This is a genomic window from Cohnella sp. OV330 (assembly GCF_900112065.1).
In the GTDB taxonomy this organism is placed as follows: domain Bacteria; phylum Bacillota; class Bacilli; order Paenibacillales; family Paenibacillaceae; genus Cohnella.
Genome location: NZ_FOKE01000001.1, coordinates 793,200 through 908,542 on the forward strand (window position 1 = coordinate 793,200; position 115,343 = coordinate 908,542).

79 protein-coding genes (1 of these 79 only partly in view) are annotated in these 115,343 nt (G+C 61.4%); 11 read left to right on the forward strand and 68 right to left on the reverse strand.

Going from position 1 to position 115,343, the window contains the following annotated elements; translation table 11 throughout:
• Positions 1 to 92: 92 nt before the first annotated feature.
• On the reverse strand, positions 93 to 1,340 hold the full coding sequence (locus BM235_RS03020) for an MFS transporter (RefSeq protein WP_090109067.1): 1,248 nt from the start codon (positions 1,338 to 1,340) through the stop codon (positions 93 to 95).
• Between the two features lie 263 nt (positions 1,341 to 1,603).
• Here BM235_RS03020 and BM235_RS03025 point away from each other — a divergent pair, with 263 nt between their 5' ends.
• Both BM235_RS03025 and BM235_RS03030 read left to right on the forward strand, forming a co-directional pair.
• The gene (locus BM235_RS03025) at positions 1,604 to 2,227 is read left to right on the forward strand and encodes a peroxiredoxin family protein (protein WP_090109069.1); all 624 of its coding nucleotides are present in this window, start codon (positions 1,604 to 1,606) and stop codon (positions 2,225 to 2,227) included.
• 133 nt (positions 2,228 to 2,360) lie between these two features.
• Positions 2,361 to 3,356 carry an acrylyl-CoA reductase family protein gene (locus tag BM235_RS03030; protein ID WP_090109071.1) on the forward strand — a complete coding sequence of 332 codons (996 nt, stop codon included), beginning with the start codon at positions 2,361 to 2,363 and terminating at the stop codon, positions 3,354 to 3,356.
• Positions 3,357 to 3,429: 73 nt separating this feature from the next.
• Here the strand turns inward: BM235_RS03030 and BM235_RS03035 are convergent, their stop codons facing one another.
• Positions 3,430 to 4,113: a queuosine precursor transporter gene (locus BM235_RS03035; protein ID WP_090109073.1), complete on the reverse strand. Its 684-nt coding sequence runs from the start codon at positions 4,111 to 4,113 to the stop codon at positions 3,430 to 3,432.
• A 170-nt stretch (positions 4,114 to 4,283) separates the two neighbouring features.
• Positions 4,284 to 6,698: an S-layer homology domain-containing protein gene (locus tag BM235_RS03040; RefSeq protein WP_177244176.1), complete on the reverse strand. Its 2,415-nt coding sequence runs from the start codon at positions 6,696 to 6,698 to the stop codon at positions 4,284 to 4,286.
• A gap of 184 nt (positions 6,699 to 6,882) precedes the next feature.
• Between BM235_RS03040 and BM235_RS03045 the strand changes: the two genes are divergently transcribed.
• Positions 6,883 to 9,531 (forward strand): winged helix-turn-helix domain-containing protein, encoded by a 2,649-nt coding sequence (locus BM235_RS03045; protein WP_090109077.1) that lies wholly within the window; start codon positions 6,883 to 6,885, stop codon positions 9,529 to 9,531.
• Positions 9,532 to 9,919: 388 nt separating this feature from the next.
• Here BM235_RS03045 and BM235_RS03050 read toward each other — a convergent pair whose 3' ends face one another.
• Complete coding sequence (locus BM235_RS03050) at positions 9,920 to 10,114, reverse strand: helix-hairpin-helix domain-containing protein (protein WP_177244177.1); 195 nt, start codon at positions 10,112 to 10,114, stop codon at positions 9,920 to 9,922.
• Between the two features lie 196 nt (positions 10,115 to 10,310).
• Here BM235_RS03050 and BM235_RS03055 point away from each other — a divergent pair, with 196 nt between their 5' ends.
• Complete coding sequence (locus BM235_RS03055; RefSeq protein WP_158543672.1) at positions 10,311 to 11,615, forward strand: VPS10 domain-containing protein; 1,305 nt, start codon at positions 10,311 to 10,313, stop codon at positions 11,613 to 11,615.
• A gap of 74 nt (positions 11,616 to 11,689) precedes the next feature.
• On the opposite strand, the gene lspA is transcribed toward BM235_RS03055, so the two are convergent.
• The 4 genes from lspA to BM235_RS03075 form a co-directional block, all read right to left on the reverse strand.
• Entirely contained in the window at positions 11,690 to 12,226 is a 537-nt protein-coding gene (gene lspA / locus BM235_RS03060; protein WP_255374030.1) for a signal peptidase II, read from the reverse strand.
• A gap of 199 nt (positions 12,227 to 12,425) precedes the next feature.
• Positions 12,426 to 13,019 (reverse strand): DUF2231 domain-containing protein, encoded by a 594-nt coding sequence (locus BM235_RS31570; protein WP_143106622.1) that lies wholly within the window; start codon positions 13,017 to 13,019, stop codon positions 12,426 to 12,428.
• An 81-nt stretch (positions 13,020 to 13,100) separates the two neighbouring features.
• On the reverse strand, positions 13,101 to 13,937 hold the full coding sequence (locus tag BM235_RS03070; RefSeq protein WP_090109083.1) for a M56 family metallopeptidase: 837 nt from the start codon (positions 13,935 to 13,937) through the stop codon (positions 13,101 to 13,103).
• A 2-nt stretch (positions 13,938 to 13,939) separates the two neighbouring features.
• A complete protein-coding gene (locus tag BM235_RS03075; RefSeq protein WP_090109085.1) occupies positions 13,940 to 14,356 on the reverse strand; it encodes a BlaI/MecI/CopY family transcriptional regulator in 417 nt (138 codons plus the stop codon).
• Between the two features lie 167 nt (positions 14,357 to 14,523).
• Between BM235_RS03075 and BM235_RS03080 the strand changes: the two genes are divergently transcribed.
• Both BM235_RS03080 and BM235_RS03085 read left to right on the forward strand, forming a co-directional pair.
• Positions 14,524 to 15,636 carry a carbohydrate kinase gene (locus tag BM235_RS03080; RefSeq protein ID WP_090109095.1) on the forward strand — a complete coding sequence of 371 codons (1,113 nt, stop codon included), beginning with the start codon at positions 14,524 to 14,526 and terminating at the stop codon, positions 15,634 to 15,636.
• 36 nt (positions 15,637 to 15,672) lie between these two features.
• Positions 15,673 to 16,584, forward strand: coding sequence for a pseudouridine-5'-phosphate glycosidase (locus tag BM235_RS03085; protein ID WP_090109097.1), 912 nt, complete (start codon positions 15,673 to 15,675; stop codon positions 16,582 to 16,584).
• Positions 16,585 to 16,877: 293 nt separating this feature from the next.
• Here the strand turns inward: BM235_RS03085 and BM235_RS03090 are convergent, their stop codons facing one another.
• From BM235_RS03090 to BM235_RS03105, 4 genes are all read right to left on the reverse strand, one after another.
• Positions 16,878 to 18,248: an LLM class flavin-dependent oxidoreductase gene (locus BM235_RS03090; protein WP_090109099.1), complete on the reverse strand. Its 1,371-nt coding sequence runs from the start codon at positions 18,246 to 18,248 to the stop codon at positions 16,878 to 16,880.
• 61 nt (positions 18,249 to 18,309) lie between these two features.
• Positions 18,310 to 19,146 carry an ABC transporter permease gene (locus BM235_RS03095; RefSeq protein ID WP_090109101.1) on the reverse strand — a complete coding sequence of 279 codons (837 nt, stop codon included), beginning with the start codon at positions 19,144 to 19,146 and terminating at the stop codon, positions 18,310 to 18,312.
• Positions 19,139 to 20,017, reverse strand: a complete 879-nt coding sequence (locus BM235_RS03100) for an ABC transporter ATP-binding protein (RefSeq protein ID WP_177244188.1) — start codon at positions 20,015 to 20,017, stop codon at positions 19,139 to 19,141. Before BM235_RS03100 ends, BM235_RS03095 begins: the two co-directional genes overlap by 8 nt.
• A gap of 32 nt (positions 20,018 to 20,049) precedes the next feature.
• Positions 20,050 to 21,117, reverse strand: a complete 1,068-nt coding sequence (locus BM235_RS03105; RefSeq protein WP_090109607.1) for an ABC transporter substrate-binding protein — start codon at positions 21,115 to 21,117, stop codon at positions 20,050 to 20,052.
• Between the two features lie 193 nt (positions 21,118 to 21,310).
• On the opposite strand from BM235_RS03105, the gene BM235_RS03110 reads away from it, so the two are divergent.
• A complete protein-coding gene (locus BM235_RS03110) occupies positions 21,311 to 22,534 on the forward strand; it encodes a helix-turn-helix domain-containing protein (RefSeq protein WP_090109106.1) in 1,224 nt (407 codons plus the stop codon).
• A 320-nt stretch (positions 22,535 to 22,854) separates the two neighbouring features.
• Here the strand turns inward: BM235_RS03110 and BM235_RS03115 are convergent, their stop codons facing one another.
• From BM235_RS03115 to BM235_RS03260, 30 genes are all read right to left on the reverse strand, one after another.
• The gene (locus tag BM235_RS03115; protein WP_090109108.1) at positions 22,855 to 23,964 is read right to left on the reverse strand and encodes a glycoside hydrolase family 88 protein; all 1,110 of its coding nucleotides are present in this window, start codon (positions 23,962 to 23,964) and stop codon (positions 22,855 to 22,857) included.
• A gap of 28 nt (positions 23,965 to 23,992) precedes the next feature.
• Positions 23,993 to 24,799: a response regulator transcription factor gene (locus tag BM235_RS03120; RefSeq protein ID WP_110468820.1), complete on the reverse strand. Its 807-nt coding sequence runs from the start codon at positions 24,797 to 24,799 to the stop codon at positions 23,993 to 23,995.
• A 2-nt stretch (positions 24,800 to 24,801) separates the two neighbouring features.
• Entirely contained in the window at positions 24,802 to 26,721 is a 1,920-nt protein-coding gene (locus tag BM235_RS03125; RefSeq protein WP_090109112.1) for a cache domain-containing sensor histidine kinase, read from the reverse strand.
• Between the two features lie 81 nt (positions 26,722 to 26,802).
• On the reverse strand, positions 26,803 to 33,033 hold the full coding sequence (locus tag BM235_RS03130; protein ID WP_090109114.1) for an S-layer homology domain-containing protein: 6,231 nt from the start codon (positions 33,031 to 33,033) through the stop codon (positions 26,803 to 26,805).
• A gap of 85 nt (positions 33,034 to 33,118) precedes the next feature.
• Positions 33,119 to 34,792, reverse strand: coding sequence for a type 2 periplasmic-binding domain-containing protein (locus BM235_RS03135; RefSeq protein WP_090109117.1), 1,674 nt, complete (start codon positions 34,790 to 34,792; stop codon positions 33,119 to 33,121).
• 89 nt (positions 34,793 to 34,881) lie between these two features.
• On the reverse strand, positions 34,882 to 35,757 hold the full coding sequence (locus BM235_RS03140; protein WP_090109118.1) for a carbohydrate ABC transporter permease: 876 nt from the start codon (positions 35,755 to 35,757) through the stop codon (positions 34,882 to 34,884).
• A 20-nt stretch (positions 35,758 to 35,777) separates the two neighbouring features.
• Entirely contained in the window at positions 35,778 to 36,767 is a 990-nt protein-coding gene (locus BM235_RS03145; protein ID WP_090109120.1) for an ABC transporter permease, read from the reverse strand.
• 476 nt (positions 36,768 to 37,243) lie between these two features.
• On the reverse strand, positions 37,244 to 39,022 hold the full coding sequence (locus BM235_RS03150) for a glycoside hydrolase family 36 protein (RefSeq protein ID WP_090109122.1): 1,779 nt from the start codon (positions 39,020 to 39,022) through the stop codon (positions 37,244 to 37,246).
• 163 nt (positions 39,023 to 39,185) lie between these two features.
• Positions 39,186 to 43,382, reverse strand: a complete 4,197-nt coding sequence (locus tag BM235_RS03155; RefSeq protein WP_090109124.1) for an Ig-like domain-containing protein — start codon at positions 43,380 to 43,382, stop codon at positions 39,186 to 39,188.
• Between the two features lie 239 nt (positions 43,383 to 43,621).
• A complete protein-coding gene (locus BM235_RS03160) occupies positions 43,622 to 44,617 on the reverse strand; it encodes a DUF4432 family protein (protein ID WP_090109126.1) in 996 nt (331 codons plus the stop codon).
• A gap of 98 nt (positions 44,618 to 44,715) precedes the next feature.
• Positions 44,716 to 46,296, reverse strand: a complete 1,581-nt coding sequence (locus BM235_RS03165; RefSeq protein ID WP_090109128.1) for an extracellular solute-binding protein — start codon at positions 46,294 to 46,296, stop codon at positions 44,716 to 44,718.
• Between the two features lie 58 nt (positions 46,297 to 46,354).
• Positions 46,355 to 47,302 carry a carbohydrate ABC transporter permease gene (locus BM235_RS03170; protein WP_090109130.1) on the reverse strand — a complete coding sequence of 316 codons (948 nt, stop codon included), beginning with the start codon at positions 47,300 to 47,302 and terminating at the stop codon, positions 46,355 to 46,357.
• 38 nt (positions 47,303 to 47,340) lie between these two features.
• Positions 47,341 to 48,252, reverse strand: a complete 912-nt coding sequence (locus BM235_RS03175) for an ABC transporter permease (protein ID WP_177244178.1) — start codon at positions 48,250 to 48,252, stop codon at positions 47,341 to 47,343.
• Positions 48,253 to 48,630: 378 nt separating this feature from the next.
• Positions 48,631 to 50,928, reverse strand: a complete 2,298-nt coding sequence (locus BM235_RS03180; RefSeq protein WP_090109132.1) for a helix-turn-helix domain-containing protein — start codon at positions 50,926 to 50,928, stop codon at positions 48,631 to 48,633.
• 179 nt (positions 50,929 to 51,107) lie between these two features.
• The gene (locus BM235_RS03185) at positions 51,108 to 51,557 is read right to left on the reverse strand and encodes a CBO0543 family protein (RefSeq protein ID WP_090109134.1); all 450 of its coding nucleotides are present in this window, start codon (positions 51,555 to 51,557) and stop codon (positions 51,108 to 51,110) included.
• 26 nt (positions 51,558 to 51,583) lie between these two features.
• A complete protein-coding gene (locus BM235_RS03190; protein ID WP_090109145.1) occupies positions 51,584 to 52,042 on the reverse strand; it encodes a hypothetical protein in 459 nt (152 codons plus the stop codon).
• Positions 52,042 to 52,830, reverse strand: a complete 789-nt coding sequence (locus BM235_RS03195; RefSeq protein WP_090109147.1) for a hypothetical protein — start codon at positions 52,828 to 52,830, stop codon at positions 52,042 to 52,044. The genes BM235_RS03190 and BM235_RS03195 overlap by 1 nt, the downstream gene beginning before the upstream one ends.
• Positions 52,831 to 52,985: 155 nt before the next feature.
• Positions 52,986 to 61,613, reverse strand: a complete 8,628-nt coding sequence (locus tag BM235_RS03200; RefSeq protein WP_143106623.1) for a glycosyl hydrolase — start codon at positions 61,611 to 61,613, stop codon at positions 52,986 to 52,988.
• Between the two features lie 335 nt (positions 61,614 to 61,948).
• The gene (locus BM235_RS03205) at positions 61,949 to 62,782 is read right to left on the reverse strand and encodes a carbohydrate ABC transporter permease (RefSeq protein WP_090109151.1); all 834 of its coding nucleotides are present in this window, start codon (positions 62,780 to 62,782) and stop codon (positions 61,949 to 61,951) included.
• Entirely contained in the window at positions 62,779 to 63,672 is an 894-nt protein-coding gene (locus BM235_RS03210; protein ID WP_090109153.1) for a carbohydrate ABC transporter permease, read from the reverse strand. Before BM235_RS03210 ends, BM235_RS03205 begins: the two co-directional genes overlap by 4 nt.
• Positions 63,673 to 63,899: 227 nt before the next feature.
• The gene (locus BM235_RS03215) at positions 63,900 to 65,240 is read right to left on the reverse strand and encodes an ABC transporter substrate-binding protein (RefSeq protein WP_090109157.1); all 1,341 of its coding nucleotides are present in this window, start codon (positions 65,238 to 65,240) and stop codon (positions 63,900 to 63,902) included.
• Between the two features lie 216 nt (positions 65,241 to 65,456).
• Positions 65,457 to 66,188 (reverse strand): SDR family NAD(P)-dependent oxidoreductase, encoded by a 732-nt coding sequence (locus BM235_RS03220; protein WP_090109159.1) that lies wholly within the window; start codon positions 66,186 to 66,188, stop codon positions 65,457 to 65,459.
• Positions 66,185 to 66,832, reverse strand: a complete 648-nt coding sequence (locus tag BM235_RS03225; RefSeq protein ID WP_090109161.1) for a ThuA domain-containing protein — start codon at positions 66,830 to 66,832, stop codon at positions 66,185 to 66,187. Before BM235_RS03225 ends, BM235_RS03220 begins: the two co-directional genes overlap by 4 nt.
• Before the next feature lie 129 nt (positions 66,833 to 66,961).
• Positions 66,962 to 67,198: a hypothetical protein gene (locus tag BM235_RS03230; RefSeq protein WP_090109163.1), complete on the reverse strand. Its 237-nt coding sequence runs from the start codon at positions 67,196 to 67,198 to the stop codon at positions 66,962 to 66,964.
• A gap of 105 nt (positions 67,199 to 67,303) precedes the next feature.
• The gene (locus BM235_RS03235) at positions 67,304 to 68,374 is read right to left on the reverse strand and encodes a LacI family DNA-binding transcriptional regulator (RefSeq protein WP_090109165.1); all 1,071 of its coding nucleotides are present in this window, start codon (positions 68,372 to 68,374) and stop codon (positions 67,304 to 67,306) included.
• Between the two features lie 153 nt (positions 68,375 to 68,527).
• Positions 68,528 to 69,523 (reverse strand): Gfo/Idh/MocA family protein, encoded by a 996-nt coding sequence (locus BM235_RS03240; protein WP_090109167.1) that lies wholly within the window; start codon positions 69,521 to 69,523, stop codon positions 68,528 to 68,530.
• A gap of 532 nt (positions 69,524 to 70,055) precedes the next feature.
• A complete protein-coding gene (locus BM235_RS03245; protein ID WP_090109169.1) occupies positions 70,056 to 71,336 on the reverse strand; it encodes an ArsB/NhaD family transporter in 1,281 nt (426 codons plus the stop codon).
• 135 nt (positions 71,337 to 71,471) lie between these two features.
• On the reverse strand, positions 71,472 to 73,601 hold the full coding sequence (locus BM235_RS03250) for an alpha/beta hydrolase family protein (RefSeq protein ID WP_090109171.1): 2,130 nt from the start codon (positions 73,599 to 73,601) through the stop codon (positions 71,472 to 71,474).
• A 273-nt stretch (positions 73,602 to 73,874) separates the two neighbouring features.
• Positions 73,875 to 74,318 carry a hypothetical protein gene (locus BM235_RS03255; protein WP_090109173.1) on the reverse strand — a complete coding sequence of 148 codons (444 nt, stop codon included), beginning with the start codon at positions 74,316 to 74,318 and terminating at the stop codon, positions 73,875 to 73,877.
• A gap of 353 nt (positions 74,319 to 74,671) precedes the next feature.
• On the reverse strand, positions 74,672 to 75,547 hold the full coding sequence (locus BM235_RS03260) for an AraC family transcriptional regulator (RefSeq protein ID WP_090109175.1): 876 nt from the start codon (positions 75,545 to 75,547) through the stop codon (positions 74,672 to 74,674).
• A 145-nt stretch (positions 75,548 to 75,692) separates the two neighbouring features.
• On the opposite strand from BM235_RS03260, the gene BM235_RS03265 reads away from it, so the two are divergent.
• On the forward strand, positions 75,693 to 77,663 hold the full coding sequence (locus BM235_RS03265; protein ID WP_090109177.1) for an alpha-amylase family protein: 1,971 nt from the start codon (positions 75,693 to 75,695) through the stop codon (positions 77,661 to 77,663).
• 245 nt (positions 77,664 to 77,908) lie between these two features.
• On the opposite strand, the gene BM235_RS03270 is transcribed toward BM235_RS03265, so the two are convergent.
• The 12 genes from BM235_RS03270 to BM235_RS03325 form a co-directional block, all read right to left on the reverse strand.
• Positions 77,909 to 81,796 (reverse strand): CARDB domain-containing protein, encoded by a 3,888-nt coding sequence (locus BM235_RS03270; protein WP_090109179.1) that lies wholly within the window; start codon positions 81,794 to 81,796, stop codon positions 77,909 to 77,911.
• Between the two features lie 301 nt (positions 81,797 to 82,097).
• Positions 82,098 to 82,661: an NADPH-dependent FMN reductase gene (locus BM235_RS03275; RefSeq protein WP_255374032.1), complete on the reverse strand. Its 564-nt coding sequence runs from the start codon at positions 82,659 to 82,661 to the stop codon at positions 82,098 to 82,100.
• Positions 82,662 to 82,732: 71 nt separating this feature from the next.
• The gene (locus BM235_RS03280; RefSeq protein WP_090109183.1) at positions 82,733 to 83,731 is read right to left on the reverse strand and encodes a type I glyceraldehyde-3-phosphate dehydrogenase; all 999 of its coding nucleotides are present in this window, start codon (positions 83,729 to 83,731) and stop codon (positions 82,733 to 82,735) included.
• 51 nt (positions 83,732 to 83,782) lie between these two features.
• A complete protein-coding gene (locus BM235_RS03285; protein WP_090109195.1) occupies positions 83,783 to 84,754 on the reverse strand; it encodes a ring-cleaving dioxygenase in 972 nt (323 codons plus the stop codon).
• A 64-nt stretch (positions 84,755 to 84,818) separates the two neighbouring features.
• Entirely contained in the window at positions 84,819 to 85,223 is a 405-nt protein-coding gene (locus BM235_RS03290) for a DoxX family protein (RefSeq protein WP_090109197.1), read from the reverse strand.
• Between the two features lie 628 nt (positions 85,224 to 85,851).
• A complete protein-coding gene (locus tag BM235_RS03295) occupies positions 85,852 to 87,051 on the reverse strand; it encodes a low temperature requirement protein A (RefSeq protein ID WP_090109198.1) in 1,200 nt (399 codons plus the stop codon).
• Between the two features lie 93 nt (positions 87,052 to 87,144).
• Positions 87,145 to 88,503, reverse strand: coding sequence for an ABC transporter substrate-binding protein (locus BM235_RS03300; protein ID WP_158543673.1), 1,359 nt, complete (start codon positions 88,501 to 88,503; stop codon positions 87,145 to 87,147).
• Between the two features lie 185 nt (positions 88,504 to 88,688).
• Positions 88,689 to 89,570 (reverse strand): DMT family transporter, encoded by an 882-nt coding sequence (locus BM235_RS03305; protein ID WP_090109201.1) that lies wholly within the window; start codon positions 89,568 to 89,570, stop codon positions 88,689 to 88,691.
• A gap of 102 nt (positions 89,571 to 89,672) precedes the next feature.
• Positions 89,673 to 90,233 (reverse strand): Uma2 family endonuclease, encoded by a 561-nt coding sequence (locus BM235_RS03310; protein ID WP_090109203.1) that lies wholly within the window; start codon positions 90,231 to 90,233, stop codon positions 89,673 to 89,675.
• Between the two features lie 141 nt (positions 90,234 to 90,374).
• A complete protein-coding gene (gene melA, locus BM235_RS03315; protein ID WP_090109205.1) occupies positions 90,375 to 91,787 on the reverse strand; it encodes an alpha-galactosidase in 1,413 nt (470 codons plus the stop codon).
• 24 nt (positions 91,788 to 91,811) lie between these two features.
• Positions 91,812 to 92,861 carry a Gfo/Idh/MocA family protein gene (locus BM235_RS03320; protein WP_090109207.1) on the reverse strand — a complete coding sequence of 350 codons (1,050 nt, stop codon included), beginning with the start codon at positions 92,859 to 92,861 and terminating at the stop codon, positions 91,812 to 91,814.
• 5 nt (positions 92,862 to 92,866) lie between these two features.
• Positions 92,867 to 93,952, reverse strand: a complete 1,086-nt coding sequence (locus BM235_RS03325) for an FG-GAP repeat domain-containing protein (protein WP_090109209.1) — start codon at positions 93,950 to 93,952, stop codon at positions 92,867 to 92,869.
• Between the two features lie 157 nt (positions 93,953 to 94,109).
• Between BM235_RS03325 and BM235_RS03330 the strand changes: the two genes are divergently transcribed.
• Positions 94,110 to 94,937, forward strand: a complete 828-nt coding sequence (locus BM235_RS03330; RefSeq protein WP_158543674.1) for an AraC family transcriptional regulator — start codon at positions 94,110 to 94,112, stop codon at positions 94,935 to 94,937.
• A gap of 486 nt (positions 94,938 to 95,423) precedes the next feature.
• Here the strand turns inward: BM235_RS03330 and BM235_RS03335 are convergent, their stop codons facing one another.
• The 7 genes from BM235_RS03335 to BM235_RS03365 all read right to left on the reverse strand — a co-directional run bounded on the left by BM235_RS03335 (position 95,424) and on the right by BM235_RS03365 (position 102,330).
• On the reverse strand, positions 95,424 to 96,317 hold the full coding sequence (locus tag BM235_RS03335; protein ID WP_090109213.1) for a hypothetical protein: 894 nt from the start codon (positions 96,315 to 96,317) through the stop codon (positions 95,424 to 95,426).
• Positions 96,318 to 96,461: 144 nt separating this feature from the next.
• On the reverse strand, positions 96,462 to 97,616 hold the full coding sequence (locus BM235_RS03340; RefSeq protein WP_090109216.1) for a CapA family protein: 1,155 nt from the start codon (positions 97,614 to 97,616) through the stop codon (positions 96,462 to 96,464).
• A gap of 176 nt (positions 97,617 to 97,792) precedes the next feature.
• Positions 97,793 to 98,560 carry an SDR family NAD(P)-dependent oxidoreductase gene (locus BM235_RS03345; RefSeq protein WP_090109218.1) on the reverse strand — a complete coding sequence of 256 codons (768 nt, stop codon included), beginning with the start codon at positions 98,558 to 98,560 and terminating at the stop codon, positions 97,793 to 97,795.
• Between the two features lie 19 nt (positions 98,561 to 98,579).
• The gene (locus BM235_RS03350) at positions 98,580 to 99,419 is read right to left on the reverse strand and encodes a fumarylacetoacetate hydrolase family protein (RefSeq protein ID WP_090109220.1); all 840 of its coding nucleotides are present in this window, start codon (positions 99,417 to 99,419) and stop codon (positions 98,580 to 98,582) included.
• A gap of 14 nt (positions 99,420 to 99,433) precedes the next feature.
• Entirely contained in the window at positions 99,434 to 100,432 is a 999-nt protein-coding gene (locus BM235_RS03355) for a zinc-dependent alcohol dehydrogenase (protein WP_090109222.1), read from the reverse strand.
• Positions 100,433 to 100,445: 13 nt separating this feature from the next.
• Positions 100,446 to 101,597, reverse strand: a complete 1,152-nt coding sequence (locus BM235_RS03360) for a mandelate racemase/muconate lactonizing enzyme family protein (protein ID WP_090109233.1) — start codon at positions 101,595 to 101,597, stop codon at positions 100,446 to 100,448.
• Positions 101,598 to 101,694: 97 nt separating this feature from the next.
• Positions 101,695 to 102,330 carry a GntR family transcriptional regulator gene (locus BM235_RS03365; RefSeq protein WP_090109235.1) on the reverse strand — a complete coding sequence of 212 codons (636 nt, stop codon included), beginning with the start codon at positions 102,328 to 102,330 and terminating at the stop codon, positions 101,695 to 101,697.
• 87 nt (positions 102,331 to 102,417) lie between these two features.
• Here BM235_RS03365 and BM235_RS03370 point away from each other — a divergent pair, with 87 nt between their 5' ends.
• Together BM235_RS03370 and BM235_RS03375 are read left to right on the forward strand one after the other, a co-directional pair.
• The gene (locus BM235_RS03370) at positions 102,418 to 103,047 is read left to right on the forward strand and encodes a GntR family transcriptional regulator (protein ID WP_090109238.1); all 630 of its coding nucleotides are present in this window, start codon (positions 102,418 to 102,420) and stop codon (positions 103,045 to 103,047) included.
• Between the two features lie 77 nt (positions 103,048 to 103,124).
• Positions 103,125 to 104,018 carry an SMP-30/gluconolactonase/LRE family protein gene (locus BM235_RS03375; protein ID WP_090109240.1) on the forward strand — a complete coding sequence of 298 codons (894 nt, stop codon included), beginning with the start codon at positions 103,125 to 103,127 and terminating at the stop codon, positions 104,016 to 104,018.
• Positions 104,019 to 104,959: 941 nt separating this feature from the next.
• Here the strand turns inward: BM235_RS03375 and BM235_RS03380 are convergent.
• The 7 genes from BM235_RS03380 to BM235_RS03410 all read right to left on the reverse strand — a co-directional run.
• Complete coding sequence (locus BM235_RS03380) at positions 104,960 to 108,229, reverse strand: DUF6259 domain-containing protein (RefSeq protein WP_090109242.1); 3,270 nt, start codon at positions 108,227 to 108,229, stop codon at positions 104,960 to 104,962.
• 35 nt (positions 108,230 to 108,264) lie between these two features.
• Positions 108,265 to 109,710, reverse strand: a complete 1,446-nt coding sequence (locus BM235_RS03385) for a glycoside hydrolase family 32 protein (RefSeq protein ID WP_090109244.1) — start codon at positions 109,708 to 109,710, stop codon at positions 108,265 to 108,267.
• Positions 109,711 to 110,592, reverse strand: a complete 882-nt coding sequence (locus tag BM235_RS03390; RefSeq protein ID WP_090109246.1) for a carbohydrate ABC transporter permease — start codon at positions 110,590 to 110,592, stop codon at positions 109,711 to 109,713. It lies immediately after the preceding gene.
• Positions 110,593 to 110,610: 18 nt separating this feature from the next.
• A complete protein-coding gene (locus tag BM235_RS03395) occupies positions 110,611 to 111,510 on the reverse strand; it encodes an ABC transporter permease (protein ID WP_090109248.1) in 900 nt (299 codons plus the stop codon).
• A 132-nt stretch (positions 111,511 to 111,642) separates the two neighbouring features.
• The gene (locus BM235_RS03400; RefSeq protein ID WP_158543675.1) at positions 111,643 to 113,355 is read right to left on the reverse strand and encodes an extracellular solute-binding protein; all 1,713 of its coding nucleotides are present in this window, start codon (positions 113,353 to 113,355) and stop codon (positions 111,643 to 111,645) included.
• A gap of 142 nt (positions 113,356 to 113,497) precedes the next feature.
• Positions 113,498 to 115,201 (reverse strand): extracellular solute-binding protein, encoded by a 1,704-nt coding sequence (locus BM235_RS03405; RefSeq protein WP_090109252.1) that lies wholly within the window; start codon positions 115,199 to 115,201, stop codon positions 113,498 to 113,500.
• A 103-nt stretch (positions 115,202 to 115,304) separates the two neighbouring features.
• On the reverse strand, positions 115,305 to 115,343 hold the 3' portion of the coding sequence (locus BM235_RS03410; protein ID WP_090109263.1) for a response regulator transcription factor. The gene runs 1,668 nt beyond the window's last position; the window shows 39 of its 1,707 coding nt (coding positions 1,669–1,707); its start codon lies beyond the right edge, outside the window — the gene reads right to left on this strand; the stop codon is at positions 115,305 to 115,307.

Here is a 115,343-nt window from a genome sequence, read left to right on the forward strand (position 1 = left end):
ATGGGGTTGTTTGACGATGAAAAAAGCGCCCCCTCTCCGCATCAGGCGGAGTCGAAGGCGCTCGGAAGAGCGAGCTAACAAGCTATGCGGCGTTAAGCGGCGCGCTTGCGGTCGGACGGCAGCATCATGGCCAGGAAGCCGACGACCGGCAGGATGCCGATCGTGCGCATGACCTCGGACATGCCGTACACGTCGGCGGCTTTGCCGAGCACGACCGCGCCGATGGCGCCCATGCCGAAGGCGAGGCCGGTCGTCAGGCCTGAGGCCATGCCGACTTTGGTGGGCAGCAGGTGCTGCGCGTAGACGACGGCGACGGAGAAGCCGGACAGCAGAATGAAGCCCATGATCGCGATGACCGGATAGACGGCCCACAACGGCACGTACGGCAGTACGAGCGAGAAAGGCAGCGCGCCTACGATCGAGAGCACGATCATTTTTTTCAGCCCGATCCGGTCCGCCATGACGCCGCCGAAGAAGGTGCCCGCCACGCCGGTAGCGAGGAACAGGAACAGCGGGATTTGCGCGGAAGACTTGGACAGGCCGTAGTGATCGATCAGGTAAAACTGGTAAAACCCGCTGATCCCCGAATGATACCAGGAGCGGCCGAAGACGATGAAGACGAGCAGCGTCATGGCGAACAGCGCCCGCGGATGGTTCGTCAGCTCGGCGACGGCCCCGGCGCCTGCTTTGCGCTTCGCGCTGGCGGCTTCGCTTTTTTCGCGCCAGGCGTTTAGCTGTCCCTTGTACCAGGGCGTTAGCCACAGCAAGGCCGCGATGGCGAAAGCCGCGAACAGCGTCCCCCAGATCGCGCCGTGCTGACCGAAGGGGATAAAGATCGCCGCGGCCATGAGCGGCGCGAGCGAGCTGCCCGCGTTGCCCCCGACCTGGTAGATCGATTGAGCCAGTCCCCGCTTGCCTCCCGCCGCGAAGTAGACGACGCGCGAGCCTTCTGGGTGGAAGATGGACGACCCGAGACCGATGAACATAACCGCGAGCAGCACGCTCCAGAAAGCCGGCGCGAAGGCGATGCCGACCATGCCGATCAGACTGAGGCACATGCCGAGCGGCAGCAGGTAAGGCCGCGCGGTTTTATCCGTATAGGATCCGACGACCGGCTGCATGACCGAAGACGTCATATTGAGCGCGAACGTGATCCAGCCCACTTGGGCGAACGACAGGCTTAGCGACTTTTCGAGAACGGTGAACATCGCGGGGACGACCGCTTGCATCGAATCGTTCATCATATGGACGAAGCTGATGCAGAGCAGCACGGGCATGACGGCGAGAGAGGCGTCGCGGGCGCTGCCCGGCTCGGCGCGCGTCGATGCGGTGGATGCCATGAATGATTCCTTCTTTCGGGTTTTTCCGTTTGATGAGATTAAAGTTTAGGAGCCGTAGGCCATGAAGTCAAGCGAAGAATATCGATCGGGGCCATCGGAATAATGCATTCATAACCGGACGGGGGCTTGAAACAGACCTTCCTCCACGGCCCGTTGAGGGATTGCCTGCGTTGGAAGCGGACATATTGACTATTGGGACGCTCTTTCTGATTCTTTCGCAAAGGGCATCGATATGATTATGACATTGGGAGGCAAGGCCGAACGTGCATAAGCAAGTGATACGCGATTGGGTGATGCTCGCCGTCTTCGTGACGGCTGCGATTGGCTTGCTGCTATTTCACCGCGGACCCGCGCAAGCTGCGCAAAGCCGCGAGTCGTCCATCCAGAACGAGCAGGTCAGCGAAGCGGCCGCCGTCCGCAACGTCTCGCTCTCGGCCCGTCCCGCGGCGCCGAAGCTTCTGGCCATAGCCCCCGACTTCTCTTTGGAAGGCTTGGACGGCGTCACGCATTCCTTGTCCGACTATCGGGGCAAGCCCGTCGTCCTGAACTTCTGGGCTTCCTGGTGCGGTCCGTGCAGAGCGGAGGCCTCTGCCCTCGTCAAGACCGCAGCGCTATACAAAGACAAGGCGACCGTCGTGGCCGTCAATCTGACCGCCTCCGACGACGAATCCGCCGCGAGGTCCTTCGCCTCCGATCAACGATTCGCGTTTCCCGTGCTGCTTGACCGCTTGGGCACCGTCGGGGAACTTTACCGCATCCGGCCGATTCCGACCACGCTGTTCATCGATGCCCAAGGCGTCGTCGCGGACGAAGCGCTCGGCGCGCTCGACGAGGCAGAGTTCGCGCGGCGGATCGAAGCGCTGCTCAAGCGCGCGGATCGGAGTTAGCGGATCGGAGTTAGCGCCGACGCCGCAATGCCATTGCAACCTGTCCTCGAGCGGTTAAAATGAAGGAATACGGTCTTGCGCTTGCGACGAAGCGCGAGAATTGCCGTGCCATCACGTCGGGGAGGCATGCGATATGGAGCAATATCGGGCTTTGGTAGCGAGATTAAGCGGCGAAGAAGTGCTCGCCTCGGTCGAACAATTGGAAGTCCCGTCACTGCAGGACGGCTATGTGCGCATACGAGTCTCGTATTCCAGCGTGAACTTCAAGGATGCCCTCGCGGTCAGTCCGCGCGGGAACGTCGTTAAAAGCTATCCGCACGTGCCTGGCATCGACCTCGCGGGCACCGTCGCCGCATCGAAGGACGCGCGGTTTCGCGAAGGCGACCCGGTACTCGTCACGGGATACGGCCTTGGCGTATCCGCGGACGGCGGCTATGCCGAGCTCGCGCAGGTGCCCGCCGACTGGGTCGTTCCGCTGCCCGCCGGACTCACTGCCCAGGAGGCGATGGCGTTCGGCACGGCGGGATTCACGGCCGCGCTGTCGGTCCTTCGCTTGGAGGAAGCCGGCCTCGCGCCCGGACAAGGCCCCGTACTGGTGACGGGCGCGACCGGCGGCGTCGGCAGCGTCGCGGTCTCGATGCTGGCCGGCCTCGGATACGAGGTGGCGGCCAGCTCTCGCAAGGCCGACGCCGAAGCGCAGGCCTTCCTGCGGGGGCTTGGCGCGAGCGAGCTCCTGCCGCCGGATGCGCTGCGCTTGCCGGAGGGCAAGGCGATCGCGCGCGAGCGCTGGGCCGGCGTCATCGATCCGGTCGGCGGCCCGGCGCTGCGGGACGTGCTCGGCACGGTCCGCTACGGCGGCGGCGTCGCGCTGAGCGGATTCACGGGCGGCGCGGACTTCGCCGCGAACGTCTATCCGTTCATCCTGCGCGGCGTAAGGCTCCTCGGCATCGATTCGGTGCTCTGCCCGATGCCGGAGCGGCTGCGCGCCTGGGAACGGATGGCCGGCGATCTGAAGCCCGCCGGCCTGCTGGACGCGATCGCGAGCGAAGCGACGCTCGAGGAGCTGCCGGGCGCGCTTAGCGCAATTCTGCGCGGCGAGATGCGCGGTCGCGTCATCGCGAAGCTGTGACGGCAGGCGTGGCGAAAAAGGAAAGCCGAGCGCGGGTTAGATCCGTGCTCGGCTTTCCTTTTATATATGAGATCTATCGTTCGTCCGCGAACTTGAAGCTTCGGGCCCAATAGATGACCGGCGTCGATGCGGCGGAGATGACGAACTTCAGCACGTAGGTCGTGATGGCGATCTCCCACCAGACGTCCCAGGGATACAGGCCGATGAAGGCGATCGAACTGAAAATGAGCGTATCGACGAGCTGGCTGAGCCCCGTGCTGCCGTTGTTGCGGATCCACAGCTGGGACCGGCTCGGGTAGGCGACCTTCAAGCGGCTGAAAATGCGAACGTCCAGGAACTGGCTCACGAAGTACGCGCACAGGCTGCCGAGAACGATCCGCGGCGTCGTGCCGAAAATCGTCTGCAGCGCATCTTGACTGAAGTCGTCTGCGCCGGGCTTGAAGTGAAGCACCATTTGCATGATGACAAGCGACATGATCATGGTGAAAAAGCCGAACCAGACCGCCTTCCGCGCTTCCTTTTCCCCGTACTTCTCGTTCAGCAGGTCGGTAGTGAGGTAGATCGTGGCGTAAATGGTGTTGCCGAGCGTCATGACGATGCCGAAAATCTCGATCGTCTTGACGACCTGGATGTTGGCCAGCAGCGTCGCGGCGCCGATCCAGGTGTACAGCCCGTTCTTACCGAACAGGCGGTAGCAGACGAGGAACAGCGCGAAGTTGACCGCGACGAATCCCACGCCCCAGAGCAGGTTGAACATATTGGACTTCCTCCTAGTTTTGATGACGCGGGAGGTCTCGAACCGCGGCTCCGTGTCCCGGAGCAATGCCTACCATTATAGCATAGCGGATTGCGGGCGCCAGCAAAAAAATCCGGCTGCCGGGATGCCCGAGGGCATTCCTGGCAACCGGTTCGCACGCGAATGCGCCGTTATTCGGAGGGTTCGAGCGGAGGCGGTAGCGGAAGGGCCGTATACTGAACAGTATTGGACCCTCCGTCGTTGTATCCGCCGACGACGATCAATTGAAACTCGTAATCGACGCCTTCCTCCAAGTTTTTAACGAGTACGCTGCTATTCGTCCATTCGAGATCTACATCTGGCCATTTGGCGATGCCGTTGCCTGTGCCGTCATTGACAAAAATCCACAAATCCTTACTTCCCAGCGGTTGGGTAAACGTTAGGAGAACCTGCGAGCCGCCGTTTTCTTCGGACGGATACACTGCGAGATCACCGATCTCTCCGATGTAATCGTACTCGACATGAATGGGTTCCGGCGTCAGCGTGAAGATCGCATTTTCATTCTCGGGTACGGAGGCGTCGGTGACCCAAGCTTTAAACGATATATCTCTGTCTACCGTTGACCTGCCGATCCAGACTGAATATTGAATATGAAATTCCAAGCCGTTCGGGAACGAATAAGCCTCTTCGGGAAAATGCCCCGCGAAACGGTCTGTTTCTTCGATTCGATTCATCGTGAAGCTGCCCTCGCCGTATTCATGGACATAGTCGACGTACAATTCATCGCCTTCATATCCCGGCAAAGTCAATTCTACGCCGTTCAAGGCCTTCGTTAAATCCAGTCCATCGTTTTCCGCACTTACGTGCACGGTGAGCGTCTCGTCTTCATAGGTGTAATTCGTCATTTCCAGCTTCACGTCCGCCGAGAGCCTGAAATGAATCACGGTCTCTCCTCCCGCCGCATTCTTTGCGGTCAAAACGTAGGTTCCCGTCTCGGACAGTTCGCCGCCAAGCTCGTAGTCTACAACGAGTTCGCCGTCCTTGGTTAGCTCGACGGACGTAATATCGCTGCCCTCGCCGAGCTCCGGCGTAACGGCTGCCGTATAGGTCATTTCGTCTTTTACGCCATTAATGACCGGTCCGGGCGTCGGTGTCGGTTCCTCGCTAGGCGACGGCGAAGGACTCGGATCGTCGCTTGGCGACGGCGAAGGACTCGGGTCCTCGCTTGGCGACGGCGAAGGACTCGGGTCATCGCTCGGCGATGGCGAAGGACTCGGGTCATCGCTCGGCGATGGCGAAGGACTCGGGTCATCGCTCGGCGATGGCGAAGGACTCGGGTCATCGCTCGGCGACGGCGAAGGACTCGGGTCTTCGCTTGGCGACGGAGAAGCGCTAGGCTCCTCGCTCGGCGACGGCGTAGGAGTCGGCGCGGGAGTCGGCACTGGTCCGCCCGACGATGCATTTCCGCCGGTCGAGCCCGTCTCGCCTTGGAGCAGCACGCCTGCTTCGCGCTCTACGCTGCCTGGCGCCTGCTCGAACGACGAGCCCGACACGTAGAGGTGAGCACTATTGATCTTGCCAGAGCCAGTAACGAAGATGATCGCATACACGTTCAAGCTGCCTACGGATGAGCCCGGGGGCACGATCAGCAAGCCCTGCGAACGGAAATCAAGCTGCGTGATGAACGTCGTGCCTTCCAGGACGAGCCGCAGCTTGCCGGCCAGCTTGTTCACGACGACCTGGCCAAGTTTGGCGTCCGACAGGTGCACGCTATGCTCGCCGCCGCCGGCGACGGTCAGCTTCCCGTCGACGGTCACGCCCTCAAGCTGCGCGTCGCCCTCGCCGACCTCGGCGCCGATCGTCAGATCGCCGCGGACGACCGTGTTGCGCAGCGTCACGCCCGGCGCCGCGATCGACACGCTGCCGGCGATCTCCTGCGTGCCTTCGGCAGGTCCGTAGACGCCGGCTTTGTCGTATACGGTCGTGCGCGTCCGCTCGCGAAGCGCCCAGGCCTTGTCCAGCGCCACGACGGCTTCGGCGCGGGTCATCGCCTTGGCCGGACGGAACGTGCCGTCGGGATAGCCGCCGAGAAGCTTCGAATAGACCGCGGAACCGACGGACGCCTTGCTCCACGACCGGACATCCGACGCATCCGAAAATGCCGGCTCGGCCGCTCCCGTTTCCGTCAGTCCGTCCAGCTTCGCGAGCACGACCGCCGCTTCTTCCCGCGTGACGCTTCGGGACGGGCGAATCGTGCCGTCGGGGTAACCCGACAGAATGCCCGCGCTCGCAGCCACGTTGATCGCTCCCGCATACCAGCTCCCCTCGCGGACGTCGCTATAATTCCCTGCGCCCGCACCGTCAGCTTGAAGCCCGAAGGCGCGGACGGCCAACGTCGCGAATTCCGCGCGCGTGACCGGCTGGTCCGGCTGCAGCCCGCCGCTCCCGGCGCCCGCCAGCCAACCTTTATTCACCCATGCGTTCAGCGTGTCCTGGGCCCAGTGTCCCGGGAGCTCCGCAGCCGAAACCGCGCCTCCCCAACCCGCGCCAAGCATGGACAGCGCGATGGCGCAAGCCGACACCTTGACTCCTTTTCCCCATGCCACCTCGATCATCCTCTCCTTGCACATTTCGTCTGGTGCCTATCCTACCAGGGAAACGGGAGAGAAATCGATTTACTTTCGTTAATTTTCGACAGCATCTGCCAAAAGGAAAATGACGCGCGCGCGCCGAATACCTTTCTAAATAGTATAAGTTTGTTACCAGACCTATCGAATCGAGGTATGCATCTTGCCTTCCGATATCATCCTGCGAACGAAAATACGCATCCCTCCCGTTCGCCGCGACGGCGTCGTCCGGACGAGACTGCTCGAGCGGATGGACCAAGCCGTTCTTGGCGGCAGGCTGACGCTGCTTATCGCCCCGGCGGGCTTCGGCAAGACGACGCTGCTGGCCCAGTTTCTGACGGAACGGGCGGAGCCCGCGGCATGGCTGTCGCTGGACGACACGGATAACGACCCGGCCAAGTTCTGGCGTTACTTCATTCAAGCTGTCGGCGCCTCGATCCCCGAGCTTCCCGAGCGGGCGCTCCCTCTCCTCGATGCGTACCCGAACGTTTCGCGCGAGACGATGATGGACATGCTCCTTCGGGAAATGGACGAATATGCCCTGCTGACCGGGCAGCGTCTCGCGATCGCGCTGGACGACTACCATGCCGTCCATGACGAGCGGATCCACGACGGCCTCGCGTATTTGATCGATCATTTGCCCGATGGCGCGCACCTGATCCTCGCGAGCCGCGCGCAGCCGCCGGTCAAAGCCGCGAAGTGGCGCGCGCGCGGCCAGAGCACCGAGATCGCAGGCGGCGAATTGACATTCACGGCCGAAGAGACGCGTCGGTTTTGCGAGCATACGGCCAAGCTCAGCCTGACGGCCGAGCAGGTCGACCAGATCATGGCTTGGACGGAAGGCTGGGCGGCGATCGTCCAGATCCTGTCCGTGTCGCTCGAAGGCAAGGACCTTTGGCCCCTGAACCGGCCGGACGGACAAATGGCGAGCGGTCATGAAAACATTATGGAGTACTTGGCGGAAGAGGTGCTGGCCCGGCTGCCCGACGAATTGAGGCGGTTTCTGCTCGATACGTCCGTACCCGAGCGGTTCGATGCCGGCACCTGCGACGCGCTGACGGGGCGGGACGACGGCGTCCGCATGCTGAGCGAGCTCCGCAGGCGCAACCTGTTTCTCGTCCCGCTGGACGACGGCGGCGTTTGGTTCAGATATCACCATATTTTCCGGGACGTGCTGAAGAACCATCTGCTTCGCGAAGACGCTGCGCGGTCGAGGCAGCTCTCCCGCGTCGCGGCGCTGCGTTTTAGCGAGCTCGGCCTCCACGACGAAGCGATGGAGCAGGTCGTTCAAGGGGGCAACGACGAACTGGCTGCCGAGCTGCTGCAGCGCCATCTGTACGGCGTGCTCGGGCGCGGCGAATTCTCGACGCTGCTGCGCTGGATGGAGGCGATCTCGCCTTCGTCGCTGCCTGCCGAGCTGCATTTGCTTCGCGCGTTCGCGCTTGTCGTCACCGGTCAATACCCTGCCGCGGAGGCGGCGCTGATCTCGCTCGAGCAGGACATACAAGCGTTGCCCGACGACGGACGGCGCGGACAATTGCAGAGCGGCCTGTTTTTCGTCAAAGTAAACTACGCCTTTTCTACCGGCGACTACGACCAATGGTTGAAGTACGCGGACCGCATTCCCGACATGCTGCCGGAGAGCCCGCTGTTTTACAACTTGAACTACAACCGCAGCGAGCCGCTGGTCAGACGCACGCTGTTCGGCCTGAACGGCGCGATCCCGCCGAACACGAACGTCATCGCGCTGCGAATGGTCGACATCATGAACGCTCATGGGTGGAAGCAATCGTTGTTCTCGCAATACGTGATTCAATCCGTCGCCGAAGGTTACTTCGAATGGGACAGGCTGTCCGAGGCCGATGCGCTGCTGAAGGAAGTCGAGACGATCGCCTATCTGAAACGGTGCGCGGGCCTGTACGTCCCCTGTCGGATCACGATGGCGCGATGCCTCCAGGCTCGCGGACGCGGCGAAGAAGCGCGGGGATTGCTGCAAGCCACGGCGGAGACGGCCCGTGACTGGAATGAGCCGCGTTGGGAGATGCCGCTGGCCGCGTACGAGGCCCGCTTCGCGCTGGCCGAAGGCGACTTGCCCGGCGCCGAGCGACTCTTGAAGCGGACCGGCGTCGGACCTGCCGACGTACCTACGTTGTATCGGGAAACGGAGTATATGACGCTCGCCAGGCTGCTGGGCGCAAGACGCAAGGAGAAGGAAGCGCTGAAGCTGTTGGAGGGCCTCTCCGCGCTGGGCGCTCGCGAACGCAGCCTGATCACGACGGTGGACGCGGCCGTGTTAAGCGCGCTGCTCGAATGGCAGCGCGGCCGACGCGAAGCGGGCCTGGACCGGCTTCACGAGGCGCTCGCTGCAGGCGCGGCGAACGAATATGTGCGCAGCTTTACCGGCGAAGGCAAGCCGATGCTGGCGCTGCTGCGGGCATACCGGGCGCAGCGGCTGCCGGCCGTCGCCGTCGGCGAAGAATCGGTGGCCGGCCGCGATGAGGCCAATGGCGGCGTACCGTCGGCCTACGTCGACGGGCTTGTCGTCAGGCTGGAGGCCGAGCTTGAAGCGGCGGGCGCTTCGGCCGCCGGAGACGTCCACGACGGCGAACGGCTGATCGAGCCGCTCACGGAAAAGGAGCTGGCGCTGCTGCAGGAGCTCGATCGGGGCGCGACGAATCGCGAGTCGGCCGCGAAGCTTCAATTGACGGAGGGCACCGTCAAGGTGTACCTGAGCCGCGTCTACGCCAAGCTAGGCGTCTCGTCGCGGACCCAGGCGCTCAACCGCGCGCGAGAGCTGCGGTTGTTGGATTGAGTTTGTTGGACGACGCTTGTCCGCTGATTCAACCGCGCTCGAACGGCATCGCCTCTCGTAGTGAAGGCGATCCGCTCTTCTCGCCGCGGACGAGCACCCACGCCTCTCGTAGAGAAGGCGATGCGCTCTTCTCGCCGCGGGCGAAAGCCATCGCCTCTCGTAGTGAAGGCGATCCGCTCTTCTCGCCGCGAACGGCCGCCATCGCCTCTCGTAGTGAAGGCGATCCGCACTTTCAGCAGCGGACGAGCGCCATCGCCTCTCGTAGTGAAGGCGATCCGCTCTTCTCGCCGCGGACGAACGTCATCGCCTGCTGTAGAGCAGGCGATCCGCTCATCCGCCGCGGAACCTCTCGTAGAGCAGGCGATCCGCCTTCGCTTCACGCCTCTGCCTATTTAAACGACAACCCCTTCTCCGCGAGCGCTTGTTCTAACGTATCGATCCCCTTGCGGCCCATGCCGTGCAGTTTGAGAACGTCCCCTGCCGTCCAGTCTGCCAGCTGATCGAGCCGTTCGATGCCCGCGCCGGCCAGCGCGCGCAGTGCCGGCTTCGATAATCCTTTCGGCCAATCGTGCTTTCCCTCCACCTCGCCACCTCCTCTTTGAATGGGTCGAGCCCTAACATGGAGACCACCTTACATTTTACCCCCATCTACATAATCCTTCCATTCCGCAAACCATTCCCGATTTCCGGCATACGTCCGGCAACTTCTCGTCACGGCGATTCGTCTAACTTCATGAAGGTTAAACTACAACCAACATGAAGAAACGGAGATGACAGTCATGCCGAAATTCAAAAGGCTCAGCCTCCTGCTGGCCTCGTCCATACTCGCAGCGTCGCTTGCCGCATGCGGCCAGAATGGGAACGCAGCGTCTTCCGGCGACGCGACAGCGACCGTATCCGCTACCGTACCTGCTTCCGACGCAGCAGGCGCGACGTCCCCAACGGCTTCGAGCTCCGAGGCCGCTGCAGCTTCCCCTTCCGCCGTCCCCGCGCAAACCGCGTCCGCGGAACCAAGCGCTTCGCATTCCGCCTCGCCGTCGGCGGCAGCGTCCGAACCGCAGCAGGCCGTTCTCGGAACGCCGACGGCGCTCCGTATGGCGGGCACCAAGATCGGCTGGACGGGCGGCAAAGGTTGGATCGCCAGAACCGACGACGGCGGCAAAACCTGGCATACGCAATACAAGCACGATTACGAAGTGCTGCAAATTTTCGCGCTGAACGATCAGCAAGCTTGGGCCACGCTCGATATCGGCGACTCCAAAGCCGTAAAGCTCGTGAAGACAACGGACGGCGGCAAAAACTGGAGCGATGCGGGACAGATACCGAGCTACGCCTTCTTCCATTTCGTCAATGAAAACGAAGCGTTCAGCGGTCAATGGACCACCCGCGACGGCGGCAAAACGTGGCAGGAGCTTTCTGTTCCCAAGGGCCAAGTCGGCGACGTTTATTTCCACGATCGAAGCAACGGCTGGGCCGTCACCCAGACGGCAGGGAAAAAATTCAGCTTCCTTCGCACGCAAGACGGCGGAAAGACGTGGACCTCCGTCTACTCGAAGGCTTGGGAAGAGCAGTTGAACGGCACGGTCATTCGCTCCGCCGGCAAAAACGACGCCTGGATCGAGCTGATCGGCGGTTCGGGAATGACCCAGACGTCGTATTCGCTCTTCCACACCGCGGACGGCGGCAAGAGCTGGCAGCCTGTCGTCGCCAACAGCACCGCCGGCGCAGGACCCGCTCCCGGATTTAAAATGGACGACAAAGGCGTGCCGTCCAACGAGGGAAGCTCGCCGGGCACGCTGTACGTGGTCGATACGAAAACGGCCTTCCTGGGCGGCCAGTGCCAGGCCTGCGACAAACCGAACACGCTGGGCTATACGACGGACGGCGGCAAAACTTGGGTGAACGACAAGCCGCAGCTTCCGGGGTACGGCCAGCAGCTAATCGCAGCCGCAGACGCCAAGCATGTCTCCTGGATTCTCACAGATTCGGAGAATTCCTCCGTAATGTACGTGTCGCAAGACAGCGGCGCGCACTGGACCAAGACGCATACGTTCGCCAAACCTAAAGCCAGCGCTGCAAAGTAACCGTTCAACATGAAAAAAGAAGCTTCAAGGCCGCTTTATGCGGACCTGAAGCTTCTTTTTCTTTTCAAATCGACTCAGCATTCCCTCGGTTCCCCGATGTCAGGTTCCGGATCTTTCTTAGCCGCCCGCGCGTCCAGCAGCATTCCGACGATCCCCAGCAGCACGCCGATGTTGATCGCAATATCGGCCAAGTTCATGATGCCTCCGCCGACTGTCCATTCCAGGAAGTCGGTCACCCGCGCGAAAAGCAGCCGATCGATTGCGTTGCCTACGGCGCCGCCGGCGAAGAACCCGGCGCCCGCCACAAGCCAGGGATTGCTCAGCTTGCCCTTGCGCTGCGCGTAGACGACCCAGACGACGACCGCGATCGCCACCGGAATGAAAATTCGTCCCCAACCCTCGAACGAACTTCCTGCCGCGCCCGTATTTTCGAAATGGGTAAACCGCAGAACGCCGGGCCAGAACAAGTGGCTATCCCCCACAGGCAACGCGTTGCGGACCGCAATCTTGGACAACTGATCGATTGCGATGACGGCAAAGAGCACGATATAGACAAGCCCGAATCGACTGTGCCACGGGCGGTTAAGCATATCTGCAGACGGCCCGGTCATGGTGTACCCTCCGACGGGCCTCTGCCCGGTTTGACGCTGTGCATGGCGATCCCTCCTTTATGCCTAAGTATACGCGATCGAGGAGTCGGTCGTTGCGTTCAATTGTCCGCGTCGGCTTTGTTTAAGGGCCTGGAAGCGTCGCTCAGACGTTCAACCGCTCAACCAAGCCGTTCAACCGTTCAGCCGATCCGTTGTCCGTTTAGGGATTCGCCGCCGGAGAGCTCGCGGGGGCTTGTCCGCCGTTGTCGCCGTTTTCTTCGCCCTGTCCAGTCTGTCCGCCCTGTCGGTTCTGTCCAGCCTGACCGCCCTGTCCGTTTTGTCCGCCTTGACCGTCCTGTCCAAACTGCCCGCCCTGCTGCATGCCGGGTCCGCCGAACCCGCCGCCTGGAAAGTCGCCTGGCGAGCGATGGACCATCTCGCCTCCGAGGTGTCCCGTATAACCGACCATCACGGCCGCGGCCAGCGCTGCGACGAGGAAGACCGGATGACTGCCGAAATCTTTCTTCTTGGCCCAAAGCAGAGAAAGACGCACGACGCTGATCGCGATCGCGAGGAACATCGTCAGCCTGCCGTACATCTCGTGCTCTTCTACGTTCGGATTAGGCGACTCGGGACCCGTCAGCACGGACGCGATCGCCCCGAGCGTGCCTGCGATCAGGCACACGAGCCCGGCGTTGTTCCACTCTCTCTTCTTCCAGATCAGGCCGGCGAGGTCTAACAGAAAGCCGAAGATGAGCAGCACGATCGGAAAATGCGTTAAAATAAAATGCTTGTTGTCCCATAAATAATCCATTAAAATCGCTCCTTTTTTACACTACTTCATGTAGTGTTGATCTGTATAAAAAACGGGCCGACAGGCCCGGGATATCTATTTTCAACCTAATGCCGCCAGGAGCACCAGCACCGCAAACGACAGCAGCGTCGCAGCGACCGGCGGCCTCCAGGAGGGCGAGTAATGCGGATCCAGCAAAAGTCGAATACGCACGTTGACGGACGCGTCCGCGAAAGATGCGCTCGCGGCGGGCACCTTCGCGGCTCCGCCCTGCCGAAGCAGCTTCAGCAGCGCGCTGCCCAACTCCTTGGCGCCCCCGTTCGACGACGCGATCGCATGGCGGTCCGCCAGCACCTCGATCGCCGTCTTGTATTTTTCCTCCGCCCAGCCGAGCAGCGGTACGTACCATAGCGCCGTGCGGCTCAGCGACAGCGCGAACAGCGCGAGCGGATCGCGCCGCCGCAGATGATGCCGTTCATGCGCCACCACCGCCGCGAGCTCGGCTGGCTCCAGCATCCGAAGCAGGCCCGTGGACAACACGATCCGCGGACGGAGAAAGCCGACGGTCATCGCGACAGGCGCGTCCGCGCGGATGATCGTCAACCGCCGCAGGTCAAGACCGAACCGGCGCGCATAGCGCCTTGACAAGCGAGCGTCCGCGGTCCGCCGCAGCATGCCGGCGAAGCGCCTCGTGAAGACCGCCTCGCGGACGAGCTGTCTCGCGCAGACGGCCAGCGTCGAGACGAACACCGCGCTCATCAAGGGAAGCGATATGGGAAATCCTATGTAACGGAACCAAGCGACGCAGTAGTCGAATAGCACGAACGGCAGCCTGATCCGGAATACGACCTTGAGCACGAACATCGCCATCTGCGCGGCTACGAACGCCGAGACGGACAACGATGCGGCGAGCAGCCATCTCGAGCGGGCTTCCCACATGTTTATCGTTCCTTTTTAAGTTGTTTGATCTGCCGCTCCAACTGGTCCAGCAGATCGGGATCGACCTGCTCCAAGGCATCGACCATATGCACGACCGCGCGCGAGCCGAACTCTTGCACCAGCTCGAAGGTCAGCTCCTTCGACTGCGCCTCGAGAAATTCTTCCCGACTGAGCACCGGGCGATAGCGATGAGATTTGGAAACCGCCTTTTTGCTCAAAATCCCTTTGTCCACCAGCCGGTTCATCACCGTCATCACCGTGTTGAAGCTCATTTCCTTATCCTTGTTCAGCGCTTGCTGAACTTCCTTGATCGTCAGCTCGCCCTCCGCGTCCCACAGCGCGGTCATGATCCTGGCTTCGAGCGGGCCGAAAAAACGCTCCAAGCCGTTGCCGTGAAATTTGAAATTTTGCAGCTTCATGTTCGACACATCCTTCACACTACAGATTATAGTTTTCTGCGGGCCCGCTCGTCAACGTTTGCTTGCATTTGCCGCGCCTCCTTCTTGGTCCAAATAAGTTGCACGCCGCACAAACATTTGTTTATAATACAGACATAAGTTTAAAAGGATAGCTGAAGGAGCTGCTTATGGACCGCGAGCAACAAATTCTGTCGTTCATCCGGCGCAATCCCTTCGTCACCCAGCAGGAGCTCGCGGACGCGATCGGCATCTCCCGCAGCGCGGTCGCGGGTTATATTGCGGCGCTGACCCGCAAGGGCAGCATCCGCGGCCGGGCGTACGTGCTCGCCGAAGAAGGATCGGTGCTCTGCATCGGCGGCGCGAACCTGGACAGCAAAGCCCGCGGCAAGCAACCGCTGCGGCTCGGCGCGTCCAATCCCGTCGCGGTCGCGGAGAGCTGCGGCGGCGTCGCGCGCAACATCGCGGCCAACCTGGCCGCGCTCTCCGCGCGCGTCTCGCTGCTGACGGCGGTCGGCGACGACAAGGCCGGCAGCTGGCTGCTCGAGCGGACGGCGAGCCAGGGCGTCGATATCGGTCCGTCCCTTGTTCTAAACGGCGAGAAGACGGGCAGCTACACAGCCATTCTGGGCGAGGACGGCGAGATGTTCATCGCCTTCGCCGACATGGAGATCTACGAGCGGATCACGCCCGGCACGCTCGAGGAGAAGTGGCCGCACATCGCCGCGTCGAAGCTGGTCGTGGCCGATGCGAACCTCCCGGCCGACAGTCTCGCTTGGCTTGCTCGCCGCTGCGGCGACGCGGGGCTCCCGTTGTTCGTGGACCCAATCTCGCCGGAGAAGGCGAAGAAGCTGCCGGACAGGCTGGACGGCATCGCGGCGGTGTTCCCCAATCTCGCCGAAGCGCGCCAGCTGGCCCGGCGGGGCGACGAAGAACCGCCGGCGGACGGTGGACCGGCCGAATGGGCCGAGCTCGCCCGCCTGATCCTGGCGCGCGGTGCCGGCCATGTCCTGATCACGCTCGGCAAGCATGGCGCCTACTGCGCCGGACCCGAAGGCGAGCTTCATCTGCCGGCGCTGCCGGTCAAGGTCGTCGACGTCACCGGGGCCGGCGATGCGTTCCTGGCAGGCGTCGCCTACGGCGTGCTGCGCGGCGAGCCGTTCGCGGACGCGTGCCGGTCCGGTCTGGCCGCCGCGCGCATCGCGCTCGAGACCGCGAGCTCCTCCTCCGAGCAACTGAACGAGGAACGGCTGGCCGAAGCCGTCCGCGAAGCGCAAATTTAATTTACCCCAATCCATCTAACGGAAGGAAACGATCCCATGAACCCTTATCTTCAAATGACGAAGGAAGTCCAAGACGCGCTGAACGAAGGCAAGCCGGTCGTCGCTCTGGAGACGACGATCATCTCGCACGGCATGCCTTATCCGCAAAATATCGAGATGGCCCGCAAGGTCGAAGACATCATCCGCGAAAACGGCGCCGTCCCGGCGACGATCGGCATCATGAACGGCCGCATCCGGATCGGCCTCGACGCGGAAGGGCTTGAGGCGTTCGCCAATTCGCCGCAGGTCGAGAAGGTCAGCCGCCGCGACTTCGCGCACATCCTGTCCTCCGGCAAGATCGGCGCGACGACCGTGTCGGCCACGATGATCGGCGCCGCGATGGCCGGTATCGAAGTGTTCGCCACCGGCGGCATCGGCGGCGTTCACCGCGACGGCGAGAACAGCATGGACATTTCCGCGGACCTTACCGAGCTTGCACAAACCAATGTCGCGGTCGTATGCGCTGGCGCCAAGTCCATTCTCGACATCGGCCGCACGCTTGAATATTTGGAGACCCAAGGCGTCCCCGTCGTCGGCTACCAGACGGACGAATTCCCTTCGTTCTACGCCCGCGAGAGCGGCTTCGGCGTCGACTTCAGGCTCGACACGCCCGAAGAAGTCGCGGCCATGCTGCGGACGAAGTGGCACCTGGGCCTTGCGGGGGGCGCGATTATCGCCAATCCGGTGCCGGCCGAATACGCCCAGCCTGCGGACAAGATGGAAGCCGTCATCCGCCAGGCGCTGGACGAAGCCGATGCCCAGCATATTGCCGGCAAGCGCGTGACGCCTTTCCTCCTCGGACGGATCAAGGAGCTGACGGGCGGCAGCAGCCTCGACACGAACATCCAGCTCGTATACCACAATGCCAAGGTCGCGGCAGAGATCGCCGTGGCGTTGAAGGCGAAGTAAGTTAAGTTAGATGAAAAGAAAATAAAACGGGAAGAGACGGTAGCGCCGCCTCTTCCCGTTTTATTTTCTTTTGCCCGTATTGCCCGGTTACACGATTATCCTGCAAATGTACAGGATAGACGCCCGTTTCATCCGATTATCGCTCGCTATCCCGCAAAATTACAGGATGCGCAATCTATAATCGTCCAATTATGCCCGCCGCTCAGCCGTATCCTGCACATTTGCTCGATACGGCGGCGAACAATATTCTTTGCCCCCGTATCAAGTACTTTTGCTCGATAGCTTTCAGCGACTCAGCCGACGACCGATTTGCCCGCCGCGGTCCGCTCAAGCTCGGCAGGATGCAGCGGCCTGCGAAGGCCCAGATTGTCGCGCAGCGTCTTTCCTTCGTACTCGGTACGGTACAGCCCGCGGCGCTGGAGCTCCGGTACGACGAGGTTGACGAATTCCTCCAGGCCGCCCGGCAGATACGGCGGCATGATGTTGAAGCCGTCGGCCGCGCCGCCGCGGAACCAGGCCTCGAGCTGATCGGCGATCGACGACGGCGTGCCGCTAATCTCGCGGTGCCCGCGGGCGCCGGCGATTCGCTGGTACAGCTTCCGGATCGTCAGCCCCTCGCGCGCCGCCAGATCTTTGAGCAGCTGGAACCTGCTCTTGCCGCCGTTGATCTGGGCCAGCTCGGGCAGGTCGGGCAGCGGCCCGTCCACCGGATACGGCGAAAGATCGAAGCTGATTAAGTTGGACAGCAGGCTGATGCCCGCTTCCTGCGGGATGAGCTCCTCCAGCAGCGCCTTCTTCTCCGCGGCTTCCGCTTCGGTGCGGCCGATGATCGGGAAGATGCCCGGCATGATCTTGAGATCGTCCGGCGCGCGTCCGTACTTCGCCAGCCTGCCCTTAACGTCGGCATAGAACAGCTGCGCCTCCTCCAGCGTCTGCCAGGCGGTGAAAATGACCTCGGCCGTCCGCGCGGCCAGCTCCTTGCCCGGCTCCGAGGAGCCGGCTTGGATGACGACCGGATGGCCTTGAACCGGACGCGCGACGTTGAGCGGCCCCCGCACGTCGAACCATTTGCCCTTATGGTTCAGCGTATGGAGCTTGCCGCGGTCCGCGAATACGGCTCCGTCTTTGTCGAAGACGAACGCGTCGTCCTCCCAGCTGTCCCACAGGCCGGTGACGACCCCGACGAACTCCTCGGCCCGGTCGTATCGGAGCGAATGCAGCAGCAAGTCGTCCTTGCCGAAGTTCAGCGCCTCGGCCGGATTGGCCGAAGTGACGACGTTCCAAGCCGCGCGTCCGCCGCTCAGGTGGTCGAGCGAGGCGAATTTGCGGGCGACGTGGAAGGGTTCGTTGAACGTCGTGGAGACGGTCGCCGCAAGCCCGACATGCGACGTGACGGCGGAGAGCGCCGACAGCAGCGTCAGCGGCTCCGGACGGACCGTCACCGTCTGCGCGACCGCCTCGGGAAATTTCTCCGAGATCGCGTATCCGTCCGCTAGAAAGACCATATCGAATTTGCCGCGTTCCGCGGTCTGCGCCAGTTTCTTGTAGAAGTCGAAGCTCAGCACCTCCGATGCCGACGCCTCGGGGTAACGCCAGGCGGCCACGTGATGGCCGGGTATCATGAAAAACGCGCCTAATTTAATCTGACGGTCGCTGCCGCTCATATTGATTTGCCTCCGTTTCAAAGTAGGTTGTATCCGCATGACCTGAAATCGCCGAATTCGCTCATTCCCCGTACGTCTGCCTCCAGCCGGTCAGGCGCCGCTCCAGCGCCAGCAGCAAATAATTGACGATAATGCCGAGGACGGAAATGGTGATGATGCCCGCGTACATCTGGGGAATCAGGAAGCTGAACTGCGCGTATTGGATCAGATAGCCCAGTCCCGAGGTGGCGCCCACCATCTCGGCGGCGACCAGCACGAGGATCGAGCTCGCGCCGGCCTGCCGAATGCCCACGAACATCGTAGGCAGCGCTGCGGGAACGATGACTTTGCGGAACAGGCTGATCGACGACAGGCCCATCGAGCGCGCCGACTTTACGAGCAGCGGATCGACGTTTTTGACGCCGCTGATCGTGTTGAGCAGCAGCGGGAACAGACTGGCGTACAGCACGATGGCGATCTTGGACGTCTCGCCCAGGCCGAGCAGCAGGATGAAGACCGGCAGGATAGCCAAAGCGGCCGTGTTGCGCATCAGCTCGAGGAACGGATTGAGATAGTCCGCCGCCGTCTTCCACCACCCGATCGCCAGGCCCAACGGGATCGCGATGAGATTGGCGAGCAGAAACCCGCTGATCGAGCGCGTCAGGCTGGCGGCCAGATGATCCTGCAAGTCGCCGTCTCGCAGCAGCCCCCACCAGGCGCTCACGACTTCGCTAAATGGCGGAAAAAACGTCACGTTGACGATCCCGGTCCGCGGCGCGATCTCCCACGCGGCCAGGAACAACAGGATGGCGACGCTGTTCCGGAACGCCCTGCGCGCCTTCGCCGTTGCGCGCTCCAGCGTGCCCCCGTCGCTCCGACCTTGCAGAATCAGCGTCTTCGCCACGTTGCTCTCAGCCATGGCGCGCGCCCCCTTTCGCCGATGATTTGCCTTCCCCATACGCGTCAAGCGTCTTGGACTTTTCCTGCTCCTGGGCTCTGGAGACCTCGTCCTTCAGCAGTTCCCAGATCTCGTGGCGCAGCTTCACGAAGTCCGGATTCGAGCGCAGGTCTTCCTCGCTTCGCCTCGACTCGAACGGAATGTCGATCACCCGCTTGATCCGGCCGGGACGCGAGGTCATGATCGCTACGCGCTGGCCCAGATACACCGCTTCCTCGATGCCGTGGGTGATAAAAATAATCGTCTTGCCCGTCGCCTCCCAGATACGCAGCAGCTCGCTCTGGAGCGTCTCCCGCGTCTGGGCGTCCAGCGCCGCGAACGGTTCGTCCATCAAGAGTACCTCGGGATCGTAAGCGAGACTCCGCGCGATCGCGATCCGCTGCTTCATGCCGCCGGAGAGCTCGTGCGGATAACGGTGCTCGAAGCCGCCGAGCCCGACCAGCTCGATGAACCGCTGCGCCGTCTCCCTTCGTTCCCTGCGTCCGACGCCCTTCGCCTCGAGGCCGAACTCCACGTTGGCGAGCGCCGTTTTCCAAGGAAACAGCGCGTACTGCTGGAATACGATGCCCCGGTCCAGATTCGGTCCCGAGATGGCTTGCCCGTCCAGCAGAATCTGGCCGCCGCCGGGCTTCGTAAGGCCAGCCAGCAGATCGAGCAGCGTCGACTTGCCGCAGCCGCTCGGTCCGACGATGACCATGAACTCGCCTTGCCTGACTTCGAGATTGATATCCTGAAGCGCATAGACCGGCTGGCTTTCCGCCTTGAATGGCTTCGAGCCGCGCTTGACGCTGAACGCCTTGTGCACGTGCCGGATGCTGATCTTGGACTCTATCGTCATGAACCCGCCTCCTTCATGAGTCGCGTTTACTTGTCGTTCAAATAGGGATTGAACGCATTCGTATACAGATCGGCCGCCTTGTAATCTCCCTTCTTGAGCTCGCCCTCGTCGACCAGCCATTGAATCCACGTGTCGAACTCTTTGTCCGAGATCAATCCTCCCTTTCCTGCGACGCCCGTGCTCTTCCACAGCTTCACGGACGACGTATCCTCCTTGCGGCCGCGCTTCTCAATGATCTGCTCGTACCTGGAGACCACCTGGTCGCGGGGCGTCGTGCGGGCCCATTCGATCGCTTTGGCGGTCGCCTCTACGAATTTGCGGGCCGCGTTCGGATTGTGCTCGATGAATTTGTCGGTCAGCACGTAGCTGCCCGCGCTGAAGTTGCCGAACAACTCCTGGTCCGTGAACAGCGGATGAATGCCGCCCCGCTCCAGCGCTTTGTCGCGGAGCACGCCGCCTAACGCCGCGGCGTCGATCTGATTCGCGCGCAGCGTCTGCTCCGACGTGACGGGCGGCACGACGACCAGCGTCACCTGCTTGATCTCGTCGGGCGTCAATCCGGCGCGGTGAAGGTACTCTTTGATGACGAATTCGTGGTGCGCGCCCAGCGTGTTGACGGCGATTCGCTTGCCGATCAGGTCGCGGGCCGTCTTGATCGGACTGTCGTCCAGCACGTAGTAGCCGGTCCACGTATTGTCGTCGACGCCATAGTAGCCGATGACCGCTTTGATCGGCGCTTTGGCCGCGATCAGCTTGACGATCGCGCCGTTGAACGCGCCGCCGAAGTCGGTGTCGCCGGTCACCGTCGCCTGAATGTCCTGCGGACCGCTGATCGTGTTGCCGATGAATTTGAGCTTGAGCGGCGCCAGGTACCCGAGATCCTCCGCCAGCTCCGGGAACGTAACCGAGCCGACGCTTCCCTGATAGCGGAGCTCTTTGACCTCCAATCCTCCCTCAGCCTTGCCTTCCTTATTCGTCGCCGCCGACGCGCCGCAGCCCGACAGCAGGATCGACGATCCGAGCAGCAGCGTCAGCGACGCGCCGGCCCAGCCTTGCACGTTTTTCCTTTTCAACTCCAAACCCCTCCTCGACATCATGCGACTCGGCCTAGGCCAATCGAATGACTTAATATCCTATAGACTTACTCAGCTATTATTTCTATAATCGACTATAAAACCGGGCCTCCGGACCGTCAACGAAGTTGACCGCGACTGACCGCAAGTGACCACGAATGACCATGAACGAGCCGCCAAGCCGCAATTCAGAGCCGAAGGATGTGAATTAACGATGCCGTCCAAGCGATTCGACTTCCTTACTTTGCACGAAGCGTTGGAACTGCTGGATGTCAGCCGTTCTACTTTTGACCGATGGCGCAGGAAGAAGCAGCTTCCTTACACGAAAATAGGCAAAGAAATCATGATCGACAAAGGCGAGCTGGAACGCTGGTTCAAACTGCATGCCTCGCAACGGCTCGAGACGCCTGAGGTCGAACGCCATGAAGGACGGCGGACGGGCGCAGCGCTGCAGCCGCTCGTCGTGAACGTCGGGTATCAGAGCAGGTGGGCGCAAATATGGACGGCGCTCATGATGAAGGAGCTGGGCTGGTTCGAGGAGGAGCTCGCGAAGCTCATCCCCGAACGCGTCGTCCAGGTTCGCTGGCATGACGGCGCGCACGGCCCGGCGCTCGTGCAGGGCATGATCGGCGGGCATATCCAGATCGCCTCGATGGGCGACTATCCGATCTCGCTCGCGTTCTCGCTCAGCCGCCTGCTGCCCGATTATCGCCCCGTGCTGCTCGCGTTCGACGGGAAGACGGCCGGCGGCCAGGGCATCTCGCTCGTATTGGGCAACAACGTGGATATCCGCCGTCCGTCGCGGACTTCCGAGCTTCGGATCGCCACGGTTGCCCAATCCAGCGCAGGCGGACGGCTGTCGGGCTTGCTTCATCGATTCGGTACGGCGGATGCGCGCGTCGTGCACCGGGACTTGGACGAATGCATGGCCGACATGGCCCGCGGCGAGATCGGCGGCGGCTTCATGGGAGAGCCCTATGCCAGCCTGGCTCGCCATTACGGATTAGGCAAAATTGTCGGAGTCGAAGGCCTTGGGGACGACTTCCTGTCCGGCGTCGTTATGGAGGAGAGCTGGCTGGCGCGGCACCCCGCGGTCGGGATCGCCTACCTCAAAGCGCATCTGCGGGTTCACCGCTGGGTCCGCCGCAATCTGCGCGAAGCGGCCGAGCTCATCGCCAGAGTACGCCGGATTCCCGTTAAAGTGGCGGAGGACAACCTTGCCAAGATCCGCTGGGACGCCGCTCCTTATGCGAAGGACATCGCGGCGCTGGAGCGGATGAATCCGGGACCCGAGCGGGCGCCGCCGGCGTTTTTCATGCCGAACGACGAGATCCGGCTAGACGCTTCGTTTCTGATGCAAGCGATTCGCGAGCTGCGTCTACCCGCACCGGCCGAGGGGCCGATCGGCGGGGATTGGAGCGCGGAGCAGTTGTATTAAGGCGGTGGACTTGTACGTTGTAACCGCAAATAGTGCCGCTACAGCACCCTCGCCCGCGGAAGTATGCGCTGCAAGCTCAAAAAGTAACGTTACAGTAACTGAGTCTATTAAAAAGCGTGCTGTAAGAGCGAAATGCGAGGTTACAGCGCGACATGTCGTTTGCAAGCGCGGAAAGCGCGGCTGCAGCGGCTGATTCCAGCGCCGCGCCTGCTGCAAGCGCCAAAAGCGCGCCTACAGCCGAACGCTTCAATAAAAAACGCGAGACGAGGCAGATGATCGATCTGCTCCGTCTCGCGTTTTTGGCTGCATATGGCCGCGTCTTATTCCCCATCGCCCGCTGCCGCGAGCGCCTCCGTCAACAGCAACAGCGTCAGCCCCTGCCCGTACAGCGTCGGGAAAATCGGCACCTCGCCATACGCCTCAACGCTCTCCAGCACCGGCGTACCGCCGGAAACGCCCCCGACGTCGCCGTCCGGCCCGATCGCCGCAAGCACGGCGGGCACCGCCCGGTCGGCGTGTGCCAGCAGCGCCTCCGGCACAAGCCCCATGCGCGCCGCTCTATACAATCCGCAGGCGATGCCGGCGGAGCCCGACGTCTCCGCGTAAAAGCCTGGACGGTCAAGCACCGTCGGCCACAACCCGCCAGCGCCCTGACGCCGAACTAGCGCTTCGGCCAGCCGCGCATAGCGCCGCTTAATATCCGCGAGCAGCCCGTCGTCCCCGCACAGCGCCTCCGTCTCCTCCAGGATCATCGGAACGCCGACGGCGATCCACGCGTTGGCCCGGTTCCAGCGGGCGCCCGACATCCAGTTCCCCGCCTCGCAGTCCCAGCCGTGGAACAGCAGCCCGGTCTCCTCGTCCTGCAGCGCTTCGAGGTGAAGCCGGACCTGCCGCAGCGATTCGAGCGCGATCCGGCCATCTCCTTTCATCCGCGCGGTCCGGGCGAGAAACAGGACGGCCATGAAGATCGTGTCCGCCCAGATCTGCTCGCTGAACGACGCCTTCTCCGTCACCGTATGCTCGAATGCGCCGTTCTTCGTGCGCGGCGCTTCGTCGATCAGCCATCGGGCCACTTCGCCGGCCTTTTCTGCATAGAACGACCGCCCCGTGATGCGATGCAGCAGCGGGAACACGGCAAACGGGGCGATCGAGTTGATCACCAGGATCGACTCGGACTGGCCGATATTGCGCTTCACCCATGCCTCGGCCTCTCGCACGACCTCCTCATTTTCCGTCTTCAGGCCGAATTCCGCGGCGGCGATCACGCCTACGCCCGCATTCCAGTCCCACCGGTCCGCGTTCATCGCCCAGTCGGTCCATGCGTGTCCTCCCCACCGCTCCGGCTTGCTGTGCATCATATAGCGGTAAACGCTGCGCGCAGCTTCATCTAATTGATTTCTGTTCCATAATCCATATCCATTCCCGTTCAAGCTGAATCCTCCTCTGTTCCAGTCCGCGCTACAGGCGGCTGTTGCGGTACTCGGTCGGCGTCCGGCCGTACTGCTTTTTGAACACCTCTCGGAAATAATCCTGGTCCGTATAGCCGATCCGTTCGCAAATCTCGTAGATGCGGTTCGCCGGATCCTTGAGCAGCCGCGCCGCCTCCTCCAGACGATGCCGGACGATCCACGCATTGATCGTCGTCCCGGTGACCTCTTTGACGAGCAAGTTCATGTACTTCTCGCTCAGACCGACCGCGTCCGCCACGTCCGAGAGCGCAAGGTCGCCGCGCGTATAGTTTTGTTTGATATAACCGATCGCCTGCTCGACGAGCCGCTTCTTCTTCAGACTGCCCGACCATTCGTCGGGAGGCAGCGCACCGGCCAGGTTCGGCAGCTCATCCCGCAGCTTGCTCTCCGCGACCGACAGCTCCTCGCGCTGACGCCGCTCTCTGCCCAGCTCCCGCACGACCTCGGAGAACACCCGGGCGATCTCGTCGGGATCGATCGGCTTCAATATATATTGCTGCACCTGCAGCGAGATCGCACGCCGGGCGTGTTCGAATTCGTTCAGTCCCGACAAAATGATGCAGCGGATATCCGGATTGCGAGCCTTGCACGCTTCGATCAGCTCGAGACCGTTCATCTTGGGCATCCCGATGTCTGTCAGCAGCAGGTCGGGCGTCTCCCGCTCCAGCCGGGCCAGCGCCGCCTCGCCGTTCTCGGCGGTGCCGAGGAGCGAGATGCCGATGCTCTCCCACGGAACGGAGCGGGCCAGCGTGTCCCTGACCGTCTTCACGTCTTCGGCGATGAGCAGCTTATACATGTTCAGTCCTCCCTTGATGTTGAAGCTGCGGTCAGATTCGGGCGAAACGGCAGCACCGCCTCGACGCAGGTACCTTCCGCCGTCTGCACGTACTTCAGCCCGAACGCTTCCCCGCAGTACAACCGGATGCGCCGATGGACGTTCAATGTGCCATAACCGGAGCCGCCCCCATCCACAGCGTCCCGCGACGCGACGGCAGGCGAGCCTGCGGCCGCTCCGCCCGCCTCCCCCGCTTCCCCGTCGCCTGCGGCACCCTCCGGCTCCTCGGCCGGCCGTTCCTCCAGCATCCGGTTCATCGCCTCCGCATCGCAACCTACGCCGTTGTCCCGCACGCGAAGGCGGAGCGAGATGCCGTCGAGCCGCGCCTCGATGGCGATCCGGCATCCTTCGGTCCGACCGTTGAAGCCGTGTACGATGGCATTCTCCGCGAGCGGCTGCAGGCAAAAGTGCAGCATGGTCGCGGTCAGCAGGTCGTCCGGCACCCGAATGTCCACGGCAAGATCGTCCATGAGCAGCCGCTGGATATGGAGGTATGCCTCGACGTGCCTAATCTCGCCCTCCAGCGAGATCCAGGTCTGCCCCCGGTTCAGGCCGTACCGGAACATGTTGGCGAGGGCGCGCACGATCCCGCCCGTTTCTTTGTCGCCCGACAGAATGGCCCGGCAGTTGATCAAATCGAGCGTATTGTACAAAAAGTGCGGGTTGATCTGGGCCTGCAGCAGCTCCAGCTGGATCTGGCGGCGTTCGATCTCTTCGGCGAAGGACTTCTCGATCAGTCCGTGGAGCGTCACCAGCATGGTCGCGAACTTCTGTCCCAGCTCATCCACTTCGTAGATGCCCGAGTTCTGCTCCGGCAGCGGCTCCTTGAACGCCAGCACCGCGGGGCGGTGCATCGCGCCGACGAGCCGCGTGATCGGCACGGTCACCCGCACGACGATCCGGTTTAAAATGAAGCCCGCGATCAGCAGCGCAACGATGGCAGTCGCCGCGCCGATGGCCGATATCGCGAACGTGTACTGGTTGAAGTGGCTCTCCGGCACGACGGTCAGCAGCTTCCACCCGTTGGCGAACGTCTCGTACATGACCCGGTGCGGCTCGCCGTCGATTTTCCGGACCAGCGATCCCGAAGCGCCCGTAGCCGCGCTCACATAGGGCAGGTCGCCTGCCGGCGTCAGAAACGAATACCGTTCGCTGAAGATGACGCTGTCACTCTCGTCCAGCAGCAGATGGTAGCCCTTCGCCAGCTTTGCGTTTTCAAATATGCTCCTGATGCTGCCCGTGTCCGCCCCGACGATGACGGTGCCGATATGCCGCCCGTCCTTGATGCTCGTCTTTTTGCGCGCCGCGTAGATCATGGCCGGGTTGAACGCGCCCGCCCGCTGGCCCCACCATTCGGCCTGCCGCTTCCCTTCGCTCAGGTTGCGGTACCAGGCCTGGTTGCGCAGATCGATGGATTTGTAAATGCCCGTGGACGGGTCGTAGCGGTCCGGCGCCATGGGGTACAGCCCGCTGGCCGGTTCGAGCGCGAGGGACACGACATAGGATCGGGTCGGGACGCGGCCTCCGCCTTGGCCGTTCAACAGCGACAGCAGCGATAAATTTTGCAGATTCGTCTGCAGGGCGAAGAAATCGTCCACCGCCTCGTAAGCCGCCGGATATTCGCTCTCCAGCAGCCCCTCGATCGACGGATTGGACAGGATAAACGCCGCGACGTTGTTCATCGTGTCGAACTGGTACCAGATATTGCGGTAGACGAACTTCATCGATTGCTCCGCCGTATCGCGCGTATGATCGTTCTGCACCCGGATGAGGATGTAGCTGGCAGCCGTGGCGAAGAAGGCGATGATAACGACGATCAGCGCGAAAATGGGCAGCCGAAGCCGCGACAGCAATCCGGCGTTCTGCCTGGTGCGTCCCTGCACGATCGCTTCCCCTCCTCTTCTTCAGCCGGCCGAAAGCCTCCCGCCGCCAGATGGCGGCCGGGAGGCCCTTCCGTGCATCCTTTATTTATCGTTCGATTCGGAAAAGAGCAGGCTGCCAATGATCCGGGCAGCCTCGGCACGGGTCGCCGTGCCCTTGGGGACGAACAGGTTGGCGCCTCGGCCCTGCGTCCAGCCGAGCGCAACCGTCTCCCTCACGTAGGGCAGCGCCCAAGCCGAGACGATCGCTTCATCCGCGAATGCGGATGAGGATACGGAGGCGGCTCGGACCGACGGCTCGCCATGCAGCAAACGGTAAGCCTTCATCGTCAGAGCCGCCATCTCTTCGCGTGTCAGGCGTCCGTTCGGGTCGAACGCAGTCGCGCTTTTGCCCGCTGCGATGCCTGCGCCGTAAGCGGCGGACAAGGCCTCCGCGTACCAGCTGTTCGCAGGGACGTCGGCGAAGATCGTCTCGGCCGAAACCGCCGCATCGGACGGCTTCGGCAGCCTGAGCGCCTTGGCCAGCATGGCCGTAAATTCGGCGCGCGTAATTTGGCGGCCGGGCTCGAATGCGCCTGTGTCGCTGCCCTCAACGATGCCGCGGGCGGCCAGCGCCCGAACAGCGTCGTACGCCCAGTGCGCGGTCGGCAGATCGGGGAAGTCCCGCTGCACTTCGAGCATTGCATAGGTGCTGAAATGCCGGACCTCCGCGATCAGGTAGCCATCGGCTTGTTCGCCGCCGACCCATTCCTGACGGCCGTCTTCAGCAATGTAATAGATGGCCGACAGCTTCGGATCCATAGACGGATCGATCCGAAACCGGATCGCGACCGGCTCGTCGAACTCCGTCAGACGGGTCGTACTCCCCGCTGCCGTCTTAATCGACAAGGTCAGTTCGTACGTTTCGCCGCCCGCGCGAACCGTCGTCCCCCGCGCTTGCGTCTTGGCAAGGAGCGACTGCGAAACGTCGGCCGCCAGCGGGAGGAAGCTGAGGGAGAGCGTGCTGCCCTTCCGATCCGCCGCTGGCACCTGCTCCGCCAGCTGTTTCAGCACGCCGGACGGAATCTCCAGGACAAGCTTGCCGGCCTTCACTTCAAGCTTGTTCGCGCCGAGCAGCGCGGAAGTGTCCGCCGGCAGCCGGAGCTCGGTCGTTCCGGCCGGCGCTTCGACTGTGCTGACGCCGTCCGCGGCGCTTTGCAGCGCTGCGGCCGACAACGTCAAGATACCGGAAGAAGCTGCAGGCTGAACCGAGAGCGTGCCTGTCGTCGGCTGATCGGATGGCGAATCGCCGCCTTCGCCGCCGTTATCGCCACCGTTGTTGCCGCCATTGTTTCCACCGTTATCGCCGCCGCCGTTATCGCCGCCGTTATCGATACCATTGCCGCCGCCCGGCGGCAGCGGAACGTCCACGAACGTGAACGCGTCGTACAGCGACGTGTTCTTCGAGTCGGCGGTGCCCTGCGTCCATTGGATAAAGTTGTCCCGGCCGTTCTGATAGTCGGCGTCGTTGACGGCGACGTTGAAACCGAGCTTGCCGCCCAGCGCGGGCAGCAGATCCTTGACGTAGACGCTTGGAATCTTGAATTCGTATCTCGTACGCTTCGCCGCTTCGTCCCGAATCGCTTCGAACGGCACCTTCCCGCTCATGTCGCCGTTCGGATTCGGGGCCGTCGAGTTGAAGACGTTGACCAAGTGCGTGCCGTCGTCGGCCAGCGCGAAGCTCCATTCCACGTCGTCCGCCCCGTAAGGGGACTCGCGATCGTTGAGCGGATCCAGGCTGATCTGCACGGAATCGTTTTTCCACATGTTCGCGGCATTCTCCGACTGCTTGTGCACGTCGTCCCGCACGTCGACCGCGACGTACAGGCCGTCCGCCGCCCACTTGGCATAAGCCGTCGCTTCGAGATTGGCCGAATCCTGGTAGCCCGTCGCATTCTGGTCCTTCCTGCGAAGGTGAACCGGATAGGCGTCCTGCCAGTCCGCCAGATTCCCGTCAGCCGCGATCGCGACCTCACCCGCCGACTGAATCAAGTCGAAGTCCAGCGGCAGCTGCGCATCGCGGAAAATGCTTCTGCCGTCCGACGCTTCGTCCACCTCCAGATCGACCTTGTATTCATTGAAGGCAGCGGTCTCGCGGTACGTCCATCTGAAATCCAGCTGAAGGCGGTCGCCCTTCTTCAAATCGCTGAACGCATTCGTCGTCACCGGCTCGAGCTGGCTGCCGTCCGGCCCCTTGAGCGTGACCGTGCCCGACTTGACGGCCGTCGACGTGCCGGTCAGTTGCACCGAGACGATGTCGAGGTCGCCGATCGTCTTCGCGACCGGCAGCAGCCTCACGTCAAGGCCGTCCTCGACGGTCAGCTCGACCTTTTTCGTGTCGAAAAGCGCGCCGCCGTGCTCGATATCGAGCGCGATCTCATAACGCCCCTTGATCGCGGACTGCGGTACGTTCACGCTGTAGGTCCGGTCCACCGCGTCATGCGCCGGAATCGTCAGCTCGACCTCGGCCTGCTCGGTCTGGGCGGATGTCCAGCCCGCGGGCACCTCGAGTCGGGCCTTTACCTGCTGCGGCGTACCGGTATCGTTGACGAGCGAGAGCGTCAGCGGCGTCGCGTAGCCCGCTTCGCCGGTCGCCACGCTTGGCGTGACGTTCGCCATGACGCCGATGAATTGCACCGGCTCGGAGGCGATCATCGCCGTCGCCGCGCCGGCGAATTCGCGCGCCAGCAGATTGTAGGCGTAGCTCTCGCCGTAGCTGCCCCGCGCCTTCGCGGCTTCCGCCAATCGGCCGTAGCGGTTCATGCGCAGCACGGCCGAAGCGGATACCGGCATGACGCTGTCGCTCCCCTTTTTGCTCTGGAAGGCCGCGTCCGCCGCCTGCGTCGCGGCGGCATAATCGAGCGCGTTCGCGCCGCTGCCGTCCTTGGCGTAGGCCAACGCGACGGACACGCTCTCGGCGTAGTTGTACAGCGCCTCCAGCGCCACGTATCCGGGCGCGGCGGTCAGATCGCCCGATTCGATCTGGCCTGCCATCTCCGCCATGAGGGCATAAATATCCTTGATGCCCTGCTCAAGTCCGGCAGCCGGCGACGCCCCTCCGGTCGCCGTCTGCAGCGCGGCCGCGATCCGCGCGATCTCGGCCGCATCCGCGTCGACGAGCGTCCCGTTCGACGCCGTCCGCGCCAGCTCCAACTTGGCGAGCGCCTCCTGCTTCTTGGTCTGCAGCAGTTGCGCTGCCGATGCATAGACAAAGTCGGCTGGCGCCCCCGTCACGTAGATCGGCGCGCCGGATACGACGAGCTGCAGGCCATTGCTTCCCGCCGTAGCCGGCATTTCCACGCCATTGATATCCATCACCTTCGCGCCGGCCGCGCCGAACGGCAGCCCGATCGTGCTTGTCGGCGGCTTGACGGCCGGATCGTCCTTGTGATCGACCTTTTTCCAGACGACGACGACGGGCTTGCCGTCGTTCAGGAATACCTGGACCGCGACGTTCGGGTCCCCCGTATCCCAGGTGCCGACGTACCGCGCGCGATCGAGCTCGGTCATCAGCTGGTTAACCGCGGCGTAAGCCAGCTTCGGCCGGCCGTCGTTATCCGTAATCCCCCAGAAAATATCGTAGTACCGGTTGTCCGTGCCGTCGTTTTTATAATCGTAATATTCGTACGCCTTCACCTGGTCCGTGACCATGTAGTTCAGGAAAGCGCGGACGATGTAGTCCCGCTGCACCTCCTCCGACACCGAAGGATAGCCGCTGCTCGCCGTCGGCCATCCGCCCTCGGTCAGGTAATAATCCTTCCAGCCGCCGTACGCGTTGACGAGCGCCTTCACGCCGTCCGTCAGCTTCTGCAGATTGCCGTCCGGCATCGCATTGTAGACGTACGGGTGATAAGAATAGGCGTCCGCAAAATCGTACGAGCCGAGCTCAAGCTCCTTCGGCAGCACGCTGAGCACGCTGGACGTATGGTCGCCTGCGAGCAGCATCGCGTTCGGATCAGCCTTTTTCATGTTCAGGTAGGCGACCTTCTGCAGCTGCACGAACTCCGCCGGGATATACGGCTTGGAGAAGATCTCCGGCTCGTTGGGCATCTCCCACTGCCGGATGCGATCCTTGTACTTCGCGACCGTATTCGCCACGAAGTCGCCCATCGCCTTAAGCGAGGAGGTCGTATTGGCGATGCCCGCCTGGTAGTTCGCGTTTTTCTCCAGCGACAGCACCGTAATCTGGTTGAAGCCGTAGGAAAACAGCTTGTCGAGCATCGGATCGGTTCGGCTGTAATCGTAAACGGCGGCGCCGCTGCCGTCCTTGACGTTCTTGTCGACGTCCTCCCAGACGATGCCGGAGCGGTGGCTGCGCGCGCCCAGCTTGCGCGCCCCGTCGATGATGTCGTCCTTCCAGTTGAGCGCGTAGTGGGTGTTCAGCCCGAACTTGCTCTCGTTGTCCAGATCGATCCCCTGGACCGGCGCGGCTTCCTTCGCGATCGCGAGCCGGATCTTCTTCGACATGCCGGGCTGCGGGACGCCGTCCACCTCGAAGTCCGCGGTCACCTCGTAGGTGCCGATCGCGACGAGCTGCGGATCGAACGGGATGATCTCCCGGTCGGTCTCGTACTTCACCAGTCCGTACGTGCGCGTGCCCGTGGCCACGACCGCCTTGTCGCCGTCCGCGCGGCGCACGGCATAGTCGATCTTGAACGTGCGCGCGGCCGCGCCCGCGTCGAGCGCCAGATCCAGTCCCGGCGTATCGCCCGGCGCATAGATGCCCGCGTAGCTGACCGACGGCTGCAGGTCGATGACGTAGGGAGACTGCATCGGCTCGATCGAGAAGTCGTCGATCATCAGGTTGATGCCGCCGACGACGTTCCATTGGAAGTAGCCCTTGAGCGGCGCGAGCGGATCGGAGTCTTCGCCGGACACCGTCTCGACGCCGTCGATGAACAGCTTGTGCGTGATCCCGCTCACCTGCAGCTCGTAATCATGCCACTCGTCGAGCAGCGACTTCACATAGTTGGCGATGTAATAATTGCCGCCGAGCGTCGTTTTTCGCATAATAAAATACTTCGAGTTGTGCGTCGCCCACTCCACCGCATTGTTGTTGTTGTCGTCCTTCGCGCGGTAGCGGAAGCGCCACGTATTTTGCAGCGCGGTGCTCGTGCGCTCGTACTTGACCTTGAACTTCACGGTGAAGTTGTCCGCGTTCTGATACATCGGCAGATTCAGCCGGGCGCTGCCCGAGCCGTTCAGGTTCAGCACCTTGTTGCCGTCCGCGAGCTGGATCACCTTCGTCGCGCCGCCTACGGTCCAGCCCGGGGGCGCCGCATTCGGCGTCTCGCTATCGAAGTCGTTGACGTAAGGAACGATCGCTCCGATGGCGACCGTCACCTCGCCGGTGACCGGATAACGCGCCTCGCCGCCCGTCGCGTTATGCGCGGTGATGTAATAATGAATCCGATCGGCCCGCCCAGTCCCCGGGATCGTCCCGGAATAAGCCCCGCTGCCGAGCGGCGCGGCGGATACGATCCGATCCGGCGCCTCGTCTTCATAGCCGTAGTGGATCTCGGCCGTCGTCGTCCCGTAGGTCGCATCCGCTACGGAAAAGGAAACGGCCAGGTCCGCGTTATACGGCACCTGCGAGAGCGGCGAATGCGCGATCGCGTAGAGGGGCGGCGCGGAGGCGATCGGGAGCACCGCAATATCCTCGATGCTTAGATTGACGGCCGGGCCGACGCTCCTAAGCCCGAAGCCGACGCCGCCCGCCGCCAGCGAGGCATCGGTGAATACGGTTACAAGAGAGCCGTCGATCGACAGCTTGAACTCGCTGCCCTTGACCTCCAGGCTGTATTGATGGCGGTCGGCCAAGTTGAAGCCCGGCAGCGTCTGCGCGATCGGCACCGGCGCGCCGACCTGCAGGGCCGTTGCCGAATTCGGATACTTCCACAACTCCACGCTGCTCGTGTTCTTAAACTCCAGAAAGTAATAGGCCGTGCCGGACGCGTACCTGAACATGACGCGGAAGCGATCCCCCTGCGCCGCGAAGGTCAGGTTGTAGTCGGTCGATGCGTAAGACAGCTTGGCAGGCTTCACGATGGCGCGCTGGGGATTGCCTCCCGCGATCGTGCCGGTCAGGCGCGCCTCCGCGCCGCTGCCCTGTACCTGCCAGGCAGTACTTCCGAACAAATCCCAATTGCCGAGTCCGCCGGCGAAACTGTCCTCGAACAGCGGCGCAGGCGCTTCGGCTCTTGCTGCCGCCGGCAAATACGGGAGCAGCAGAGCTGCGACGAGAAGCATCATCAGGCTGCGATAGCTTTTTCTCATTCGTCCAACCACCTCTTCGGCAAGAGTTAAAGCCCCCCGCGGCTTCGGCTAACGAATGCGGGGGACTTTTCGGATCAAACGGCTGTTACTTGCCTGCTTTTTTCTGGAAGGAAGCTTCGAGCTCGCTTAAGATTTGCGTGCCGCCCTGGGATTTCCACTTCTCGACGAAGTCGTCGAACTTGTTAATGTCGCCGCCCATGATGATCTGCGTGAAGACGGAGTCGCGCATCGTATCGAGCTCGACGAGCTTGGCGACCTTGGTCGGCGAGTCGAGGTAGTTGGACGCGTCGGTGATCTGGTACTTGTTGTTGATCGCGACGTCGAGAGATTGGGAGAAACGCAGCGGCAGCGACTCGAGGTAACGCGGCCAACCGTTCAGGCCCGGCGCGAACAGGTAGCTCTGCGTGCCGCGGTAGTGGCCGTTCTTGTCCTGCTTGGTCGTCGGGTCGAGCAGATCCGTGACGGTGACCATCTTTCCGTTTTCGATGTTGTAGTCTTCTCCTTCGATCCCCCAGACGGTCAGCATCTGGTTCTCGGGAGACAGGGACTCCTCGATGATGGACAGCACTTTCTTCGGATCCTTCGTCTTCGCGCTGATCGCGGTCATCTGGGAAAACGGCGCGCCGGCCGGAGCGACCGCCTTGCCGTCCGCGCCCGTCAGCGAGCCGGTCAGCGACAAATATTTGAACGGCTCCTTGGACTGGTCGGGGAGCTTCTCGTTCGCGCCCAGTTTCTTGTTTTTGATCAGCTCGCTCGTCTCTACTTGCGTATCGTAGTCGCTCGCCGTGGACCACCAGCCCATCCAGGAGAACAGCTTGCCGCTGTAGAGCTTGGCGCGGAGCTGCTCTTCCTTGATCGTGGCGAACTCCTTGTCGATCAAGCCTTCCTTGTACATCTTTTGCAGGAACAGCAGCGCGTCCTTCATTCTCGGATCGATGTCGTAGTTGCTGAACTTGCCGTCCGTCTCGGTGAAATAGCCCGGCGTCACGCCGAACGCGCCGAAAATCTGGTCGAAGGAGTTGTTGGCGAACTTTACTTGGCCGATCTGCGCCGTGTAGCCGCCCAGCGGGATGACGTCCGGGTGGTCCGCTTTGATCTTCTTCAGCAGGTTGTAGTACTCGTCGAGCGTCTTGGGCACCGAAGCGCCTGCTGCCTCAAGGTAATCCTTGCGCATGACGAGATCCCATCGGTAGCCGGCGCCCGGTCCGCCCTGATACGGGATGCCGTAAATTTTGCCGTTTACCTTGGCCTGCTCGAATACCTCCGGCGGCACCTCGCGCATGATGTTAGGCGTGTCCTGCTCGTTGATCAGGTCGGTCAGGTCGACGAAGGCGCCGAGCGGCGCGTACTTCTGGAAGTCGTCGGCGAAGTCGATCCGCACGACGTCGGGGATGTCCTCGCTGGACATCTTGAGGTTCAGCTTCGTCTTGTACTGCTGGACGTCGACCATCTCGGCGTCGATCTTGACGTTCAGCTTCTGCTCGATCGTCTGCTTGACGATATCGTTGTCCGGATCGTAAGGGACGGAGATGTCCTGCGCCTTCAGCCACTTGAGCGTGTACGGCTCCGTCGACGCGCTTGCGGATGGCGAAGCGCCGGCGGACGAGGATGCGGCAGCCGTGGACGACGCCGGTGCTGACGCGCTCTCCGAGGCGGCGCCGTTCTCGTTGTTGCCGTTGCTGCAGCCCGCGACGGCGAGCGTGCCGACCAGTACCGCGGATGCCAGACCGATCGACTTTTTCTTTTTCTGATGAGACATGTACTAGTGACCTCCTATTAATGAGCTGTATATTTACCCTTGGGGGATAAACCGAAGTTCATGTCGAGCCGTTCCCTGGCGGACCGGCCCTACCCTTTGACTGAGCCGACCATCATGCCCTGATCGAAGTACCGCTGGATGAGCGGATAGATGATGAGCATGGGCAGCGCGACGATGACGATGGCGGCCATCTGGATGCCGACCGTCGGCGGCGGCGTGCGTCCCGCGGTCTCGAGCAGCTCGGGCGGCAGGCTGGAGCTCGCGATGATCGAGCGAAGCACGAGCTGCACCGGCGCCTTGTTCCAATCCGAGACGTAGAGCATGGCGCTGAAGAAGTCGTTCCAGTAGACGACCATGTAGAGCAGGCCGACGGACGCGATAGCTGGCATCGACAGCGGAAGGATGATCTGCCGAAGGATGCGGAACTCCGAGGCGCCGTCGAGGGAAGCCGACTCTCTCAAGCTCTCGGGAATGCTCTCGAAAAACGACTTCATAATAATCATGTTGAAGGCGCTGAACGCCATTACGAGGATGAGCACGTAGTTCGTGTTCAGCAGGCCGAGCTGCTGGATCGTAATGTAGGTGGGGATCATGCCGCCCTTGAACAGCATCGTGAACACGAAGATCAGGATGATGCCCTTGCGGCCCGGCAGCCTTTTCTCGGCCAGCGCGTAGGCGACGGTCGTCGTCAGGAACAGGGCGAGCAGCACGCCCGCGACCGTATTGCGGATCGTATTGCCGTAGGCGTGATAGATCAGCGAGCCTTTTTTCAGCAGATAAGTGTAATACTCGAAGCTGAAGGACGTCGGGAAAAGAACCATGCCGTCCTTGGCGCTGAATTCGGAGTAGGGCGTGATCGATACCGTGATGACGTACCAGAACGGAAGCACGATCACCAGCGTGAGCAGCGTGAGTACGATATAGTTGGTCGTCGCAAAAGCGGATTCGCCTCTCGTGAGCTTCATCGGTTGTCTTCTTCCCTTCGTCAGAAAATGCCGGAATCGGGATCGATCCGCTTGGCGATGCGATTGGCGGCCAGCACCAGCGCCAGACCGATGACGCCCTTGATCACGTCGGCGGCGGCGGCCAGGCTAAGGTTGAACTGCTCGATGCCGATGCGATATATATAGGTATCGAGGATGTCCCCCACTTCGAACACCATCGGATTGTACAGGTTGATGACCTGGTCCAATCCGGCGCTCATGACGAATCCGACTCTCAGAATGAAGATGACGATGATCGTGGAGGCGATGCCCGGCAGCGTGACGTGCACGATCCGCTTGAAGCGCGTGGCGCCGTCGACGACGGCCGCTTCGTAGACTTCGGGGTTCAGGCCGGCGATGGCGGCGATGTAGATGATGGCGGCCCAGCCCATCTCTTTCATCGCGTCGGTGACGACGAGAATCGTGCGGAAGTATGCGGGCTGGACGAGCAAGTAAGCGGGCGTGCCGCCGAACCAGCCGATCACCTTGTTGATAATGCCGGTCTCCGGGGACAACAGCAGCGTGATGATGCCGCCGTAGACGACCCAAGACACGAATCTCGGCAAGTACACCGCGGTTTGCAGCGTCTTCTTGAACCAGCGCGTCCGGATCTCGTTCAGCGCGAGCGCCAGCAGGATCGGGGCGATGAAGCCGCTGATCATCTTGTACAGGCTGATGAGCAGCGTGTTCTTGAACGCGTGGACGAACATCTCCGACTCGAACAGCGCGCGGAAGTGCTTGAGCCCCGCCCAGTGGCTGCCGGAGAATCCCTGGATGACGTTGTAATCCATAAAGGCGATGCTGACGCCGTAGAGCGGCAGGTAGTCGAAGACGAGCACCCACAGCAGCGCCGGCAACAGCAGAACGTACAGAAGCTTGAACTTCCAGATGCGGCGGAACCGGGGACCGGCCTTCAGCCTCGTTCGTTCGGTCTTGCCAGTGGTCTTGCCCGTCGTCTCGCCGGCGGACGTGCCGGGGGTAGCGAGCTCCATGCGGTAAGCCTCCTATCCTTCACTCTGTCTCTGTATGGTGCACTTCCGCATTGAAAGTGCTTACAGTAGCCAGTTTATCGGATCGGGAAGGGGCGGAACACCGGGGCGGAGAACGATATACCCGGTGAAAAGTCGCATTCTGGCAGCTGCCTCTCGCCGCTTCCTCACGCGTACGCGGAGAAGTCGGCTGCCGGATGGACCCAGATCCGCTATTTAGCCAAAACGCGCCCATTACCGTTCGTTGCGGACCACAGATCCGCTAATCGCGCACAAACGCCCCGATTCCCGCCTCCTCAGCCGCAATACGTCCCCTGTGTCCGCTATCCCGCCTGAACGTGCCGTTTTCGAGTAAATAACGGATCGTATGTCCGCTAACGACTCCCACCTAGGCTCTCGCACGCTGTAACTCTCCGATTCCCGCACATGTCCATGGAGAAGTCGACCGCCGGACTGCGGCACGCTTCCGCAACCGCCTCCTACTTCCGCGTCAACGTCGCGTTGCCGGCAGGCGGTACGTCCACCAGATGGATTCCTGCACGCGGCGTCCAAGAGGTGCGCTCCTCCTTCTTCCCCCGGCAATCCCGAATTTCCACTTGCCATTCGTCCTGGTCCCCAACGCACTCAATATAGACGCCTTCGGCACGCGTGCCATTGACGAGAATTACCGTCTGAGGCAGCTCGCCGTCCAGCGGAACGATCGTGCGAGGCTGATAGACGGCGGCGAGCAGCTTGGATGCATTAGACGCGACGACGAGCGGATACAACAATTCCGGTTGATGCGGCTCCAAATGTCCGTCCAGCAGGACGTCCCGGTGCTCCTTCCAGAAGGCCAGCCAATAGGCGACCATCTCCGCATGCTCCGCGGGCAGGCGATCGAGCCGAACGGAAATCTGGGGCACGGCGAACAGCACGTTGATCAGCTGCAGCGCCGCGCTCTCGGCCGGCTCGCCTGGGTGCCACATGAGCATGTCGGCATGCGCCGGCGTCTCGCCGCACAGCAGGCGAATGTCCAGCGTACGCACGCGGTTCTCGACCGCGTCGTTCGGACAGTCCGCCGCCCTGAACATATTGCCGTATTTGCGCATGCAGGGCCCTACGTACGCTTGGCGGAACTCGATCATCACGTCCGGGTCGATCGCGGAGAGCCGGTTCCTAATGTCCGACATGAGGCGATCGACCGCCTCGGGTACGGAATCGAGGTCGCGTCCATCCCCGAACGCGAGCTTGCGATCCGCAGGCAGGTTGAAGCTGTCGATGAAGTCGAGCTTGAAGCCGTCGAGCTTCCACTCGCGCATCGCCCGTTCGTAGATGCCGATCAGATATTCGCGTACCTCGGGGAAACGCGGGTCGACGATGCCCCAGCCGCGCTCCTCGATCGTGTACAGCATTTTGGCGCTGAACCGTTCCCACGCCTGGCTGTGCACGCCGACGAAAGGAACGGAATACCACAGCATGTACTTCATCTCCAGCGCATGAACGCGCCCGACGTGGGCGGCCATGTCCGGCATCTTCTCGGCGCAAGCCTCCCAATCTCCGCAATACGCGTACCCGCGCTCGTTGTTCGCCGTCTGCCAGCCGTCGTCCGCGATCACTGTCCGGCAGCCCAGCGCCGAGGCCTCGCGGCACTGTTCTTCAATCGCTTCTGGCGTTAAATGCTGATGCAAACTGTACCAGGTCGAGTACATCGGCTCGCGCGCCGCGACAGGCACGAACGAAGGGGCGAGGCCGGGAAGCCCGCTCCACCATCGCTGCACTTCGTTCAAGCTGTCATAGTAAGGCAGCTCGCGCAGGTCCATCCGCAGCGTCGCTTCATAGCGTTCCAGCGGGGCGACCGACTCCTCGAACAGCGATACCGAGCAGTGGAATTCGGCCGTCTCTTCATGGACGCCCGCCTTGCAGACGACGGGGTTCAGCGTATCGGAAAAAGCGAACGTCATGCGGCTCCGTCCGTCTCCGCCGAACAGACAGACGACGGGCGCGGAGCTTGCGGCATTGCTGCGGTAGCCGGCGAACCAGTCCGGGGACAGCCCGCGGCCCCGGTAGCCGTTCGGATGCCAGACGCCTTGGACGTCGACGATCGGGCGTTCCCAGGACAGACGGATCGCCGGCGGGATCCCCGGACGGTCCGCCGTTATTTTCAGATGCACGAGCTCGACGCCCGCCTCTTGGATCTCGACGGCAAGCGAGGCGCTGAACCGGTCGTCCGCGCCGGATATACGGTACTGAAGTCTGCTTTCGTTTTGCGTTTGCTGCATGAGACAAAAACCTCCGCCATGGATAAATGAGTTCGTGAATTCGAGCCGTAACGGCACTGCAGCATGCCGACGACGCTCTTCGCGTCGGCGGCATGCTGGCTCCGTTGCGAATAGGTTCCCGCGCGTGCGTCTTGGGACGCAGACGCGACGGATCGTCGCTGCCTTATAAGTTCGGCATGACCGTCACGTCGTCCACGAGCAGCTGCACGGGCGTCGCGCCCGCTCCTTTTACCGAGAATCCGATGCCGCCGGCCGCCAACGAAGCGTCGGTGAACGTCGTCGCCGTCACGCCGTCGATCGACAGCTTGAACGCACTGCCGTCAACCTTAAGCTCATACGCATGATGCACCGCCATATCGAAGCCCGGAATAACGTTGCCGATATCGATCGTCGTCCCCACCTGAACCGGCGTCGAGGAGCCCGCATATTTCCACAACTCGACGGTATCCGTATTTTTGAACTCCATGAAATAATAGTTCGTGCTCGAGGAATACCGGAACAACGCCCGGAACCGGTCGGACTCGGCGCCGAAGGACATCGTATAATTCTGCGCGCTGTATGGAAGGACGGACGTCTTGGTCACCGCCCGTTGGGGACCGGTCGACGTCGTCGTGCCCTTCAGCACGGCTGCCTGCCCGGTGCCCTGGATCTCCCACGCCGTGCTGCCGAATAGATCCCAGTTGCCGAGGCCTCCGGCAAAGGTGTCCTGGAACAACGGCTCGGCGTTAACGGTGACTGTGGCCGTAGCGGTAAAGGATCCGTCCTCGGTCGTCGCTGTGATACCGGCCGTGCCCGGCGCGATGCCCGTCACCGTGCCGCTTTCGCCGACCGCGGCGATGGACGGGGAGCTCGAGCTCCACAGCACCTTCTTGTTCGATGCGTTCGCGGGCGACACGACCGCGGTCAGCACTGCGGTTTTCCCGGCGCCTACAGTCAGCGTCGAAGCGCTGAGCGCCACGCCGGAGACGGGCACCTGCGCGTTCGGATCGCTGGCAGTAACCGTCCAGCTGCCGAAGTCGTACGTCAGCCTTTCGTTGCCCTCGGTCGCCGTAAACGTCGTGCCGCCGCGTTCCTGCTGCAGCCAAGGCGTATCGAACAACTTGAACGACGCATAATCGATCGGCTGTCCGTTGATCTTGTGCGTCCCGGCATAGGCGCCGGAGGCCAGGTCGAAGGTGATGTCCATCGTGTCGCCGCTCAAATTCGTATAAACGAGGCGCGGATTGTTCTCGTCGATATGCGAGCTGTCGACCGTCGTGCCCGTCAGTACGGCATTTTTAAATGCCGCGAAGTCGGCATATTCGGAGAGTCCCGCCGTCTCCAGCACCCAGCCGTTTTTGTCAGCCTGGCTGCGCAGGATGTTGTAGCTGTAGGACAGCTGCGCGGTCGGATGGAGCTGCGTCGTCGTCTTGACCTTGTTGGACGGATCGGTCGGCGACTGCGCGTACCAGGCGTACGGCTTGATCATTTTAAAGGCGAAATACATCTGCCCCGTCTTGCTGAACACCCATCCGCCCTGCTCTTCCTTCGCGAGTATCGAGCCCGTATCCGGGAACATGGCGTTCAGGTAGTTGTCGGTCCCGCCCGGTCCGCTAAGCGACTTGTAGACGCCCACCGCCGTCTTGCCGTCCTGCATGATCCGGTGGTTCTCGATCTGGTCGTAGTTGCCGATCGGACTGTTGCCTTGGTCGGCGTTAATCCGGAACAGGCTGTCCGGCTTGTCGGACTGCCAGCGCAGCACCGACTGCATGTTCTCGATCCAATTGTCGACCCGGTTATACGTCACCTCGGTGGCGAGTCCCCAGGTCGGCTTCACGTAAGCCTGGCGGTATACGTTCATGCTGCGCCCGCTGGAATTTTGCAGGTTCGTTTTGCGGGACTCGTAATCCTTGTCGGTCTTCTGTCCGATCCGAACCGCCATCGCGGGCGGCGTATAGCTCATCGATGGCGCGAGGACCATTCCGACGTATTCCAGGAACGGCCGATAGGCTGCCGGCACGCCCGCGTCCGTATCGCCGAATCCCTGCTGGGCGCGGTGCGCGCCAAAATACATCCAGGACAGCAGCGTATGGTCCGCGCCTCTCCAAGTCGGGTCGTTGGCGGAGGTGGCGTCTCCCTTGGACCGGCTCGTGCTGGAGATGAAGTTGCCGTCGATCCAGTCGTTCGCCCATTCGAACCACATGACGTCCATCGCCATCTTGACCTTTTGCTTAAAGTCGGGTTCGTCCGAATACTGATAGAGCGCATTCAGGCAAAAGTACGTCATGAACGTGTATTCCGGACTCTCGTATTCCGCCCAGCCGCCGCGGACCGCCGCGTCGAGCATCTCCTCGATGTTGGCCCGGTTCGCGCTTTTCAGCGCGGCGCCGGACGCGCCGTTCAGGTCGACGACGTCGGGCAGCAGCTGTCCGACCAGATATCCCGCCGTATAGTTGCTCATCCGCAGGTTCTCGGTCTGCGGCAGCTTGGCGTATGCATAACCCGCGAAGTAGCTTTTCACGTGGCTGATCATCGCGCTGTCCATCTTGTCTCCGGCGAGCAGGTACGCGTACATTTTGCTGACCGTCTTGTACTGCTCCCAGTCGTAAGTCTGGAACATCGTGTCCAGCTTCTGAAGGTTGACGGAGACGTTCTGATTGTCCACGAGCTGCGCCGCGATCTGCGCGATGTTGGGCACGCCGCCCATCTCGGACATCGACTTGGTCTTGTTCCAGAGCCACTGCTTGCGCGTCTCGAGCGTGCCCGGGAACGGCGCGTAGTTGCTGTCCGCCGGCGGAACATCGCCCGCCGCGACATGATCGAACTTCGTCGTGCTGAGCCTGTTGGCGTCGTGGCTCGTCAGCGCCAGGCCGATGTATACCGTCTCGGGCAGGTTGACGGCCTCTCGCTTGACGAGATTCCAGGCGATGCCGTCGGACGACTCATATCCGCTGATGATATTGCCGACGCGCGTCAGCTTCACCCAATAAGGCGCCGGCGACTTGCTGCCGGACGTCAGCACCGTGGCGCCTCCCTGCGTCAGGCGATCCTCGAAAATCGCCCCGTTCGTCGGCGATACCGCCATCAAGGCATGCGGAGACTGGCTCGATATGCCGCCTCTGATCATGACGCCCGCCTTGGTCCAGGCGACGGTGTTCGTCATTTCGCCCACGCGCGCCACGATCTGGCCGTCTCCCGTCCAGGTCCGGTACACGAAATGGAACGCGTCGTCCGTCCCCCAGATGTCTGCCCCCGAGGCCTTTACCGTAAACGATTCGTCCGCCGCCGCGTAGCTCGCGCTGCCCAACACGTTGACGGTGCCGACATCCCGGTCTCCGAACGGCTCCGGCAATCCCGACGCCGAAGGGTCCGTCGTTACCGCCAGCGCGGCGCTCGGCGCCGACAGGTTGCCGGCCGCGTCCCTCGCCTTGACCGTGTATTGATAGGTCTTGTTCGGCGTCAGGCCGACGACGCTGTAGCTCGTCGCGGTTCCGGCCGCAGCGCCTGCGAGTAGGCCGTCCTGATAAACGTCGTAGCGGTTCACGCCGACGTTGTCCGTCGAAGCCGTCCACGAGAGGTTCACGCTCGTATCGGTCTTGGCCGACGCGGTCAGGCCGGTGGGCGCCGTCGGCGCTTCCGTATCCGCGGCCGCATCGTGCGTCGCCTCGTACACCGCCAGATCGTCGACGACGATCGCTTCGTCCGTGCCGCCCGTATTGACTCGGACGCCGAAGGCGATCTTGAGCGAGCTGACAAGCCGCTGCCCGCCGTTCGGCACGATCTGAAATCGATAGGAAGAGATATCGTGATCGTTGATCGTCTTCAATTCGTTCGGCGTCGTATTGAGATACGCCGCCGTTCCCGTGATCGTTTGCTTATCGGGCACGGGGAACCGGGGGACCAGGACGTTGTCGTAATTGCCGAATTGCAGCTGGCTGTAGATGTCCGCATTGACCGGCTTATCGCTCGCCGCGCTGCGCAGGAGCCGGTATTCGTATACGAACTCGACCGGCTCCGTCCCGGTCGGCAGCGAGTAGATCGCGTTTATCCGGGATAGGAGCGCTCCGCTCGACAGTTGATAATAAAAGTAGCTGCCGGCGTTCGAGCCCAGCGAAGCATCGCGGAACTCGATTGCATTGTTTCCGTTCACCTGCACCGCGGACTGCGAAGTTCCCGCTATGTTCGCATCGTACACAAACGGGCTGACGCCGCCGTCGAATCCGGTGTCCATATCCTGTTTCAGCCAATTGACCAGTACCTCATCGCCGCTTGCCGCAGCCCTGTCGGCTGCCGGCCAATAGCCGAGCGCCAACGCGCAGAGCAGCAGGCAGCAGAGGGCTTTTTGGGCTAGGGCGAATCTGTTGTTCGTAATCATGCTCATTTTCGGTTAACCTCCTCATGAATGGGTGCTACCGATTGCTAGAGAAAGCGCTTACGATTGTTGCCGGCGGAGCGCATTGGCTCCGTGGCGGCGGGCTGGCGAGGCGTGACTTGCGAGCCGCCGCCGAGGCGCATAGCGGAAGAAAGTTCCGCTATGTAGGGCTTGCGAGCCGCCGGCGGGGCGCTTAGCGGAAGAAACTTCCGCTATGCGATCCTTCCCTACCGCCGCCACAGCACTCGCTAAGGCTGCTCCACGCGCACATTTAGCCAAAACCGTCGCTCCTCCTGCGGTGCCAGCGAGATGCAGTTGCCGTGGAGCATGCAATCCCCGATATCCGAGTGCCATGATGTCGACGGTTCAAGCGCCACCGTGTACAGATCGTCGTCGTTATTCGACCAGTACCGCAGACAGGGGAATGCGAGATGATCCCACTCCAGCAGCAGCTTCACGTTCAGCGCCGGCTGATAGATGCCCGCGAGGCCTTCCTCGAGGTTTTTCAGCGGCATGTAGCAGGCTTCCCCGTCCGGCACGGGCGGGTCCACCGACCGCAGATCCTTTTTGCTCCCGCTTGGCAAACGAACCGCATCCACCGCTTCTTCAAAGCTCGCGGCAGGCGTTGTTTCCCGTTCGCGCTCATACTGCAGCACGTTAAACGCGCGGCTGCCCTTCGGAAGCAAGATCTCGGCCCCCTCGCCCACCAGCGGGCTGCCGAATGCCGGATGATGCGTCCATATAAAATGAACGTCATCCCGCCCGACGTTGACGACGCGCTCGGCGATGCGCAGCATGCATTCGCCGGCGGCCAGGGAGATCGTTTTTTCCACGGCCAGCGGCGTGTACGGAAGCGTCAGCCTGCAGCGCAGCGTCACGCGCGAACCCCCTTCATCCTCGACGGCGTAGTCCCAAGGCATGCCTGCCGACTCGCCCTCCCGGTCCCTCCCGACTTCCTGCCGTCCGCCGTCGAAGGAAGCCCGGTTCGGCAGAATTTCCTGCCATCCGCCCGGATAGCCCTCGGCATAATGCTCAAGTCTTTTTTCCCTCAAATCCCTCCCTTCGCAGAGCGACAAGCCCGTTCGCGTCTTCATCAAAAGCTGCAAATTCAGCGGCTTGTAAGTCAGCTCCCAAATATCGGTGCCCTTGCCAACCAGGACTACGGCGCTCAGCCATTCGTTCTCCAGCCTCACCCCCTCGATGCCGTTTACCGCGACGACCGCCGCCGCGCAGGGACCTCCCATGCGGTTGTGCCTCCTTGGAGTCGATCTCCTCTGTTCAAATGCGGAGGGCATCCGGTGCGAGCCGCTGCCGAATGCCCCGCTATCGCATGCCCTGATCCTTACTTCTTCTGCGCCAGGAAAGCGTCGATCTGTTTTTGCAGCTCGACCTGGATCTTTTTGGCGTTGGCCGCGCCTTCCTTCTTCAGCGAAGCCCACGTCGTGTCCGGGTCGGTGACGCCGTCGAACAGCGAGTTGTAGTATTTGGCCTCCGTCGCGTTGTAGAGCGAGATCTCGTTCATGACCGGGGTCGGATCGAACGAGAAGCCGGTGAGGATGCTCGGCGTGAGATTGGCGGCGTCCTTGTTGAACTGGTAGTGCTTGATCGTCTCCTCGTCGAAGCCGGCGTTCAGACGGTCGGTCGTCGGATTCCAGACCCAGGCGTACGGGAAGTACGAGTAGTCGGTGCCGATCTGCTTGTACTGGTCGTCGCCGACCGCTTCGTAGTTTTTGCCTTCGATGCCGTAGGCGAGCAGGTCGTAATTTTCCTTCTGCGCGGTCCAGTTAAGGAACATCATGGCGCGTTCTTTATTTTTGCTGACCTTCGGGATCGCCTGGAAGTTCGCCTGCTTGAAGTTGGTGATGTTCGCGCCCTTCTCCATCTTGACGAAGGTGACCGCCTCCAGTTCAGCTCCGGGGACGTTCTTGGCGAGCGCCGTGTTCAGGCTCGACGGCACGCCGAATTCGTTGTATACGGCTGCGCCGACCTTGCCGGAGTTGATGACCGAATCGATGTCCTTGAGCGCCAGCACGTCCGGATGGATCAGACCTTCCGTATACAGCTTCCGGGCGTCCTTTACCCAGGACCAGATCGTAGGCTCCATTTCGTCGAACAGGTTGTAGACTTTGCCGTCGTTGTTCTTGTAGTAGAGCACGAGGCTCTGCCCGAGCGCGTCGGAACGGATGAACTGCGGGTACTCCATGTATTCTCGGAATGCGCCCCAGGCCTGGTCCGTCGAGGCGCCCTGGCCGTAAGCGAGCAGCGGGATGACGTCCTTTTCGTTTTCCTTGACCTTATAAGCGAATTGGATCAGTTCGTCGTAGGTTTTGATCGGCTGCAGGCCGTACTTCTCCCGCAGGTCCTTGCGGACGAGATAAGTTCGGCCGGCCAGATGCGTGTTGCCGAGCGGCAGGCCGTAGATCTTGCCCTGGAACTTGTTGGCGTCGAACATCTGCTGCGAGCGAACCTTGATCGCGTCCTGCCCGTACTGCTGCAGCAGATCGTCCATCGGTTCGTAATAGCCCGCGCTGATCATCTGCTCCATGTGCAGCCACGGCGCGTCGAAGATCAGGTCGACGTCCTCGCCGGATGCGAGCATGACCTGCGTCTTCTGCGCAAGATCCGACCAAGGCACGAACACCAGGTCGAGTTTGACGTTAATATTGTCGGCCATGCGATTCTCGGCTTCCTTAATGACGGCGTCCATGTCCGCAGGCCGGTCGCCCGGCATCACGATCTTGAGCGTCACCGGATCGAGCTTTGTCGCCTTGCTTCCTTCGGAGGCGGAAGAGGCGGGGGAGGAGGACGAAGCGTTTCCGGCGTTGCCCGCGTCCGAGTCGTTCGATTTGGAGCTGCAGCCGGCGACCGTCGCCGCGAAGACCGAGGCGATCATGAGCGCGGTCAGGCTTTTTCTGTTTCTCATTCTGTGACCTCCTAGAGTGGTTGTGATCTATTCTCAACCGGATGTCTCCGAGTCAAGACTACCCTTTCAGTGCGCCGATTGTAATGCCTTTGACGAAATATCGCTGAATAAACGGATACAGCAGGAAAATGGGGCCTATCGTGACGCATACGGTCGCCAGTTGGACGCTGTAGGTCGGCAAAGGCTGCCCGTAGTTCGTCTGGCTGCCGCCGACGTACGCGCCGATGTTGATGTTGGAGATAAGCTGGCGGATCATGATCTGCAGCGGATGGAGCTTGTAATCGTCGATGAACAGGAGCGCCAGGAAAAAGTCGTTCCAGTACTGCAGCGCGTAAAACAAGCCCACGGTCGCGATGACCGGCTTCGAGATCGGCAGGATGATGCCGAAGAAGATCCGCAGATCGTTGGCGCCGTCCACCGTCGCGGCTTCGTTGATCTCGTAGGGCAGCGTCCGGAAAAACGACACCATGATGAAGGCGAAGAAGGGGTTGAGCAGGTACGGCAGTATGAGCGCCCAGAGCGTATCTTTCAGATGGAGCCAGTTGGCGATCAGGATATAGAAGCCGACCAGCCCTGCGCCGAAAATCATCGTGAAGTAAGTCAGGAACGACAGCACGCTGCGGTACTTCACCTTCGGATGCGCGAGCACGTAGGCGTACATCGCCGTAATCAGTACGGCCAGGACGGTGCCGGCCACCGTGACGGTCGTCGAGACCAGGTAGCTGCTGGCCACCTGCTTGCCGCGGAACAGGAACTCGTAAGCGCCTGTGGAGAAAATCTTGGGGATCAGCTGGTAGCCATGCCGCTTGATCGCAGACTCGTCGGCGAACGAATTGATCGCCACGATCCAGAAGGGCAGCAGACAGACGATCGCGAACAGTCCGGTGAAGGCGTAGATGAAGCCTACGAACGCCCTTTCCGACGGGGAGCGGTCCGCCTTGATCTTCGTGGCCTTGCCGGCCCGGCCGAGCTTGCCGGATTGCGCTTGGGTGATAGAGCTTTCCATGCGTGGTTGCCGCCTTTCGATTTGGAAAAATTCAGAGTCTAAAATAAGCTGGAGTCTTTGTCGATTCGTCTGGCGATGGCGTTGAAGATCACGATCGTCACGAGCCCCATTACCGACTGGTACATGATGATGGCCGAGGACTTGCTGAAGTCGCCGAGCTGCCGCAGCGCCCGGTACGAATAGGTGTCGATGACGTCCGTCGTCGGGTACAGCGGCGCCGTATCGCCGACGATGCCGTAGATCATCCCGAAGTCGCCGTAGAAAATCCGTCCGACGCCGAGCAGCGCCAGCACGATCAGCACGTTGCGGATGAGCGGAATGGTGATATGGATAATCTGCTGGAACCTCGTCGCTCCGTCGATCTTGGCGCTCTCGTAATATTCGCCCGAGATGCCCGTGATCGCCGCGAGGAAAATAATCGAGTAGTAGCCCGCGAATTTCCACACATAGATGAACGTCAGCACGCCCGGCCAGATGCCCGGCTTCAGGTACCAGTTCTGCGGATCCATCCCGTTGTCGATCAGCAGGCGGTTCAGAATGCCGTCCGTCGTATTCAGGAAGGCGAACGTCATCATGCTGACGACCAGCCACGAGATGAAGTATGGCAGGAAGATGAGCGACTGCGCGATCTTCTTGTAGAGCCGGCTGTGGATCTCGTTCAGGAAAATCGCCAGGAGCAGCGCGATCCCGAGGCCGCAGACGATGAACAGCCCGTTCAGGAACACCGTGTTGAACGTTACCTTATACCAGTCGCTGCTCATGAAGAAAAACTTGAAATTGTCGAAGCCGACCCACTCGCTCCCCCATAGTCCGTCGGCGAGCCTGTATTTTTTGAACGCGATCAGGTGGCCCGCCATGGGTACGTAGGCGAACACGATCAGGAACAACAGACCGGGCAGCGCGAGCACGTATAAATATTTGTTGCGTACGATTTCTCTCACGATCGGCACTTGGAACACCGTCTCCTCTCTTGCTGGCTGCGTTGTAATGGCGATGACCCAAGCTTAGGGGCTGCCGGAGCGGTCTGTATAGTTCTGAATGAGGAAACCGGGCGGAAGCTGCGTTCTGGATGCGGAAAAAGCCCGCGGCAGCGCGGGTTCGTCAAGGTACTGAATCCGGAAATCGGGTTCGCAAACGGGAAATCGGACGGATAAATCGGGCTGAAACCTTCACCCGCCGACCGCCCCATCCTCCGAATCGTCTTTCTTCGTGCAGGCGATCGGCCCCGCAGCCGAACCAATCGCCCCGAACGTAAAAACCGCTCCCCAAGTCATCCACGTGACTTGAAGAGCGGCCTCGCCTTGCTTCTATCGGTTTGCGTCCAGCCCTTATCCCCCCGCCGTGTCCCTATACTGGCTCGGCGTGAGCCCCGTCGCTTTCTTGAAGATCGTGAAGAAATGGCTCTTCGTCTGGAAGCCGGCGCGCTCCCCGATGTCCGTGACCGTCCAGTCCGTCGTCGCCAGCAGCTCCTTGACCTTGGCGATGCGCTCCTGCAGGATGTATTCGGACAACGTCACGTCGAGCGACTCCTTGAACAGCTGCCTCACGTGCCGGGAGGAGAGCGAGACATGCTCGGCGATCTCCTCGATGGTGAGCATCGGATCGTGCAGGTGGTTGCGCACGTAGTCCACGATATCCGTCACGATCTCGTCTCGCCGGCTCGCTCCCTTTTTGCTGCTAAGCTCCTCGATGATGACGAGCAGCTCGCGCTCGAGCCACGCCCGCACGCCCGCCAGCGTATCGAACGATTCGAGGATGCTCTCGATCCCCTCGATCGACGCCACCGACGGCAGCTTGTTGAACGCCTTGAACAGCGTGTACAGCATGAGCGACAGCTGAATCTTGCTCTGCGCGTAATGCATCGTCTGCATATGGGCGAACAAGCGGTCGAGCCCCGCCGCGGCTTCGTCCGGCTTGCCCATCCGCACGCTTTTGATCAGCTCGTCGAGCAGCTGGTCGTCCGGCAGGGGCTGCACGCTGCGCATATAATTTTCAAAATCCCGTTCCAGATAAATCTTGTCTTCGCCCGATACGAACTTGAGCATCGTCAGCTCGAGAATGTGCTGATACGCCGCCCGGATATCGTCGCCGAACGCCCGCGCCTCGCTGACGGCAACCGTTACCCGGATCTGCGTCCACCGGTCGATCTGCGACTTGGCTTCTTCGAGCAGTCCCGGCAAGCGCCCCGCCGACGACTCTTCTCCCGGGACCGAGAGCAGCAGGACGACATGGTCGCTCCCCAGGTCCACCGCCTCGGCGCCCCCGTTCCGCCGCAGGATCTCCTCCGCGATGTTGCCCATCGCGTACTTCATCAGCTTGCGCGAAGCAAACTCGTACTTCTCCTTGAACGCGCTGTACCCGTCGATGCGGATCGCGCCGATGTAGAGGTTCCCGTACGCGAACAGTCCCGAGTGCTCCCGCAAATACTGCTCGACAGGCGGAATCAGTTTGCCCTGCAGGATCCACTGGCGCAGGTATTCCGTCTTGATGACGTCCCGATGCTCCCGCATCGAAGAGTCGAGCTCCACCATCCGGCTCTCCAGCATCTCGATGCCGTACCGGATCACGCTGTGCTCGGCCATCGGCCCCTCGGCATGCCCGCGCTGCAGCGACGGCCCGAGCTTGGTCTCCAGCTGGCTCGCCAATTGGGAGAACGGCTTGTAGGTCCGCCTGGAATTCCAGAACAGAATGACGAGGAGCAGCGCCACCAGCCCCGCCAGAACGACCATCAGCTTGGTACGGAACGCGTAAAAGTCCGCGTTGATCCCCTCCAGCTTGGCCATCTGGTACAGGGTCCAGCCCTGCGGCTCGATCCGGGCATACTGCACGGACCAAGACTCCTGCTCGTAGCGCTGCTTGAAGCTGCCGGAGCCGCCGGCAGCGCGCGAAGCGAGCTCCTTGTACAGCCCCTCTCCCGAACTTCCCGCCGCGACGGCGCCGCTCTCGCTTTCCGCCGGCTTCTCGTCCGGACCGAGCATCAGCTGCCCTGTCTCGTCGAGCATAAAGGAGATGAATCCGGCGCCTTTATTTTCCTTGAGCAAATATTGCTTCACCAGCGCGTCGTCGAGCAGCAGCACTAAATACCCGTAAGAGGGCTGTCCGGAAGGCACGGTCGGAATCATCAGGGCGAGCGAGCGTTCCCCGTTCGCGCGATGGACGAAGAAGCGCTGGTAAGCTTTAGCCGGCGCTTTGGCAAGCTGCAATATATCTTGGTCCTGAAACTCTGCGAACGAAGTAATGCCGTACGCGATGTCGATCACGTGCTCGGTGCGCATATTGAGCAGGTACGCGTTTTTCAGAAAAGGCTCGGTCGTCCTGTACTTGGCCGCAGCGGCGATCGCTTCGATCTCGCGGTCCTGCGTCTCGGCATCGGCCGTCATCCACGCTTGCACGCTCTTGTCGGCGTACATGGTGAAGCCGTAAGAGATCATTTTGTCGAGGATGAACTCGGCGTTGTCCCGGGAATGCGCGAGCTCCGTCTTGTTCACCTTGTCGATCTGGTTCAACGCGTAGATGGAAAATTGCCGGGTCATGAAAAACACGACGGGTACGGAGACGAGGACGAAAAGCAGGCACGAGCCCAGGAAAATCCGGATATGCGTCCTTCTCGGCATCAGCCTCTTCATCGCCGTCAGTCACCTCGCGCGTTGGAAAATTATTATTACAAATAGACCAATGTTCTTTTAGAACATTATCGCATGAAAAATAAACATTACAATCCCCCTCTTAAAGTCGTCATTCCCACGCAAAAATAAAAGACTTCGCTCCGCGTATATCGGAGGAAGTCTTTTGCTCACGATCGCTGTCAGCCTTCACTGCGAATGAAACGCAGATGCCACCGCAGGAACAGCAAGCCGATTACGTAAACCACAAGCGAATAGTACAGCGACCAGCCTTTATATACCAGATACCCCGTCCTGAGCGACAGCCATTCGAACAAGAGGGCCAAGGCGACGACGAGGATCAGGTATCCGATGAACCGTTTGACGCCCGAGGGCATAAAGTTCAGGGCCAGCACGCCGGCGGTAGGCGGAAGCGAGATCTGCAAGATCAGATCCGAAGCCGAGACGTCGGGATTGATAAAGTCGTACTGGTCGAGCACCAGTCCAAAAAACAGATCGGTATAGATCGTCAAGGCGATCATGACAAAATACGTGATGTAGATTTCCCTCTTCGTGAGCCGCCTGGGCGAAAAGATCAGCGCGGCAATGGCAACGACGGCGCTGGCGTAGGCAAACCAATTTCCGGCATGCATGGGACCACCTCCGGTTCCGATGTCGATTATTTCGTTTTGGCCAATCCGAGCGCCTTGTGGTCCCATAAGATATCGGCCACGATCGCCGCCTTCTCCTCGTGGCAGGTAACGACCAGGATGACGTCCCCGCGTTTGCCCTTGAGGAGCGCGGACCGATTTTTTCGTCTCGTCATCAGATAGAGAAGCCCATTGATCGCGATACCTAACGCGAACCCGGTCCCCGCCCCGATGAGTCCCCAGATCACCGGTCCCCAGGCCCAGACGAATCCCTTGCTTGCGCCGACCGTGGCGAACATGAAGGCCAAAATCATGCCTTTGTCGATAAAGGACATGCCGTCCGCACGGTGCATGCTGTCCATGATGCGCGGCTCTTCCTTGCGGAGATCCAGCGGCACAGCGTATATGGACGATACGCCATGCGCCTCCAGCTCCGTAATGGCAATCTCGAGCAGGGTCGTGTAATCGAACGTCGCGAAAATCTGCATCAGTCCACTTTGCTCCCGATCGTTAATGTGACGCCTGGCGGCTGATAGCTTCGAACAAGATGGCTTCTTAAAGCATGGTCGAACAGCTTGTTGTTCTCTACGGTGCTCACATAAGCATCGTACAGGCTAAAAAAGTAAAAGGAAGGGAAATACAGCAGCCACTGGGCGTCCACGGCCTTCGCGGACGAACCGATGTCGCCTAGAATAAGGTAGTGTATGGCGAGAATGATACGGGATTCGTACACGAGCACGATGGTACTCAGCAGGATAAAGGTCGCCAATACGATACGATGAAGATAAAGCTGCCCGATGCTCGGGATGCCCATCGACCAGATCACGGATATCCAGGGCTTGCGTTTGTCGAGATAATTCACCTCGAGCGCTCCGATGGTGAATTCGCTGAACCTCGCATTTTCTCTGTGCGCCAGCACTTGTACTTTGTTCAGATCCACAGTCGTCCGATAGCTGTCCCAGATCGCAAATAAATAAACGGGGATGTACAGCGACATGAACCGGGGGTCCAAAACGTCCCTGGCTGCTTGGAACTTGCCGTTAAACGAATAAATGATGGCTAGGTTCAGGTGGATTTTCTGATTGATGAAAATCTCCCACAAAACCAGCAGGTATCCCCGGATGTATTTGTTCAGCAGCAGATGGCCGAAGCCCGGGAACGCCATCGACCAGCAACCGATCGTATAAGGATTGCGTTTGTGAATTAACGTCGTTCCGAACATGCTGACGAAGGCGAGGTAGCGCCTGGCGCGATAGGGCTCGGAAAAATTGTTCATTGAATCACCCCGAAGTCTATGTCCGACATTAAGCGAAAGACGCGATTCGCCGTGACCGCGCGATTGTAGATTGTCCCTCGGCAGGATGAATTATCCGCGGCAAAAAAAAGCGCGCCGGCTCCTTGAGAGGAGCCCGACTCGCCTTTTTCGTTCAATTAGCGTTGGAGCAGCTTATAAATGACGTTCGCCGCTTGCGCGCGGGTCGTCTCGCCCTTCGGAGAGAACGTGCCGTCTTTGAAACCGTTGATCAGGCCGGCGTCCGCCAGCTGACCGACCGCTTCGCGCGCATAGTCCGCGATCGAAGCCTGATCCTTGAAGGCAGCGGCCGCTTGCGAAGCGCCCCGCTGGCCTGCCAACGAGATCGCCCTGGACAGCATCGCGGCCATGTCCTCGCGCGTGATCGTGTCGTTCGCGCCGAAGGTACCGTCCGCGCGGCCCTTGGCGATTCCGAGCTTGGACCCCGTCGCGACCGCGCCGTAATACCAGGCGTCCGTCGCCACGTCTCCGAACGAAGCCGTCGCCTGCGGATCGGACAGTTCGAGCGCTTCAAGCAGCAGCTTCAGGAACTCGGCTCGCGTCACCGCACGGCTAGGCTCGAACTTGCCGCCGCCAGTGCCGTTCGCGATCTCCCGCGCCGCCAGCGCCTCGATCGCTTCCTGCGCCCAAGCCGCCTGCGACAGGTCGGCGAAGCTCACATCGGCATAGCCGACCGCATAGCGGCTGAAGTGCCGCGGCTCGAACGAGATCTTGCCCGCCGACGAACCTACGGCCGTCCGCTTAACCGGCTGCAGCTTGCCGTCGTCGGCAACGTAGTAGACGACCAGCTTGTGCGCCTTCTCGCCGGCCTGCAGCTTGTAGTCCAGCGTTATGCTTACCGCGCCGCTAGTACCGAAGTCCGCCGGCTTCGCGCCGTCGACGGTCAGGCCGAGATCGTAGACCGGACGGTCGCCGATCCTGCTCTTCGCGTCCGCCGGCAGCGTTGCGCCGTCCGCCTTCGCGATCGTGAGCGTCAGCAGCTTCGCGTTCGCTCCGATTAGCCCCGCGTCCGTGCGCACGACGATCGTCGCGCCGCCCGCGGTGACCGCGATCTCGCCGACGCCGCCAGCCGCGGCCGCGCTCAAGATGTCCTGCAGCGGCAGGTTCACCGTCGCCGTGCCGGTTAAGGACGCGTCGCCCGTATCGATCGCGACCTGCAGCCTGCCGTCCTTGGAGCCGGCCACCGCTTTTTTCACGTCCGCTGCGTTTAAGCTTACGGCCACGTTGCCCTGCGCGTCCGGCGTCGCCTTCACGGCGATTGCGCCATCGGATACGACGGCCATGCCGTTCGTGCCGCTAGCCGGAGGCGTCACGGTGCCCGGGTTGCCCGGATCGGGATTGCCCGTCCCCGGATCGACCGGCGGCTCCCCGGTATTGTCCCGCGTCGCGAAGCGCGGCAGTCCGTCGATGCCGATGCTGTTCTGATAGAAGGCCGCCATCGCTTCCTTCGTGTTGTAGTTCCAGGTACGGATGCCCCACGGCATCGCCAGCGTCCAGTCCGGCTGGGCCGCCTGCTCGGCCTGCGTCGGGAAGACGAACGTCTCGCCGATGATCATCGGCTTGCCGTCGGCTTGCGCGATGCGCTTCGCCTGCTCGTAGTGTCGCGTCGCATAACCTTCCGTATCGTAGAAGTCCACGGACAAGATGTCGTAGTAATCCTTGCCCGGATTGAAGCTGTTCCAGTCGTTCGCGTCGTACTCGGCGAGCCCGCCGTCAAGCCCTTCGTACCGGTCGAACTTGGCGTCGCCGTCGGCATAGCCGTAATCGTCCGGCAGGTCCTGGATATTCCACACCCAGATGATGTTCGAAAGTCCTTTATCCTGTTCCATATAATCGTGGAACATCCGGTACAGCGCCGCGCTGCCTTCAGGTCCCGGTCGTCCGCCCCACCAGAAGACGTGCTGGTTCATCTCGTGGAACGGCCGCAGCATGACGGTTACGCCAGCGTCCTCGAGCTGCTGCAGGAATTTCGCGTATTCGTCCATGCGAAGCTTCCAGTTCTTGTTGAGCTCGGTGCCGTCCGTGAGCAGTTCCTTCCATTGATCGTTGTAAAGGAAGCTGTAAATACGGTTCGGACTCGGCAGCGTCTCCTGCGCCGTGTCTCCGCCCCAGTTGCCTTCCGCTTCCTGGGCGACCGTATATTGCGGCGGCGAGACGTGGAACATGATCTGCACGAGGCTGCCGTTCGCCCATTGGCGCTTGATCTCGTCGATCATGTTCTGCCGGTACGGCACCGTGCCTCCCGTAAGGAAGTCTGCGCTGTACAGCGCCGGATACACGCCGAATTCGTTGGCCACGCGCTGATGCAGCACGTCGTTCGCGGCCGGATTCGAGTAGGACTGGTCGTGATGCATCGCGGACAGCATGCCGTGTCCGGCGAGCTGCTTCAGGTAGTCGACCACGTCGACCGCCGCAGGCAGATGGCTGACCGTGACGCTCAGCTGCGCGTTGACGTCGATCGTGAACGTCGTGCCGTCCTGGTACAGCTTCACTTGCTTCAACGCGACATTCGTATGCCCTTCCTTCAGGAAGTCGCCCTTCGGCACGAAGCGATCGAAGTTCGGCAGCACCGCCGCGTCCGAGGATACGTAATTCGCCTGCACGATCTTCGCGCCCCCAGGCAGCGTCGCGCTCGCGTTCAGCAGCGAGATCAGGTTGCCGACGCCGTCGGCCTGAAGTTCCGTTTTCGCAAACGAGATCTCGGGCAGCACCGGCTTTTCGCCGAACACCAGCTGAATTTCATCCAAAGTGACCGTGCCTCCCGTAGCGCTCCCTACCTTGTTCACATAGAGCGCGAACGAAGCGACGCCCTTCGTGTTCAACGTGCCGCTGCCTTCCTTGCGCTTGAACTCGCCGATCGGGATGACGAGATGCTGCGGCGCGGTCGACGTCTTGTCGAAGCCCGCCACGTTGTTCAGATGCGCCTCGTACGAGGCGCCGTCCGACAGCTGCAGCAGGATGTCCTGCCCCTTGCCGTCCGTCTGCACCCGCAGCTCGACCGCCTCGAGTCCCGGCCAGTAGCCGTTCACCGTGCGCGAGCGGCCGGAGTAGCCGTTCGTCAGGTCGTAATCGAACTTCATCGCGCTGCCCAGGCCTTCGCCGAACGGCGACGGGACGAGCGTCAGCGTATTTTGTCCGCCGTTCGTATTGCGTCCGTAGACGCCGGAGAGCTGCGCGCTGTCCGCATAAGTCGAGAAGTCGTCGAGCGCGACCTTGTACTTGTCGGGGTCGATAGGACCGCCGCCGCCCAGCGATTGCTCGAACAGCCAGTCGAACGGCTTCGCATCGTACTTGGCGTCGATGCCGTTGTCCAGCACCGGCACCCACGATTGGTGCCCGTCGTACGTAATGCCGTCCTGCACGACGCCCGTGAATTCGGTGTAGCGCACGTTGCCGCCCAGCGCGGTCAGCGCTTCGCTCGCAGTGCGGCTGTTCGACACGTTGATCGTCGTGTCGTTCGCGCTGTGGAAGAGCCAGATCGGCACGCCCTTCACCTTTTCGTAATCGGCCGTCGTCAGGTTCAGATTGCCCGGCACGGTCGTCGTGCTGGCGATCGCGATCGCAGCCGCATACAGCTTAGGCTCCTGCAGCAGCAGCTTCCACGTACGGGTGCCGCCCGCCGAAGCGCCGACGATGTACACGCGCGTCGGATCGATCTGGCTGTCGTCCGCGAGCAGCTTCTTCACGAGCGCGGTGACGCCGTCCACGATGTCGTCCGGCGCGCCGTGCGCCGCGCTGAACTGCGGCGCCAGCACGTACATGCCGCCGTATGCGGCCTGTGCGGCCGGATCCGCGAACGCGGTCGCGCCCTTGCTCGATAGCATCGGCAGAAGGCCTTCGCCGCCCCGCTCTCCATTGCCGTGCAGCCAGAGCACGAGCGGATATTTTTCATCCGCCTGCTTATTCTTCGGCACGAAAAGATTGTACGCATGGTCGCCGTTCGCGTCCGTATACGTGCCCTGCTCGAAATCGTCGACGATCAGGTTCGTCCGCTTGCCCAGGACGTAATTCGCGCCGAGCGGCAGACGCAAACCGATCGCGCTCTTCTGCTTGACGGCGTAACCCAGGCTAAGCAGCGTCGTTTGACGCGCCGCGCCGTCCCAGGAGGTCGTGGCCGCTTCAGCCAGGTCCTTGCCCGTCTTGAACTCGAGCACGACATAACGTCCCGCGGACGTACCCGCGCCGTCGATTTTGCCCGTGTCGTTGACATAGGCGTTCGTGATCGTGCGAAGTCCCTCGTAGGCCACCGCGCCCGTGCCCGTCGTGTTGCGGACGCCGACCTCGAACGTGCTCTTGGAAATGTCCGCCGCGTTCACCTTGGCGCCCATGTCAATGACGACGCCTTTGACGTTCTGGCCCCAATCGTAAACTTCGGTGACCAGATCGTAGTTGTAGGACTGCGTTTCCACGCCGCTTCCCCCTTTGAGCGTGGAGGCGAATACCGGCGTATCCAGCAGTGACACCGTATTTTTGTAAAACGTGCGCAGCGCGTCGTCGGTGTTGTACACCCACGCGTCGTCCGCCCAAGGCATCATCATCGCGTAGTCCTTGTACTTCGCCAGCCCCGCGGCGTCGAGCAGCTTGAAGCTCTCGCCGATGCCGATCGGCTTCGGACCGTCCGCTCCGCCGGCGTCCGCCGCGAACTGCTTCATCTGGGCGTAGTAGTCGTCGCCCTTGCTGCCGAGACCGTTCGTGTAAGCGTCCAGCGTCAGGATGTTCCAGTACTCGTTGCCCGGATTGTAGTCCTGCCAGTTCATCCGGTTGTCGAAGTCCTGCACGTTCCACATCCAGATCATATTGTCCAGACCCTTGTCGTTCACCAGATAGTCCTTGGTCAGGCGGTAGAGCGCAGCCGTATTCTGCGGCACGCCGGCCCACCAGAAGGCATGCTGGTTCATCTCGTGGAAAGGACGGACCATCGGCACGACGCCTGCGTCCTCCAGCTGCTGCAGGTACTTGGCGTACTCGTCCAGACGCAGCTTCCAGTTTTTGTTGAGGTCGCCGCCGTCGGTGAGCAGGCTCTCCCACTGCTCCGCCGTCAGGTCGGTCTGCACCGCGTTCGCGCTGCCGGACCAGTCCGCGCCCTGCTTTTCCTGCTCGACCGTCATCGTCGCTGACGGGACGTGGAACATGATGTTGATCAGCGCGCCGTCGTTCCACTGGCGGATCGCCTCGTCGATCATCTTCTGCCGGTTCGCGACGTCGTCCTTGAGGAACAGGAAGTCCCCGCTCCAGATCGCCGGCGTGACGCCGGTCGTCTCCATGATGCGGTCCGTCGTGATGCGCGGCCGCTCGTTCGGCTCCTTGTTATGCATCGCCGACAAAGTTCCGTTGCCGGTAAGCGCCTTGAGGTACGCCAGTACGTTCACCGGCTCTGCTAGCGCGCCGACGTCGATCTTCACCGTGCGGTTCACGTCGAGATAGTACTGCTTGTTGCCTGCGTACACGGTCACCTGCTTGATCGTGACCTCGACCGTACCGGTCTTGCGGAAGATTCCCTTCGAAGAGAATAATCCCTTGTTCTTCAGAATCTCGTCGTCGCTGCTGTCGTACAGCACTTGGAAAAGGTACGGCGCGGCGCCCGTCGTCCCCGCGCCCAGCGCGGCGATCGAGGTGTTCGCCTTCAGCAGCTTCATGAGCGTGTCGCCGCCCGTCGCCTGCCAGGCGTCGCTCGCGAAGTCGATGCGGAAGCTCGGCGCTTCCTTGGCCGGCGCCAGCTTGGAATACGAGACGCCGTCGATCAGCAGCGTGCCGCTTCGGTTCTCGCCGCCGAGCTTCTTGACGTAGAAGCCGAGGCCGATCAGCTTGGACGGATCGAAGGTCGTGCCGGCCGTTAGCGGCTTGAACGCCTCGATCGGAATCTCCAGATACTGCGGCGTCTTGGCGGTGGCGCTGTAGCTGCGCAGGTCGAGCAGATCGAACTCGAACCAGCGGTCCGGCTGCCCGGAAGCCAGGCGGATCAGCACGGTCTGTCCGCTGTTGCCGTTGCCCTGGAACCACAGCTTGATCGTCTTGGCGCCCCTGATGTCGAGATCGAGCGTGCGGGAAGTTCCCGTGTAGCCGTCCGGCCCGTTCGTGTTATACGTCAGCGCGAGCGCCTGCTTGCCGCTGCCGCCGAGCGGCGAGGCTTGGAGCGCGACGGAATTGGTGCCTCCCGTGACGTCTCTTGCGTAGGCGGCTGCCAGCGCCGCGCTGTCCGCATAGCCCTCGAAGTCGTCGATGGCGACCGTGCCGACGCGGCGCGTCTGGAAGGCCGGCGTATCGGCGATCGTCAGATTCGACTGATAGAACGTCTTGATTTTTTCCGCCGAGTTGTAGTCGAACGTATCGCCCGCCCACGGCATCGCGAACACCCAGTTCGGCTGCGCCGCGAGCTCCGCCTGCGTCGGCAGCACCCAGCATTCGCCGATCGCCATCGGCTTGTCGCCTGCGATGGAGACGGCCTGGTCGTAGTTGGCCTGCGTGTAACCCTTGGCGTCGTAGACGTCCAGCGCGAACACGTCCCAGTAGTCATCGCCCGGGTTGAAGGAGGACCAGTCCGCGGCGTCGTAGCCGTAGCTGTCGCCGTAGTTTGCGGGCAGGTCCTGCACGTCCCACACCCAGATCAGATTGTCCAGTCCCTTGACGTCGACGAGGTAGTCGTGCGTCAGTCGGTACAACGCCTTGGTATGCTCCGGATTGCCGGCCCACCAGAATACGTGCTGGTTCATCTCGTGGAAAGGACGGAACATCGCGGTGACGCCCGCCTGCTTGAGCTGGATCAGGTACCGGTAATATTCGTCGAGACGCTTCTTCCAGTTCTCGTTCAGCTCGCCGCCGTCGGTCAGCAGGCTGTCCCACTGCGCTTCGCTGAGGTAAGCCTGTACGCCGTTCTGGTCGGCCGTCGCCGTGCGGTCGTCCCACTTGGCGCCTTGCTTCTCCTGCTCGACCGTGCGGGTCGGCGGCGCGACGTGCAGCATGATGTTGACGAGCGAGCCGTCGTTCCACTGGCGGATCGCCTCGTCTATCATCGTTTGCCGCGCGTTGACGTCGCGCGCCTGGTAGAGGAAGTCGCCGCTCCAGATCGCCGGCGTCACGCCCGTCGCGGCGAGCAGCCGGTCGGTCGTTTCGCGCGGGTTCGTGTTCGGCTCCTTGTTGTGCATCGCCGTCAGCACGCCTTGGCCGCGAAGTCCCTTCAGGTAATCGAGCACGTCGACCGAAGGCGCGAGATTCGACACCGCGATGTTCAGCTCGCCGGCGACCGCGATTTCCTTGACCGCTCCGTTAATCTCGGCCTGCACGGACTGCAGCTTCACGCGCACCGTGCCTGCTTGGCGGAAAAGGCCTTTGTAGACGTAGCCGTTCACGTTGGCCAGAATCTCGGGTTTATTGCTCTCGTACTTGACGCCGACGATTCGTCCGCCGTCGGACACGGTCGCATTGACGTTCAGCACCGACAGCAGGTTGTCGCTGCCTTGGGCGATCAGGCTCGTCTCGTCGAACTTGACCTCGCCGCCGCCCGCCTGTTCGGAGCCGCTGGGCACGAAGCGGACGACGTTGTCCAGCGTGAGGCTCGAAGAGGCCGCGATGCCCGCGCCCGTCTTGTTGACGTAGAGCGCGATGCCCTTCATCTGGTCATGCGCGAGCGTCATGCCGTTCGACTTCGGCGCGAACATCGAGAGCGGGATAACGAGGTGTTGCGTCGCGGTCGATGCGGGATCGAAGCCGGGCACGCTCGCGAGGTGGGCCTCCATCGAGGAGCTCGCGCCGCTCGTCATCTGAAGCAAGATGTCCTGGCCGAGCCCGTCGCCCGTGAAATCGAGCGCGATGGCGCCGGTGCCGGTCCAGTCCTGGCCCGCCAGCGACTTGACCGCGCCGGTGTAGCCCTTGCTGTTGAAGGACGCGGCGTCGTAGGCAAACGTCATCGCCTTGCCCGCGCCTTGGGCCGTCAGCGTGCGCGCGTTGGTGCCGCCGTTGGCGTTGGGCGCCCACGCCGCGGCGAGCGCGGCGTCGTCTGCGTAGCCGTCGAAGCTGTCGACGGCGAGCGGCTTGGCGAAGATCAGCTTCGCTTCGTCGAGCGTGACGCTGCCCTGGCCCGAGCCGCCCATGTACATGGCGAAGGAGATGACGTTATCCGTGCTCGGGATCGGCGCGGCGCCGCCCTTCGCTACGAACTCCGCGAGCGGGATGACCAGATGCTGCGGCGCGGTGCTGTTCGCATCGAAGCCGGCATGCTTCTTCAGGTCGGCCTCGTACGAGCTGCCCGGCCACGCGTCGCCGATGTTGAGCTGCAGGATCGGGTTCGGGATCGGCGTATCCGCCTGCACCGTCAGCTCGATCGCGGCCAGCCCCGGCCACGCGCCGTTCTGCGGCAGCGCGCTGCCGATATCGCGGCGCAGGATGACGCCGTTGTAGCCTTGCGCGAGATCGTAGTTGAATTGAAGCGCCTTGCCGTATTCGGCGCCGAGCGGGGAATCAGGGAAAGTGACGGAGCCGGACGCGCCCGGATTGCGGCTGTACTTGGCAGCGTCGGCGGCGTCGAAGTTGTCGAGGACGACTTTAAATTCGGGGCCAAGCAATCCCAGATTGCTCTGCGTGTAGGTCGCGGCGGTCACGGAGAGCGCAGTCGCGGAAGCGCCGCCCGCATCCGCCTGGCCCTCCGCTCCTGTCGCGGCGCCGGCCGTCAACGGATTGGCGAATAAAGGGATGATCATCATGACTGATAGCAGCATTGCCAATCCTGAGCGAAGTCTCTTTTTTCTTGGCAATTCTTTTACCTCCTAGTAGTAGAGAAAATAAGTACGGCTTGGAGTCTTGCGCGGTTGGGGTCATATTTCGAATGCCGCTTCACGCCTTTGCTCCGAGAGTCTGCCGCTATCCTGCAAAAGTACCTCATAGAACGAGGACAAACGTCTGACAGAGCGGCTATCGTGCAAAAGTGCGCGATAGACCGTCGCTTTAACGCCCATCCGCCGAAAATTGAGTAACTATCCTGCACATTTGCGCGATAGAGGCCGGAACCGCCGCCCCGAAGCGCCTATCATGCACTTTTGCGCGATAGATCCCGGATCTTATGATTGGCGCTGCCAAGATGGAATCCGCATCACCCCTTTACCGCCCCGTTCGTCACGCCCGAGAAGATATAGCGCTGCAAGAACAGGTACAGCACGACGGTCGGGATCATGATGAGCAGGATAATGGCGCAGATGTAGCCCCACTCCGCCTGGTTGTTGCTCGCGAAGCGCATGATCGACGTCGACACGACGGGGAGCGACGATTTGGGCATGTACAGGAACGGGATGTAGAGCTCGTTGTAGATGTTGATCGTCTTGAGAATGACGAGCGTCGCCGTGGCGGGCCCGAGCAGCGGGAAGATGATCGAGCGGTAGATTCGGAACAAGCTCGCGCCGTCCATCATCGCGCTCTCGTCGAGCTCGTACGGAATGTTGCGAATGAACTGCAGGTAGATATAGATCTGAATAACGTCGGCCCCGATGAACAGAATGACCGGCGCGTACAACGAGTTGTACAGCCCCATCCACTTGATGACCGAGAACACGACGACCTGCGTCGTGATCGTCGGCACGATCGTCGCGAACAGGAACGCGCCGAGCACCAGCTTCTTGCCCCTGAACTCGAGGCGTCCGAGGCAGTAGGCCATCATCGTGCCGAGCACGACGTTGCCGACGAGCGACAGCGCGATGATGTAGACGGTATTGCCGAACGAATGCCACAGATGCGTGCGCTCGACGACGACGCGGAAGTTGTCGAAGTGGAGGAAGCTGTGCGGCAGCGCGAACGGATCGTTGCCCTCGTCGCTGCGCTTGAAGGCGTTGACGACGACGACATAGGGCGGGAACAGGACGATAAAGGAGGCGAGGAGCAGCACGGCGTATTTGAGCCACTGAACCGGATCCCGCCTGGCGGCCTTGCTCATGCGTCCCTCCCCCCTCTCCCGATGACCAGATTTTGCAGCGCCAGCACGACGACGACGATCAGCAGCAGCACGACGCTCATCGCGGAGGCGAGGCCGAAGTTGTTGAATTGGAAGGCGGTGTTGATCGTTTTGAAAAGGAACGTCTCGCTCGATCCCGCCGGTCCGCCCTTCGTCAGCACGAACGGCAGATCGAAGACGGCAAGCGCGCCGCTCAGCGTGAGGAACATGTTGAGCTGGATGATCTTCGTCAGGTTCGGCAGCGTCAGCCGCACCAGCTTTTGCCAGCGTCCGGCCCCGTCGATCTCCGCCGCTTCGTACATGTCGGCCGGAATCGACTGGAGCGCGCCCAGGTAGATGACCATGTTGTAGCCGAGGAACCGCCACATGCTGATCGAGGCCAGCGAGAAGTTGACGAGCGACGTATTGCCGAGCCAGCTCGTCTTCGCCAGGCCGTCCAGACCGATGGCGCCGAGCAGGATGTTAAGCGAGCCGTTCGTCGTGTCGAACACATATTGGAACATGAAGGCGACGGCGACGGCATTCATGATGAACGGCAGGAACATCAGAACGCGGAAGCCGTTTCTGCCGCGGAGTTTCGAATTCAGGATGACGGCGAACACGATGGCGATCGCGTTCTGCACGATGCCGACGACGGCATACGGAATCTGGTTCAGGAAGACGCCGAACAAGTCGCGGTTCGTGAATACCTCGACGAAGTTGGCGAAGCCGATCCAGGTCGGATTGGCCTCGAGTCCGTCCCAGTCGGTGAAGCTCATCCAGACGAGCTTGACGGCCGGATAGAAGGTGAACAATGCCAGCAGCGCCAACGGCACGGACATGAAGCAGAGCAGTATGATTCTCTTTTGGGCTTGATAGCTTAAACCGTTCATTTCTTCCACCCCGGATTTGATCTGCGTATTGAACGCGGCCGCGCGCGGCCGGGAAAGGAGCTACACGGAAAAGCCGTGTAACTCGTCCGCCAAGCGTCCCTCCGGAGCGAAGTTGCGCGGAAAAGCCGTGTAACTCTTCCGGCGCGAGGCTCATTTTTCCGAAAAATCCTCGCCGCCCGGCTGCGCGCGGCTCGCGTCCGATACGCGTGTAGCTGACTTGGCCGTCGTTACTTAGCCAGCGATTTCTTGGCCGCAGCCCACTTCTTGTTGTACTCGTCCAGCACCTTCTGCGGATCCTTCGACAGCACGAACTCCTGCACCATCGCTTCCTTGACGATCTGCGCCTTGTTGACGACCGCGGTCGATTCCTCGGAGTCGGCGGCCGCTTCGATCGTCGTCGGGCCGTAGCTCTGGAATTCGGTCAGCTGCGCCATGTTCGCCTGCTTATCCTTCAGCACCGGGATGAAACCGGCGAAGTCGTCGAAGCCGGAGTCCTCGAGCAACCACTTGACGAACGCCTTGGCCGTCTCGAGGTGCTTGCTGTCCTTGTTGACGCCGTAAGCCCAGTCGGGCGCGAGCAGCACGTTCGTCTTGCCCGAGTTGTCGTACGGGAGCGGGAAAAAGCCGACGTTGTCCGAGGTCGTGCCTGACGAGATGACCTGCGGGATAACCCAGTTGCCGAGCATGTACATGCCGAACTTGCCGCTTGCGATATCCTTCTTGGACTGCTCCCAGTTCGTGGAGTTGACGTCCGGCTCCAGGTAGCCCTTTTCGTACATCGTGCGGATGATCGTCAGACCTTGGCCGTAAGGATTGTCCATCGCGTACGGCGCGTCGGAGTTGACGCGGTCGTTGTTCAGGTTCTTGTCGCCGGCGATCGAGATCGGCACCTCGGACGCCCACGGGTACAGCGGCCATTGATCCTTGAAGTTGGAGGCGAGCGGTACGATGCCTTTTGCTTTAAGCTTCTCGGCCGCCGCGTAGAATTCGTCGAGCGTCTTCGGGATCGCCGTTATGCCTGCGTCGGCGAACGCTTTTTTGTTGTAAACGATGCCCGTCGTGGTAGCGCCGGCGGAGATGCCGTACAGCTTGCCGTCCGAGGACTTGTAATCGCTGAAGTAAATCTTGTCGTTCAAGCCCAGATCGTCGAGCGGCGCGAAATACTTCGGCAGGTCCGAGTTCGGGATCGTCGGGATGAGCAGGACGTCCGGGTATTCGCCGGAGGACAGGCGGACCTTCGTGTTCTTGTCCAGGTCCGTGATCGCCTCGAACTCGACCTTGGCGTTCGGATACTTTTCGTTGAACCGCTTCGCGTAATCCACGTACTCTTTGTCCACCATGTCCGTCCGGTTGGTGAGAAAGGTGATCGTGCCGCTGATGTCGGCGGCCGGATCGGCCGAGGCTGAGGCGGAAGCCGAAGCGGAAGCGCTTGCAGCCGCGCTCGCCGATGCGGACGGGCTGGCGCTTGCGGAAGGCGAGGCGTTGTCTCCGTTGTTGCTGCCGCCGCAAGCGGTGGCGATCATGCTGAGCGTCGCGATCGCGGCCGCCAGCGTAAGTCCTTTTTTCATCGATGAATCCCCCTATGAAAAACGATGATGATACCGCTTTCAGTTCCAGAGTTTAACACACGTTTATTTTTCTTTCAACATTTTTATTTAATTTATTTATATTTTATCTATATTTGTATAATCAATTAGTTTAATTTTGTTTAATACCACCGCAAACGAAAAACGGGACGAAGCGGCAACCTGCCGCATCGTCCCGTATGTTGTATCCTATCGTCTCTACGTCCAGCTCATCTCCGCGCCCGAGTAGTCCCGAAATGCCGGGTGCGGCCGCGCCGCCGCGTCCCCGTCGGCCAAATACGCGCCGATGACGCGCAGAATGCCCGCTGCCGCCTCGGCTGTCGTAATCGCGGCCTCCTCGTTCAGCTCGCCGCTCATATAGCTCTTCATCCAACCCGGATGGATGACCAGCACCTTGGCGCCATGCGCCCGAAGCTGATTGTGCAAAATGTTGGACTGGATGTTAAGCGCGGCTTTGGACATACAGTAGCCGTACCAGCCCTCGCGCCAGGTCTGATTGATCTGGCCGGCCTCGGAGGAGACGTTGACGACGAGCTTATCCCCGCCCGCCAGCAGCTGCGCCTGGAGCGCATGCGCCATGCGCAGCGGACCGAGCGCGTTGACTTCGTACATCCGGCGGATCGCCTCGTAGTCGATCTCGCCGAAGATATTGTCGTCCTGATGACCGGCGATGCCCGCATTGTTCACGAGCAGATCGATGCTCCCCGTCCGTGCCGCGACCGTCTCGGCGGCACGCCGTACGCTCTCTTCGCTGCCGATGTCCAGCGCCACCGGCACGAGCCGCTCGCCCGCTTCGTCCTGCAGCCTGTCGAGCGCGTCCCACTGCTCCAGGTATCGCCCTGCGAACACCGTATATCCTGCAGCAAGCAGCTGCTCCGTCAGCGCGAACCCGAGTCCTCGGTCCGCGCCCGTCACGACGGCATGCTTCATATTTCCGCCTCCTCTCCGCTTCCCGCAGCCGCCCACAGCCCCGCTCTCAGAAGGAGCGCGCGGTACGACGCGTGCAAAAACGAAGACCGCGAATGGCCCGGCATGAGATAGACGACCCTTCCCAACCCGAAGCGGTGCGCCCAGCCGGCCGGCCAGCGCTCGCCCTCGTGCTCGTACTCGAGCAGCGGAGACGGCTTCATGAGCGGATTCATGTCGAAGCGATACGGCTCGTCGTCGATGACGAACGGTACGAGACCTTCCGTGATCGGATGGGGCTCGCCGCATGCCGCGACCGGCAGCGGGCCATACGGCGGATGCCCGGTGAACCGGGCGCCGAGCAGGCTCGCGAGCGCGGAATTGCGCTGCAGCGAGATGCCGTTGTGGATGGCGAGCAGCCCGCCGCCCTGCGCGACGTACGCGAGCAGCGCAGCTTCCTGCTCCGGCGCGACGGGCGTATCCGAGAACTCCGCATACGATATGAATAATTGATAGCCTGAAAGGTTAGCCGCGTTAAGCGCCCCATAGTCGTCGGTGCAATCGACCGTCAAGCCGCCTTCGAAAATGTCCTTGAGTTCGCGGTCCACGCCCTCGAACGGATGATACTTCGCATCCCGGTATTGACCTAGCGCCAACGCGCGGTTCATGTCCTCACTTCTCCTTCCGAAGCTCCGCTCTCGCCTTGACCAGCTCGGTCGTGAGCTTGTTGACTTCGTTCGCTCGCGCAGTTCCCCGCGCGAGTCGCGGCGGCTGCCGATCTCGCGTGCGCGCCGTTCTTAATCCGCATGCGCGGACGCCCCGGAAGCTTCCAACCTGATGACCTGCACCGGGAAGCGCTTGTCATACGCTAGCGGGTTCATCGGCTCCACGCGCGGCGGATCGTCCAGGATGAGCCTGTACCCGAACTCCCCCGCGCTGCAGCTGGGCCAGCTCGGCAGCCCCGGATGCCCCGGATGCCCCGGATCGCCGGTCAGCGCGAATGCCATCCACGTATCGCGGACGAGACGCGCCATATGCGCATGCTCGGGCAGATAGCCTTGGGCGTCTTCCTCCGCGGCGACGCCGAACGCCGCTCCGGTCGCTGACCGGACGGCGTTTGCCCGTCGGAAGAACCCGCGCTAAGCGCGAATGCCGTCCGCTTCCTCTACCCCGACGCTGCGCACGGTCTCGCGCTCGATCAGCTCGGTGGACAGCAGCACGAGCTCGGGGACTACGTCGGGATGCCGAAGCCGACGGACGACGAGCTCGGCCGCGCGCGAGCCGATGGCCGCCTTGGGCACGCGCACCGTCGTCAGGTTGGGCCGCATGAGCTTCGTCAGCGTCAGATCGTCGAACCCGACGACGGAGACATCGTCCGGACAGGACAAGCCGATCGCGCCGAGCCGCTTCAGCGTCTCGAAAGCCGTCAGATCGTTCGCGCAGAACAGTCCGGTGAGCGGCTGCTCCCCTTGCGCGGCCTCCTTGATCTGCTCGTCCAGCTCCGGCTTCGTATACATGCCGTTGCCGCTGACGCCGATGCCGCCGATGACCCGCGTATCCACCGTCTGCCCGGTCTCCGCCGCGAAGTCCGCGGCCGATTCCTTGAATCCCCGGTACCGCTCCCGGAAGCTCCATGACGTATTCGCGTCTCCGACGAATCCGATGCGCCGGTGCCCGTGCCGCAGCAAATGGGCGGTCGCCTCGTAGGCGCCCAGGTAATTGTTCGCCAGAATATGATCGACCGCGGGATCCAGCCGGCTCGCATCCAGCATGATGAACGGAAAATGCTTGGCCTTCAGAGCCTCGATATAACTGTCCGGCAGGTGCCCCATGGCGATGGCGCCGCTCACCTGCTGGTCGTCGATCGAGGACAGCAAGCCGTCCTTGGGCGGCAGCGAGATGTCGATGCTCGACAGCAGCATGCTGAAGTTGTGCTGGAGGAGCTCCTTCTCGATGCCCTGAATCACGTTGCCCCAATATTCCATATCGTCCAGATAAGCTCTCGGCATCAGAACCGCCATAATTCCGGACTGCGCGTCGGGACCGAAGCGGCGGGGAGACTTGAAGCGGTACCCCATCTCCTCCGCCGTCTTCCAGATCGTCTCTCTCGTCCCTTCGTTCACCGCCGCATCGCCCGCGAGCGCCTTGGAGACGAGCGCCTTGGAGACGCCGAGCCGATCCGCGATCATCTGGAGCGTAATTTTTATCATGTTGTTTTCTCCAACCTTCCACATGAAGCTAATAGTTAGCATAATCATAAATTTAACTTTTTTCAACATTCACCCCCTTTTTTTAACCGACAAAAAAGACGATGATAGCGGCCGAAGCCCTACATCGCCTATTTCTGTCGATATGCAGCTAAGTTAGGCCTCGCTCGGATACTTGAGCCCCCACGGCTCGCGAATCCGGTCGAGCGTCTCCATGATACGCACCGTTTCGTCTACGGTCATGATCGCGCTCTCCTTGTCGCCCGCGCGCAGGCATTCCATCGCCTCGATCGCCTGGTAGAAATGGCCCGACGGCTCGAGCTCGTGCTTGAAGGCAACCGGCTCCGCCCCGTTCACATGCATCGTCGCAGCCTTGGCGAACAGGAAGTTCGGCACTTCGATCCGCCCCTTCGTGCCGTAGATGACCGCCTCGTTGGTCATCGACAGGCGCACCGAGCCGTGCAGGGAAGCCGTACGCCCGCCGCCGTATTCGAACAACAGCGAGAACTGCTCGTCCACGCCCGTCTCGCCGATGACGACGGAGCTCTCGATCCTGGCGGGCTGCTGCCCGCCGTAGATCATCGATGCGAACGATACCGGGTAGATGCCGGCGTCGAGCAGCGTGCCGCCGCCCTTCTCCTTGTTCAGCAGCCGGCCCTCGGGATTCCAGCCCGCATCGAAGCCAAACTCGGCCTTTACGATACGCACGTCGCCGATGGCGCCGCTGTCCAGCCATTCCCGCACCTTGACGATCGCGGGCAAGTACCGCGTCCACATCGCCTCCATGAGGAAGAGGCCCTTCTCGCGGGCCAGGTCCGCGATCTCCTTGGCCTCGGCCGCGTTGATCGTGAACGGCTTCTCGCAGAGCACGGACTTGCCGCCGCGGAGCAGCGTCAGCGCGTTCTCCTTGTGGATCGGGTGCAGCGTGCCGATGTACACGATCTCGACTTCCGGATCGGCCGCGAGCTCCTCGCAGCTGCCGTAAGCGCGCGGAATGCCGAACTTGTCGGCGAACGCCTGCGCCTTTTCGAGCGAGCGTCCCGCGACGGCCGCCAACTGGCCGCCCGGCGCGTGCGGCAGCTCGGTGGCGAAGTTGTCCGAGATGCCCCCCGGCCCCATAATACCCCACTTTACGATGCGTTGTTCCGCCATGATCGCGTCTCCTTTTCCCATCAGATAACTCTACCTTAACCGATCCGAAACAGAATGCAAAGCGATTCGGCGAAATAATTAACGCGCGTTCACAAATCGTGTGAAAGCAAAGGGAACTCGCCCCTCTGCCTCCTTAATCGCATATAAGGTTAATGCCGCTGCTCCTAAACGCCGTTAAACGCGCCGCTCATCGCAGCGGATCGTCAGGAGCGCTTGCTGTTTTCGCAACTCGCCGCCGAAACCTCAACCTAGCGGACTATGGATCCGCTATTTGCTCCAATTTCGCAAGAACGCGCAAGTTCCGGACTCAGGATCCGCTATGCCATCCCGCAGCGGGCTCTGGAGCCGGTTTTGAGAGAAATAGCGGATCTACAGTCCTCAACCTCGACAAAATCGCTCCATTGCGCGCAAATAGCGGATCTGTGGTCCGCTCCGACCACCGCTGCTCCGACCACCGCTGCTCCGACCACCGCCGCCCCGCCCCGACTCCCTCAGACGCACGCGCCCGCTCGAATACGATCGACGAAGCTAGCTACATCAAATAACGCAAATAAATGTACCCGCTGCACAAGACGATCGACAGCAGCATGAGCGGGAATCCGATCTTCATGTAGGCGAGAAAGCGGATCGGATGCCCTTCTTTCGCCGACATCCCGGCCGCGATCAAGTTGGCGCTGGCGCCGATCAGCGTGCCGTTGCCGCCAAGGCAGGCGCCGAGCGCGAGACTCCACCAGAGCGGTTCCAGATCGGTCACGCCCATACGGCCCATCTCCTGGATGAGCGGAATCATCGTCGCGACGAACGGGATGTTGTCCAGGAAAGCGGAGGCGATCGCGCTCAGCCACAGGATCAGCATGGACGAGGCTACGAGGTCGCCGCCGGTCCAATCGATCGCGCGCGCGGCCAGCTCGGCGATGACGCCGGTCTCCACGAGTCCCGATACGAGCACGAACAGGCCGATGAAGAAAAAGATCGTCGTCCACTCCACGCGGGTGAACGCCTCCTCCATCTTGCGCTCGCCGGCGAGCAGCAGGAGCAGAAAAGCGCCCGCCAGCGCCACGGTAGCGGATTCCAGATGCAGGCTTTGGTGGAGGAAGAAGCCCGCGATCGTGAGTCCCAGCACGGTCAGACTCTTCGCGAGCAGCCTGCGGTCCGTGATGAGATCCGAGGCTTCCATGCGAAGCAGCTCCGCCTTGAGCTCCGGCGTCGTGCGGATTTGCTTGCGGAACAGCCAGATATAGAACGGAATATAGACGAGCAGCACGATGCCGGCGATGGGCGCCAGATTCCAGATGAACGACATGAACGTCAGGCTCTTCTCCGCGCTGCCGATCATGATGTTCGGCGGATCGCCGATCAGCGTGGCCGTGCCGCCAATGTTCGAAGCCATGAACTGCGCGATGATGAAAGGGACGGGCGGGACACGCAGTTGTCTCGCGATGCCGAAGGTAACGGGCGCCATGAGGAGCACGGTCGTCACGTTGTCGAGAAACGCCGAGGCGACCGCCGTCAGGATCGCCAGCAGGATCAAGATGCGGACGGGCTCGCCCTTCGCCCGCTTGGCCGCCAGGACCGCGATCGCCCGAAACAATCCCGTATCCGAGACGACGCTGACGATGATCATCATGCCGATGAGCAGGCCCAGCGTGTTGAAGTCGATATGGCGGATCGCCGTCTCCTGGTCGACGATGCCGCCCGCTATCATAACGACGCCTCCGATCATGGCGACGACGGTGCGGTGGATTTTCTCCGAGACGATTAGCGCATAGATGATCAGGAAAATGCCGATCGCATAGTAAGCTTGTTGCTCCATAGAACCTCCGTATGCCGACGATCAAGGAAAAAGAGCCTGCGGCCGGCAGGCTCTTCCTTTTTTCGTTTTATCGCTTCTTTACTTAACTATATATCGTCGCTCCGATTCGTTCAAGGCGGACCGCGCCAGCCTCGCTTACACCAGGTTCCAGAACAAGGCCGTGTTCGCCACAGCGATCATCGTGAACAGGATCGCGTTCATAAAGGCGCCCAGCCACACGTTGTTGGTCTTCTCGAACAGCTTGCGGGAATAGACGGCCGCCACAGCGAGACACGGCACCAGCGCAAACAGCAAAATGCCGTTGAGCGCCTGGCCGGGATACAGCGCCACGCCCGTGATGAAGTCCTTGCCGTATTGGAAGGCGAGCCACAGCGCCAGGCCGCCCATGTTCAGCGCGATCGCCCAGAAGTAGCCGCCCCGCTGCCCGCGCGTATTGGCGTTCAGCGCCACGGTGCCGACGAAGTAGTAGATCAGGAAGAAAGGCATATACCGCAGCGCCGTAATGAAATGCTCCGCTTGGAAGGTGCGTACCGCGAGCACCCAGAGACGGAAGTCGGTGCCGAATACGGCCTGCACGGCGAACAGAAGCAGGTATCCGCCCAGCGCGGCCAACGCTGCGACGCACAGGCTGGCGACGATGGTCGCCGGATTGAGGCTGATGCCGTAGTTGCTGAACCTCGTGCCGGCATCCTTCTTAATGAAGAAGTGGAACGCAAAAGTGATAAACACCATGATGGCCGCCGATACGAGCGCCCAGTACACGATCTGGTTCGTCGTCGGTTCGTTGAAGAAGGCGCCCAGCGGGAAGAGATGCTCCGCGTATTGGAAAATGAGCCACATGGCGAACGCGGCGAACGCGAGGATAAGCGAACCGATGCGCGTCCGCGCCAGCCATGCGCCTGCGCGCGACTTGCCCGGAGCAAACCCGGCGGCGAACGCCAGCACGCCGAGGCCCGCCAACGCGAGGCTGATGATCTTGAGCACGTTCAGTCCGTCCGCGGACTTATCCATGAGCGTCGGGAACAGAATCGCGGGGATCAGCGTGCTGAACGCGATCGACAGCCAGTAGACCGTCTTCTGCTTGCCGCCTGCCGGCGCGGATACGGTGGAGATCGGACCCGTGACCGCGCTGCGCAAGAACGGCGCCCGGAGCAGCAGCGTGATCAACGGAACGAACAGCAGGAAAAATCCGACCAGCGCGACTGCGTTGAACGCTTCCTTCAGCCACCAGATCTGATGGCCCGATCCGAGATCCGCATCGGTCTGGTTCGGCGAAGTGACGCCCTTGAACGCATGCTCATAGAAGGAAATGAGATCGGCGGTCGCCGCCGGAGAAATGTGATTCCACGGATGCGTCTGATTCGGCGTGAAGATGACGCGTTCGCCGGACTGCGACGGGCGGACGACCTTGTCCTCGAGCTTCAGATCGCCGGACGCGACTTGATAGAACTTGCCCGAATCGCCGGCCTGGCCGGACGGCAGACCGAGGAACGCTTCGCCCGAAGCCGTCGAGGCGAAGTTTTTGCTCGTGACGGTGCCCTTCACTTTTTTCTCCGAAGCGCTCTTCTCCGCGTCCGACTTGTTAAAGAAGAACTCGTCATACTGGCCGGCGATCACGCCGACCGTCCGGCTGCCGAACGCCGCCTGCATCTGATCCTGCGGCGCGATCGCGGCGGCGTACGAGAAGTCCGCTCCGGCCGGGATGCCGGCGTAGATCATGCGGTACCCGGTCTTCAGGGCGTTCATCTCGTCCATGTACATCGCGACGAGCGAGGAGAAGCCGCCCATGGAGTGGCCGCTGACCGCGATGTAGGCGTTGCCCTTATCGTCCTTTTTCGTATACGGCTGCTGGTAAACGTACTTCGCCGCATCGAATTGGGAGAAGATCCAGAAAGTGCCGAACATATCCTTCACCGGGATGTCCGCGCTCCACCGCGAGTCGCCGTGGTCGTACATGTCGAGCGCCAGGACGATATAGCCGCGTCTGGACATCTCGATCGCCGGCGCGTCCTGCATTTCCTTGGAGTTGAGGTAGCCGTGCGTCGTGACGATGACCGGCCGAGGGTCGTTCGCCCCCGCGCCTTTCGGCATATACAACAGACCGTTCAGCGTCCCGTGATCGCCTTTGAAGGAGATCTCCTTGACCTTTACGTTGTAAAACGAAGTGTTGAACATGCCCGCCAAAAAGCTGCCCGCAAGAATAAGCGCGAGCGACAGAGCCAGCATGCCGAGCGGTTTTTTCAGAAACGAAGTCGTCTTGGCCATCGAGATCGAAGTCCCCTTTTCGTCAGATAAATTACGACCCACCAAATGATAGCGCTATCAAAAACGAGCGATGCCGCGATTTTGACAGCCACCTCCCTCCAAGCGAACGATGTCGTCCATCCCTCCGTACTTATACCTATCAGGTTGTCTCCGCGATCATGCCTGGAGATGCCGGCACAAGAAAAAACACCGCAACTTCCGGCTGCGCACGAAGCGCGGCCGATCGCCGTGGTGTCTCCTTTTCTCCTACCGAACATTAACTTTGTGCGTTCATCATAGCACAATTCCGCCGGACGTCACTAGTCTTTTTTTCATAGGCTCGTCCCGCGCGTCCATGACCCGGAATACCGCGCCGATCACCTCGAGCGCCGCATCTCCGGCAGCGATCTTGGCCTGTGACGCCGCGAGCCGGATGCCGAGCCGCGGCTCGGCAGCGGCTGGATTTGTTTCTGGATAGAAACAAATTGGCGCGCTCCGCTCGGCAAAGGCTGGGTTCGTTTCTATCCGGAAACAAATGGGCACGCTCCGCTCGGCAGAGGCTGGGTTTGTTGTTATCCAGAAACAAATAGTCACGCACCGCTCGGCAGAGGGTGAGTTTGTTTCTATCAAGTAACAAGTAGGCTTGCTCAGCTCGACAAAGGCTAGGTTTGTTTCTATCCAGCAACAAATTGACGCGCTCCGCTCGAAGCCGAGCATATCGGCATCAAAATCGCGCAAGACGACCGCATCCGTTTCTGCTTCTACGACGCCTACGGCGTCGAAGTCGACAGCCGGCCGGGCGAGGGTACCCGCGTGTTGGGAAACGGGCCACGCACTTGAAAGCTAGCTCGCCAAGCGTTGATCTACGTTCACGCTTTGGCCGTCTCCTATCCGCTAACCCGCCAAGCGTTGACGTACGTTCATTCTTTCATCGCCGAGCGCCCATCGACCCACAAAGTATGAATCTACGTCCACACTTGGATCATCAGAATTCCGCCAGCCCTCGAAGTATAGATCTACGTTCACACTTTGCTAACCGCATTCCCGCCGACCCGCCAAGCGTAGCTCTACCTTCACACTTGAGAGACAATCTAAGCGTACCCCGCATGCAGCCTGCGGTACGCCGCGGGCGACATGCCCGTGTCCTTGCGGAACAGGCGGCCGAAATAGTTCGGGTCCGCGATCCCGACGGCCTCCGCGATCTGCTTCACGGACAGCTCGGGCGAATGCTCCAGCAGCCTGCGCGCCTTTTCCACCCGGACGTGCCGCACGTATTCGACCGGACTCATGCCGATGTGACGCTTCATGCAGCGGGCGATATAGTCCGGGTGAAAATGAAATTCCCGCTCGAGCGTCTCGATCTCGAAAGGCTCGAAGGCCGAGCGGCGCAAATACGCGGACACCTCCTCGGCCAGCCGGCTCGAACGGGTTTCGGCCGCGGATCCCCGGACGAACTGCTGCATGACGGACAGCAGTTGCACGAACGCGGCCTGCATGCGCCATACTGCGTCGACCGTCAGCCGGTCGTGCAGCTTGACCAGCCGATCCAGCGCCGCCCATGCTTCGTCCATCCGGAACGCCCCGAACTTCGGAATGTAGACGGGCTGCATGCCCGGCTGGAGGTCCTTGTCCGTGCCTTTGCGAAGCACGAGCGACCACGGAATGTCGTCGGCGTCGACCGCGCGGTGTTCGGAATCGTGCTTGACGTGAAACCAATACAGCTCCGTCGGCTCCTCGCAAGGCCGAAACCCCTCGTGCGCTTTCCCCGGCTCCAGCACGAGCACATGGTTAGGTCCGATTGCGTATTCGACGTCGTCCTCCGCTATGTACAGACATCCCGACTTCACGAACACGATGTCGTACAGGTTGAAGGTACGCCGGAAATGCAGCATGCCCGGGCGCCACGTTCCGTGCCCCGCGGTCACGAGCTGCGGCATCGGCGGCACTTGCCACTGAATGCAATCCACCTGTGTCCCTCCCGCTCACGTCGTTTTATCCCATCATAAACGTTGAAGTCGGTATTGTGCTAGAGGTCGTCGGTTCGATGTCTATCCGCGGAGGCCTGCCCGCATTACACTGAGGGCATACCAAGTATCCCAAGGGGGCTGTCCGATGCGATTTCGCCAGGTACATTTGGATTTCCACACGTCGGAGCTGATCGAAGGAATCGGCTCGTCGTTTTCTGCCGAGCAATTCCAAGCGATGCTTAAGCTCGGGCACGTAGACTCGATTACGGTGTTCTCGAAATGCCATCACGGGTGGGCGTACCATCCGTCGACCGCGAACGAGATGCATCCGCATCTATCGTTCGACCTGCTCGGCGCCCAGATCGAAGCCGCGCATGCGATCGGCGTCAAGACGCCGGTCTATCTGTCGGCAGGCCTCGACGAGAAGCTGGCGCGCGTCCGCCCGGATTGGCTGTTCCGCGCCGCCGACGAGAAGACGCAGTGGGCGCCTGACTTCTTCACGCCGGGCTATCACGAATTTTGCATGAACACGCCGTATCTCGACGTGCTCGTCGCCCAGATCGAAGAAGTCGTCCAAACGTACGATGCGGACGGCATCTTCCTCGACATCGTCGGCGTCCGCAGGTGCTACTGCCAGCACTGCATCAGATCGGCGCGCGCGGCCGGCATCGATCCTCGCGATACGGCTGCGATGCGCCCTCTTTGGGAGCAGACCTACCTCCGGTACGCAGAACGGACGAACGAGGCCGTTCATCGGCATCGCCCGGAGCTGCCCGTATTCCACAACGGCGGCCACATCCCGCAGGGGCGGCGCGATTTGGCGTTTCTCAACACGCATCAACTCGAGCTGGAGTCTCTCCCGACGGGCGGCTGGGGTTACGACCATTTCCCCCTGTCCGCGCGGTACGTCCAACAGCTCGGCCGTCCTTTTCTCGGCATGACCGGCAAGTTCCACCTGTCGTGGGGAGAATTCGGCGGCTACAAGCACCCGAACGCCCTTCGGTACGAGACGGCGCTGAGCCTGGCGAACGGCGCGGGCTGCTCCGTCGGGGACCAACTCCATCCGGACGGCTTGATGGACGAGGCGACGTACCGGCTGATCGGGGCGGCTTATAAGGAAGTCGAGGAAAAAGAAGCCTGGTGCGAGAGCACTGTGAACGTCGCCGACATCGCCGTCTTTGGCGTTGAAGCTTCGGGCCGTCACCGAGGCGCCGGCGGCAACGTCGCGGACGCCGACAAAGGCGCGGCGCGGATGCTGCTCGAGACGAATCGGCTGTTCGACGTCGTCGACCTGGCGTCGGACTGGGCGGCCTATCCCGTGCTCATCCTTCCGGACCTGATCCCGGCAGACGCCGAGATCGAAGCGAAGCTGGCGGCCTACGTCGGCCAGGGCGGACGAGTGCTCGCCACGGGAAGCGCCGGACTGCGTCCGGACGGTTCCGGCTTCGCCCTCGACTTCGGCGCGCGTTGGACCGGCGCCAATCCGTACCGCCCGGACTACTTCGTCCCCGCGGGTCCGTTCGGTCCGGGCGAAGGCGCTTCTGCCGTCATGTACGGCGAAGGCCAGCGTATCGAAGCCGCCGGCGGACGAGTGCTCGGTTACCGCGAGAACCCGTATTTTAACCGGGACGCTTTCTCCTTCTCGTCCCACCTCCATACGCCGAACGATAGACAGAGCCGCGAACCCGGCATGATCGAGCACGACGCCGGCATCTACATCGCGTGGAACGTCTTCGGCGCCTACGCCGAGCATGGCAATCTCGTGCTGCGGCAGATGGTGGACTATGCGCTCGACCGCTTGCTCGCGGCTCCGACACTCGAGACGACGCTGCCCGCGCAAGGCGTGACGACGTTGCAGGAACAGCCAACCCATCGCCGTCTCGTGCACCACTTATTGTACGCCTCCCCCGTTCGGCGCGGGAAGAATGTGGAGATCGTCGAGGACCTGATCCCGATCCGCGACGTCGCGTGCACGGTGCGCACGGACCGTCCCATTGGCAGCGTCTATCTGGCGCCGCAGATGACCGAGCTGCCTTTTAAGGCGCAGGATGGCGCGGTCAGGTACACGGTCCCGGTCGTCGAGTGCCACCAGATGGTCGTGCTGCAGTTCGAGTAAATAAGTAAAGCGGCTGTAAGCGAGGTTGCCGCGGCTGCAGCGCGGGATGCGGGCTTAACGCCGGCCTGCAAGCATGAAATGCGCGCTTGCAGCGCTGGCGCGTGGCGTAGCCGCAGATTTTGCTCTTGCAGCGCGGCTTGCGGCTGTGAGCGCGCCTTTCGCAGCTGCGCAAAAGCGAAAAGCTCGCCTTCCTCTTGGCCAAGATGGCCTTGCGGAGGGCGAGCCTTTTTCCCATCTTTTTCTGATCAGTGAATCGTCAGATTAAAGCCAGGCTGCAGGTAGTACAGGCTCGGGTAAGCCACATTGCTCGTCGTCAGGCCGTTGAACGTCGCCGAGCCGTTGCCGGTGTAGGTGAAGATCGCCGCGCCTTGGTGCGGTCCGGAGAAGCGCGACGTCGTGACGCCGTCCAGGCCCGTGCCGTTGATGTTGATGTTGTTGAACACGATGTTCTGGAAGCCGCCGCCGTAGCCGAACTGGATCGCGTCGCGCTGCGTGTTGAGAATGTCGATGTTCGTGAACGTGACGTTGCGGATCGCGTCGTTGGACGCTTCGAGGTCGATCGCGCCGCGCTCGCCGTTGTACAGGTCCTTGCTCGTGCCGCTGTTAATGATCGTCGTGTCCGAGAAAACGATGCCGGTGTTGTTCTGGAAATGGTAGCCCGGGAACACGGTGTTCATGCGGATGCCCGAGCCGCCGACCGTATCGACGATCAGGTTGTGGTCCGCCTTGTGGCCGCTGCCGCCGAAGAAGGCGATGCCGCCCGCGCGCCAGTTGTTCTCGATCGTATTGTAAGAGAACGTGTTGTTCACGCCGGCCGGCGCGCCGTTCGTGTCGCTGGTCCAGACGGCCAGCGCGTCGTCGCCGTTGTTGCGCAGGCTGCTGTTGCGGACGATCGAGTTGCTCGTGCCCTGGGCGAAGTTGACGCCGTCGGCCAGGTTGTTGCGGATGCGGCTGTTCTCGATCGTCAGCCCGTTCGCGTAGATCGCCGGGGTATGCGCATAATCGCCGACCCAGAAGCCGCACTCGAAGTGCTCGACCCAGACGTCGTGAATCGTGGAGTTCGAGCCGAAGTTATCCATGAAGCCTTTGTAGATCGCATTTTGGCCGTAGCGCGACCGGAGCTTGGAGTTCATGTATACGTTGCTGAAATCAAGTTTGCCGGAGATGCGCAGCGAGATGCCGCCGCCTGCCGCGTTCGGGTTCGTGAACTGGATGTTCGTGTGCCAGATGCCCGCGCCCGTCACGGTCAGGTTGTTGATCATGCTGCTCGCCGAGCCGATCTCCCACATGCTGCTCAGGTTAAACGTGCCTTCCGGAATGTATAGCGTCTTCCCTGCCGAGACGGCCGCCGTCACCGCGGATTTGAACGCCGCGAGATCGTCCTGTCCGTCGTTCGCCGCCGCGCCATAGTCCGTTACCGACACCGCGCCCGACGGACGGGCGATCGCGGTCGGCACCGGCTCGATCTCCAGGAAGTCGACCCCGTATTCTAGACTATCCCCGTTCCCCTTCTGAATCCGGATCGTGTCGCCCGGCTGAAGCGGCGTATCCATCTTCCAGTGCACCTCGTCGAAGCGGAAAAGCGGTCGTCCGCCGCCCGGCGCATCCGCCGGCATGTCGCCGGAGAAGTACTGCCAGTTGTAATACGACGAGAGCGATACCGTCTTTACTTTCGTCCCGTTGACGTAAACGTCAAGCGAGCCGTTCAGCCCCATGCCGTCGCCGGAGTCGGGCATCGTGAAACGCATCGTGACGCCCGCGCCCCCCTGTCCCTGGCGTACGGTCCACTGCGCGTAGGAGCCGTTCGACGGCAGCCCCACGTATTTCTGCCCGGAAGCCTCCGACGCGATCAGCGCCTGGTCGAAGTTCTGCGCTGCCTGCAGCGTAGCGCCGCCGCCCCTCGTGGCGTCCTCTGTGTCGTACCGGAAGTACGGCATGCTGGCGCCGCGCGCCGCGTAGACGGTCAGATTGGCAGTACTCGTATTGTTGGTCTGCTTGGTCGGGACTTCGTTGCCGTCCGCGGCGACCGTGGTCGTCACCGTGTAGCTCCCGCTGCCCGCCGTCCACGTGCCCGGGATGGCGACGTTGGCGGAAGCGCCCGCTGCGAGCGATCCGCTGTAGGAACCGTTCAGCGTCTGAACGGTCGTCCCTGCGCCGTTTTTGATCGCGACCGAGATCGCGTGCGCGCCGGCTGCCGAAGCGATCGTGCCCTGGTTTTTCAGGTTAACCGTAAAGCTGACGGCGCTGCCGACGGTCGGCGTGACCGGCGACCAGGAAGTCGCGGCGACCAGATCCGAGCTGGAAACTGGCGCGACCGTAAGCGGCGCGGCGTTCGTATAGCTGTTGTTCGCTTCGTTCTGTTCGATGACGGCATTGTTCTCGTCGACCTTGGCCGAGAGCGTATAGGATGCCGCGGTCTTGGCGCCTGCGTTCGCCGACACGTTCGCCGTAGCGCCTGCGGCCAGCGCGCCGACCTGCGCGGTGCCTGCGGCATCGCCATTCAGGTAGAAGTTAACCGTCGTAGCCGCCGATGCCGCGCTGCCGTTGTTTTTAACGGTTGCGTTCAGCGTGATCGCGTCGGTCTCGATCGGCGAGGCCGGCGACCAGGACATGCCCGCGATCGTCAGGTCGGGATTGGCAGCCGGCGTGCCGAACACTTGGAATTCGGCGATCTGCCCCGCCGGCGCGCCGGTGTTCGCCGTGATGTTCAGCTGCAGGCGCTTCACCGTCGCCGTCACGGGGATCGTCACCGTGTTGTCGGATGCCGGATTAAACGTATACGTCTGCGAGGAGACCAGATTAGAGAAAGTCGTGGTCGACTGATTATGGCCGAGCACCTGAATCGTCTGGGTCCGCGTGCCCCACTCCGTCGCCGGATTGAGCTTGAGCACGATGGACGTGATGTTCTGGTTGGCGCCCAAATCGAGCGTCAGCGTGCTTGGGTTGCCGCCGCCCTCCCAGTACGTGGCGGTGTCGTTGTCGTTCGCGTTGGTAGCCACGAAGGATTGAGTATTAGACGATGCGACGATCGGCTTGCCGATCGCGATGTTGCCGCCCGGCGGCGGCGTAGCTGTCGGCGTTGCCGTTGGAGTTGCCGTTGGAGTTGCCGTAGGCGTCGCCGTCGGGGTCGCGGTTGGCGTTGCCGTCGGGGTCGCCGTAGGTGTAGCCGTCGGCGTGGAAGTCGGCGACGTGCCCGTGTCCACCGTGATCTGATCCAGATTCACGTTGGCGGAATCGCCAGCGTCGTATTTGTAGGCGATCGAATTGCTGCCGGCGTTCAAGGTCAAGGCCTCCGTCTGCGTGCCCCACGTATCCCAATTGGAGAGGCTCGCGAGCGTGGTTTGACGAATCTTGGCGCCGTTCACGTAGACGGACAGCGTTCTGGCGGCGCCGTTCGCGTTGGCGTACTTCAGCGTCACGTTCCGGCTGCCCGTCGCGGCCGCGTTGACCGTGAAGGTCGTCGTCGCGCCCTGCGTCCAGTAGCCGTCGACAAAGCCGGTGCCGGCATAGCCCGCATGGTCCGCGTTCACCTTGGCGCCGCCCGAGAGCGCAGCCGACTCCGCTTGATACGTGCCCGGCGGCGGCGTTGGCGTTGGCGTAGGTGCCGGTGTCGTCCCGCTCGCGCCATAAATTTCAAGCTCGGATAGCTGAGCCGCCGGCCAGCCTGTGTTGGCGGTGAAGCTCAGACGAACGTATCGGGTGGACGCCGCCGTGAAGTTGATCGTGACCGAGTTGCCCGCTACGGCCGGATTAAACGTGTAGTTGGCGGAACCGACGATGTTGGCAAATGCCGTGCCGTTCGCGCTGCCCTGAACGGCCAGCGTCTGCGTCCGCGTCTCCCAGCTTGACGGCAGCTTCAGCACGAGCTGGTCGATGCTGACGCTCGCGCCCAGGTCGACCTGTATCCATTGCGGAAAAGCGCTGTTCGTACTTTCCCAATAGGTACTTGCGTTGCCGTCCTTCACGTTGTCCGGCGCGTACGTCTGCGATTGGCCGCTCGCGGTAATCGTCTTGCCGATCGTCAGATTCGCTCCCCCGGCCGCGAACGCGGGGGAAAAGGAACCGGCCGCTGAGATCCATCCGGTGATCAGCACAATCAGAGCTAGCGTCCATGCTGCATGCTTGTGTCGCATTATAGTCCTCCTCGAAGTGGTTTTGAAGACGATGCTCGAAGCCTGGTGCATAATGATAGCGATTACAATTCGTAATAGACCGATCTTTTGCCAACTGCTTCGCTTCTCGTTCCGTTGCTTGCTTCCTTCCTCCCTTCCTCAAGTTCAAGTACAGCATTATTATAGTGAGGCGTTCCGCTCGCCTATAAGGCGTAATCTTACGAGGATGGTAGTCAATTCCAAGCACATGAGAAGGACAACAAAAAACAGGCCAACCAGTAACCCTGGCTGACCTGAATAGAACACCCTTCTATAAGGCGAGTCACTTCAATCCCTGCGACTGATCGATCCAGCCAAGCAGCGTCTGCACGTACCGTTTCAAATACTTGAGCGTCGTCTCGTCCGTCAGACGGCCGCGTTCGGCGTCGACCTTGTCCATGACCTGCGAGATATACATTTTCTGAAAAGGCAGCACCCATGCCTGCGTCGCCTCCAGCGTCTGCCGGATCTGCTGCTGCGACAGGATCGTGCCCTTGGGACCCGGCGTCGAGCCGACGACGCCGACGGGCTTGTGAATGAGCGCGGCCGTCCGGGTCGGCGTCGATGCCCAGTCCAGCGCGTTTTTCAGCACGCCGGGCGTACCCGAGTTGTACTCCGGGCTCACGATCAGCAGGCCGTCTACGCCGCGGATCGCCTCGCGATAAAGCCGTACGGCCTCAGGGCCGTCGCCAACGTCAATATCCGCATTGTACAAAGGCAAATCCGCGATCGATATGTATTCGTAAGCGGCCTCTTCCTCCAGGCCAAGCTCCGGCACGGTGGCTGCGATCATGCGATTGTACGACTGCTCCCTCAAGCTCCCCACGATAATGCCGATCTTTTTCATCAAATACGCCTCCTCTTAGACTGAATTAAAAAGGAACGACCGGTTGAATGGCCGGCCGTCCCGTAAGTTCGTTAGCGATTCGCGAGGTAAGCCGCGACTTCGGCGAGTCTCGAGGCATAGCCCCACTCGTTGTCGTACCAAGCTGCGATCGACACGATGTCGCCTTGCACCTGCGTCAGCGGCAGGTCGATAATCGAGGAATGCGAGTCGCCGACGATGCGCGAGGACGCCCATTCGCCTTCCAGCACGTCCAGCACGCCCTTGAGCTCGCCTTCGGCCGCCGCGGCGCGGAACATGTCGTTGATCTCCTGCGCGGTGACCGGCTTTTCGGTAATCAGGTTGAGCTCGGCGATGCTGCCGGTCCGGGTCGGGATCCGGTAGGCCTTGCCCGTGATCTGAAGGTCCGGCCAGATGAACTTGAGCGCCTTGGCCGCGCCGGAAGACGACGGAATGATGTTCTCGGCTGCCGCCCACGAGTCGCGGCGGTCCTTCATCGGCTGATCCGTCAGCGACTGGGTGTTCGTGTAGGAGTGAACGGTCGAGAACAGGCCGTGCTTGATGCCGAAGTTCTCGCGCACCAGCTTGACGACCGGCGCAAGCGCGTTAGTCGTGCAGCTCGCCATGCTGATGATCTTGTGCTTGTCCGGATCGAAGTGGTCGAGGTTGATGCCCTTGAGCAGCACCGCGTCGCAATCGTCCAGCGTCTTGCTCGGGCCGCTGACGAGTACGCGCTTGGCGCCCCGGTCCAGGTGAACCTGAGCGACCGAACGCGTGACTGCGCGGCCGGTGCAGTCGATGACGAGATCCACGCCGAGCGCCTTCCAATCCGGCACCTCGCTCGCCGAATTGATGTACTGAATGTCCCGGCCGCCGATGACGATGCTGCCTTCGCCGCCGGATACCGCCTCGGGCCACCTTTTATAGTTAGTGTCGACTTCGAACAGCGCGGCCAAAGTGGCCTCGTCCTTAATGTCCGAGATCGACACCGGCACGAAAAGATTGTCTTGAAGAGCGACCCTGAGCAGCTGCCTGCCGATACGTCCGAATCCGAATACCGCGATTTTGCCCATGTTTGCCCTCCGATATGAATTGGTTTAGTTTCCTGCGCGTACCTCTCCAATTTACACCGAATCGGGTTCGGATTGAAGAGCCTGCGGAATTAATTCGCGCACTTCGATCGGAAGCAGGTTCGCTTCGATCTGCTCGCGGTGCGGTTCGTACCACGAAGGGAGCATCAGCTTGCCGCCCAAAGCGTCGGCCGGCTCGTCGTTCGCGAATCCGGGCGGATCCGTCGCGATCTCGAACAGAATGCCGCCGCTTTCGCGGAAGTAGATCGCGTTGAAGTACTGGCGGTCGATGACCTCCGTCGGATGGAAGCCGGCCTCGCTGACCGTTTGCTGCCACTGTACGTGCTCCTCGAAGTCCTTGGCTCTCCAGGCGATATGGTGAATCGTGCCTGCGCCGGGGGTCCCCCAAGGCATGTCGGCCGTCGGAACGTCGACGATGTTGCCGAGATCGCCGAATGCCCGGAAGCGGGTGTACCCAGCCTCTTCGCCGACGCGCTCCATGCCGAGCACATGCTCGAGGACCGCGCCCGTAGGCTTGACGTTCGCGCTGAACAGGATGGCGCCGCCGAAGCCCTTGACGGCCTTGCCCGGCGTAATGCCGCCGAACGACCACTCGCTGTTCGCGCCTTCTTCGCGTTCGACCAGCTCCAGGCGCAAGCCTTCGTTGTCTTCGAACTGCACGAAGTTCTCCCCGAAACGCGACGTCTTCTCGAACGAGATGCCGAAGCTAGCCAACCGATCTTCCCAGAAGCTCAGCGCGCCGACCGGCACGACGTAAGTCGTCACGCCGACCTGACCTCCGCCGACCCGGCCCTTGCGGGAGTTCGGATGCGGGAAGAAGGTAATGATCGTGCCAGGGCTGCCGTCCTTGTCGCCGAAGTAGAGGTGATAGACCTCGGGGGCGTCAAAGTTGATCGTCTTCTTGACAAGCCGGAGGCCCAGGACGCCGGCGTAGAAGTCGACGTTTTCCTGCGGGTTTCTGGCGAATGCGGTGATATGGTGGATGCCTGCGGTTTGGATCGTCATGATTGAATCACTCCTAGTTTTTATTGGGAAGTTTTATTTGGAACATGGCGTTCGATTGCGTTGGTTAAAATAAGTTGAGCGCGCTGTCGAGCGAATATGCGCCGGCGCCGGCGAAAGCGACGCCGATGGCAATGGCGAGCAGCACGAGCGGGTATTCGTAGCCGTTGGCGGTAGCCCACAGTCCGTTAGGCGCGTGGACCTTGACGATCGCGCCGATCATAGCGAGCGCGATGAGCGCCGCGGCCACCGGCGTCAGCAGGCCGACCGTGAACAGTGCGCCGCCGAGCAGCTCCATCAGTCCCGCGGCCACCGCCATCGCGACGCCCGGCTTGATGCCGATCGACTCCATCCAGCCGCCCGTCCCTTTCGGGCCGTAGCCGCCGAACATTCCGAACAGCTTCTGAGCCCCATGCCCCACGAACAACAATCCTACAACGACTCGAATGATCAGCAATCCCGTATCCATCATGATAATTCTCTCCTTTAAAATGTTTATTTTAATTTTCTTTAATTGAAGATATTAGTCCGGCGAAAACTTCGTTTTCTAAATCGGTTCCCGCCAGCCTTGGCCTTGCTCGAGCACCGGAAGCTGCGTTACGTTCGTCGCCATCTTCCTTTCGATCCCCTTTGCGCAGGTCATTCGACATTCCTCATTTCGCGATTTGTTGAGTTTGTTTGTTTCGTTTATGTCTTGAATTAAAGATAATTGATTTCGAGTCATTTGTCAACACCCCTTTTTAAGGAGTTTATGAAGGCTCGGTTCTCGCGCGGGCTGATTTGTTTCTAATTGAGACTTTCTGCGGCGTGACGGCGTCTAGGAGGGCAAGTTTGTTTCTAAATGGGACTTTCAGCGGCGTGGCGGAGTCCCGGAGCACAAGTTTGTTTCTACATGGGACTTCCTGCTGCTTGGCGGTGTCCTGGAGGATTGGTTTGTTTCTATATAGGACTTCCTGCGGCGCGGCGGATTGCTGGAGGATTGGTTTCTTCCTACATGAGACTTCCCGCGACGCTCAGCCAGACAAGTGCTGCCTCGCGCAAAAAAGCCGCAGCGTCCATCGCTTCGGATGAACGCCAGCGGCTTCGCTCGAGCGTTTGGTTCAGGCGTGATGCTTAGGGACGAGCGTGCACAACCGGTTGGAAAACCGGCTGCCCCAGACGGCGACGGCGAGAAGGACTAAAACGGCGGCAGCCGACAGCGCCAGCGGACTTAGTGCATGCGAAAACAGCGCGAGTACAACCAGGGCGGCGAGGCCCGTCACATGAGGTAAAGCGAACATGCGGGACACGATCCAGATAAAGATCGCGTTGCTCAGCAGATAGAAGGCCGGGGAACCCAAAATGACCAATGCCACGCCCGGCTCCAGGTGCCCGGCAGGATGCGCGAGCAGAAATTCGTCAGCGACCGCCGACAGCACGATGCCTGCCGCCAGCAGCAGGTGCGTATAGGTATAGGCCGCTCTCGCCAGCTCTCCCGGGACTCTCGCGTTCACGATATAGTGATGGCCGATGCGCGACGTAGTCTCGAAGTAAATCCACCACATGGACACCGTGCCCAAGAACGAGACGAGAAACGCCAACACCGTCTCCGCATTCCTTTCCAATCCGGCAAAGGTGGCCCCCATGACGATAATGGACTCTCCGAGCGCGATAATAATGAACAGGCCGGCGCGCTCCGCCATATGCGCCCCCTCCACCGCCCAATCCTCGGCCGTAGAGCGGCCGATCCGCGGCACCCAGAAGCCGAGCGACGGCGCGACGTAGTCGATGAGCAGCGCCGCGCCCCACAACGCCAGTCGGACTTCGCCCTCCTGCGTCCCGCCGGCGACCCAAAAAACGCCCGATAAAATGAACCAGCACAGAATCCGCACCAGGTTAATCTGATTGATCGGCGCGCCGTGGCCGAGCGCCCATACGGTGAAGGCTGTGCGCCCGATCTGGAATACGGCGTACGAGATACCGAAGTACAGGCCGGCATGCTCGAACGCTTCTGGAATGGATGTGGACATGATCAGGCCGACGAGCATGAGCGAGAACAGCATAATGCGCACCGGGAGCGCGTCGGGACTCAGCCAGTTGATGACCCAGGTCGTGTAGTTCCAGGCCCACCATACCGCCATCGTCAACATGGCCGTATGGAGCGCGCCCATCCACGTGAAGTTCTCGAGCAGCGAATGGGACAGTTGCGTGACGGCGAATACGAAGATCAAATCAAAGAAAAGTTCGATAAATGAAACCTTGCCCGAATCGCTTAGGCCTCTGCTGCGAAAAAGCTCGGGTCTGTGATGCGCTTGCGCCATGCCGGCGATCCTCCTCCTATTCGCTCTCTTTTCATTTAAAGCTGAGTATAGCAGAGAACGCCGGCACTTGGGCTAAAGTTTCGTCCACCATCTCTATTCGCGGTCTGGCGTTTTGGGTGAATCGCTCCCCGAACTCTCATTCTCGCGATCCAACGCGGACTGCATCTCGGACTCCATGCGCTTCAATGCATCTGCAACGGGCATCTCGCCCGACATCGCCTGCGGTGTATACGCGCGAGAAATCTCCTCGATTCGGTATATTACCGGCATCGGGAGCGCGCTCAAGGAAGCGACAAGCGATTGATTGCTATGCTGGAGCTTGTAGAAAACCGCCTTGTCGTCGTCGGATCGGTCCTCCGCCAAAATTCTGGCCGACAAGCTCGACGGATCGATGCGCGGGAGTACCTTGGCATAATCCTCCCCGCCGATATATTGAAGCAGCCGCCACGCTGCGTCCGGCTGAGGCGCATTTTTGGGGATCGTGAATACTTCGTCCGGCACCGCCGCGGCTCCTGCATCCGGCTGTCGCTCGCTTACAGGCACGGTCGCCAGGCCCCAATCGATCGTATCATACCCGCTCTGGCCCAACGTTCGAAAGAGCTGCGAGTCGTCCACCGCCATCGCGATCCGCCCAGTGAGAAAAGGCATCGCACTCAGTTGGTTCTCCTTCAGGCTCATAGAAACAGCCGGCTTATTCGACTTCGCCCTGTCCAGGCAAGCCCCCGATGCGAGGCAAGACTTCACGTTCTGAAAAATATGCCCCCACGCCTCCGTATTTAACGTGAATTTGCCATTTGCGTAAACACTTAATCCGTCAACATCGCCAACATTCAGCGCCATCATGAACGGATTTTCCGAGGAAGCGTAATCTAGCCCGTATTCGGGCGGCTCGTTGCCGACCGGATCCTTGGCGAAGCGCGTCGCAAGCGCGAATACCTCGTCCCAGGTCATGTAGTCAGTCGGATAAGCGATCTTATAGCGATCAAAGAGTGCCTTGTTGTAATAAAGCGCGTACCCGGTAAACGTCGCCGCCAGTCCGTACAGTTTTCCTTCCGCGCTTAACGTATCGATTACCGCAGGGGCGATCCCCGCCATATCGAACTTGGCCTTCTTGGCGAGATCGTCGAGCGGCTGCAGCGCACCCTTGTCTCTCGCCCGCTCAAAGAAGTTGTGCGGGAGCGCGATCGCGTCCGGTTTTTCCTTCTCGATCAGCTCGTCCACGACCGCGTTCGGATCGCCGCCGCCCGCTTGTTCGAGCCGCTCGACGACCGAGATGACTTCCAGATCGTCGTCGGGATGCGTAGCGATATAAAAGCTGCCGTATTTCGCATTGAACAGGTCCGCGTTCCAGGCGAGCACCTTAATCGTGACAGGCTCCGGCGGCTCGGGCTCCTTGGCGCAGCCGGCGGCTAACATAGAAACCATCGCCATCGTGATTACGATTTTCTTCAACATTAACACCCTCAATTCGATCTCATTTTCCATTTTTTACTTTATATGAAGACGGAGCAGTTATCCACCTTTTATTTACAACATTGGATAGGTGCAGCACAAAGAAGCCTCGGCACCCACAACCGAGACTTTGTGACCCGGCTCGCTGACCGGGACATTCTGATCACGCGCCCATTCGGAGACGCCTATCTATTGCCGTGCCTCCGCGACCTTCTCATCGGAAACGCAAACGCGGCGAGCAGGCTGCCGAACAGCAGCAGGATCCCCGCCGACTGCAGCCCATCAGGCTTGAAACCGTCGACGAAGATATCGAGCAGGATCGCCACCGCCGGATCGACGAAGACGAACACCGCGACGACCGGCGATGGGAGGCGGCGGATGCTGCCGAAAAAGAGCAGGTACACGACGCCTGTATGGACCATTCCGGTCGTGACGGCATATATCCATTCGCCCCGGGCGAGACCTTCGTAAGCATCGAAATGCACGAACGGCAGCAGCAGCGCCAAGCCGATCGCCATCTGGATAAAAGTCGTCGCATACACGCTCGTCTGACGGACGCTTCTGCCGAGCAGCATCGTCGCCGCGTAGAAAAAAGCCGCAAGAACGCCGCAGGCCATGCCCCTCCAGCTTGAAGAGCCGTGGCCGAAGCCGCCCGCGCCCATGATAAGCAGCGTGCCCGCGAAGCATCCCGCGAGCGAGAGGATCGCCGTCCTGCCGAGTTTGTCCCGAAAGATCAGGCCGCCCGCGACCAACGCAAGGATCGGAGCCAGATGATAGAGCGAGATCGCGATCGTCACGGATACGAGCCTGAACGCGGTGAACAGAAACACCCAATTGAGCAGATTCGATACGCCGCACGCGATGACGATGAGCGCCTCCCTGGCGTCCCATCGCTCTCGTTTGAAGCTGCCCGTGAGCAGCCACGCCGCCAGCAGTATGGCGAACGCGCAGACGCAGCGGACGAAGACGAGTTCGATGGCCGGCAGACCCGTGCGCGAGGAAAAGAAGCCGACCGAGCCGAATATGGCCATGGATACGATTAATTGCGATAAAGCGGACTTGTGCATGATCTGGATGCTGCTCCCTGGTGTCAGATGGACCTAACTTTACTATAGCGGCGGAGAAAAGGACAATGCGGAAATCGATGCCAGCGACGCTTGTAAGCCGGACTAGACCGTGCGCCGAAAGATCTCGGATAGATGCACCGCAAGGCACGGCACCGCGGCAGACACGATCTCGTCCTCCACCGTCCAGGTCTTGACGAGCCGGTACTCGCCTTCGGTCAGCACGAATTGATCGACCAGCCGATACTCGGGTTCGACCAGCCAATATTCCGCTACGCCGAACCGTTCATAAGTCCCCTTTTTGATCGTCTTGTCGTTGCGCGCCGTGCTGTCGGACAGAATCTCGACGACCAGATCCGGCGCGCCATAGACATAACCGTCCCGGATGATATTGCTGCGCGCTTTGCTAATATAGAGCAGGTCCGGCTGCAAAATATTGTCCTTGTCGAAGTGAACGTCCATCGGCGCGAGCAGGATCACCCCATCCTGTGCGCAGGAGGCGTGGAACGCAAGGTGAAGCTGCCCCAGCACGTCCTGATGCACGAACTTCGGCGAAGTGAGAAAGTCGTACCGTACGCCGCCGATGATCTCGTAGCGTTCGTCGATAAAATAGGTGCCATGGGTTTCCTTGACTTTGCCGCCGCCGCCATTTTTCTTTTCACTCATATTTAATCATCCCCCTCACGCAAAGCACCCCGCAAAGCGCCGCGATCCATCGCGTGCTCTGCGGGGTGCTTCCCCGTTCATTTCCCTCATTATGGTCGAAAAAGGGCGAAACTGTCAATGCCTGCAGCGTTACCCTAAGCCTTACTTCGCCAGCTCGCCGAACCGCGAGAACACCGCCAGCGCCGGATCGATCGGCACTTCAGCCCGCTGCAATCCTTCGGGCGTCTCGACCGTCGGCGTCGGACGCGGTAGGCGCCCTGCGAACTGCGGCAGCCACTGTTGCTGAGCCGTCAGCATCTCCGTCACCATGTCGCGGATCTCCTTCAGCGTCAGCACCGACGACGTGAGCGGATCGAGCGCGATCGCCTGCACGACCGTCTCCGGGTCGCCGGACTTGGCCGCCAGCACGGCCAGACGCTGCACGTTGATGTTGGTCATGTTGAGCGCGGCGCACTGCGGGGGGATCTCGCCGATGACGGTCCGGTGAATGCCCGTGCGGTCCGCGAACACGGCGCCTTCCGCGCAGCAGTCCGCCGGCAGATTGGCGATCATGCCGTTATTGCGCACATTGCCGCTGAACTTGAACGTCTTGCCCGTCTCGAGCGCTTCGATGATGTAGGCGCAGTACTCCACGCTCCGCGGCGGCAGGTCGTACGATTCGTCCGCCAGAATGTCCTGGTCCTTGTACTTCTCGGCGACGTACGCGCACCAGGTATAGTACGCGCCGGACTCTCCGCCGAACGAGGGCTCGTCGCAGTACAGGTCGAGCGCCTTTTGGTTTTTGCGGAACCACGGCACGTACTCGGACAGATGACCCGTCGACTCGGTCATGAAGTAGCCGAAATGGCGGAACACCTCGCCGCGCACCTTCTCGTTGACGTAAAATTCAGGCTGCTCGAACTTGTCGCGAAGCGCCGGGTACAGATCCTGCCCCTTGTGCGACAGCTTCGTGAACCAGCTCATGTGGTTGATGCCGGCAGAGACGTAATCGATCTCTTCCTTCGGCACGCCGGTATAGCCCGCGATCAGGTCGAGCGTCGTCTGCACGCCGTGACACAGGCCGACGTATTGAATGTTAGTCTCGCCGAGCGCCCAGCAGATCATGGCCATCGGGTTGACGTAGTTGAGCAGCGTTGCGTTCGGGCACAGCTCCTCCATGTCCCGCGCCACGTCCAGGATGACCGGGATGCTGCGCAGCGCGCGGAACACCCCGCCCGGGCCGAGCGTATCGCCGATGCACTGGTCCACGCCGTATTTCATCGGAATCTTGTAATCCAGCTCGAACGCGGACACGCCGCCGACCTGGAACGACGTGATGACATAGCTAGCGCCGGCCAGCGCCTCCCTGCGATCGGTTGTCACGAGGACGCGCGACTTGAGCCCGTTTTTCTCGATGACCTTGTCGGCGAACGCCTTGACCTGCGAGGTTTTGCCGGTAGAGGGGGCCATCAGCACGAATTCGGTGTCCTCCAGCTCCGGCGTCGCCATAATGTCGAGCATTAGCGTCTTGCAAAAAACGATGCTGCCCGCTCCGATGATCGCGACTCTTCTCATGGTACGATCCCGACCCTTCGCGCTTTATTGGTACTGCTGCATCAAGCGGATGTAATCCCTCGCCAGCTTCAGATCCTCCAGCGCTTCCTTCGATTCGCACGGCGCCGGACGCTCGCCGCGCACCGCGGCGATGAAGTTCATCGCCTGCCTGCGCATGGCGTGCAGGTTCGGCATGACGGGAATCTCGTAGGACGGCGCGCCGTTGCCGTCTCGCATAATCGTGACCTTGCCGGCTTGCTGGCGGGCGAGCGGCGGCGGCAGATCGACGCGGACGAAGCCGCGTTCGAAGCAGACGAGCAAGCTCTCGTGCCACTCGATCGACGTGTTGTACGGGGCCATCTCGAGCACCACGGTGACGCCGCCGTCGCTCTCGCCCGCCAGCAGCACGCCGCGGCGGTCGGCGAACGTGATCTTGTAAGGCTCGCGGAGCAAGAAGCGGATGGCGTTGACCTGATGAATGTAGTAGTTGACGAAGAAATCCAGTTGGCGGGTCTGCTCGTCCGTGAAGTCCGCAGGTCCCGGCTCCAGTGCGGCGTCCGGATACGGTTCGTCCGAGTTCAGCGGCGCGTCCGCGCCTCCGATCCAGTCGCCCGGCGGCATCGTGACGCGGACGTACTGCAGCTTGCCGAATTCTTCGCTAGCCTTCCACTGCTCGATGACCCTGCTCGCGTACTCCATCGCGGGATCGGAGCGCTTGTGGTAGCCGACCATATGCAGCGTACCGTGCGCGTCCGCGAGCCGCACCAGCTCCTCGCCGGCCTCGACGGTGAGCGAGATCGGCTTCTCGGTGAATACCGGGATGCCGGCCTTTAAAATGTCCGGAATAATGTTGATATGCGTGCGGTACGGCTGCGGGGCGACAATCGCGTCTACCTTCGCGCCGTTTAGCAGCTCCAGATGGTTGCCGTACACGGTCGGTACGCCGTAGCGGTCCGCGACGGTCCTGGCAAGTCCGGGGCGTACCTCGGCCAGCGCCACTACTTCGCATTGATCGCGCAGTACCGCGTAGTTGGACAGATGCGCCATCTGCCCCATGCCGCCGACGCCGACGAATCCGATTTTCAGCTTGCTCATCGCGCTCACTCCCAAGGTCCCAAATTTTCGAATAAATAAAGGCCTTCCGTGCCCGGCGCGACGATGTCGGGGTATCCGTTGCCGGTGATATCCTGAATCCACATGTAGATGCCGTTGCCCGAGCCTTCGCCTGCAGGGCCGTAATCGATGACATGCTTCTCGAAGGCGCCGCCGTTGATCTTGAAATAGTACAGGAAGAGCGGATCGTCGAAGCCCGGATCGTTGTCGTGCGCCAGGTAGCGCTTACCGGTAACAAGCTCCGGCTCCCCGTCGAGGTCGATATCGACCAGCATCAAATCGTGATACTGCGACGCGGTCGTATCGATGTCGTGGCGGGTCCAGCTGCGGGAACCGTCCGCTTCCCGGCGCTGCTCGTACCAGTGCAGGCCGTAGTCATGCGCCTGGCCGACGATCAGGTCGCACAGGCCGTCGCCGTTCACGTCGTAGCCGAGCACCGGCACGCTGGCCGAGCCGAGCGAGAACTCCGAATGGAACGTCCATGGTCCCGAAAATGGATCCTCCGGCTGCTCCAGCCAGCCGTTCGTCAGCACGATGTCCGTGCGGCCGTTGCCGGTGATGTCCGCAAAGCCCATGCCATGACCGCTTTTCCCCTCGGAGATAACGGTCTTGCTGAACTTCCCCGTGCCCTTGCCGTTCTCGTCTACGATCAGCTTATAGAAGGCTTGCGGCGACTCGGGCGTATTGGGGAAAATCTCGGGCACGCCGCAGCCGTCGATGTCGAAGTAGCGGATCGTCTCGATCGGCGTAGAGGGATCGATCTCGATCGTTTCCCATTCCGCGTCCGAGTTCCCTGGGTTGCGCCGCCACTTGAGCGCGCCTCCCCACCAGGAACCCGTCACGATATCGATCCGTCCGTCTCCGTCTACATCCATCGGGAAGTCGGAGAAGTCGTCGCGATAATGCGCGTAGGTCGCCAGCTCGCAGATCTTGTGTTTATTGACGAAGTCGGGGCCCTTGTACCAGTAGCCGCCGCTCACGATATCGAGCACGCCGTCGCCGTCGACGTCGAAGACGGAGCAGGCTTCGAACGTTTCGTCGCTCAGCTTCCGCTTATTGAAATGAATGGGCATCTTCCTCATCTCCCCTTCTCCGCAGTTCTATGGAATCGTTGTGAAAGCGCTATTGAATCCCTCGTCGCTTATAATCTACAATACAGACAGATCAAGGGACAATGCGGAGAGTTGCGGAATTTGGCTATTGAAAATTGAGATTCCGAGGAGAATGGTCATGCGGCATTCGATCATCGCCGGGACGCCGGAGATTCTGAGCGGAGCGTTCATCTACGGCAGCAAGGAAGCGCCCTTCTACTTCCCGCTGCACCAGCATGAGACGAACGCGGAGATTTTCCTCATCCTAGAGGGAGAAGGGGAATTCCGCGTGGACGGCAGACGCTATCGCGGCAAGGCCGGCAACCTGCTGATGTACAATCGGGGCATCTGGCACGAGGAGCGGTCGACCAGCGACAAGTTCGCCGCGGTTTATGTCGCGTATTCGGGCCTCCGGCTACAGGGCATGCCCGCCGACTTTCTCTCGGGATCAGCGCAGGCCGCGATGCTGGAGCTGCACGAGCACTTTTTGCCGATCAAAAAGCTGTTCGTGGAAATGATCGAGGAGTGGAATAGCCCGCTGCCCGAATCGGCCGACGTCGCAAACGGCCTGCTCCGCGCGCTTACGGGCCGGCTCGTGCGACTGCTGCATTATACGGCGGAGGATCTGGTGAAAAAGCGGCCGCACAAGGAGACCGTACATCTGGCCAGACGCTATATGGAAGAAAACTATCCGTTCGACGTTACGCTCGAGACGCTCGCCAACCTGACTTATACGAATCCGTACCATTTCATCCACGTATTCAAGGCGGAGACGGGCATGAGCCCCATCCAGTATTTGATCCGGTACCGCATCGAGGTGGCCAAGCAGTACCTGGAGTCGACGCGGCTGCCGATGGCGGAGATCGCGGAGAAGGTGGGCTACAAGAGCGATACGTATTTTCAGAATTTATTTAAAAAGACGACCGGGATGTCACCGGGGCAGTATCGGGCTGCCAGCCGCGCATAAAGAAGCAGGGGCTACATGCCTCGCCCTGGCAGGGCCTGCGTGCGTAATAACAATCCGGATCGGTCGTGCCGTTCTCCTCGTCTTGGGCGCGCAGCACGTCGCCTGGCATGGCGGAAGCAGCGTCCGATCGTGTCAGAAAGCCGAACTGAGCGATCTTAACGGTGACGCCCTTTACGCCTATGCGGCAGACGTTCCTATGTCCGGTCTTTCGCCAGCCAACGTCGCTCTTTCGCCGCAATGCCTGCAAATATACATCTTTTCCAGTCAGTTTCGGCCCTTTTAAAGAGGATAGATGCAAATGCGCAGATATTTTCCTTCATCAGCCGGATTTCCGGCTTGCGCTTTGCATTTACCTGCACATTTGCAGGTATTTCATCAAGTGTAGCCATTCGACAGAAAATACATGTATAAATGCAGGTTTTTGGGGCCCGCAAGCCACCGAAAAGCGCCGGCATGCCGAAGATACGTTTACCTGCCTACTAGGAGCTAGACGCCAACGGCCCGCTTCTCGCTGCCAGCCATCCGCGTCTCGCGCACGGCCCGGCGCAGCGCGGCAGCTCCGGCTGCCAGCGAGATCAGGAAGCAGGCGCCTGCTGCGATAGACAGCAGCGACCATTCCACCAGGGACCGGCCGTCTATCGTCTGCCAGCCGATCGCGCCGAGGCCGAGCAGATACGCGCTGCCGGCGAGATGAATCAAGGCGCGCCGCGCCCGGGCATTCGCGCCTGTACGAAGGACGAGCCAGGCGACCAGCGGCACGGCCTGAAGCGCATGGAAGCCGAGTCCGTGCAGCCAGATGATGTTGCCTTCCGCGCCGGTGAAGCGGCCCTGGTTGGCCGAGATCCAGATGCCGGCCGCGAACGAGATCGTAACGGCGATCATGGCGTAGCGAATGCTGAGCGCCATCTCCGGACGAAGCTTGTAAGCGTTCGACCGGAAAAATTGGATGCCCAAGTACAGGTAGAACAGCACGAGAAATAAGGCGACGAACGTGAAAATGTTGCCGACCGCCTGGTCGAAGGCCGAATCGCTATCGACGAATCTCGGATTGACGCCGCGAAAATTTTGAATCGTCTCCGCACCGTATGAATAAAGAGCGAGACCGATATAAACCCTTCGGAACCAAGCCCGGCTCCGTTCGCCCATCGCCGACAGCGGCATGATCGCGGCGGTCGACAACAGAAAAATGCCCAGCGCCGCGTTGAACGAGAACGCCTTCGAGACGTCGCCGCCCGGCGAGACTTCTCCTCCGTTGACCAGCGTCCAGATCCCGCACAGCGCCGCAAGCACAAACCCGAGCAGACCGGTGAGAACCAGCCCCTTTTCTCCTTCGAACATTCGTTGTCCGCGCTTCGCCCCTTGGACGGTACCGCTCCTCATATCCCCGCTTCCCTTCCGTGAGTTGGTACTCTCACTTTACTGGAAAGGACTGGCATGCCGGAACGGCCTTGAGATGAGTTCGCCGCCGGACCTGAAGAGGTTCTCCCGATCCGCCGGAGGTCTTACGCCTACTTGTCCGCGCGCCTAATCCTGGTCGAGGAAGGCCTGATCATGCAGCTCCGCTCCGTAAGACAGGTCCTCTAGATAGGCCAGCTGCGCGGCTTCGTACGCCTCATCCCGTTTCAGTATCCGGTTGTTCAGGATGGAAAACGGATGAAAGGAAATGCCGACTTTCCCTTTATCCAACGTAAGCTTGAGCAGGCCCATGTCCGCCTTTTTCCCTTTCACGTAGTCGGGAAAAAGGAAGTTGCCGATGGAGTAGGCGATCGGCTTGCCCTCGCGGAACTCGAAGCCCTGCAGCACGTGCGGGTGGCTGCCGACGACCGCGCTGGCGCCCGCGTCCAGCATCTCCGCCGCCAGCTTCCGCTGCCAAGGCTGCGGTACCGTCGTATTTTCCACGCCCCAATGGATGAAAACAAGGACATAATCCGCATCCGCGCTCGCGTCGCGAATGGCCGCCAGAATCTTATCCGGCTCGTAAGCGCTGGCGACGCCGGGCTTCTTGTCGGTCGCCATCCAGGCGGTCGTCGGCATGAAGCGCGTCACCGCGCCTATTTTGACCGTAGCGCCGTTCAGCCGAACGGTCTCGAAGCGAAACGCTTCTTCCTCGTTCAAGCCCGCGCCGACATGACGCAAGCCGGCCTTCTCGACGTTCTTGAGCGTGTCTCTTAATCCTCTCTCCTTATAATCGAGCACATGGTTGTTGCCGAGCGACACCATATCGAAGCCCGCATTTTTAATCCCATCCAGCGCGCCCGCCTCCGATTTGAAATTAAAGCGCTGGTTCCGGTCCTTGTCCGCAGCTTCGGTAACGGACGTCTCCAGATTAAGCACGGCATAATCGGCGGCGCTCACCTCGTCCTTGATCTGACTGAACGGATAATCGGCGCCATGCCGGCGAATCGCTTCCTTGACGCTGCCGTCCATCATCGTGTCGCCGGCGAAAATCATCTCGATCGGCTTCGTCTGCTTGGCGGAAGCGGGCGTCGGGGTCGCGGCCAGCGACGGAGTCGGGGTCGCTGTCGCCTCGTTCGTCGGCGCGCCGGCGAGCGATATCGGCGGCGAATGGACGGCGTTCGGAGAATGGACCGCGTCGGCGGATCGGTCCGGCTGCTCGCCGCATCCGCCGAGCGCCGCTGCGACTGTCATTACGGCTAAGAGCTTGCTCCATTGTTTCAAAGAGATCCCTCCGATCTATTTGATTCAATGTATCAACCGGATATTTCAAAAATGCAGAATGGTTGTATCCATCCGGTAACGAACCGGTAAACAAAAAAGCATGCGCGGACGCTTAGAAAGCGTTCTTGCATGCTTCATGTTTGGAAAACAAATGCCTAATTATACTTAAATAGCGACTACAGCTCGACCGTCATGCCGCCATCGGCGACCAGCGTGGCGCCCGTCATGAACGAGTTGTCGGGACTGGCCGCGAACATGACGACGGACGCGATCTCCTCCGGCTGCCCGACGCGGCCGATCGGCTGCGAGTCGTCCCACTGCTTCATGATCTCGTCCCGCGGCGTATCGAGGTTTTTGACGCTGCTCTCGAGCATCGGCGTCCGCACCGCGCCCGGCAGCACCGTATTGGCGCGAATATTCTGCTTCGCGAAGTCGAGCGCGATCGCCCGCGTGAGCCCCGCGATGCCCGCCTTCGACGCCGCGTAAGCCGAGTAGCCGTCCAGCGTCGCTAGCGCGTGCACCGAGCTGACGTTCACGATTACGCCGCCGCCCTGCTCCAGCATGACCGGAACGACGCCCCGGCAGAACAGGAATACGGAGGTGAGATTGTTCGTGATGACGCCATTCCACTGGTCCAGGCTCATGTCGGTCAGCCGGACCTGCGGGCATACCGCCGCGTTGTTGACCATGACGTCGATCCGGCCGAACGCCTCCCGCGTATCCCGAACGACGCGGGTTACGTCCGCCTCGGACGAGACATCCGCGGCCATCGCGACCGCGCGTCCGCCCGCCGCCGCGATCTCGTCGGCAACGTCCTGCACCTTCGACAGCGTGCGGCCGACCGCGACGACCGAAGCGCCGGCGCCCGCGAACCGCATCGCGACCGCGCGTCCGATGCCGCCCCCGCCGCCCGTTACGATCACGACTTTATTTTCCCAGCTCATCGCCGCACCTCGCCCTATGTTAGATTCGCTCGGACACGAACGTATTGCGGAGCGTGCCGATCCCTTCGACCGTCGCTTCGACGACGTCGCCCGGCTTCAGCCACACCTGCGGCTTCTTCCCCATGCCGACGCCCGGCGGCGTCCCCGTGCTGATGATGTCTCCAGGCCGGAGCGTCATCGTGTTCGAGAGAAAAGAAACGAGGTACGGGATATCGAAAATGAGTTCCTTTGTATTCGAATCCTGCATCGTCGCGCCGTTCAGCTTGAGCGAGATGCCGAGCTTGCCCGGATCCGCGATCTCGTCGGCGGTCACGATCCACGGCCCCGTCGGCGCGAAGCCGTCGATCGCTTTGCCGCGCGTCCATTGGGGCTCGTTCAGCTGGATGTCGCGCGCGCTCACGTCGTTCAACACCGTGTAGCCGAACACGTAATCCATGGCGGATTCCAGCGGCACGCGCTTCGCCGTCTTGCCGATGACGACGGCCAGCTCCACCTCGTAGTCGCACTGCTTCACTTCGGCCGGTATGGCCACTTCGTCCTCGTGCCCGGTCAGGCAATTGTTGTATTTGGGAAACAGGACCGGCACCTTGGGCACCTGCATGTTGGACTCGATCACGTGGTCGTGATAGTTCAGCCCGATGCAGACGATCTTCTCCGGATCGGTGAGCGGCGACAGCAGCTTCACGTCAGAAAGGCGGTAAGCAGCCCCTTGCTCCAACGCCTGAACGTCACCCGCCTGAATGACGTCCCGCATCGTTCCCGCCGCATTCAAGGCGACGATCTCGTCCTCGCCTCTGAGTACGCCCACCTGAGTCTTGCGCGTTTCATCCTGCCTATCGTAAAACTGCACGAGCTTCATCCAAGCTGCGCCTCCTATTCTAACGTTAGAAATATTTTCGCGATTTTGCCCGGTCCGCCGATCAGCTTCTCGAAGGCGGTGCCGCCTTCGCCGAGCGGCGTCGTCTCCGTCCAGGGCAGCAGGTTGATCCGCCCCTGCCCGATCCAGCGCAGCGCCGTCTCGAAGTCGTCGCGCGAGTAAGCGAACGCGCCCTTCGTGCCGATCTCGGCACGGATCATGTCGTTGACCGGCAGCCGGCTGTCCGCTTCGTGCAGCCCGGTGAAGACGACCGTTCCTCCCGGCCGCGCGGCCGCCACGCTTCGCTGCCGCGTCGCCTCCGCGCCGACGGCGTCGATCACGGCGTCGAACCCTTCGCCGATGCCGCCCGGCATGTCGTCCAGGCTCGATACCGCGATGCCGCCGAGCTCCCGGGCGATCTCGAGCCGCGACTCGTTCAAGTCGACGACGACCGCATCGCGGATGCCGTACGCAGCTGCCGCCTGGAGCGCGAACAGTCCGATCGGACCCGCGCCGTAGATAAGCAGCCTGTCCGTCGGCGCGAGCGCGAGCAGACGACAGACGTGGATCGCGCAGGCGAACGGCTCGGCGAGCGCGCCTTCGGCGAACGAGACATGGTCGTCCAGCCGGTACACGTTCCGCGCCGGCACCGCCGCGAATTCCGCGAACGCGCCCGGCCGGTGCGCCCCTAGCAGCTGGCGGGCGCCGCACAGCTGCGACGCCCCGTTCAGGCAATACCGGCATTCTCCGCAGGTAACCAGCGGATTCGCCGTCACCCGCTCTCCGACCCGGAAGCAGGTCGCCTGCTCGCCGACCTGCTCGATCGTGCCCGAGAACTCGTGCCCCATGATCAGCGGCGGCTTGCGCAGCGAATTGTGCCCGAGATACCCGCCCAGCTCGGAGCCGCAGATGCCAGCGTGCGACACGCGCACGAGAACCTCGTCCGGCTGCAGCGCCGGCAGCGAGACCTCCCTCACGTTCATCGTGCGCGGCCCTTCGTATACTAACGCCTTCATGCCCGTTCCCTCCTCACGATTCGACCGGCTCCCGCTTCTCCCAGCCTTGCTTGAACAGCGGCAGCCAGTGGCCAGGAGCGTACGGATACTTGGCGGCTTCCTCCAGGTTGAACTCGACGCCGAGTCCCGGCCGTTCGGGCGGCTGGAGATACCCGTTCACGACCTTGAACGGCGGGCTGAAAATATCCTGCGCCCACGAATGGTTGAAGTCGTCGAAAATCTCGTGGATGAAGAAGTTCGGCGTCGCCATGTTCAGATGGGAGCAGACGATCGAGCAAATCGGGCCCTGGGCGCTGTGCGGCGCGGTGACGCCGTTGTGCGCGTGCACCATGCCGGCGATCTGCTTCGAGGCGGTCAGGCCGAGGAACTGCGGCTCAAGCTGGATGATATGGACCGCGTCATGTTTCAGCAGTTCGGCGAACTGCTCGCGGTTGTAATAGTCCTCGCCGCATGCGATCGGCACCGGACTGCGCTTCGCCACTTCGACGACCGACGAGACGCGGGACGGTGGCACCGGCGCTTCGAACCAGGTCGGGCTGTAGGGCGCCATGGCTTCCGCGAATTGCAAGGCGGTATGCACGCTGAACCGGTTGTGCCCCTCGATGAGGATGTCGACGTCCGGCCCGACCGCCTGGCGGACGGCGGCGATGTTGCGGACGGCGTTCGCAAAATCGGACCGCTCGACGGTGCGCCAGGCCGCGCCGAACGGATCGAACTTCAGCGCCGTATAGCCTTTTTCGACGACTTCCTTCGCCTGGTTGTAGAAGCTCTCTTCGTCGTTGCCGCCGCGGTACCAGCCGTTCGCGTAGCAGCGAAGCTTGTCGTGGCACCTGCCGCCGAGCAGCTTGTAGATCGGCTGTCCGGTCGCCTTGCCCATAATGTCCCAGCACGCGGTCTCGATCGCCGCCAGCGCGGAGCCTTGCACCTGTCCGCCGTCCGAATAGACGTCGCGGATCAGTTTGAGCGAGATCGTCTCCACGTCGAAAGGATCCATGCCCAGCACGAGATGCTTCAACTCGTGGATCGCGGCTTCGACCGTTTTGGCGAGCCCGTTCAGCGTCCCTTCCCCTAGGCCCGTCAATCCCTCGTCCGTATCCAATTGAACGAACAGCCAGTTTTTCCACGGGTTCCCCACGATATAAGTGCGCACGTCCGTAATTTTCATGCCGCTTAACCTCCGTCTGAAAGGATGAGTTAAACGTAGCACGGCTAAATTAGACGCTCAAGATGTCTCACTTGTATACATCAACGAACCGGAGCAATTAGAGCATGATTTGCTTCACGAATTCGATGTGGTCGCGAATCAGCCGTTCGCTGAGCGACGGATCGTCGCCGGCCAGCGCGTCCCGGATTTTCCGGTGCTCCTCCATACTCCCCCACAGTCGGCTTTTGTTTTTATAAAACGTCGTGCGTACGGCCATCAAAAACTTATCCTGGATACGCGACATGGCGTCCGCGTATTCTTCGTTGGCCAGCCCGGCGATGATCGCTTCGTGGAACTGCCTGTCCAGCTCGACATAGCCGACGATGTCCTCGCGCTCCGCCGCCTCCGCCTGCCTGTCCAGATTGGCGTCCAGCCGCTCGAAAAAGGCCCGGTCCATGTTGCCCGTCAGCCTGCCGACCGCGAACGTCTCGAGCGACAGCCGCAGCTCGTAGATGTCCATGATCTTCTTCAGCGAGATCTCCTGCACGACGAAGCCCTGGTTCGGCATCAGCTTCACCAGCCCCATCATCTCCAGCCGGTCCAGCGCCGACCGAATCGGCGTCTTGCTCATCTGCAGCGTCTCGCTGAGCCGCCGCTCCGACAAGAACGTCCCTCCGCCCCATTCTCCCTGGACGATCCGCTCTTTAATTTGCCGAAAAGCCGCGTCCCTTAAAGTCGTACCGATCTCGGTCATCTTCTGCGATCTTCCTTTCCGCTTGCGCTTGTTCTATGATTATCATACTCGATTCATCGAATCTCGCGAGAGAGAAGGACTTCAAGTATGGGCAAACCGACCCTGCGCCAACAAGCTTACGCGCGCATCCTGGACATGATCGAGACCGGAGAATGCCCGAAGGGCTCGGTCACGTCGGAGGTTCAGCTCGGCCGCCAGCTCGACATGAGCCGCACGCCGATCCGCGCCGCGCTGCAGCAGCTCGAGCTCGAGGGCTACGTACGGATCGCCTCCAAGCACGGCGTGCTGATCCTCGACTCCTCTTCGCAGCGCGTGGGGGATCTGCTCGAGCTGATCGGCTCCATGGCGCTTTTCGCCGTCGGCGCCGCTTTTCCTGCCGGTCCGGAGGTGCTGCGGGCATGGTCGCGGGGGATGTCCGAAGCGTACCGCACCTTGAACGACGGCGATCCCGAAGACATTGGCGCCTTGGTCGCATTTGAATACGAGTTGTTGAACGGACTGATCCTTCGCTGCAATAATAGCGAGATGACCAAAGCTTTTCAAACGTACGCATCCCGCCTGTTCTGGCATCGCAACGTCGCAAGGTGGCAAGCGCCTTATTCAGGCCGGACCCGCGTACAGGTCGCGAAGCTGATCGCGGCCGTCGCTGCGGGTCCGGAGCCGTTCCGGGAGGCGTTGTTCGACTACTTGCATACGCTCAAGCTGACGTGGCGGTAAGCATGTATACAAGTGTCGCGGCTTGAGCGAGGCGCGGCGCGCATGTTAAGTTAAATCGCGAATGGAGGCTGGATACGATGTCCGCGGATTCGAAAATAACGGTGGAGCTCGCCTGCGACGCGCAGGCGCAGCTGGGCGAAGGGCCCGTATGGGACGCGCGCGGCAACCGTCTGTACTGGGTCGATATTTTGTCGCACTGCGTGCATGTCCATCTTCAAGGGGAGCCGGCTAGCGACGGCCCGATCGAGCTGACCCCCTATGTGAGTTCGATCGTGCCCCGGCGCTCGGGCGGATTCGCGCTGACGCTGCAGGACGGCTTCTACGGCTACGATCCGGCGAGCGCCGAGCTGACGCGGCTCGCGGAGGTCGAAGCGTCCATACCCGGCAACCGGTTCAACGACGGCAAATGCGATCCCGCAGGGCGTTACCTGGCGGGTACGATGTCGATGAACGACCAGCACGGCCGCGGCACGCTGTACAGCCTGGACGCCGGCCATGCCGTGCAGCCGCTCGTATCCGGCGTGAGCATCTCGAACGGCTTGGCCTGGTCAGCCGACGGCGCCACGATGTACTACATCGACACGCCGACGCAGCAGGTAGTCGCCTTCGACTATGACACGGCGTCCTGCGCCGTCGCCAATCGCCGGGTCGCGGCCGAGATTCCCGAGGACCAGGGCTCGCCCGACGGAATGACCATCGACGCCGAGGGCATGCTGTGGATCGCCCATTGGGGCGGCTGGCAGGTGTCCCGCTGGAATCCGGCGACCGGGGAAAAGCTGCTGTCCGTGCCGGTGCCCGCCGCGCAGGTGACCTCCTGCGCGTTCGGCGGCGAACAGTTGGACAGGCTGTATATTACGACAGCCCGCGTCGGTCTCGGCGAGGCCGAGCTGGCATCGCAGCCGCACGCGGGCGGGCTCTTCTGCGCGGCGGTCGGGGTACGGGGGCTGCCTACGAATCTGTATGGCGGCTGAGCCGGCAGCGGGAGCGACGTATCGGTTGCCGTTCTGGCCGCCGTTATGGCGCCTTTATGGCCGCCTGCACCACACAGTCTGAGCCGCCGCTCGCCTCGCCATGAGGGGCCGTTCCGCTCGCGAGTCGCGCGTATCGTGTAAATGTGCATGATGCAGCAGATGAGCGCCCCCGTCGGCGAGCTATCGTGCAAAAATGCATCATGCAGCGCCGGTTTCAGCAAAAACCGCGCTTGCGTAGCGATGTATCCTGCAGATTTGCAAGATAGACGACGAATATGCCATCTTTGCGGCTGCCTATCCTGCACTTTTGCGCGGTAGCAGGCTTCGTGCAGCGCTCGCCAACATGCTCAACTCCTTCCAACCGCCGGATGACCGCACTGCTCAATAACACACATTTGTGGTTGCGTGAAAGGGCCGTGCGTGAGCGCACGTCTTGTTGGCGTGCGCTTGGCCTGTTCGCGAGTCCCGCGTATCGTGTAAAAGTGCATCATCCAGCAGATGAGCGCCCCCCTCGGCGAGCTATCGTGCAGATGTGCATCATGCAGCGCCGGTTTCAGCGAAAACGGCGCTTGGCGGCGATGTATCCTGCACTTTTGCACGATAGACGACGAAGATGCCATCTTTGCGGCTACCTATCCTGCACTTATGCGCGGTAGCAAACCTTCCTGCGCCGCTCGCTAACATTCTTGCACGATAGCTTGGCTCCGTACTCCGCTAGCTAGCGTGCATGCATGATAGTTTGGCTCTGCCCCCCGCCCGCTAGCGTGCTTGCGCGATACTATGACCGGTCCGACGAATCGCCGCCTCCTCTTCCTGCTCGTCGCTGCTATTAGCTGCCCTCTCCACGCTCAAACGCCGATGATCGCGCGCCAAGGAGCCGCACGGGTGAACGTGCGGCTCCTTGGCATAATGCCGGTTACTGACTGACGCAGCGGCCGCTTTTAAGGCAAAGCCTCGAGCTTCGGCTCTCCCCAGAAAGCCCAGTCGTAGCCATAATCGCCTAGCGAGTCGGTGATCAAGGTGATGACGACGGTTTTCCCGGCGTACGCGGAAAGAGAGACGCTGAACGGCGTCCAAGCGCCGCCCGGCTGCAGGTCATCGGACCAGCGCTCGCTGCCGTTCACGGCCACGCGGAAGCCGACACCCTGCGAATCCTCCGCGCCGTCCTTGATGCCCGCGAACCCAGTCAGCTTCGCACCGCCGGCCGGCAGCGTCACGACGTAGTCGATATGCGTCTGCCCGCGCTGCGGCGGATGCGCGTCGAGCCCCTGCTTCGTCACGCCTAGCACGGCGCCGGTCCCGACTTTGCCGCCGAACGGATCCTGCGGCGGCGCCGTCGTCCCGTCCTCGAACTGCAGGCTCGAATCGAACGGCTGCGCGGACAACGACAGCGGGAGCTGCACGGTTCCGCCCGCGCTATAAATCAGATACACTTGATCCGTCGCTGGCGCCGTGATCTTGTAGCGGTTCGCGCCAAGCGACGTGTACGTCGCCAGTCCGGACGCCGAAGCCACCGACGCGAGCTGCCGCGGGCTGACGAGCGTCAGGTCCACGCTGCGAGCAGCGCCCGTCTGCGCCAGCGCAACATGCGGCGCCACCCAGACGGCGGAGTCGTTGTCGACCGTCGTGCCGGGATGCGTCTCCATGCGGATCGTGACTTCCTTGCCTTTGAACGACGACAGATCCAGCGCTACCGGCGTCGGCGTCGCGCTATGGCTGAACTGCTCCTTGCTCAGCACCGGCCGCGTGGCGGCGGGCGCCGCCTTTTCCCAGGCATACACTTTAAACGTCACGCCGTCGCTGCTCGCCACGTTCACCTCCGAGCCGAGCTGGACGCCGGTCTCGAAGGTCGGCGTGCGGTCCGCCGGCAGCGTCACGTCGAACTCGAGCCACGTATGGCCGCCCTGCCACACGCCCGAATAAGGCGGATGAGCGAGGATGCGATCGCCCCAGTGCTGCACGGTCCCGCCCTGCGCGAACGAATACGAGAATCCGTTCGTCGAGGAGAACGCAGTGGCCGTCTGATGCACGGTACCGTCGGCAAGCTTCTCGCCGGCACGAATCGGCCCGGCATAGTTCATGAAGTCGACGGCCCCCGGCTGCTGCAAATCCTGCAGGGAGAGCACGGTATGATTCGTATGGACCGCCACCGACTTCATCGCGACGTTTGCGGGCATCCCGTCGATATGGAAGGCGGCCTGGTCGCGCGGATCGTCATCATAGAGATACGTCTTGTCGGGGTTCAGGCCGAACAGCTTGGTACTGTCATACAGATACCAGCCCGGTATCCGTCCGGGCAGCGTCACGCTGTCCGAGCCGTACAGGTAGCGCAGCACTTCGACATTGCTACCCGAGCCCCCGGCCCCATAAGCGGTCAGCGTCTCGCCGTGTGCGTCCCGCTCGTACTTGGCCGACTTCCCGCTCGCCGTCTTGAAGGCGAACAGCGAATTTTCGTTCCATTGGCTGAAGTCGATCTGCGGCTTGTTGTCCTGGTACCAGCGCGCCTCCGCGAACAGCTGGTCCATGAGCGGCGACGGGTTCGCGACTTGCGCGTAGTTCGGCCGGGTCAGCATCGGAATGGCGCCGAGCCGGTTCTGGACGACCTTATGCCAAGCGATAAAATAGTCCTCGGTCAACGGATTCGCGTGATCGGGGTGTCCGTAGATGGTCGTATAAGGCGCGAAGATGGCCGAGCTCGCCGGCACGACCTGGTCGATCTTGCTGTCGTCCCAAGTGCCGGTCTGCGCGAAAATGCCGTACGCATGCCGCTGCGCGAACGACTCGTACCGGGCCGTAATCTCGTTCAGGCTCTCGCCGCCGAGCGCGACGTTAGCAGGAAGCTGCTCTCTCAGCTCGCGGTGCAGCGCGATGTTGCCCTGCAGCATATTGCGGCCGTCGATGGCGCCATTGGCATCGTTGTACATGAGGAGCGACTGGTCGAGATGAATGCCGTCCGGATGGAGCGACTGGACGAGCTGCACCATTTTGCCGACGAACAACGTCCGCCAAGCCTGCGAAGCCGGATTGATCTGCGCGAACTTGATGTGACTCGAGCCCGCGGTATATTCGGAGAAAACGGGCTGCAGCGAAAAGGGATCCTTGACCTGGTAGGGCTGCATGGCCGTAAAGGCCGGATTGTTGGGGTCGACGCCGAAGATGTTGACGTACAGCATGACCTTGAAGCCGAGCGCCTGCGCCGCCTGAATCTTGGCCGCGATATCGGCCTTCGGCGTATAGTCCGGGAAGTCGACGTCGTACGGATCTTCCCGCCAGCCCGGCACGACGAGCAGCGTCTGCGACGGCTCCACCTCCTGCGCCAGCGCATTCAGCGTCTGCGCGTCCTCGAGATCCGTCAGCACGGTGAACTGAACGTCCTTGGCCCACGCCGGCTGCAGCTTCGACAGCTTGGACAGGTCGAACTTTTTGTCCGCCCACGTCCGGTACAGCGTCGCTCCGTTCACCCAGTCGCCCGTATAGGCCTTGAGCCGCCAGCCGGTGGACACGGCTTTAGTCACTTGGGCGAACGGCGCAGGCGCGTAAGTCTCCACGCCGACGTAGAAATTGCCGTTCTCGTGCTTCACGTGCAGCGACTTGAAGAACCGGGCGTCGTCGTCGCCATGGACGAGCATGCCGCCGCCGCTCCCTTGGATGATGAACATCTGCGCTTCCCAGATGTTCGGATAATCGAACTGCTGAAAGCCGTAAGCCGCGTCCGGCGATTCGGCCGTCAGCCGGATGCCGCCCAGCACCGGTAGGATCAGGTCGTACGTATCGGGCACGACCAGTCCCCACTGGACGCCCGAGATGCCTCCCGTCTGCGTATCGGCGTTCTGGCTGACCGTGAGCGTGCCGTCGTACTTAGTCGCCACGGTCGTCTCGAGCTCGGCCAGGCTCTGGCCGCTGCCCCACGTTTGTCCGTAGGTCGTATGTCCCTTCTTGACGGTCGAGGCGGATACCGCCGTGTCGTTCCACAATCCGCTGCCGCCGCCCAGCGTTCGGTGCCTGATGCCCGCCAGCGCAGTGCCGCTCCCCTTGGCCAGCGTCACCGTGCCGTAGGTGAAATTCAAAGCGCCCGTCGAGGCGTTCAAGGATACGGCCGGTCCGTCTGCCGCAGCCGGGCCGCCTCCCGCGAGCGCAACTCCCCAAACCATGACGGCGGCAAGCCCCGTCATCATCGTCTTTCTCCACTTCCCGCGCCAACTCGCGTTCATCGTCGCATCCCCTTCCGATATTTGCTTTTCGAGCCTTACGGTTCAAGCAATACGGTATCGAAGCTTGCGCTGCCTTCGCTCACGAACAGCCCCCATCCCCCCTCTCGATGGTCGTACAGCCGCGCGCTCATTGCGACCGTGTCGTCCACGTATACCTCGCAAACCGTGCCGTCGATCACGATGTCGAGCCGGCAGGCGACGCCCGGCGTCAACGCGACCGGACGCTCGAGGCCGACCTCGAAGGGAACGTCTCCTTTTCGCGGCCAGCGGTCGAACACGAGGCGCTGCCGCCCGGGCTCGAGCCGGATCATGTAGCCCCGGTCGAGCGCATCGTCCGTCCGCAGCAATACGCCGCAGCCGCGCGTGTCCGCCCCGAAGTTCACGGTCACCGACAGCCTGCATCTGGACGGCAGCGATGACGTAGCGGCAGCCGCGAACGAATCCCGCGCTTCGACGGCAGCCTTGCATGCACCTGCAGCCTCGGCGCCTCCGCTTCTCCCGCCGATCTCCCACCTGCCCACGGCCTCGCGCAGCTCAGCATCCGCCCGCCTCGCCATCGCCGCCCGCACCGTATCCGGCATCCGCACCGTCAGCGAGCCGTCGGCCTGCTGCGCAAGTTCGTGAACGACCAGATTGCCGCCCCACTGCCAGGTCCCTTCGTCGTGCTCGCCCTCACGCGTCGGGTTCCAGCCGAACGCATAGCGCCGCTCGCCGTCGGTCCACGTCTTGGCCGCGTAGAAGGCGCGATTGTCGAACGTATCGTTCTCCGGCGCCAGCCAGGGTCCCGCCAGCAACTTACTCATCCGGTAGTGGGTGACGGTGCGGTCCGAGAAAGTGGAATACACGAGATACCACCAGTCCCCCATTTTAAAGAGATCCGGGCATTCGTGAGTCGTATACAGCGACGGCGCCCAGAACGGCTCGCGCACCTCCCAGCTGCTCAGATCCTTCGAGGCGCACAGCGCGACGCAGCCCCGCCTCCGGCTCGGTCCCTCCTTGAGCCGCGCGGCCAGCAGCATCCAGTACTCCCCGGCCTCCTCGTTCCAGAAGACGAACGGATCGCGCCAGTCATGCTGCTCGTAACGGTCGGCGGGCGCGTAGAAGGCATCCTCCGGAAGCTTGGTCCAGTGAAGCAGATCGGTGCTGGTCGCATGCATGACCGCCTGCTGGAGCTTGCCTTGGGCGGGATAGTGGAAGTTGTTGCCCGTGTAAAAAATATGATACAGATCGCCGACCTTCAGGATGCAGCCGGTGTAGATGTACAGGTCCTGCTCCGACTCGCCGCCTCTCGGCAGTACCTCGCCGTATTCGGTATAGTTCACGAAGTCCTTCGTTCCGAGCAGGAACCAGGGCGTCCCTTCGCCGAAGTTTTCCTTGTCGCGCCAATCCTTCAGATACAGCAGCTTGAACTCGCCGTCCTCGTAGAACGGGATAACGTCCGCCAGCACGCCGTCCGCCGGCCGGTAAAAAAAGTCGCTCATTTACTCCTTCACGCTCCCCAGCACGATGCCTTTGACAAAGTATTTTTGCAAAAACGGATAAGCCAGCAGGATCGGCAGCGCGCCGACGATGATCTGCGCCGCCTTGGAGGTACGGGTCGAGATCGCCGACAGCTTGTATAGGTCTTCCTGCTTCACGTGCGAAAAGTCGAAATTGATGATGATCGTCTGCAAATAGGAGGACAGCGGATAGTGCTCCGGCTTGTTCATCAGGATCAGGCCGTCGAACCAGGCGTTCCAGTGCCCGACGATCGTGAACAGGCCAACGGTGGCCAGGCCCGGCAGCGACAGCGGGACGTAGATCGTCCAGAGCGTGCGCAAATGGCCGGCGCCGTCGATGAAGCACGACTCCTCCAGCTCCTTGGGCAGCCCCCGGAAGAAGTTCAGCAGCAGGATGACGTTGAACACGGGGACCGCGCCGGGAATGACTAGCGCCCACACCGAATCGAGCAGGCCCGTATACTTGATCGTCATGTACCAGGGGACAAGTCCGCCTGCGAAAAGAATCGTGAAGACGAAGATCCAGACGTAAAACGTGCGCATCCGAAACGTCCGTACATCCTTGGACAGCGGATACGCGATCATGATCGTCAGCAGCATGTTGATGGCGGTGCCCAGCAGCACGCGCTCGAGCGTAATGACGAAGGAGCGCATGAATTCGGGCCTGCTGATGATAAAGTCGTACGACTTGAGCGTAAAATCGACCGGCCAGAACGTGACCTGCCCGGCGGCGACCGCCGCGCTCTCGCTGAACGACACCGCGAGGACATGGATGAGCGGCAGGAAGCAAAGGATGGCCAGCAAGCTTAAAAATGCGGCATTCAGGACGAGAAACGCGCGTCTGGCCGGGGAGATGTGATGCAAGCGGGATCTCTCCTCTCTCTAGAAAATGCGATAGTTCGCCAGCCGGTAGGCCAGCCAATAGGAGACCGATATGAGCAGGAAGGACACGACGGACTTGAACAGGCCGACGGCCGTCGCCACGCCGTACTGCGCGTCGTTGAACGCGATCCGGTAGATCATCGTGTCGAGGATGTCCCCGCTCTCGTACACGAGCGGATTGGCCAGGTTGAACACCTGGTCGAAGCCGGCATTCAGCACGTTGCCGAGGCTCAGCGTCACCATGAGCACGATGATCGGCATCATGCCGGGCAGCGTGATATGGCGCGTCTGTTTCCAGCGCCCGGCTCCGTCCATGACCGCCGCCTCGTACAGCGTCGGATTCACGCTCGTGATCGCGGCCAGATAGACGATCGTGCTGAAGCCGAACTCCTTCCAGACGTCGGAAAGGATCAGCACCGCCGGGAACCAGCGATTGTCCGCCAGGAAAAAGATCGGTTCGATGCCGAGCTTGCCCAGCATGGCGTTCACGATGCCCTCGGACGGCGACAGCAGATCGATGAGAATGCCGCCCAGGATGACCCAGGATAGAAAATGGGGCAGATAGATCAGCGTCTGCACGCCGCGCTTGATGAACGAGCGGGTCACCTCGTTCAGCAGCAGCGCGATGACGATGGGGACGAAGAGCCCCGCGATAATTTTCATGCAGGCGATAAACAGCGTGTTCCAGATGACCTGTCCGGTGTTCGGCATATCCAGCACGAACTTGAAGTTGTCCAGTCCGATCCACGGCGATCCGAACCAGCCGCTGAAGATCGTGAACTTCTGGAACGCGATCACGACGCCGAGCATCGGAACGTAACTGTATACGAGCACCAGAATGAGGCCGGGCAGGAGCAGCAGGTGCAAAGGCAATTCCCTCATCCATTTTGCCGCTTTCATTTCGTACTTCACCGCCTTTTTCCCTAATCTCCGCTTTCGGACGCCGATTCAAGGCATGACGGAAGAAGGGGAGAATGGTCAGGACCGTCTCCCCTTCGCCTATCTATGCTTCGAGCGTCCGTGCGTTCGTTTCTACTTCTGCGCGCTCAGCCAATCGTTGATCTCCTTCAGGATCGCCTCGCCGCCGAGCTTGTTCCAGTCCGTCACGAAGGTATCGAATTCGTCTACCGAAGCGGCGCCCATAATGATCTTCGTGAACGTCTCCTTCTCCAGCTTGTCGAGCGTCGCCCACTTGTCGGTCATCGTCGGCGTCTGGCCGCCGAACGCGGTCATCAGCAGCCGGTCGCCGGTGTAATTGTCCATCGTAGTCACGAAACCGAAGTACTGGTGGGCGACCGCCCAGTTTTCGATATTGCCCGTCTTGAGGTAATCTACCGTCGGACCGTATTTGTCGGTCTCCGTCAGCGCGTCCTTAAGCAGGCTCTCGTCCTCGTTCTCGATCGCTTTGCGCAGCAGGGTCAGCGAATCCAGCACGCCCTGGTCGGAGACGCCGGACTGCACGAGCGACATCGGCGACGTATTGATTCGTTCTCCGTTCTCTTCGACGGTAATGAACTGTCCTTCATTGCGGCGCGAGCCGTGCACGACCTCCTCGTGCAGGTTCAGCATTTTAATGGCCGCCTCCGGATGCTTGGCGCCCTTGCGCACGACGACGTAGCCGCTGGCGGAGAAGCCTACGTTCGCTTTGGTCGGGGTGCCGTCGACGGACGGCACGGGGAACGGCATCCAGTCCATGCCCGGATTTTTCTTGACGGCGTCGAGGAATACGTACGGGTTCCAATTCGCGCCGAACGCCATGCCGAACTTGTTGGCGGCGATATCCTCGGCGACCTTGGTGCCGTCCTTGACGCCGAATTCGCGGTCGAGCTCGCCGGCCTTGTACATTTCCTGCAGCTTGGCCAGCGTCTGCTTCATCTCCGGCTGCGTCGAGCCGTAGACGACCTTGCCCGAAGCGTCCTTCACCCACGTTTGCGGATAAGCGTGGAAGGCGTTGGACAGCCCCGTAATCGAAGTGATCGGGCCGTACAAATAGTTGTTGACCGCCAGGCCGTACGTGTCGGGCTTGCCGTTGCCGTCCGGATCCTGCTTCGTAAACGCTTCCGCAATCTTGAGCACGTCGTCCAGCGTCTTCGGCTCGGACAGATTCAGCTTTTTGAGCCAGTCCGTGCGGATCCACAGCAGGTTCGGCTCGTAGATCGGCGCGTTGACGACCGGGATGGCGAGCAGCTTGCCGTTAAACGTGGCCGACGCCAGCGCCGCGCCGCCGTCGCCGTGCTGCAGCTCCTTCGTATGGTCGGAGGCGTACTTTTCGTAAACTTCAGTCAGGTCCTCGAGCTGCCCGGCATCGGCGAGCTGCTTGAGCTGGCTGGCCGATACGGCGAACAGCTCGGGCAGGCTGCCGGAGGCGATCGAGACGTTCAGCTTGCGGTTGTACTCGCTCGTCAGCGCCGTCCAGTCGTGCACGATCTTGATGCCGAGCAGATTCTCGTATTCGCGGTACCAGACATTGTTGTCGATGCTGTCGCCCTTCGGATAGGCCCAGGTCTGGTCGACCGCCCGTGCGACATGAAGCTCGATCGGCGGGTCGAACTTGCCGAACGGGTCCCCCTTCTCCGCAGCCGCCGATGCGGATGCCGATGCGGTGCCGGATGCGGCAGACGAGCCATTCGCCTTGCCCGACGGCTCGGTGCTTGCCGCGTTTTTGCCCGAGTCGCTGCAGCCGGATGCCGCAAGCGCGCAAGCCAGGATGCCGCAGACGAGCACGATTCGTTGATTTCTTTTCAAACTCGTTTCCCCCTTCGAGCCCATGAATAAATGCGTCGTGCCTTGCATGAGTTCATTATAGAGCCGGCGCGGAATCGCCCTCTACTCGCCGATTTTCACTTTTCGTTATCCGTTTTGGATATTCGGCAAGTCTGCGATAATTTCAACCCTTCTGGGAATCGAGCCATTCGTTAATCTCCTTAAGAATGTCCGCCCCGCCAAGTTTGTTCCAATCGGCAACGAACGTGTCGAACTCATCGACGGACGCGGCGCCCATCACGATTTTCGTGAATATCTCCTTTTCCAACTTGTCCAATGTCGCCCATTTTTCCGTCATTGTCGGCGTCTGTCCGCCGAATGCGGTCATAAGCAGCCGATCGCCCGTATAGTTATCCAGGAGAACCTCCAGTCCCTGGAACTGGTGGGCCATCGTCCAATTCTCTATTTTTTTGTCTTTCCTGTAATCGACCGTCGGTTGATAGAAATCCGTGGCGGTCACGGCGTCTTTCAAAATGCTGACGTCCTCGTTGTTTACGGCCTGTCTAAGCAAGTCGATTGAATCTATCGCTCCCTCGTTGGAGACGCCCGACTGCACGACGGCTAATCGGCTTGTGTTAATGCTGTTTCCGTTCTCTACGACCGTGATGAACTGGCCTTCATCCCTTCTTGAGCCGTGTACGAGCTCTTCGAACAGATTAAGCATTTTAACGACGGCTTCAGGATGCTTTGCGCCTTTACGCACGACGGTATATCCGCTTGCCGAGAAGCCGACGTTGGCTTTGACCAAGGCACCGTCCACGGCGGACACGGCATACGACTTCCATTCCATGCCCGGATTCTTCCGGACGGCATCGACGAGTACCGCCGGATTCCAGAAGGCGCCGAAAGCCATCCCGAACTTGCCCGCCGCTATATCTTCAGCCACTTTGTTGCTGTCCTTGACGCCAAATTCGCGATCGAGCTGGCCCGCCTTGTACATCTCCTGCAGCTTGGCCAGCGTCTGCTTCATCTCCGGCTGCGTCGAGCCGTAGACGACCTTGCCGGAAACGTCCTTCAACCATGTCTGCGGGTAAGCGTGATAGGCGTTGGAGAGCCCGGTGATCGAGGTGATCGGGCCGTACAGATAGTTGTTGACCGCCAGGCCGTACGTGTCGTCCTTGCCGTTGCCGTCCGGATCCTGCTTCGTAAACGCTTCCGAGATCTTGAACACGTCGTCCAGCGCCTTCGGCTCGGACAGATTCAGCTTTTCCAGCCAGTCCGTGCGCACCCACAAAAGATTCGATTCGAAGAAAGGCGCGTTAACGACCGGAATGGCCAGTAGTTTGCCGTTAAACGTGGCGGAAGCGAGCGCCGCGCCCCCGTCTCCCGCCTGAAGCTTCTTCGTATGGTCGGAAGCGTATTTCTCGTAGACGTCCGTGAGATCTTCCAATTGTCCGGCGTCCGCCAATTGCTTAAGCTGGCTCGCCGATACGGAGAATACCTCAGGCAGGCTTCCCGATGCGATCGAGACGTTCAGCTTGCGGTTGTACTCGCCCGTCAGCGCCGTCCAGTCGTGCACGATCTTGACGCCAAGCAGCTTCTCGTACTCGCGGTACCAGACGTTGTCGTCGATGCTGTCGCCCTGCGGATAGGTCCAGGCCTGATCGACGGCCCGCGCGATATGGAGCTCGATCGGCGGATCGTACTTGCCGAACGGGTCGCCATTTCCGGTCGTTGCCGAAGACTGCCCCGATGTTGCCGCCGAGCCCGTCGCCTTGCCCGACGGCTCCGCGCTAGCCGCGTTATTGCCGCCGTCGCTGCAGCCCGTCGCTGCGATCGCGCTAGCCAGTATGCCGCTCAAGAGCGCCATTCGTTGATTGTTTTTCAAACTTTTCCCCTCCCCAGGACTCCTGCAAGAGCAGGCTTCGTTCTCTTACTGAGCCCATTATAGAGGGGGGTCACAGACGTCCTCTACTCGCCGTTTTTCATATTTAACGATCCGTTTTGGATATCGCCGACCGCTCCTTGTA

Coding starts and splice junctions, on each gene's coding strand:
- BM235_RS03265 (WP_090109177.1), top strand. CDS start 75,693: ATGCGATTTCGCCAGGTACATTTGGATTTCCACACGTCGGAGCTGATC.
- BM235_RS31570 (WP_143106622.1), bottom strand. CDS start 13,019: ATGGATTATTTATGGGACAACAAGCATTTTATTTTAACGCATTTTCCG.
- BM235_RS03360 (WP_090109233.1), bottom strand. CDS start 101,597: ATGAAAATTACGGACGTGCGCACTTATATCGTGGGGAACCCGTGGAAA.
- BM235_RS03310 (WP_090109203.1), bottom strand. CDS start 90,233: ATGAGTGAAAAGAAAAATGGCGGCGGCGGCAAAGTCAAGGAAACCCAT.
- BM235_RS03095 (WP_090109101.1), bottom strand. CDS start 19,146: ATGGCTGAGAGCAACGTGGCGAAGACGCTGATTCTGCAAGGTCGGAGC.
- BM235_RS03395 (WP_090109248.1), bottom strand. CDS start 111,510: ATGAAAGCGGCAAAATGGATGAGGGAATTGCCTTTGCACCTGCTGCTC.
- BM235_RS03270 (WP_090109179.1), bottom strand. CDS start 81,796: ATGCGACACAAGCATGCAGCATGGACGCTAGCTCTGATTGTGCTGATC.
- BM235_RS03275 (WP_255374032.1), bottom strand. CDS start 82,661: ATGAAAAAGATCGGCATTATCGTGGGGAGCTTGAGGGAGCAGTCGTAC.
- BM235_RS03055 (WP_158543672.1), top strand. CDS start 10,311: ATGCCGAAATTCAAAAGGCTCAGCCTCCTGCTGGCCTCGTCCATACTC.
- BM235_RS03080 (WP_090109095.1), top strand. CDS start 14,524: ATGGACCGCGAGCAACAAATTCTGTCGTTCATCCGGCGCAATCCCTTC.
- BM235_RS03230 (WP_090109163.1), bottom strand. CDS start 67,198: ATGGCGCGTCTCGTCCGCGATACGTGGATGGCATTCGCGCTGACCGGC.
- BM235_RS03220 (WP_090109159.1), bottom strand. CDS start 66,188: ATGAAGCATGCCGTCGTGACGGGCGCGGACCGAGGACTCGGGTTCGCG.
- BM235_RS03305 (WP_090109201.1), bottom strand. CDS start 89,570: ATGCACAAGTCCGCTTTATCGCAATTAATCGTATCCATGGCCATATTC.
- BM235_RS03130 (WP_090109114.1), bottom strand. CDS start 33,033: ATGAGAAAAAGCTATCGCAGCCTGATGATGCTTCTCGTCGCAGCTCTG.
- BM235_RS03030 (WP_090109071.1), top strand. CDS start 2,361: ATGGAGCAATATCGGGCTTTGGTAGCGAGATTAAGCGGCGAAGAAGTG.
- BM235_RS03365 (WP_090109235.1), bottom strand. CDS start 102,330: ATGACCGAGATCGGTACGACTTTAAGGGACGCGGCTTTTCGGCAAATT.
- BM235_RS03180 (WP_090109132.1), bottom strand. CDS start 50,928: ATGAAGAGGCTGATGCCGAGAAGGACGCATATCCGGATTTTCCTGGGC.
- BM235_RS03370 (WP_090109238.1), top strand. CDS start 102,418: ATGGGCAAACCGACCCTGCGCCAACAAGCTTACGCGCGCATCCTGGAC.
- BM235_RS03320 (WP_090109207.1), bottom strand. CDS start 92,861: ATGAGCAAGCTGAAAATCGGATTCGTCGGCGTCGGCGGCATGGGGCAG.
- BM235_RS03020 (WP_090109067.1), bottom strand. CDS start 1,340: ATGGCATCCACCGCATCGACGCGCGCCGAGCCGGGCAGCGCCCGCGAC.
- BM235_RS03280 (WP_090109183.1), bottom strand. CDS start 83,731: ATGGGCAAAATCGCGGTATTCGGATTCGGACGTATCGGCAGGCAGCTG.
- BM235_RS03190 (WP_090109145.1), bottom strand. CDS start 52,042: ATGCAGATTTTCGCGACGTTCGATTACACGACCCTGCTCGAGATTGCC.
- BM235_RS03295 (WP_090109198.1), bottom strand. CDS start 87,051: ATGGCGCAAGCGCATCACAGACCCGAGCTTTTTCGCAGCAGAGGCCTA.
- BM235_RS03240 (WP_090109167.1), bottom strand. CDS start 69,523: ATGGCGGAACAACGCATCGTAAAGTGGGGTATTATGGGGCCGGGGGGC.
- BM235_RS03195 (WP_090109147.1), bottom strand. CDS start 52,830: ATGAACAATTTTTCCGAGCCCTATCGCGCCAGGCGCTACCTCGCCTTC.
- BM235_RS03245 (WP_090109169.1), bottom strand. CDS start 71,336: ATGGAGCAACAAGCTTACTATGCGATCGGCATTTTCCTGATCATCTAT.
- melA (WP_090109205.1), bottom strand. CDS start 91,787: ATGAGAAGAGTCGCGATCATCGGAGCGGGCAGCATCGTTTTTTGCAAG.
- BM235_RS03330 (WP_158543674.1), top strand. CDS start 94,110: ATGCGGCATTCGATCATCGCCGGGACGCCGGAGATTCTGAGCGGAGCG.
- lspA (WP_255374030.1), bottom strand. CDS start 12,226: ATGACCGGGCCGTCTGCAGATATGCTTAACCGCCCGTGGCACAGTCGA.
- BM235_RS03120 (WP_110468820.1), bottom strand. CDS start 24,799: ATGTATAAGCTGCTCATCGCCGAAGACGTGAAGACGGTCAGGGACACG.
- BM235_RS03215 (WP_090109157.1), bottom strand. CDS start 65,240: ATGAAAAAAGGACTTACGCTGGCGGCCGCGATCGCGACGCTCAGCATG.
- BM235_RS03235 (WP_090109165.1), bottom strand. CDS start 68,374: ATGATAAAAATTACGCTCCAGATGATCGCGGATCGGCTCGGCGTCTCC.
- BM235_RS03290 (WP_090109197.1), bottom strand. CDS start 85,223: ATGATGGATACGGGATTGCTGATCATTCGAGTCGTTGTAGGATTGTTG.
- BM235_RS03350 (WP_090109220.1), bottom strand. CDS start 99,419: ATGAAGCTCGTGCAGTTTTACGATAGGCAGGATGAAACGCGCAAGACT.
- BM235_RS03185 (WP_090109134.1), bottom strand. CDS start 51,557: ATGCATGCCGGAAATTGGTTTGCCTACGCCAGCGCCGTCGTTGCCATT.
- BM235_RS03335 (WP_090109213.1), bottom strand. CDS start 96,317: ATGAGGAGCGGTACCGTCCAAGGGGCGAAGCGCGGACAACGAATGTTC.
- BM235_RS03380 (WP_090109242.1), bottom strand. CDS start 108,229: ATGAACGCGAGTTGGCGCGGGAAGTGGAGAAAGACGATGATGACGGGG.
- BM235_RS03375 (WP_090109240.1), top strand. CDS start 103,125: ATGTCCGCGGATTCGAAAATAACGGTGGAGCTCGCCTGCGACGCGCAG.
- BM235_RS03110 (WP_090109106.1), top strand. CDS start 21,311: ATGCCGTCCAAGCGATTCGACTTCCTTACTTTGCACGAAGCGTTGGAA.
- BM235_RS03205 (WP_090109151.1), bottom strand. CDS start 62,782: ATGAGCAAGGCCGCCAGGCGGGATCCGGTTCAGTGGCTCAAATACGCC.
- BM235_RS03090 (WP_090109099.1), bottom strand. CDS start 18,248: ATGAGCGGCAGCGACCGTCAGATTAAATTAGGCGCGTTTTTCATGATA.
- BM235_RS03035 (WP_090109073.1), bottom strand. CDS start 4,113: ATGTTCAACCTGCTCTGGGGCGTGGGATTCGTCGCGGTCAACTTCGCG.
- BM235_RS03345 (WP_090109218.1), bottom strand. CDS start 98,560: ATGAGCTGGGAAAATAAAGTCGTGATCGTAACGGGCGGCGGGGGCGGC.
- BM235_RS03135 (WP_090109117.1), bottom strand. CDS start 34,792: ATGTCTCATCAGAAAAAGAAAAAGTCGATCGGTCTGGCATCCGCGGTA.
- BM235_RS03085 (WP_090109097.1), top strand. CDS start 15,673: ATGAACCCTTATCTTCAAATGACGAAGGAAGTCCAAGACGCGCTGAAC.
- BM235_RS03105 (WP_090109607.1), bottom strand. CDS start 21,117: ATGTCGAGGAGGGGTTTGGAGTTGAAAAGGAAAAACGTGCAAGGCTGG.
- BM235_RS03150 (WP_090109122.1), bottom strand. CDS start 39,022: ATGCAGCAAACGCAAAACGAAAGCAGACTTCAGTACCGTATATCCGGC.
- BM235_RS03225 (WP_090109161.1), bottom strand. CDS start 66,832: ATGAACCGCGCGTTGGCGCTAGGTCAATACCGGGATGCGAAGTATCAT.
- BM235_RS03140 (WP_090109118.1), bottom strand. CDS start 35,757: ATGAAGCTCACGAGAGGCGAATCCGCTTTTGCGACGACCAACTATATC.
- BM235_RS03250 (WP_090109171.1), bottom strand. CDS start 73,601: ATGGCCAAGACGACTTCGTTTCTGAAAAAACCGCTCGGCATGCTGGCT.
- BM235_RS03070 (WP_090109083.1), bottom strand. CDS start 13,937: ATGTGGGAAGCCCGCTCGAGATGGCTGCTCGCCGCATCGTTGTCCGTC.
- BM235_RS03285 (WP_090109195.1), bottom strand. CDS start 84,754: ATGACGATCCAAACCGCAGGCATCCACCATATCACCGCATTCGCCAGA.
- BM235_RS03145 (WP_090109120.1), bottom strand. CDS start 36,767: ATGGAGCTCGCTACCCCCGGCACGTCCGCCGGCGAGACGACGGGCAAG.
- BM235_RS03165 (WP_090109128.1), bottom strand. CDS start 46,296: ATGAGAAACAGAAAAAGCCTGACCGCGCTCATGATCGCCTCGGTCTTC.
- BM235_RS03155 (WP_090109124.1), bottom strand. CDS start 43,382: ATGAGCATGATTACGAACAACAGATTCGCCCTAGCCCAAAAAGCCCTC.
- BM235_RS03210 (WP_090109153.1), bottom strand. CDS start 63,672: ATGAACGGTTTAAGCTATCAAGCCCAAAAGAGAATCATACTGCTCTGC.
- BM235_RS03075 (WP_090109085.1), bottom strand. CDS start 14,356: ATGAAGCTGCAAAATTTCAAATTTCACGGCAACGGCTTGGAGCGTTTT.
- BM235_RS03170 (WP_090109130.1), bottom strand. CDS start 47,302: ATGGAAAGCTCTATCACCCAAGCGCAATCCGGCAAGCTCGGCCGGGCC.
- BM235_RS03355 (WP_090109222.1), bottom strand. CDS start 100,432: ATGAAGGCGTTAGTATACGAAGGGCCGCGCACGATGAACGTGAGGGAG.
- BM235_RS03325 (WP_090109209.1), bottom strand. CDS start 93,952: ATGCCCATTCATTTCAATAAGCGGAAGCTGAGCGACGAAACGTTCGAA.
- BM235_RS03160 (WP_090109126.1), bottom strand. CDS start 44,617: ATGGGAGGTCCCTGCGCGGCGGCGGTCGTCGCGGTAAACGGCATCGAG.
- BM235_RS03385 (WP_090109244.1), bottom strand. CDS start 109,710: ATGAGCGACTTTTTTTACCGGCCGGCGGACGGCGTGCTGGCGGACGTT.